Genomic DNA, 115,343 nt, shown 5'->3' with positions numbered 1-115,343 from the left:
TCTTCATCAGCCAGGTTGAGCTGGACGCGTTCGGTTCGCTCGCGCGCACGGACAACCGGGCCAACCACGCGGCGGTGGGCGGCTCCGCCACGCTGCGGCTCTCCGTGGGCCAGGCCTACGCGCTGTCGTTCTTCTACCAGTACGCCCACCGCTTCGATGACGGCTTTGGCGACCTGCACGTCATCGGGATGACCTTCTAGCGAGGCCCGCGCAGGCCATACAGGCCTTCATCGCGCGCCACCTGGAGCACCGCGGAGGGCACCAGCTCCGACGGCTCCAGGCCGCGCGCCAGCTGGTCGCGCACCTGCGTGGAGGACACCTCCGCCAGCGGCGGCCCCACCGTGTCCGGCGCCGGATAGCCCGCGCGGTAGAGCACCAGCACGCGCGCCATCCGCTGGATGCGGTCGAAGTCCTTCCACTGCGGCAGGTCCCTCAGGATGTCGCTGCCGATGATCAACGAGAACCGCGTGTCCGGATGGCGCTCCACCAGGTACGCCAGCGTGTCCACCGTGCGCCCGCCGCCGCCCAGCTCGCGCTCCACCAGGCTCGTCTGGAGCCAGCCGGACGTCTCGCGGCAGAGCGCCTCGCACATGCGCACGCGCGCCTCGAAGGGCTCCAGCTGCTTGCCGAACGGATGGTGGAACGTGGGCATCAGCCACACCGCATCCACGCCCTGCGTCGCGTGGACGTAGGAGGCCGCCATCAAGTGGCCCACGTGCGGCGGGTTGAACGAGCCTCCGAGCAGCGCGACCTTCACGGCGGGCCTCTTATTTGACGGTGAGCTTCGTCGAGCGTGAATCGACCTGCAGCACCCGGGGCGGCAGCACCAGGTGTCCATCCAACCGGAACGCGGAGAAGCTCAGGTTGCGCTCCGCCTTCTCCAACAGGCCGCACGTCTGCTCCGCGGCCCCCACCAGCCGGCCCGGCGTCACGAAGTAGCGCGGGCCAATCTGCACCACCGCCGGCTCGGACTCCTTGCCGTGGATGAACACCTGCGCGTTGAGCAGGTCGTCCCGCACCAGGTCGTTCTTGTCGTGCACCACGCAGCAGAGCGTGTCCCCCACCAGGTCCATGGCCTTGTTGGCCACCGCGGGGTCCCGGTACGCCAGCGAGTCGCGATCCGGCACACGCACGAAGCGCTCCATCACCAGCCGCCGGTCGTCCTCGGAGGCCAGGTCCGCGGGGGCCTCGCGGGACGCGGGCGTGCGCCCGAGTCCGTCCTGGGGCGCCACCAGCCACTGCGTCACGTCCGCCAGGAAGTCCGCGTCCGAGTACTCGCGCCCGCCCCGGCTCTTCTTGCGGCGCCACAGCACCCACTCATCCAGGTCCGTGTAGCGCGCGCCGCAGAAGAGGAAGCGCCGGGCGCCCTTCGCGCGCAGCAGCTCGTAGGCCGCGTCGAAGGCGTCCAGGTCGCCATGCGTATCGGAGAAGACACCAATCACGTGGAGGTCACCGCGAGGAAGCGTACAGCAGGGCGGGCTCGCGGCGCTTGCGGAAGGCCTCCGCCTGCGCCTCGAAGCCCTCCAGCATCCGGTCCAGGGACCAGCCCTCTTCGATGCCGCGGCGCACCTGGTCGGTGCCGCACAGCAGGTCGAACGCGGGCACGTCCTCCACGAACTCGTACGCGTCCGCCCGCCAGGCGAAGTGCCCCGGCCCGATGTCGTGCAGCGCCTGGGTGATGGCGATGCCCGTGCGCAGCGGCTGGAACGACTTGCGGTCCGTGACGTGGATGAAGGCCCCGCTGCACGACTGGCCCGTGTACTTGTCGAACGTGGGGGTGAAGCCCACCGGACGGAAGGCCACGCCCGGCAGCCGCTCCTTGTCCAGCCGGGCCATCAGCTGATCCGTGTCCACCCACGGCGCGCCGAACTGCTCGAAGGGCCGGCAGGTGCCGCGGCCTTCGGACACGTTGGTGCCCTCGAGCTGGCACATGCCCGGGTACACCAGCGCCGTGTCCGCGGTGGGCATGTTGGGCGACGGCGGCAGGAACGGCAGGCCCGTGTCGCTCCAGTACATGTCGCGCGTCCAGCCCTCGCACGGCACCACCGTGAGCTCGCAGCCAAAGCCCTCCTGCGCGTTGAACAGCCGCGCCAGCTCCCCCGCCGTCATGCCGTGGCGGTTGGGCAGCGCGTACAGCCCCACGAAGGAGCGGAACTTCTCCCCCACGAGGTTGCCCTCCAGCGTCACCCCATCCAGCGGGTTGGGCCGGTCCAGCACGTAGAACGGCACGCGGGCCTGGACCGCGGCCTTCATCGCCAGGGCCATGGTGTAGACGTAGGTGTAGTAGCGGCTGCCCACGTCCTGGATGTCGAACACCAGCGCGTCCAGCCCCTTCAGCCACTCCTGGCGCGGGGAGAGCGACTCGAAGGTGGAGCCGTAGAGGCTGTGCACCGGGACGCCCGTCTTGCGGTCGCGCGCCTCGTCCACGGCCACCATGTACTGGGCTTCACCCCGGATGCCGTGCTCCGGCCCGAAGAGCGCCGCCAGCGTCACGCCATCCGTCCCGGCCAGCAGATCCGCCAGGTGGCGGAAGCGCGAGTCCACGCTCGTGGGATTGACGATGGCGCCCACGCGCTTGCCCTTGAGCGCGGAGAACCCCTGCGCCGCCCATACATCCAGTCCCGTCTTCACCTTCGTCACGTTCGGTCGCCTCGTCCCGCGGCCTCGCGCGGGCGCAGGAAGGGTCAGTTCGCGGGGAGACGCTTGAGCGCGTCCGCCGCCGCCTGCTTCGAGTCACAGGTGCCCAGGCCGAGGAAGCCCCCGGCGGTCCCTTCGTTCGGGCCTCCGTCGTCGGCCAGGGATTCCAGCGCTCCGCGCGCGTCTTCCAGGCGCAGGCCGCCCACGGCCGTCGCCGCGCTGGAGCGCACGCCGCACTGCTCATGCTTCAGCAGGGAGATGAGCCGGGACGACGCACGGCCGTTGCCGTCCTTGCGCACCGCCGCCGCGTAGTGGACCACCGCGGCGCCCATGTTGCCCTGTGCCTCCTCCAGCCGCCCGCTGAGGTAGGCGCGCTGGTCCGCCTCCTCCAGCTTGATGAGCCGCTTCGCCTCGTTCACGCGCTGGGTCTTCTCCGTGCCGGTGGCGCCCTCCACGTCGCGGATGGCCCGCATCGTGGGGCCGCCTCCGTTGACGAGCAGCCCCCCGCCCAACAGCACCACCACCAGCCCCGCGCACGCGCCCCACCCGGCCACGGTGGACGACACCTTCGAGGTGATGGAGGACGGCAGCTTCGCGTACGCGCGCGCCCAGAGCGCATCCGTCGCGGTGCGCGCCTGTTTGCCCAGCACCGTGGCCCGCTGCCCCACCGCCACCGCGCCCGCCGCCGCGCGCTGGCCCACCGCCACCGCGCCCTGCCCCACCGCCGCCGCGCGCTGGCCCATGTCCAGGTTCGACTCCACGCGCGCCAGGGCCAGGTTGCCGTAGGGCGGCAGCGAGGACGCCTCCTCCGGCGTGGGCAGCACCGCGTCCGGCGTGGGCGCCAGCACCCGGTAGGGCGCGCGCGGCACGCGGAAGACGCGGATCTTCCCGGGGATGCCCTTCAGCTCGAACGAGCCCACCTCCTGCGACGGCACCTCCGCCTTGTTCATGGAGAGGTAGACGGCCTCCGTGAAGAAGACCTCGCCCGCGTCGGTGATGCCCTCCACGCGGGCCGCGATGTTCACCGGCTCGCCGAAGATGTCGTTGTTCTCCACCCGCACCTCACCCACGTTCACCGCGACGCGGACGTGGATCTGCTCCTCCTCCTGGAGCTGCCGGTTGTGGTGCCAGAGCCGGTCCTGGATGGCGATGCCGCTCAGCACCGCCTGGGTGGGGGACTCGAAGGTGACGAGGAACGCGTCGCCAATCGATTTGATGATGCGTCCACCGAACGCCTTGAACAGCGGCGCGAGCAACGCCTCATGCACCTGGAGCAGCCGCTGGTTCTCCTCCAGCGTCTGCCGACTGGTGCGTTCGGTGAAGCCCTTGATGTCGGTGAAGACGATGGCGAGGTTGGCGGTCTTCAAAGCGGGGGCAGTGTATGCAGCGCGTCGCGCGAAGCAATCGCCACGGACCGCGCTCCGCCGCTCGCTGTCAGCGCTTCGAAGGTTTGAGGGCCCGCATGTTGCGCTTCGCCGGCGCCGTCAGCTGCGCCCTCACCTTCGCTGCGAGCTGGGGCCTGTCCGTCCGCTCGTAGAAGGCCGCCAGGGTCCTCAGCACCCCCGGGTTGTCCGGCTGGGCGTCACGCGCGGCCAGGAACTCCCGCTCCGCGTCCAGCGCGCGCCCCTGCTTCTCCAGCACCGCCGCCAGCTGCATGCGCACCTGCACCCACGCGGGCCGGGACTTGGACAGGGGGCGGTAGTGCAGCTCCGCCTTGAGCCAGTCCCCCGCCTGCGCCCAGAGGCCCGCGAGCCGGAAGCGCGCGTCGTCATAGGACGGGCGCAGGGACACGGCCTTCTCATAGACGCGGATGGCGTCGAAGGTGGCGCCCTTCTCTTCCAACAGCTGCCCCTGGAGGAAGTACACGCGGGGGTTGTCCGGGGCCTCGCGCTGGGCGGCGTCCAGGTGGCTGGTCGCGCGCTCCAGCTCCGGGGCGCTGCCTCCCTTGAGGAGCAGCCGCGCGGCCTCCAGCCTGGGCAACTCCCAGCGGGGCTGGTTGGAGATCAGCCGCTCCAGGGCGACGAGGGCTCCCGCGTCGTTACCCGCGGTCTCCAGCGCCAGTGCATCCGCCAGCGGACTGGGGGCCGGGGTTGCTTGCGCCGTCAGGACCGGAGAGGCCGGTGCGTCGGACGCGCCCGCAAGCAGCGCCGCCACGAGAACCCACATCATGGTTGGCAGATAGCAGGTCCCGGTGGGCCACCTCAATACTTCCTCTTGACGGACACCCGGCCTCGCATGAAACCCATGACCGTGCAGATTTCCCACAGGACGCTGGAAGACCTTGGTTTCTCGGAAGTGCTCCGCGCGCTGACGCAGCGCTGCCGCACCGAGCCAGGAAGGGAGCGGGTGCTGGCCCGTCCATTCCTGGACACAGAGACGGAAGTGGCCGAAGCGCTGGCGCTCGTCGACGAGGCCCGCTTCCTCTCCCAGCAGCAGTTCTCCCTGCCCCTGGGCGGCGTGACGGACCTGCGCACCGCGGTGGGCCACGCGGAGAAGGGCGGCGTGCTGGAGCCCCGCCAGCTCATCGACGCGGCCCAGTTGCTCTTCGCCTTCGCCCGCACCCGCGAGGCCCTGGACGAGCGCAAGGAGCGCGTCCCCCGCCTGGTGGAGATCTCCAAGCGCCTGCCCTTCCTGGAGGCCATGGCGCGCCGGCTGGATCAGTGTTTCGAACCGGACGGAACCATCTCCGACCGCGCCAGCCCGGAGCTGAAGGAAGCGCGGGACCGCGCCCGCGGCCTGCACCGGCGGATCAAGTCGCGCCTGGATGAGATGCTCCACGACCTGACGTTCACCGCCAAGCTGCGCGAGAACTACTACACGCTGCGCAACGGGCGGTACGTGGTGCCGGTGGTGTCGAACTACCGCGCGGAGGTGGACGGCATCGTCCACAACGCCAGCCAGACGGGGCAGACGCTCTTCATGGAGCCCCAGGCGATGGTGGGCCTGGGCAACGACCTGGCCATCGCGCAGTCGGAGGTCGCGGAGGAGGAGCTCAAGGTCCTCCAGGAGCTGAGCAGGCTCGTGGGCCGCGAGTCCGTGCGCATGCTGGAGGGCCTGGAGGCGGTGGCGGAGCTGGACGAGGTGGAGGCCATCGCCATCCTGTCCGCGGACCTGGACGCCACGACGCCCACCTTCGTGGGTGTGAAGGAGCTGCAGCTGCGCGCGCTGCGCCACCCGCGCCTGGTGCTCAAGGGCACGGAGGTGGTGTCCAACGACGTGACGCTCACCGAAAGCGCCCGGGCGCTGGTGGTGTCCGGCCCCAACGCGGGCGGCAAGACGGTGACGCTGACGGGCGTGGGGCTGTGCGCGCTGATGCTGCGCGCGGGCCTGCCCATCCCGGTGGGCGAAGGGTCGCGGATGCCGCTGTACCGCTCCGTGCACTCCACCGTGGGTGACACGCAGGACCTGTCGCAGGGCCTGTCGTCGTTCAGCGGCCACGTCACCCTGCTGCGGGACATCCTGGCGGCGGTGGGGACGGACTCGCTGGTGCTCATCGACGAAATCGCGTCGGACACGGATCCGCGCGAGGGCGCGGCCATCGCCATCGCGGTGCTGGAGGAGCTGTTGGGCAAGGGCGTGTACGTCCTGGTGACGACGCACCTGGAGGAGCTCAAGGCGCTGGCGCACATGGATCCGCGCTTCCTCAACGCGCGCGTGGGCTTCGACTCCAAGCGGATGGCGCCCACGTTCCGGTTGCAGATGGGCGCGTCCGGCCAGTCGTCCGCCATCGACGTGGCGGCGCGGGTGGGCCTGCCCACCTCCGTGTGCGAGCGCGCGCGGGAGCTGTCGCTCAACGCGGGCGGCCCGCTCACCAAGGCGCTGGCGGCCGCGGAGGACGAGCGGCGCAAGCTCTACGAGGAGCTGGAGAAGGCGCGCATCGCGGCGAAGGAGGCGGAGGCCCTCCGCGCGGACCTGGAGAAGCAGAAGGTCGCCTTCGAGCGCGAGCGCAAGGGCCGGATGATGCAGTTCAACGAGGACGTGCACGCGGCCAGCGAGCACGCCGCCCAGGAGGTCCGCGACCTCTTGGTGAAGCTGCGCTCGGAGCAGAACGAGAAGGCGCTCTCCGAGGCGCGGATGCAGTTGCAGCAGCGCGCGGACGAGGCGCTGAAGCGCGCGGCGGCGGCCAAGGCGGAGCTGTTCCAGGTGGAGGCCCCGGGGCCCGCGAACCTCAAGGTGGGCGCGTGGGTGCACCACTCCGGCCTGGGCCGGGACGTGGAGATCCTGGAGCTGACGGAGGGCCAGGCGGTGGTGTCCGCGGGCGGCGCGCTGAAGATGCGGGTGCCCACGACGGAGCTGTCCGGGTCGCGGGGCAAGAAGCCGCAGCAGGCGAAGTTCCCGGATCAGCGAAAGGGCGAAGCGGCCCTGAAGCGCGCGGCCTCCGCGGCGCCGTCGCAGGTGGATGCCACGCACTTCCGCTGCGACGTGCGCGGCATGCGCGCGGACGACGCGCTGGCGGAGCTGGAGACGTTCCTGGACCAGGGCCTGCGCAAGGGTGAGGAGGCCGCGCTCATCATCCACGGCCACGGCACCGGAGCGCTCAAGCAGGCCATCCGGGACCACCTGGCCGCGTCGCCCTACATCCGCATGTTCCGCCCCGGCGAGAGCCACGAGGGCGGCGACGGCGTCACCGTGGTGTCCCTGCGCGGCTGAAACACCGTGTGACAGGGAGTCGGGGTCTGGATGGCCCCGCTCCCCTGCCCCGGGCAGTGTTCGCTACAGTGCGGCGCCATGTATCGGCTCTGCCTGTTGGGATGTGTGGTGTTCCTGGCCGCCTGTGGGGAGAAGGCTCCCGACGAAGGCGCCATCCGTGTGTCCGTGAAGTACGGCACCTTCAAGCCCGCGTGCGTGCGCGTGGAGGCGAAGGACGCGAAGGGGCACCAGGAAGCCACCGACATCCTCTCCAGCCAGTTCAAGAACGCGGAGAAGAACGAAGTCCTGGTCGCGGTGCGCCGCAAGGCGGACTGGGACATGGCGCTGAACGTGACGGCGTCTTCGTACGCTTCCGCGACCGCCACCGGTTGTGACGGCCCCTTCGTGGAGCAGCACTCGAGCAATGGGCCCCTCACCATCGTCGCCAGGAAGTTCACGAACTTCGAGGTGACGTTGAAGGCGACGGACGGGGATGGTGACGGTCATCTGGCGGGCGCCATGTGGGGCGAGCCCGCGGACTGTGATGACTCGAATCCGGCCAGGTACCCGGGCGCCGTGGAGACCTGTGGCTCCACCGTGGACCTCAACTGCAACCAGCGGACGGGCTGCCAGGAGGCGAACTGCTCGGGCAATCCGTGCGACGACGGCAATGCCTGCACGACAGGGGACCGCTGCGAAGGCTCGGGCCTGGAGGCGAAGTGCGCGCCCACGCAGACGACGACGTGCACGCAGCCCACCGGCGTCTGCGACGCGCGTCTGACATGCAATCCCGCCTCCGGGCTCTGTGAAGCCACGGAGTCCACGGTCGGCAAGAGCTGCAACGACGGGAACGCGTGCACGGATGGAGACACGTGCGGGGCCGACGGGAAGTGCGGCGGCACCGCGCGGACGTGCACCACCTTGGAGCAGTGCCTGTCCAGTTCGGGGACGTGCAACCCGGCCAACGGCCAATGTGTCTTCACTCCGCTCCCGAACACGACCGCCTGTCAGGACCCGCTCGCGTGCACCACGCCGGACCGCTGTGATGGGAGCGGGAACTGCGTGGGCACGCCCACGACCTGCGCGCCGGCGCCGTGCTACCGCGCCAGGCAGCAGTGCACGGTGAACACCGATTGCGAGTACGAGGTCGACCTCAACGGCACGTGCACCACGTCCGGTGGTGTCCCCGGCGTGTGCTCAGCTACGGCCGAATGCAGCCCCTTCCCCTACCGGCCCTCCAACTTCGACCCGAATTCGATCGCGGCGGCGGACATCGGGGAGCTGCGGACCTCTGGGAACGTGACGTTCGATACCACCAGCCGGAGCTGGTCTCCGCCGGGCCAGGTCCCGACCCGGGACACGATCAAGTACGTGCTGCTTGATCAGGGCGCTGGAAACCCACAGGCCGTGCTCATCCCGGTGACGGCCCTGGCGTTGAACGGCACCCTCACTGTCACCGGTCCCAACCCCGTCATCTTCGCGGTCTACGGATCGGCGACCGTGGCCCAGTCGATTCTCGCCACGGGCACCATCGACAACCCCAACGCCGCGTGCGGTACCTCCCAAGGCGGCGCGGGGACCGCTGCCGGAAGCACGGGCGGTGGCGGCGGCGGTGGCGGCAATGGCACCACCGGCACGGACGGGGGCAACGCCTACAATGCACAGAACCGTGGCGCCGCGGGCATCAACCGCGCCACCGGGCCCGAACCGCTCCTGGGTGGCTGCCCGGGTGGAAACGGAGGTGCGGGCTCGTCCGGCGGCAGGGGCGGAGCAGGCGGAGGTGCCATCCAGCTCTCCGTCGCACACACCCTGACACTGGATAAGATCCTCTCCACGAGCGGGAATGGCGGAGCCGGCGGCAGCACGGGGGGCGGCGGGGGTGGAGGCAGCGGCGGCCAGGTGGTGATGGAAGCCTTTCAGCTGAATCTCACCGCCGCCGCTCGCATCACCGCCAATGGAGGCGGTGGTGCCGAGGGCGGAACGACCACCAGCAATACGGGGAGCGCTGGAACCAACGGCAGTCAGGATTCAAGGACTCCTGCCAATGGTGGAACCGGCAGCAATACCACCGGAGGTGCTGGCGGTGCCGGCGGCGCTGGGACGGTGCCCCCCGTCAAGGGCACGGATGGAACCCGGGATGGCTGGGGGACCGAGGGGTCTGGCGGTGGCGGTGGCGGCAGCGCCGGCTACATCCACCTGCGCAGCGTCCAACCCTGCGCGCTGGCCGTCGGGCATGTCATCAGCCCCCCGGCCACCACCTCCTGCACGCAGCCCTGACCTATCCCCTACTCCGGGAAGTGTTGGGTACAGTGCGGCGCCATGAATCGGCTCTGCCTGCTGGGTTGTGTGCTGTTGCTCGCTGCCTGTCGGGAGAAGGCTCCCGACGAAGGCGCCATCCGCGTGTCCGTGAAGTACGGCACCTTCAAGCCCGCGTGCGTGCGCGTGGAGGCGAAGGACGCGAACGGGCACCAGGAAGCCACGGACATCCTCTCCAGTGAGTTCAAGAACGCGGAGAAGAACGAGGTCCTGGTCGCGGTGCGCCGCAAGGCGGACTGGGACGCGACGCTGGACCTCACGGTGTCGTCGTACGCGGAGGCTGACGGCGACCGGTGCTCGGGTGAGGCGGTGGAGCGGTTCACGAACGCCGCGCTCACGATCGTCCCCAAGGAGTACACGCGCTTCGACGTGGAGCTGAAGGCGGTGGACGCTGACGGTGACGGCTCTCCTTCCGGCATCGAATGGGCGGGCACTTCCGACTGCGACGAAACGAAGGGGGACGTCCGCCCGGGCGCCGTGGAGAAGTGCGACACGACCATCGACTACGACTGTGATGGGAAGTTCGCGTGCGAGGACTTCGACTGCTCGGCGAAGACGTGCACGGACGGAGACCTGTGCAACACGGACAAGCGGTGCATTGGCGTGGGGACGTCGGCGCAGTGCGGAGGTGGCACGCCCAAGTGCACGCAGTCCGCGGGCCAATGTCAGCCGACGGTGACGTGTGAGGCCGCCACGGGCCTGTGCATTGACGGGAACGTGCAGGTCGGCGCGGCCTGCGACCCCGGGAACCCGTGCATGACCGATGGCCGCTGTACGGCCGACAAGCAGTGCGAGGGGACCTTGAAGACGTGCACCACGCCGACGAGCCCCGATTGCCAGGAGTCCACGGGCACCTGCAACCCGACCAACGGCACCTGTGTGTACGACCCCAAGCCGGTCACCACGTCCTGCGAGGACGGCAACGTCTGCCATGAGCCGGGCTTCTGCGATGGCAATGGCACGTGCATCGGCACGGACACGCCGTGCCCTCCCGTGGAGTGCAAGACCGCCGCGGGCTGCACGGCGAACAACTCCTGCATCTATTCGGGGGACCCGGCCCAGCTCAACCTGCCCTGCAGCCTGGACGGGTCCGGAACGCCACGCGTGTGCACCGCGACGGGCCAGTGTGTCGCGTTCCCGTACACGCCCAGCAACTTCGATCCGAACGGCATTCCTGGCGGTGAGCTTGGCGAACTGAGGACCACCGGCGCGGTGGTGTTCGACACGGACGCCGAGTCCTGGACGCCCTCGAACGTCGGCCCCGATACCAGTCAGCTCACCCTCAAGACCGTGCCCCAGGGCGGAGGAGCACCCGACATCCTGCTCATCCCGGTGCGGACCCTGGCCCTGGGCGGCGAACTACGCATCGTGGGCAGCCGTCCGGTCATCCTCGCGGTGTATGGGGATGCGACGCTGGACCACGACATCCTGGCCAGCGGGCGCATCGTGAATGGCGCACCGGCCCCTGGAGCCGGCGGCAATCAGCAGTGTTCTTCATCACAGGGCAAGACCGGGACGTTCAGCGGGAGCCAGGGTGGCGGTGGGGGTGGTGCTGGCGGTGCGACGGCTGGAACGAATGGCGGAGATGGCTTCAACGCCAGCAACTCGCGGGGCGCCGCGGGCCTGCAGCAACCCTTGGTCTTCACGCCACTCCTCGGTGGATGCGCGGGGGGCCCTGGTGGAGGCTCGGGCAACGCGGCCGGCGGACTTGGCGGTGCGGGTGGTGGCGCCTTCCAGATTTCGGTCGCCAGGACACTGACCGTCGGCAAGGCCCTCTCCGTGAGCGGCGGCGGTGGTTTGGGCGGTAAGGCGAGCGCTTCACCCGCCCATTCGGCGGGAGGTGGCGGCGGAGGGAGCGGAGGCCGCATCGCGCTGGAAGCCTTCCAGGTGAACCTGACGTCCACCGCGCGACTCACCGCCAATGGCGGTGGTGGTGGAGAGGGTGCTGGCGCAGGAACCCTCGCCGCGAATCCTGGGGAGAATGGCGCGAGTGGTAGCGAGGACAGCGACAGCAGCGCCAACGGCGGCGCGGGTTCTGCCACCACGGGTGGCAACGGTGGCTCGGGTGGCACCTCCAGCCTCCCCTCCCCTGGCAATAACGGAACAACGGTCGTGTTGGGTAACGGCGGTGGCGGCGGTGGCGGTGGCGCCGCGGGCTCCATCTATCTGCGCAGCGTCCGGAGCTGCACCCAGGCGTCCGGTCATGTGATCAGCCCCGCCTCGACAGGAGGCTGCCAGCCTCTCTGACGCACGCTTCCTCCTGGAATTCCAGCAACAGCGGGCGAGTGAGTACAGTGCGGCACCATGCGTCTGTTCTGTCTATTGACCTGCATGGTGCTGCTCTCCGCCTGCCGCATGAAGGACCCCGCCGAGGGCGTCCTTCGCGTGACGGTGAAGTACGTCTCCCAGGAACCCCGCTGCGTACGCGTGGAGGTGGGAGACGGCGTCCACCTGGCGAAGGCAGACGTCCCCTCCGGTGAGTTCCAGGACAAGGAGTTTCGGCTCGCAATGGTCCGCAAGCCGGACTGGAACCGGCTGATGAACCTCACGGTGACTTCGTTCAGCGCCGTCAGCGGCACGCAATGCGCGGGAACGGTCGTGGAGGTTCGCCACAATCCCTCGCTGGACGTGGCCCCGGGGACTTCCGCCGACTGGAGCGTGACGCTGCGGGCGACGGACGCGGATGGCGATGGCTACTTCGCCGAGGCCCCCGGATCGGAGCGGCCCGACTGCGACGATTCGAACTCCAACGCCCATCCCGGCGCGACGGAACCCTGTGGCTCGCTGGCGGACTTGAATTGCAACCAGCGGGTGGGCTGCCAGGAGGCGAACTGCGCGGGCCAGTCATGCGACGACGGCAACGCCTGCACCACGGGGGACCACTGTGAGGGTTCCGGCCTGGAGGCAAGATGTCTGCCTTCGCAGACGACGACGTGCTCCCAGCCCACGGGCACCTGTGACACACCCCAGGCATGCAACCCCTCCTCCGGACTCTGTGAGGCAGTGGGTTCCACGGCCGGCAAGAGCTGCGACGATGGGAACGCCTGTACGGTTGCGGACACGTGCGGGGACAACGGGACGTGCGCAGGTACGGAGCGCACGTGCACCACCTTGGCTCAGTGCATGGAGGCGCAGGGCACCTGCAACGCGCGGACGGGCGCCTGTGACTTCACGCCACTCCCCAACATGACGGCATGCCAGGACGCGCGGATGTGCACCACGGCGGACCAATGTGATGGGAACGGGAACTGCGTGGGCTTTCCCAACGCCTGCGTCCCACCTCCATGCCACCGCGTGAAGCAGCAATGCACGACGAGCACCGAGTGTGAGTACGAAGTGGACCTCAACGGGGCCTGTACGACGTCAGGTGGAGCTCCCGGCGTGTGCCTGGCGACAGCCGAGTGCAGCGCTTTCCCCTATCAGCCCTACAACTTCGATCCGAATACCATCGCGGGCGCGAACATCGGTGAGATCAGGACCAGCGGAGACATCACCTTCGACACCGCCGGCCTGATCTGGAACCCCTCCAGTGCCATCTCCACCGCGGCATCGCTCAGGATCGTGTCAATGCCGCAAGCGAACGGGAATCCGCCCGTGCTGCTCATTCCGGTGAAGAAACTCGAGCTGAACGGGACCCTGCGAATCACTGGCCCCTCTCCCGTCATCCTCGCGGTCTATGGCGACGTGAACCTCAGCCAGTCCATCCTGGCCTCGGGCAGCATCACGAATCCCACCACGGCCTGCGGCACCTCCCAGGGAGGGACCGGCACGTACAGCGGCAAGAGTGGCGGGGGCGGTGGCGGCGCTGGCAATGGCAATGGCACGTCCGGGGTGGAAGGAGGCAAGAGCTACAACAGTCAAAGCCATGGCAGCGCAGGGACTTCCCGGCCCACCAGCCCCGAGCCCCTTCTGGGAGGCTGCCCGGGTGGCAACGGTGGCGGCAACGGTTCCGCCACTCCCGGCACGGGTGGAGCCGGTGGCGGCGCCATTCAGTTGTCGGTCGCGCGCAACCTGACGATTTCGAAGGCTATCGGCGCAAGCGGGTTTGGTGGCCAGAAAGGCATCGGAGGGGGCGGTGGCGGTGGTGGCAGTGGCGGCCGAGTGGTTCTCGAAGCCTTCCAACTGACGCTCAATGTGAGTGCCAGCGTCACCGCCAATGGCGGCGGTGGTGGCGAGGGGGGCAACAGCAGCAACAATGACGGCGTGAGCGGAGCCAATGGCAGCGAAGACTCCGCGAATCCGGCCGCTGGCGGTACCGGGGGGAACACCACGGGAGGCGACGGCGGCGCAGGGGGAACCGGCACGGCGGCGCCCCGCAAGGGCGCGGACGGAAGCAGGGATGCCTTCGGAACCGATGGCGGCGGCGGCGGCGGCGGAGGCGCCGCGGGCCTCATCCACCTGCGCAGCGTCCAGTCATGTGTCATTAACGCCTCATCCGTGATCAGTCCCGCACCCACGGGTGGCTGCGCACTCCCCTGACCCACCCGGACAGCAACCAGCCCAGCAACCCCCATTGTGAAGTTTCACACACTTGATGTGAAATCATGTACGGTATGTTTCGCCTGTCGCACGACGCGCGGGCGAAACACATCTCAGGGGGAATCACACCATATGAATGGCAAGCAATTGCTGCGTCGCAGCGCGGTCGTGGGCTTTGGCTTCTTCGCGCTGATGGGCTGTGGGGGCCCGGACGCCGTGATCCAGGAGCCGGAGCTTGGCAACGTCGAGCAGGGCATCAACGTCGCCACCAACGGCAGCTTCGAGAACAACAACATCGGCAATTTCAACTACGTGATCCTCAACCCCGGGAGCACGGCGCTGCCGGGTTGGACCATCACCGGCGGCATCAAGGTGATGAAGAGCACGTACAAGGCGGCGCAGAGCGGCATCCAGTCCATCGACCTCAACGGTCTGGGCGCGGGCTCCCTGTACCAGGACGTGCCCACCGTCGTCGGCGCCGGCTACACGGTGTCCTTCTACGTGTCCAACAGCCCCACCTGCACCACCGTGTCCCGGTCGGCCACCCTCAACTACGGCCCGAGCACCGCCAGCTTCTCCAACAGCTCCGGCACGTGGTCGACCTTCCCGCGCACCTACGTGTTCAACGCCACCAGCACCGTCTCGCGGATCGAGCTCATCAGCACCTCCGGTGGCGTCGGCTGTGGCCTGGCCATCGACAACCTCCAGGTGAACGGGCCGTGATGCACGCGGTCCGCTGACCCATTCCGCATGCGGTCGCCTGGCCGCTCTCCAGGCGCCCGCCGTTCATCGACGCACGTTTCGCCGGAGGCTCCTCCCGTCACACTGGCCATTGGATGGAGAAACCTCGAAGTTCCATGCCCCAGCAGTGGCCTCCCTTCTTGAAGGCGCGCCTGGGCGTGGAGGCACATGGGCGCGGTGGACGACATCCTGCGAGGCGGCGGCGCGTGTGGCGCCCTGCTTCGCCAGGTGGACTGGGCGAAGACGTCCCTGGGCCCGGTGGAGACGTGGCCCCAGTCGCTGCGCACGGCCGTCGGCATCGTGCTCGCGTCCGACTATCCGCTCTACGTCGCGTGGGGTCCGGAGTTCGTCCAGTTCTACAACGACGCGTACCGGCCCATCTGCGGACGCACGAAGCACCCCGCCGCCCTGGGACAGGCCGCGGGCGTCACCTGGCCGGAGGTCTGGCACATGCTGGGCCCCGGCTGGGAGCGCATGCGCCGGACGGGCGAGGCCATCTTCGTCAATGACCTGATGATGCCGCTCGACCGCAACGGCTTCGTCGAGGAGTGCTACTTCACCTACAGCCATTCGCCCGTGCGCGACGAGTCCGGCGACGTGGCGGGCATCTTCGCGGCGCTCAAGGAGACCACCGGACAGGTGGTGGGCACGCGGCGGCTGGACACGCTGCGCGAACTGGGGGCCTCCACCGCGGACCGGACCACCACGGACGACGCCTGCCGCGAAGCCATGCGCGTCATCACCGCGGCGCCGCTCGACGTGCCCTTCGCCCTGCTCTACCTGGTGGATGACACCACCGGCACCGCGCGGCTCGTTGGGACGAGCGGGCTCGCGGCGGGGGATGCACTCGCTCCCGAATCAACGCGCCTCCCGGACGGCACGGGCGAGGCGAGCGCGGACTGGCCGCTGGGCGCCGCCGCGAGCACCGGCGCGGCCTTCCTCTGGGAGAAGCTGCCCGGAGCGTCAGGCACCGTCGCGGTGGGGCCGTGGCCGGAGGGAACGGCCTCCGCGTGGGTGCAGCCCCTGCCGCGCGTGGGGCATGCACGGCCCGCCGGCTTCCTGGTGATGGGACTGAGCCGCCGGCTGGCGCTCGATGAGAAGTACCGGGGCTTCCTGGAGCTGCTGGCCCGGGGCGTGACGACAGCCATCTCCCAGGCCCGCGCTCGCGAGGAGGAGCGCCGCCGCGCCGAGGCGCTGGCCGCGTTGGACCGCGCGAAGACGGACTTCTTCAGCAACGTGAGCCACGAGTTCCGCACGCCGCTGGCGCTGATGCTGGGGCCGGTGGAGGACGGCCTCCAGGATCCGCTGGAGCCGCTCGGTCCCCGGCAGCTCGAACGGCAGCGGACGGTGCACCGCAACGGCCTGCGGCTGCTCAAGCTCGTCAACACGCTGCTGGAGTTCTCCCGCATCGAAGCGGGCCGCCTGCACGCGACCGCGGTGCCCACCGACCTCGCCGCGCTCACCCGCGGGCTCACCAGCGGCTTCCGCTCCACCGTGGAGCGCGCGGGCCTGACGCTCGACGTGGACTGTCCCCCGCTGCCGCACCCCGTGAAGGTGGATCCGGATCAGTGGGAGAAGATCGTCCTCAACCTCATCTCCAACGCGTTCAAGTTCACGCACCAGGGCGGCATCCACGTGAGCCTGCGCCTGCGGGGAACACAGGCGGTGTTGCGCGTGGCGGACACCGGCACGGGCATCTCGCCGGAGGAGCTGCCGCGCATCTTCGACCGCTTCCACCGCGTGCAGGGCGCGCGGGGACGCAGCTACGAAGGCAGCGGTATCGGGCTCGCGCTGGTGCGGGAGCTGGTTCGGCTGCATGGCGGCGAAGTGCAGGCGGAGAGCCGCCCAGGCCAGGGCAGCACCTTCACGGTGACGCTGCCCGCGGAGGCGTCCTCCCAGGCCGACGCTCCACGGGAGACGACGGCGTCCACGCCCACGCGCGCTCCGACGAGCGCGACCGCCGCGGCGTTCCTGGAGGAGGCCTCCGGCTGGTTGGGGCCGGAGGGCACCCCGGCCATGCTCGCGGTCGCCGCGGCCCCCGCGCCCCTCATGAGGACCGTGGGCGGCCACGTCCTGTTCGCGGACGACAACGCGGACATGCGCGCGTACCTGCATTCGTTGCTCGCGGACCGCTTCGAGGTGACGCTCGCGGCGAACGGGCTGGAGGCGCTGGAGTCCTGCCGGGCCCGGATGCCGGACCTCGTCATCAGCGACGTGATGATGCCGGAGCTGGATGGCTTCGGGCTCCTGCGGCGGCTGCGCGAGGACCCGGCGACGGCGCACGTGCCCGTCATCCTGCTGTCCGCGCGCGCCGGCGAGGAGGCCACGGTGGAGGGCCTGCGCATGGGCGCCACCGACTACCTGGTGAAGCCGTTCTCCGCGCGGGAGCTGCTGGCGCGCGTGGAGGGCAACCTCGCGGCGGCGCGGGCGCGCCGGGAGCAGCGCCAGGCGGAGCGGGAGCGCGAGAAGCTGATCGCGGTGGTGGAGCAGTCCTCGGACCTCATCGGCATTGGCGCGCCGGACGGACGGGCGCTGTTCGTCAACGAGGCGGGCCAGCGGATGCTGGGGCTGGAGGGGCCGGAGGAGGTGCGGAGCACGCACCTGCTCAACTACTTCCTGGAGGAGGACCGCCCCTACGTGCGCGACGTCATCCTGCCCAGGCTGCGCGAGCACGGGCGCTGGGACGGCGAGTTCCGCCTCCGCCACTTCCGCACCGGGGCGGCGGTGCCCGTGCACTACAACTTCTTCATGCTGCGCGATGCCGCGACGGGCGAGGACATCGGCATCGCCACGGTGAGCCGGGACATCAGTGAACGCCACCGGCGCGAGGCGGAGGCGCGGGAGCAGCGGGAGTTCGAACAGCAGCTCATCGGCATCGTCAGCCACGACCTGCGCAATCCGCTCAACGCCATCCTCCTGTCGGCGAACGCCCTGCTCCAGCGCGATGACCTGGGGGAGCGCGCGACGAAGAACACCGGCCGCATCATCAGCAGCGCCGAGCGCGCGAACCGCCTCATCCGCGACCTGCTGGACGTGACCCAGGCGAGGCTGGGCGGAGGGCTGCCGGTGCACCGCCGCCGCATGGACTTCCACGAGGTCACGCGCCAGGCGCTGGAGGAGGTCCAGGTGGCGTTCCCGGAGCGGCAGGTGGTCCTGGACCAACAGGGCGACGGCCTGGGCTCGTGGGACGAGGAGCGGCTGGGCCAGGTGGTGCAGAACCTGGTCACCAACGCCCTCCGCTACAGCGAGCCCGGCTCCACGGTGCGGATGTCCACGCGCGAGGAGGGGGACGACCTGGTGCTGGAGGTCCACAACCGGGGCCGCCCCATCCCACCGGAGATGCTGCCCACCCTCTTCCAGGCCATGCGGCGCGGCCACCATGACGAAGGCCGGTCCTCGCGCAGCGTGGGGCTGGGGCTCTACATCGTGCAGCAGGTGGCGCGCGCGCACGGAGGCCACGTGAGCGCGACCTCCAGCGAAGAGGCCGGAACGACGTTCACGGTCCGCCTGCCGAGAGAAGCGCCCCCCGCCTACGACACCGTGTCCTGAGGCCCTATTCGTCCGCCCGGAGCGCGATGGCGGGAGTCACGCGCAGCGCGCGGCGTGCGGGCAGCCAGCTGGCCACGAGCGCCACCGCGCCCAGCAGCAGGGGCACGCCTCCGAACGTCAGGGCGTCCAGCGCGCCCACGCCGTAGAGCATCCCCGCGAGGCCGCGCGCGAGCACCGCCGCCCCCACGAGCCCCACCCCCACGCCGATCGCCGCCAGCCGCAGCCCCTGCCCCACCACCAGCCACAGCACCTGCCGGTCCGTCGCGCCCAGCGCCATGCGGATGCCCAGTTCGCGCGTGCGCTGGCTCACCGTGTACGCCAGCACGCCGTACAGCCCTACGCCCGCCAACGTCAGCGCGAGCACCGCCATGGCCGTGAGCAGGCCGCCCATCACCCGCGTGCGGCCCAGGCTCTCCTCCACCACGGCCTCCAGGCCGCGCACCTGGACGAGCGGCAGGTCCGGATCCACCGCGCGAAGCTGTTCGCGCAGCGCGGGCAGCAGCGCCTGCGCGTCACGGGTCGCGCGCACGGCGAGGACCATGAACAGGCCCTCGAATTGATCCATGGGCAGGTACACCTCCGCGCGCGGCTCCTCCGCGAGGCTCGCGTGGTGCACGTCGCCCACCACGCCCACCACCTCCCGGAACGGCTCGCCGTCGAGCGTCAGCCGCGCGCGCTGGCCCAACGCGGAGCCCTTCGACAGGAAGCGCCGCGCGAAGGTCTCGTTGACCACCATCACCGGCGCCGCGCCCGCGCCGTCCGCGGCGCTCACGTCACGCCCCTCCTTCAGCGGGATGCGCAGCGTGGCGAAGTAGCCGTCGCTCACCGCGCGGAAGTTGACCGCTTCGCGCGCCTGGGCCTCCGCCTCCGTCTCACCGGGCAGCACCACCGCGCTGATGCCGTTGCGGTTCCACAGCGGCAGCGTGCTGGCCAGTCCCGCGGCCTGCACCGACGGCAACGCCCGCACCCGCGCCAACAGCTCCGCGCTCACCTGCCTCCGTCTCGTGTCATCCCGCCCGTAGGCCTCGCGTGGAAAGGACAGGTCCATCGCGCTGACGCCTCGCGGGTCGAAGCCCGGCGCCACGGTGTGCAGCGCATGGAGCGTGCGCAGCATCAGGCCCGCGCCCACCAGCGGCACGAGCGCCAGCGCGACCTGCGCCACCACCAGCACGGCGCGCGCCCGCATCGGCCCGGTCGCGCCCTTCCCTCCGCGAAGCCCTCCGAGCGCTCCCTTCGCCTCCGCGCGGGATGCACGCAGCGCGGGCACCAGGCCGAAGAGGACGCTGGTCGTCAGGGACAGGCCCGCCGCGATGGCGAGCACGTGCGGCTCCAGCCGGAGCTCCTCCGGCGACACCACCTCCCCGGGGACGAACACCCGCAGGAGGTCCATCCCCCACAGCGCCAGCAGCAGGCCCACCGCGCCGCCCATCAGGGCCAGCACCGCGCTCTCCACCAGGAACTGCCGCACCAGCTGTCCCCGGCTCGCGCCCAGCGCCGCGCGCACCGCCACCTCGCGCTCGCGGGCACTGGCGCGCGCGAGCAGCAGGTTCGCCACGTTTGCGCACGCCACGCACAGCACCAATGCCATCACTCCGGCCAGCAGCCACAGCTGCTCGCGCGAGGTCTCCACCACCTGCTCATGCAACGGCACCAGCCGAACCCCGGGCGCCGCTTCATTCCCGCCCAGCGTCGCGGCCCAGGTGCGCGAGTGTTCCTCCAGCTCCGCGCGGGCGCGCTCCAGCGGGACACCCGGCCGCAACCGGCCCACGCCACGCAGGTAGAGCTCCTCCGAAGCCTGACCCGGGGGCGCGGGTGTCAGGGGCTTCCACAGGTCCACGCCCGGCCAGAAGCGGAACGACGCGGGCAGCACGCCCTGGACGACGTGGGGCGCGCCATCCAGCGTGAGCGTCTGTCCCACCACGTCCGCGCGTCCACCGAAGTGGCTCCGCCAGAAGGCGTGGGACACGAGCACGCTCCGGTCGCGCCCGGGCACCTGGGACTCCGGCCCGAAGTCCTGTCCACGCTCGGGCCGCACGCCCAGCAGGGACAGCAGGCCCGGGGTCGCGAGCCCCGCGCGCACCCGCTGCGCCGCGCTCGGACCGGTCAGCGTCTGGTCCATGGCGGTGACGCCCTCGATGGCCTGGAACGCGCCCAGGCGCTCGCGCCACGCCTGGAGGTACGAGTACGCCACACCGCCCCGCTCACGCTGCGGCGTGGATTGGTAGAGGCGCAGCAGCTCCTGGGGTTCGGGGTACGGCAGGGGCTTGAGCAGCACCTGGTACACGAGGCTGAAGACCGCGGTGGTGGCCCCGATGGCGAGCGCGAGCGTGGCCACCACCACCGAGGTGAACACGGGCTCGCGGCGCATCCGGCGCAGCGACAGGCGGACGTCTTGGAGGAGCTGGGACATGGTGTCGGTCCGGGGCGGGCTGCAACTCTAGCGCCACGGCCGCCTGGCGGGCCGGAGGGCCCAGGGGACGGACGCGCGGTGTCCGCTCGTGGCACGTGGCGTCCCGCAAGCGGACAGCGGCCTTCTTTTCGGAAGGCAGGTGCGAGTGCTGGCGATATGGATCGCTCATGCGAAATGCACTGATGGCGGCATCGTTCCTGGCCCTCGCGGGCTGTTCCCACTCGACGCCCACGGCTCCGGCGGCCTCCACCCAGACGCAGGTGGCGTCCGTGTCCGCACAGGCGCTGGTGGACGCGCCGGACCGCACGGAGGCGGACCGCAAGCTGGACGCGGGCCGGCATCCGGCCGCCCTGCTGGAGTTCGTGGGCGCGAAGCCCGGCATGCACGTGGCGGAGCTGATGGCGGGCGGCGGCTACACCACGGAGCTGCTGGCGCGCGCGGTGGGGCCCGAGGGCAAGGTGTACGGCGAGAATCCCAGCATCGTGCTGGAGAAGTTCGCGGCGAAGCCGTGGCAGGAGCGGCTGGCGCGGCCGGTGAACCAGAACGTGGTGCGCCTGGACCGCGAGCTGGACGCGCCCTTCCCGCCCGAGCTGAACGGCACGCTGGACGCGGTGGTGAGCCACATCATCTACCACGACGCGGGATGGCTGGGCGTGGACCGGGCGAAGATGAACGCGGCGGTGTTCCAGGCGCTCAAGCCGGGCGGCGTGTACGTCATCCTCGACTCCAGCGGGAAGCCGGGCACGGGCATCACGGAAGGCCAGACGCTGCACCGCATCGACGAGCAGCTGGTGCGTGACGAGGTGCAGGCCGCGGGCTTCCAGTTCCAGGAGGAGAGCAAGGTCTGGCGCAACCCGGAGGACACGCGCGACTGGAACTCCAGTCCGGGCGCCGCGGGCGAGCGCCGGGGCACGAGCGACCGGTTCGCGTTCAAGTTCGTCAAGCCGTAGGACGGAGCCGCGCGCATGGCCTCTCACAAGTTCAAGGCGAAGCTCGTAGTGGCCAACGACATGGGAGGCCGGTTCGTGCGCTGTCCCTTCGACAGCCGCGAGGCCTACGGCGAAGCCCGGCCGCCCGTGGTGGGAACCGTCAACGGGCAGCCCTTCCGGAGCCGGTTGATGGTGTACGGCGGCATCACCTACCTGGGCTTCACCAAGGAGGTGCGCGAGGCCGCGGGCGTCGAGGACGGCGCGACGCTGAGCATCACGCTGGAGCGGGACACGGCACCTCGGGAGATCGAGGTGCCGGAGGATCTCCAGCGCGCGCTGGACGCGGAGCCCGCGCTGCGGGACGTGTTCACGAACCTGGCGTTCACGCACCGCAAGGAGTTCGTGAAGGCGCTCACCGAGGCCAAGAAAGAGGAGACCCGCGCGCGCCGCCTGGCGCAGACGCTGGAGAAGCTGCGCGCAAAGGTGGTGAAGCCGTGACCCTCACGCCTTGCCAGGCCCGGGCGACCTTCATGAACATGCGGGTCGCGACACGACTGATTGTCGTGTTCGGGCTCAGCACGAGCTGCGCGACCGCCACTCACCAAGCCCCAAGCCGGAACGCGAATGCCTTCCTCGCCCAAGCGACGGATGCATGCCGTCCAGGGGATCCATCTACGGTGTGCTGCTGGAAGAAGTTTCGGAGTGCCGAAAGCTGTGGGCTGACAGCAACGGAGGCAGCCGAAACCGCCACGTTGATCGAGGCAACGCGTCAGGCACAGAAAGCAACGAGTGCCGAATCGGACGACGCATCCGATGACGGATGGAGACAGCACTGCATAGACACCTACACCTTGTGCGCGGGGCAGAAGAAGCCGCGATGGACAGGTGACTGCAGTGCATGCATGGAACGCTGCAAAGGCCAACATGCATGGCCTTTCGAGCTGTGCCATCAGGGGCCTGGAGGGCGAGGATGAATCCTGGCGATTGGGATCGAGTCCGGTTTCTAGCAGGCCAGCTCTCGGATGATGGCGAGCTTCCAGTGACGGAGGAAGTGCGCGAACTGCTGCTTCGCGTCGCGCCAGACGTGGCACTCACACCAGAAGAAGCGCGGCGGGCATTGAACGCCCCCAACACAGCCGCGGCGCTCTTGCGAGAAATGCATCACCGCATTCGGGATGGGTCACGCCGACTGTCACGAGCCCTCGTGGAGTCACACAAGCTCAAGCAGACAGGAGACTTCGCCGCGGCGCGAGAGGTCCTCAACCGCGCAGCCGCCGTGGAGATCGTCCCATTCTACCAAGAACAGGTTCGGATCGCGCTCGACCACGTCGACGCGCCTGAAGACGATAATCAAACCGATTCAGACGCCTGACCTCTCACTTTCACGCAACGCGCGGTGAAGTAGACTCGGGAGCGAACCGGCTCGGAGGTGCCCGAAGACATGGTCCCCAGGTGGCTTCGACTGGAAGAGGAAACGACCCTGTGGCGGGCAGTGCCCATCGTGGCGCTGCTGCTGCTCCTGGTCGCGGTGGTGTCCTTCGCCCCGTTTCCCCAAGCGCTGCTGGGTTACAGGCGAAGCCCGCTCGCGGCCGAGGCGGGGCTGTCCTTCGTCCTGGCCATCGCGGCCATCCTGTCGCGGGCACTCAAGCCGAGCCGGCTGCTGTCGGTGCTCTCATGGCTCCTGGCCGTACCGGTGTTCCTCTTGATGCTCCTGGCGACGGCGGTGGCTTTCGGCCCGTTTGCCCTGGTGCTGCTGGATTACCCGCTCGTGATCGTGGCGGGGCTGTTCTTCGCCCTGGCCGTCCTGGAGATCTTGTCACGGGCGTCCAAGCCGAACCGGCGGTTGTCGGTGCTCGCACTGCTCCTGGCCGCACCGGTGTGCTTCTTCTTCTCTGGCACGGCATACCAGCTGCGCGGGCTGTACCGGCTTCATGCCGTGGCGGACGAAGCCTGCCGCGCCGCTCGCGAGAATGCCCAGCCGACGTCCGATGACGCCTTCGAGCATGCCGTCCGGCTCGCGAAGCTGTCGCCCTCACAGAGCGCCTCCATGGTGCTGAGCTGCAACAGCCAGTTCGATCGGGTCTACATCACCAATGGCTTCGACCCGGTGTGGGGGATCTCCGACGACGGGGTCCTGCACTGAGCCCTCGATGGAACGCCAGGAGAATGAAGTAGCATCCGCCCCGATGAGTGCTCCCCGTCCAGCGCCTTCCGCCCACGCCCACGCCCAATCCCAACAGAAGACACGCCTCCTCGCCTGTGGTGCGTCGGCCCTGCTCTTCGTGCTCGCCTGCGCGACGCCCGCGATGACCGTGTTCAACTCGAACAAGCGTGACGAGGAACAGATGTGGGGCATGGTGCTGCTGCTCATGGGCTGGCTGGGGGTGTTCACCCTGCAGTTCGGCTGGTTCGCGAACCCCCTGCTGTGCCTGGCCTTCGTCCTGCTCCTCGTGGGTGCGGACCGGAAGGCGCTCTGGGTCGGCGGCGCGGCGTGCGTCCTCGGACTGTCGTCGCTCACCTGGTACGTGAACCCCATCCCCGCGGATGAAAGCGGCGGGGACCGCTACCTGGAACTGCTCTACCCCTCCATTGGCTTCATCTTCTGGCTGGGCAGCATGCTGGTGATCCCTCTCACGGCCCATCACCTCTCGCAGCAGGAGGCGGAGGCCAAGCTTCAGGTGCCCCCGTCGTCCGAGCCGAACGCCTGACCTCTCACCGCCGTGAGCAGCAGGTCGTACTTGCCCCCCAGGAACGTGCGGAAGCCGTGCTGGTGCAGGTAGCGGCGGTAGAAGGACAGGTCCTTCACCAGCAGCGACAGGTCCGGCTCGCGAAGGTTGCGCACGCGCGCGCCGTACACGACCTCTCCGTCGCGGAAGCGTGAGTTGGGGAAGCCCAGCACCAGTGAGGCCTTGGGCTCCAGGTGCTCCTGCACCAGCGTGCGCAAGAGCGCCCGGTCATCCACGCCCGGGCTCTGCAACGTGCCCACCGACACCACCACGTCGAAGCGGCCCAGGTCCGAGGGCAGCGCGTTCAGGTCCGCCTGAATGAACGCATGGCGCGGATCCGGAAACGCCGCCCGTGCCTCCAACAGTGCGCTCGCGCTGTGGTCCACGCCGACGAAGCGGATGCCCTCCACCTCCGCGAACGCGGCCAGCTCATCGCCCCGGTTGACGCCCAGGTCCAGGAGCCTCGCGCCCGGTGGCAGCGCCAGCCGCCCCACCGCCTCCAGCCAGGGAAGCAGGAAGCCCGCGTCCTCGAACTTCCGCACGCGCGCGAAGTCGGACGCCGCGCCATAGCGCTCCTGGGGCGCCTCTGTCCGCGCCCCGCCTCCCGCGTGCCACGAAGCCTCCGAACCCAGCGGCTCGAACGTGAGCCGCACGTGCGTCGCGTCCACCCCGCGAGGCGTGCGCAGACGGCATGACAGCCCCTCCGCCAGGTCGCACCAGCTCCGCAGCGGCCGGTGCACGAGCCCACCCTCCACACGCTCCCCGGGATAGCGCCCGGGGCCCAGGTCCGGATCCGGCACGTCGATGGACACGGGCCCGGACGACAACAGCGCCTCCAGGTGGCGCAGCACGAGGATCAACGGCTCGGCGTGGAAGCGGCGTGGACTTTCGGCGGAGGGGCGCGACGACATGCGCCGCACCCTACTCCGCGTGGCGACGACCTGGAGGCCATCGTGGACGCGGCCGTCGCGGGCATGGGGCTGGCGTGGCTGCCCTGCTGGCTCACCCAGGACGCCGTGCGCGACAAGCAGCGGGTGCGCGTGCTGACGGACCTCCCGGGGCTCTGCTTCGACATCCACGCGCGCTGGCCCACGTCGCCGCACCTGCCCGTGCGGGTGCGCGTCGCCATCGACGCGCTCGCGGAGAAAGTTCCCGCCTTCGTCAAATGACGGAAGGCGACGCAGCGGCCCGCCGCGCCTGGACCTGTTCCCACACGAACGCGAGGACCAGGAACCCACCGCCCACCGCGCACACGCCCCGCCAGCCCGCGTGGTCCCAGGAGATGGCGGAGAGCGCGGAACCGCAGGCCCCGCCCACGAAGTAGAACATCTTGTAGAGCGTGTTGAGGCGCGTCTGCGCCGTGGGGTGCAGGCGGTACAGCTCCGTCTGGTTGGACACCGTGGCGGCCTGAGCCCCCAGGTCCAGCAGCACCACACCCGCGATGAGCCCGGCCCACAGCGTGCCGAAGACGGCGAAGACGCCGAAGGCCGCCAGCATCGTGACGATGCACGCCCGGACGATCCGCCGCGCGCCAATGCGCTGCGCGTGCCGCCCCGTGACGTTCGCGGCGAGCGCCCCCACCGTCCCGATGAGCCCGAACATGCCCGCCGTGCCCGGCCCCTGGTGGTACGCGTCACTGCTCAGGAAGAACGCCAGCGACGCCCAGAACGCGGAGAGCGCGGCGTACATCAGGGCGCCCGTGAGCGCGATGGCTCGCAGTCCCGGCACGTCCCGCAGCAGCGTCCACAGCGACTGCAGGAGGCGCGGATACGTCAGCCGCGTGGAGGACTCGTAGCGAGGCAGCCCCAGCCGCAGCGTCATCGCCAGGCCCACCATGGTCGCGCCGGCCGCGAAGTACACCCCACGCCAGCCCAGGTGTGTCGCCACGAAGCCGCTGAGCGTGCGGGAGATGAGCACGCCCACCAGCGCGGCGCTGAGCACCACGCCCAGGTTCCTCCCCCGCTCCTCGGGCGAGCTGAGCGCCGCGACAAAGGGGATGAGGATCTGCACCAGCACGGACGTCAGGCCAATGGCCACGCAGGCGGCCAGGAACAGGGGGAACGTGGGCGCCAGGCCCGCCGCGAAGAGCGCCGCCGCCGCGAGCCCCAGCATCGTCACCAGCAGGCCGCGCTTCTCCAGCACGTCGCCCAGCGGCGTGAGCAGCACCAGCCCCGCCACATAGCCCAGCTGCGACGACATGGGCACGGAGCCCACGGCGGAGGCGGACAGGCCGAAGGACTGCGCGATGACGCCCAGGAGCGGCTGGCTGTAATAGACGTTGCCCACCGCGAGCACCGTCGCCATCGTCATCGTCCACAGCAGCCGGCGGTCCATCGGCGCGGCCTGGGGCACGGCGGTGGCGGGGAGCACGGCGGAGGAGGTCTCCATGCGACATGCCTAGCGCTCCCCCATCCATACATCCAATATATCCTGGGTCTGGAATCCAGACCTGGAGCGTATGGACCATGGAGCTGCGCCACCTGCGGTACTTCGTCGCGGTCGCGGAGGAGCTCAGCTTCACCCGCGCCGCGAAGCGGCTGCACATCGCCCAGCCGCCGCTCAGTCAGCAGATCCGCAAGTTCGAAACGGAGCTGGGCGGAGCCCTCTTCGAACGGGAGGCCCGGGCGGTGCGCCTCACGAAGCTGGGACGCGAGCTGCTGCCAGAAGCCCACCAGTTGCTGGAGCGCGCGAAGCGGTTCCAGGAGCACGCGGCACGGCAGGCTCGGGGTGAGCAGGACGTGCTGGTGCTGGGGCTCATCTCGTCGTTCGCGACGCCCCGGTTCGCCATGATGCTTCGGGCCTTCCAGAAGAAGGTGCCAGGGGTCCACATCGAGCTGAGCAACCATCCGTCCGCGTGGCAGCTGGAGGCGTTGGAGCGGGGCACATTGGACGTGGGCATCCTGCGCCCGCGCGAGCGGATGCCTCCGAACGTCGTCTCGCACCTCATCCGGCGGGAGCCCTTCCGGCTGGCGGTGCCCTCACGGCATCCCTTCGCGAAGCGGAAGGCGGTGGCGTGGAAGGACCTGCGGGATGAACCGCTCGTCCTGGTGGAGCCCGGCGTCGCGCCGCCTGACTACTACGCGGCGTTCTTCGACCGGCTCCGCGACGCGGGCGTCGAGCCCGCCGTGCGCCAGTACGCGCAGAACGTCGCGACGAAGATCTGGTTCGTCTCCGCGGGCTTCGGCATCGCGCCCATGCCGCACACGCCCGACACGGAGCACCACTCCGGCGTGGCCTTCATCGACCTGCCGGAGGACGCGCCGGTGACGAACACCGCCATCGCCTGGCGCAAGTCCGGCGGCACGCCCGCCCTGCTCCGGTTCGTCGACTTCGCGCGCGAGTCCTTCGCCACGCACTGAAGCCCTACGACGGCTCGCCGCCCACCGCCCGCCGGATGCCCATCAGCTTGTCGGGGTTGCGCGTGATGTAGAGGGCGACGATGCGGCCGTCCTCGATGCCGAGCGCCGTGGTCTGCAGCGTTCCATCCGACTCCAGCGTGACGAACGCGGGCAGGCCGTTGATGGTGCCCTCGTACACGAGCTGAGACGAGTTCACGCCCGTGCGCCGGACGAACGCCTCGAGCATGCGCACGATCTTCTCCTGGCCGTAGATGGGATTGAGCACCGCCTTCGCCTTGCCGCCCCCGTCCGAATAGAGCACGACGTCCTGGGCCAGCAGCGCCTGGAGCGCGTGCGTGTCACCGCTCCGGGACGCGGCATGGAACGCCGAGGCCAGCTCGTGGCCCTTCGCCTCGGTCACGGGGAAGCGGGGCCGGGCCTCCTGGACGTGGGCCCGCGCCCGGCTGGCGAGCTGGCGGCACGCCGCGGGATCGCGGTCGATGGCCTTCGCCACCTCCTCGAAGTCCATGCCGAACACGTCGTGCAGGAGGAACGCGGCGCGCTCCAGCGGGGACAGGCGCTCCAGGGCCATCATCAGGGTCAGCGTCAAGTCGTCGCCCTCCACTGTCTCGATGATGGGCTCTGGAAGCCAGGTCCCCACGTACTCCTCGCGCCGCACGCGCGCGGACTTCAGGACGTCCAGGCACAGCCGGGTCACCGTGCGGACGAGCACGGCCTCGGCGTCCCGCACGGCGTCGCGGTCCGTCTGGTGCCAACGGAGGTACGCCTCCTGCACCACGTCCTCCGCCTCCGCGACGATGCCCAGCATCCGGTACGCGATGCGGAGCAGGCGGGGGCGGAGCGGGTCGAAGGCGTCCGCGGGGTTCACGTCAGGCGGCTTCACTGCGCGAGGTCACCGGGTGCATGGACCGGAAGCCAACGGAGATCCGGTTCCAGGTGTTGATCATGCCAATCAGGAGGGTCAGGCTCACGATCTCCTCTTCGGTGAAGTGCGGCTTGAGCGCATCGTAGTCCGTATCCGGGGCGTGCGTCTGGGAGACGAGCGTCAGGGTCTCGGTCCAGCCCAGGGCCGCCCGCTCGCGCTCGGTGTACAGCGGCGACTCACGCCAGCCGTCCAGCAGGTAGATGCGCTCCTCGGTCTCCCCGTGCGCGCGGGCGTCGCGGGTGTGCATGTGGATGCAGAAGGCGCAGCCATTGAGCTGCGAAGCGCGGATCTTCACCAACTCCTGGAGGTTCGACTCCAGCCCGAGCGCCGACACCTTCCCGCTGAAGTCCATCATCGACTTGAGGGCTTCCGGCGCGACCGCGAAAGGATTCATCCTGGCCTTCATTGGGAACTCCTTGTTCTGGGTGGCGAAGTGCCTTCCCATCCCCAGGACGAGGCAGCGGGGGCCGCGTGTGACATGGGCATTTTAAATGCCTAAAAAGGTCCCAGGAGGCGCCCGCGGATGAAGACCGTGAACGATGTGGAGACGCTCGAACGCCTGTACGGGGTCCCTGGGAAGTCGTCCGTGCTCAAGGAGGTGGACCACCTCCATCCAGCGTACCGGCCCTTCATCGAGCGCTCGCCGTTCATGGTGCTCGCCACCTCCGGCCCTGAAGGGCTGGATGCCTCGCCCCGGGGGGACCCCGCGGGGTTCGTGGTCATCGAGGACGCGCGCACGCTGCTGCTGCCCGACCGCCGGGGCAACAACCGCATGGACTCGCTGCGGAACATCCTGGCGGATCCGCGCGTCGCGCTGCTGTTCTTCGTCCCGGGCGTGAACGAGACCCTGCGCGTCAACGGCCGGGCGAGCATCGTCATCGAACCGTCCATGCTCGAGCGCTTCACCTTCGAGGGAAAACAGCCCCGCTCCGTGCTGCGCATCACCGTGGAGACGGTCTACTTCCAGTGCAGTCGCGCGTTGATCCGCTCCGGGCTCTGGGACCCGGCCCGGCATGTCACCCGCGCCGAATTCCCAAGCCCCGGCTCCATCCTCGAAGCGCTGAGCCCGGAAGACTTCGACGGCGGCGAGTACGACCGCGAACTGCCAGGCCGGGTGAAGACGACTCTGTACTGAGCCTCAAGCGCCCGCGTCGAACACCGTGGCCTTGCGCACGCGCACCCGGAGCGTCTGACCGGCGCGTACGCCCTCCAGCGCCGGCCCGATGACACGAAGGAACGCATCCCCCACCGGGAAGCGGTACTCCGCCGCATGCCCCAGGAACAACCGAGCGGAGAGCACCAGGGGCGTCCCGGTCTCCCCCAGCTCCAGGTCCTCCGGGCGCACGACCAGCGTCCCCGGCCCGGGCTTCGCGTCCATGGGCAGGTCGAACGCAGTGTCCGTCCCCGCGCAGTGGAAGGTGCCCGCGCGCACCTCGCCCCGCAGCACGTTCGCGCCTCCGACGAAGCCCGCGACGAACGGCGTCGCCGGTTCCCGGTACAGCCGCTCTGGTGTGTCCACCTGTTCGATGACGCCCCGGTTCATCACGGCGATGCGGTCCGACAGGGCCAGGGCTTCGCCCTGATCATGCGTGACGAACACGAGTGTCGTGCCCAGCCGGGCCCGCAGCGCGGCGATCTCCGCGCGCAGCTCCTCACGCAGGGCCGCGTCCAGGTTCGACAGGGGCTCGTCCAACAGCAACACGCGAGGCCCCGCCACCAGCGCCCGCGCGAGCGCCACGCGCTGCAACTGTCCGCCGGACAGCTCGTGCGGCATCCGCGTGGCGAACGGCTCCAGCCGAACCCAGCGCAGGGCTTCGCGCACCCGTGAAGCAATCTCGTGGCGGGGCACCTTCCGGAGCGCCAGGGGATAGGCGACGTTCGCCTCGACGCTGCGATGCGGCCAGATGGCGTAGCTCTGGAACACCATGCCCAGGCCTCGCTTCTCGGGTGGAACACGTACGCCGGGACCGGCGACTACTTCGTCACCCAGGCGGATGATGCCCGCGTCCGGATGCTCCAACCCCGCGAGCATCCGTAGGGTCGTCGTCTTCCCGCAACCGGAAGGGCCCAGCAGGGACACCAGCTCGCCCTGCCCCACTTGAAGGCTCAAGCCGCGCACCACGGGCGTCCCGCCGTAAGCCTTGACCAGTCCCTCCAGGACGATGGCCGCCATCACCGCACCTCCGGCACTCGACGCCGAGCCCACGCGAGCACGGCCTGTCCCGCGACCACCAGCGCCACGAACGCGCACGCGAGCACGGCCGCGGCGGCAGGGTCCGCATAACTCTGCAACTCGAACAGCAAGGTCCCCAGCACCTCGGAGCCCGCGGGCACCAGCAGCACGGACAGGGTGATCTCCGTGGCACACGCGAGGAACGCGAGCACGAACGCCACCGTGAGCGCGGGCCGGAGCAGCGGCAGCGTCGCGTCCACGAACGCACGCACGGGCCCGGCACCGCCGACGCGCGCGGCCTCCGCGAGCGAAGGATCCACCTGGGCCAGGGCCTCGGAGCTGTTGCGTTCGCCGAGCGCCAGGTACTTCCCCACATAACCCACGAGCATCAGCCAAGGCGTGTGCGCCAGGGCCAGCACGAACGCGAAGCGGTCCAGCACCACCAGCCGCCAGTCCCGTGAGAACGCCACCAGCAGAGCGAGCGCCAGCACCGTGCCCGGGACCGCGAAGGGCCACACCGCCAGGGCCTCCACGCCCGCGCCGCCGCGACGGAAGGCCCGCCGCAAGAGCGCCGCCGAAAGCCCCAGCCCCACCACCAAGAGCCCCGCCCCGGCCGCGAGCAACACACTGCGCCCCGTGGCCCGCAGCGTGCGCGCATCCCAAAGCACTCCGGACCAGTGCGACAGCGTCAGCGTGTCCCAGGTCAGCGCCGCGCCAAAGCTGCGTTGCAGAGAAGTAAGCAGGATGGCCGCCAGGGGCAGAACCACCAGGACGCCGCCCACCAGGCCCACCCCGGCGAGCGCCGCCGTCCGCCACGCGCCCAACGCGAGCACCCGAGGAGACACACCCTTCCCCGCGCTCAATCGCACCCGTCCGCTCCGGCCCAACAACCACGTCAGCCCCAGCGCCAGCGGAGTAAGCAGCAGGAGGAACGACGCGAGCACCGACGCCCGCGGCAAACCTTCTTCGCTGCCAAGCAGCACCAGCTCATAGATGCGGGTGGTGAGAACGCGGGTGGGCGGCGACGCCGACACGCCCAGCAGGTACGGCACGCCAAAGGACGACGCTGCCATGAGGAACACCATCACCGCGCCCGACAACAGCGCGGGCAGCACCAGAGGCACGGTGGTGTTCAGCACGGCGCGAAGCGGTGAAGCGCCACACACCCGCGCCGCTTCTTCCAGAGCCGGGTCCACGCGCCGCAGCGCCGCGGCCCCGGCGAGCAGCACCAACGGCAGGCCCGAAAGTCCCTCCACGAACGCGATGCCCGCCGCGCCATAGAGGTCGAACACGTCCGCGCCCAACATGCGGTTCAGGTAGCCAGCACGAGGGCTCGCGAGCGACAGCCACCCCATGCCCCAGATGAATGCGGGGATGGCGGACGGCAGCGTGAACAGCACGGTGAACGCGCCACGCAGGGGCAGGTCCGTGCGGAACAGGAGGAAGGCGAGCGGAGCCCCCAGGCACAGCGCCCACGCCGTCGCCCCCAGGGAGATGCCCAGCGTGTTCACCAGCGCCCCGGACTCCGCCGAGAGCACCGAACCCAGTCCGCCCGTCGCCGCCCCCACGCCCCGCACCAGGAGCGCCACGACCGGAACCACCGCGAAGAGCAGCAGCGGCACCAGCCACAAGGCCAACGCAATCCACCGCCCCCTCATCGCGCGCCCCCATCGAGGGTCGAGCGAATGCGCCCGCAGTGCGCCAGGCCCACGGCAGTGCGCCCCGTCCAATCGGATGAGAAAGAGAGAAGCCCACCGAGGCGCCCCGGCGGCGGAGCACCCCAAAAACCTGTCCGACAGTCGGACAAGTCGGCACCACCGCACGAACCCATCCGACGGTCCGACAAGCCGGAGCCAACACACAAACCTGTCCGACAGTCCGACCGGTTGAGGCCACCGCATGAACCGGTCCGACTGTCCGACAGGTTGGGGACACGGCAAGAACCTGTCGGACAGCCGGACAGGTTGGGGCCGCCGCCTCCTGTCCGACTGTCCGACAGGTTGGAGCCACTGTGCGAACGGGTCCGACTGTCCGACAAGTTGGAGCCACCGTGCGAACGGGTCCGACTGTCCGACAAGTTGGAGCCACCGCGCGAACGGGTCCGACTGTCCGACAAGTTGGAGCCACCGTGCGAACGGGTCCGACTGTCCGACAGGTTGGAGCCACCGTGCGAACGGGTCCGACTGTCCGACAGGTTGGAGCCACCGTGCGAACGGGTCCGACTGTCCGACAGGTTGGAGCCACCGCGCGAACGGGGCCGACTGTCCGACAGGTTTGGACCGCCGCTGCGGTCCCCCTGGGCTGATGCGCCCCCGCGGATGATTCGCATGGGACTGGTCGAGCCCCCCACCAGGGATGGGGGCCCGTCGCGCCATCCGCACCACGGAAACCTGTCGGACAGTTGGACGGGTTGGGGCCGCCGCGTCTTGTCCGACTGTCGGACAGGTTTTGCTCGTGCCGGCCCGGAGGCGGTCTCCCTGGAGGTCCGGGGACGCTGGGCCCGAATCGGCGTTGGCTGCCACGCCGCGTCCCCATGGCGGGTCTCGCGTTCCTGGCTCATCGCGCGAAGGCCTTGCTGAAGGCTTCCTTGATGTCACCGCCGTGCAGCAGCCCCTGCTCCAGCAGCTCCGGCGTCCAGGCCTGGGCGCGGTTCAGCAAACCGTCCACGCCGGGCTCGCCACGCGGGCCGCTCAGGCGCGGATCCACGGCGTGCATATCGCCTTTCTCCACGATGATGCGCTGGCCCTCCGGTGACAGCAGCACATCCACCAGCGCCTTCGCCGCCACCGGATTGCGAGTCGACGCGAACAGCCCCACCGGTCCCGGGATGACCACCGCTCCGTCCTCCGGCCAGATGACCTCGATGGGGCTGCCCTTTGCTTTCGCCGCCAGCGCGTTCTCCAGCAGCAGCACGCCCGCGTCCACCTCGCCGCTCTCCACCTTCTGGAGCACCGCCGCGTTGCCACCCGCCACCACCGCGCCCTTTTCGCGCAGCCCCGCGAAGTACGCATCCCCGCGCCGGGCGTGCAGGAACACCGCCCACGTGAACGCGGTGCCGGACGTGAGTGGATCCCCGATGGCCACCCTTCCCTTCCAGCTCCCATCCACCAGCGCCGCGAATGACTTCGGAGCCTCGCCCGCGCCCGCGCGGTGCACCAGCACCATCGTGGACAGGCGCACCGCCGCGTACCTCGCGTCCAGGTCCACCAGTGTTCGCGGAATGCGCAGCGCGTTCACGGACGCGTAGCGCAGGAACGCGCCTTCCCTCGCCAGCCGCTCGTAGAGGAACGGATCCGACGTCATCAACACGTCCGCTCGCACCGCGCCCGCGGCCCGCTCCGCCTCCAGCCGGCTGGCCACCTTCTCACTGCCCGCCTGATACCAGTGCACCTGCACGCCGGGCAGCCGCTCCTTGAGCAAGGGCTCCAGCGCATCCAGCACGTGCCGGTACATCGACGTGTAGACCCACACTTCGCCTGATGGGGTTGAAGCCTGCGCCACGGCGGCGCCTCCCGACGGCGCGGCGGATTCGATGCGGCACGCGGCCAGGAGGATCAGCGCGAGGAGCGGCCCCACGCGCCGCACAAGGAGAGGGATGCGCATGCGGGTGTCGATTATGCGGCACGCGCCCTCCCTGCACACCTGGTCCGCTGCGGTGGCTCCTGCACATTCGGCCCGCGCGCCCATTGTCCCGGGCGTCACCCGGTCCCAACGTCGGCCTCCCAGACGCTACCTGCTCTCTGGAAGGACGCCCGCGCATGACCCGGAAGGAATTCCTCGCCGCGACGATGTCGCTGATGGTTGCCCCGCCAGTGCTCGGGGCCTCGCCCAGGAAGGCGAAGAACGGGCCCTCCGTGCCCCGCCGCAAGCTGGGCCGCACCGGCCAGGAGGTGTCGTGCATCGGGCTCGGGGGCTTCCACATCGGCAAGCAGAAGGAGGAGTCGGAGAGCATCGCGCTCATCCGCGGCGCGTTGGACCAGGGCATCAACTTCCTGGACAACTGCTGGGACTACAACGACGGCAAGAGCGAGGAGCGCATGGGCAAGGCGCTGCGCGACGGCTACCGCGCCAAGGCCTTCCTGATGACGAAGATCGACGGCCGCGACAAGAAGACCGCCGCGAAGCAGATCGACGAATCCCTCCAGCGCCTCCAGACGGACCACCTGGACCTGCTCCAGCTCCACGAAGTCATCCGTGATAACGACCCCGACCGCGCCTTCGCCGAAGGCGGCGCCATCGAGGCCATGAAGGACGCGCAGAAGGCCGGCAAGGCGCGCTTCCTGGGCTTCACCGGCCACAAGTCCCCGGACATCCACCTGAAGATGCTGGAGACCGCGAAGAATCACGGCTTCCGCTTCGACGCCGTGCAGCTGCCCCTCAACGTGATGGACGCCCACTTCAACAGCTTCGAGAAGCGCGTGCTGCCCGTGCTCGTGAAGGAGGGCATCGGAGTGCTCGCCATGAAGTCCATGGGCGACCCGTTCATCCTGGACAGCAAGACCGTCACCGCGCCCGAGTGCCTCCGCTACAACCTGTCCCTGCCCGTCAGCGTCGTCATCACCGGCATCGATTCGCAGGAGCGCCTACAGCAGGCGTTGACCGCCGCGCGCACCTTCAAGCCCCTGAACGAAAAGGACATCCAGGCCCTGCTCGCCAGGACGAAGGACGCGGCCCAGGACGGCGCCTACGAGAAGTACAAGACGAGCCACCACTTCGACGGAACCGTCCAGAATCCCCAGTGGCTCGGCTGAGGTTGTTCCTGACTTCCTGGCAAGACATGTCAAAACCGGCAAATATGAATGCTCCCCCTTCCCCGGAGCATGCATGCACCGCCCTTTTCGAGCAGGCCTTGTCGCCGCAGGACTCCTGACCACCCTCTCCGGCTGTTCTCCGGAGCCGGAAGCCGCCCCGGTGGAGGCGGAAGGCTACGGGCAGACGCAGCAGGGCGAGCGCTCGTACGACCCGGGCTCGGGGTGGTCGCTGTCATGGCAGGACGACTTCACGGGCACGGCGCTGAACACGGGCGCGTGGAACGTGCTGACGAGCAACTGGGATCCGGTGACCAACAACTGCAACTTCGGCACGGGTGAGCTGGAGTTCCCGCGCGCGCAGAACGTGGCGGTGGCCAACGGCAAGCTGATCATCTCGGCGGAGCGCACGGCGGACAACCCCACGGACTCGCGCTGCGCGGGGCAGTACCGGTCGTTCTATTCCGGCCGCATCCACACCAAGGGCAAGGTGGAGGGGCGCTACGGGAAGATCGTCGCGAGCATCAAGGTCCCGCCGGGCTACGGCATGTGGCCGGCGTTCTGGACGCTGGGTTCGAACGTCCAGAGCGCGGGCTGGCCGGCCGCGGGGGAGATCGACATCCTGGAGTGGAAGTCCACGGAGCCCACGTGGATGAAGTCGGCGCTGCACTGGCACAACGGCGGCAACGCGGACTGGGGCACGGGCGCGAGCCGTGGCGTGGACCTGTCGCAGGACTTCCACACCTATGAAGTGGAGTGGACGGCGAACACCATCGTGTTCCGCCTGGACAAGGACTTCGTGTCCACGGCGACGTTCAACCACAACGAGTCCGAGTTCCAGCAGAACCACTACCTCATCCTGAACCTGGCGCTGGGAGGCGTCTGGTACGGGAACCCGGCGCCGGCCTCCATCGACCTGGCCTGGGGCGCGAAGAAGACGATGGAGGTGGAGTGGGTGCGCTGGTACCAGCCGGGCGGCTCGCAGTCGCTGGGGCTGACCAACCCGGGCTTCGAGAACGGCATGACGGGCTGGACCACCTGGAGCCCGAACGGCACGGGGACGGCGGCGTTCTCGGAGACGTACAACGGGGGGCACTCGGGCAGCTTCCACCTGACGCACTGGACGTCGGCGGCGCCGTACGAGGCGTGGACGTACCAGACGAAGTCGGGCCTGGCGTCCGGCAACTACAAGCTGCGCGCCTGGTTCCGCAAGGGAGGCACGTTCGACTTCGCGCGCTTCCAGGTGAAGAACTGCGGCACCTGCGCGCCGGCCATCACCAACCTGGGCACCTACGGCAACTACACGCTGCTGGAGACGCCCGCCATCAACGTCACCAACGGCTACCTGGAGTTCGGCCTGCACAGCAAGTCGCCGGCCCACAACGGCGCCAACTTCATCCACATGGATGACGTGGAGCTGATCAAGCTGTAGGCCCCGGCTGTCTTCACGCGCGCGCGCCGGAGCAGGCATCGGCGCGCGCGGTGACGCTACGACTACGGCACGAGCACGAAGTCGTCCACGTACAGCGTGCCCTGATCCGAACCCGATTCGTCCATCACGTAGAAGTCATCCACCGTGCCGGACGTCGCGCCCAGGGCGCTCAGCGGGATGGAGACATTCTGCCAGGTCCCCGCCGCGATGGGGTGCCCCAGCGCCGTCTCCAGGCTGATGCTGCCCAGCGGCGTGCCGCCGTTGTAGAGCGCCAGCCGCACCTGCTGCCCACCCGTCGTGCCTCCGTGCACCCAGAGGTCGATGGACTGGTACAGCGACAGGTCCAGCCCCGAGTGGTGGAACATCAGCGCCTCCCAGTAGTCCGGCTCGAAGCTGACCGCCGTGGACCCGGAGTGCACCGTGACGGACTGGTCCAGGTCGTGCGTCGCCCAGCTCCAGTTCTGGAAGCCGCTGCCCATCGCGTCGTCGTAGACCACCGTGCCCACCGACGGCAGCGCCTCCGTGAGGCCATCCGTCAGCGCGAGCCCCTCCTCCACCGTCACCGCGCGGATGCCCGTCGACTGCACGTAGTTGAGGATGTTCGTGAAGTTCGTCGTCCGGTACTGCGTCTCGCGCGTGGGCGTGCCGCTGGTGAACTCGTGGAAGAGGATGATGAGCCAGCTCTTCTCCGCGATGGCCTGGTTGATCCACCCCTTCACCGTCGCCACCGTCACCGCGCTCGACACGTCGTTGGCGCGCAGTTCGTAGATGACCGTGTCCTTGTAGTTGCGGCCCGCGTTGATGGTGCGGTGGCTGGCGTACTCCGTCTTCAGCGCCGTCATCACCGTCGCGTTGTACGCGCCGTAGGGTGACGCGAAGTCCTTGCCGCACGTCGCCCCCACGTTCGTCTCCAGCCACGCGCGCGAGTCGTGCAGCTCCGACGTCAGCTGCGCGGGTGTCAGCGTGGGCAGGTCCGCGTGCGTGCGCGTGTGGCTGGCGATCTCGTTGCCCTCCGCCTTGAGCGTCTGCACCTGCGCGAGGCTCATGTAGCCGCCCCACCCCTGGGCGATGGCATCGGTGACCAGGTAGTACGTCGCGGGGATGTTCCGCGACTTCAGCGCCGGCCTCGCCAGCGTGTACTGCGTGCTCCAGCCGTCATCCAACGTGATGGAGATCATCCCTTCCGCGAACGGCGACGCCGCAAGGGCCGGGGAAGTGCAAAGCAGCGCCGCGGCGCAAAGCGCGCGGGACGTCCAATTCATCCAGGTCATGTCCGGGTATTCCCTCTGTGAGGAGCTCCCAGGATAAGCGAAACCCAGACACCGCTTCCCGGACACCCGTCCGTGACGCGCGTGCTAGAAGTCTGCCCGCCCATGAGTCTCTTCCGCCTCCCCTCCCTGCTGTGCGTGGTGCTCGCGCTCGCGGCGGGCTGCCAGCGTCCCGCGCCCCCTGCTCCGGAAGCCCAGGCGCGGCGGATCGTCTCGCTGTCGCCGTCCGTCACGGAGACGCTGTTCGCCCTGGGCGCGGGCGCGGAGATCGTGGGCGTGTCCGACTACACCGCCCTGCCCCAAGGCACGCCCGCCCTGCCCAAGGTGGGCACCACGTTCGCGCCGAACTTCGAGGCCATCGCGAAGCTCAAGCCCACGCTGCTCGTGGATCAACAGGTGAAGCAGGCCCCCGCGGAGTCGCTCTCCGCGCTCGCGCCGCTGAAGGTGCTGCCGTGGACGTCGCTCCCGGAGGTGGTGGAGAGCGTGAAGGAGCTGGGCCGGCTGAGCGGCCGCGAGCCCCAGGCCAACGCGCTCGCGGAGCGGCTGAACCAGACACTGTCGCGCCCCGCGCCGAAGGACGCCCCCCGCGTGTTGCTGGTGCTGGGCGACACGGCGGGTACGCTGTCGGAGGTCTGGTACATGAAGCGCGCGTCGCTGCACGGCGCCGCGCTGGAGGCGGCGGGGGCTCGCAACGCCGTCGCGGAGGACGTCACGGGGCCTCCCAACCTGTCGCTGGAGGGCGTCATCGCGCTGGATCCGGACGCGGTGCTGGTGCTGATCAGCGTGCCGGCCCTGGATGCCACGAAGCAGGCGCAGCTCCTGGCACCGTGGAAGCAGCTCACCGGCCTGCGCGCGGCGCGGGAGGACCGGGTGTGGCTGGTCATCGGGCCCGACGTGCAGTCCACCGGGCCCGCCATCCTCGACGTCGTCGAGCGGCTCCGCGCCGCCCTGGGCACCCTGCCCTCCGCGCGATGACGCCCGGGCTGACGCTGGACGCGGTGACGGTGCGGGCGCGGGGGCGGACGCTGCTGGACAGCGTTTCCCTGTGCCTGGCCCCCGGTGACTTCGTGGCCATCGTCGGGCCCAACGGCGCGGGCAAGTCCACGCTCCTGCGCGTAGCGCTGGGCCTGCTGCGACCGGATGCCGGGCATGTGTTCGTGGACGGGCAGGACGTGTCGGGCCTCGCTCCCCGGGAGCGCGCGGCGCGGCTCGCGTGGCTGCCCCAGCGGCTGGAGGCGGCGGAGCCCATCACCGCGCTGGAGCAGGTCGTCTCCGCGCGCTACCGCTTCCCCGAATCCCGCCGGGCCTCCGAGACGGCGGCGCACCAGGCGCTGGCGGAAGCAGGCGCGCAATCCTTCGCCCTGCGCCCCATCACGGAGCTGTCCGGCGGCGAGCGGCAGCGCGTGGCGGTCGCGGGGTTGCTCGCGCAAGAGACCCCGCTGGTGCTGCTGGACGAGCCCGCCAACTTCCTGGACCCCGCGCAGCAACTGGAGCTGTACACGCGCATGGGCCACCTCTGGCGCGCGGGGCGCGGGATCCTCTGCGTCACCCACGACGTCAACGTGCTCTCGCACGCCCACGCACCGGGCACGCGCGCTCCCCGCGTCGTGGGCCTGTCCCAGGGCCGCGTGGCCTTCGAGAGGAACCTCGACGCCCCCGACCTGGGCGAGCAGTTGGGTGAGCTGTTCGGCGTGCGCATGCACGGGATGTCCGTGGAAGGCCACCGCGTCTTCGTGGGCCTGCCCCGGAGCGGAGGTGCTCCGTGAAGGTGAAGGCCTGGATCCTCGTGGCCGTCTGCGTGGCCGCTTGCGCGGTGGCGCCGTTCATCGGACCGGGGCTCACCCCGGACTCGGCGGACTTCGTCTTCTGGCAGCTGCGCGTGCCCCGCACGCTGATGGCCATGCTGGTGGGCGGCACGCTGTCGCTGGTGGGCGCGGTGTACCAGTCCCTCTTCGCGAATCCGCTCGCCGCGCCCAGCACCGTGGGCACCACCGCGGGCGCGACCCTGGGCGCTCTGGTGGCCATCATCCTGGGGGCGCGGCTGGCGTCGGGCTGGCTGCCGCTCATCACCGCCGCGGCCTTCATGGGGGCGCTCGGTGTCAGCCTGGTGGTGGCCGCCATCGCCGCGGGCCGCCGCGTGCGGATGAACGACGTGGTGCTCGCCGGCATCGCCTGCTCCATGGCGGCGAGCGCCATCGCCACTGGATTGCAGTTCACCGCGGACTCCGCCGAGCTGATGGCCGCCATGCGCTGGTCGCTCGGCCACCTGCCGCAGGTGGGCTATTCGGGCGTGCGGCTGCTCACCCCGTTCGCGGCCGTCACCATCGTGGGGCTGCTCGCCCTCACCCGCGCGCTGGAGGTCTTCATCGCCGGAGAGGAACACGCCGAGTCCCAGGGCGTCCCCGTCCGCCGCGTGCGCACGGTGGCCATCGGCCTGGGGGCGCTGGGCGTCGCCGCCTGCGTCGCGTGGTGCGGCCCCATCGCCTTCGTGGAGCTCATCGTCCCGCACCTGGTGCGCCGGACGCTCGGTGTGAGCCGCCGGGTGCTGCTGCCCGGGTCCGTGGTGGTGGGGGCCGCGTTCCTCGCGTTGTGCGATGCGTCGGCGCGGCTGATCCTCCCCGGGCGTGAATTGCCCGTGGGAGTGGTGACGGCCGCCCTGGGCGCGCCCCTGCTCGTCTCCCTGCTCGCGCGCGCACGCTCCTGAAGCGCCCCTCCGGCCCCGGCCTTCAGGACGGAGGGGACACGACGCGAGTTCGGGTATATTCCGCGCCGCGTGGGGCCCCCGGCTGGGACGTGCCCCCTGGAACTTCACGAAAGGCTTTGGGCATGAAGCGACTGGGTAGCGTGGGTTTGATGCTGGGTGTGCTGACCCTGGGCGGTTCCTTCGGCTGCGCCGATGAGAAGGAAGAGAAGGCCAAGGAGCACCGCGCCAAGGGCTCCAACTTCCTCATCGAAAAGAAGTACGCGGAGGCGGCGAAGGAGTACGACGAGTCGCTGAAGATCGACCCGAACCAGGAGAAGGTCTGGGAGAAGAAGGCCTTCGCGCACCTGCAGGCGGGCGAGACGGACCTGGCCGCGCAGACCGCGCTGAAGCTGGTGGACTTCGCGAAGACGCCCGAGGCGAAGGCCGACGTCTACCGCAACGTCGCGGCGATGTACGCGAAGAACGGCCCGCTGGACAAGGCGGAGCAGTACTTCCAGGAGTGCCTGAAGATCAACCCGAAGGACACCGACGCGCTCGGCTGGATCGCGGAGGTGCACTCGCAGCGCGGTGGCGCCCGCTCCATGTCCGCGCCCGCGGTCCCTTCGGAGCTGGAGCTCGCGCTGAAGACGTATGATCAGGTCATCGCCATCAACCCGGACCTGCCCAACCCGTACCTGAACAAGCGCGTCGTGATGTTCAAGTACATCGAGCACGAGAAGGCCATGATGCAGGCCGCTGATCAGGAGGCCGCCGAGGCCGCCACGCCGGCCAAGCCGGAGAAGGGCAAGAAGCCCGTGGTGGATCCGAACGCCGCGGAGCGCATCGCCGCCGCCAAGGCCAGCTCCGCCGCTCACGCCAAGCGCATCGAGGAGCTGACGGCCCAGGCCAACGAGGCGACCAAGCAGTTCGGCGAGGCGACCAAGCGCGCCAAGGCCGCGCAGGCCTCCGGCGCCACCAAGTAGTCCGGGTGGAGGGGACGGGGCCTAACGCCGGCCTCGTCCTCCCCCGAAGAGGGCCAGCAGCACGCCGCCCACCAGCGCGGCGCCGCCGCCCGCGACGTAGAGCGTGGTCTGCTCGGTGTTGCGGCCGGTGATGAGCTCCGTGGCGCGCTCCGTGAGCGAATCCCGCGCCTTGAGCCCGGTGAACAGCAGCACTCCGCCCGCCACCGCGAGCATCAACCCCACGATTCGCACAGCACCCACACGGCCTCCTTGAGTGGAACGGCGGCGCGGCCGGAAGGTCCGGCCCCGCGGTTCAGCGCTTGCGCTTGCCCGGGGCGCCCCGCCCCTGCTTCTTGCTCGCGCCCTTCGAGCCGCCGGCCTTCTTGCCCGGCGCTGACTTCTTCGAGGGCTTCGCCTTCGCGCTCGCGCCAGAGGCCGCCTTGCGGACCTTCTTGGACGCGCCCGCGCGGCCCGGAGCCTCCCCCGTGGGGAGCTGGCCCCGCTGCGCGGCCAGCGCGCGGATCCGGTCGAAGCCCGGGTGCGGTGAAGCGGCAGGGGCGTTGTCGTCGGAGTCGAACGAGGGCGGAGTAAAGGCCTCGCGAGGCGCCTGGGCCTCGGCTGAGGCGCCGGCCTCGTCGCCTTCCTCCACGGCGGGGAGCGAGGGACGGATGACCTTGCGCTTGCCCTTGGCCGGGGTGGCCGGCTCCGCCTTCGGCGCGGGGGCCTCTTCCGTGCGGGAACGCAGGAAGCGGGAGCCAGCGCGGGCGGGCGCGGCCTCTTCTCGGCGCCCTTCCCGGCTGAACCGTCCTCGCGGACGCGGCGCGGCCGGCGCTTCTCCCAGGACCTCGTCGCCGTACCCGGAGACCGTCGCGGCCTCCACCGTGGCGGCATCCTCGGGCGTGGGCGGCTCCCACGCCTTCTTCACGCCGAACGGCGTCTCCTCCGCCTCCGCGAGCGACCGCCACTGCTCCGCGTCCGCGGCTTCATCCCCCGCGGGCTTCCGGGACGTCGTGCGGCCCGTCTTCGTGGCCTCGCGCTCGTTGCGTCCGGGCCTGCCACCCTTGTGACGGCCCGGCGCTTCGTTCACGTACTCGCGGCGGCGCGGTGCCGGACGTGCGCCGCCGGTCCGCTGGAGCGGGGCCTCGTCCTTGAACTGGAGCGCCTCGAAGTCGATCTTCCGCGCCGTCGTGTTCGCGGACAGCAGCCGCACGCGCAGCTTCTGCCCCACGCGCACGCGCCGGCCATTCGGGTACACGAGCGAGTGCGTGCGCTTGTCCAGCTTGGAGCCCGGCCCCAGCGACTCGCCCTTCACCAGGCCCTCGACGTGGACCTCGTCCAGCTCCACGAAGAAGCCGAACTCGGCGATGCCCGCCACCGTCGCGTCGAATTCCTCGCCCACGCGGTCCTTCATCATCAGGGCCGCGTAGAACGCCACCACCTCGCGCTCCACCGTCATGGCCGCGCGCTCGCGCTCCGAGCACTGCTGCGCCATGCCCTCCAGCCGCTCCTCTTCGCGCTCCATCTGCGCTTCCGAGGGCTTCTTGCCCTTGCGCGCCCACACGGCCTTCAGGACGCGGTGCACCAGCAGGTCGGGATAGCGCCGGATGGGCGACGTGAAGTGCAGGTAGTTCTCCGCCGCCAGGCCGTAGTGGCCCACGCGCGTCGCCGTGTACACGGCCTGCATCATGGAGCGCAGGAGCAGCTGGTTCAGCGCCCGCTGCTCCGGGTGCCCCGCCAGCTGCGTGATGAACGCGTCCAGCTCCTTGGACGAAACGCCGTCCTCCACGTCGAGCTGGAAGCCGTACGCCTCCGCCAGCACCGCGAACGCCGCCAGCTTCTGCGGATCCGGCTCGCCGTGGAACCGGTACACCGTGGGCAGGCCCTCGTCCTGGAAGTACGTGGCCACCGCCTCGTTGGCGGCCAGCATGCACTCCTCGATGAGCCGGTGGCTGTCCTTGCGCTCGCGCTTCTCCATGCGCAGCGGCAGGCCGTCCTCGCCCAGCATCACCTTGTGCTCGGGCACGTCGAAGTCGATGGCACCTCGCGCCTTGCGCATGCCCATCAGCGAGCGCGCCAGCGCCATCAACTGCTCGAACTGGGGCTTGAGGAAGTTGCGGTGCGGCACGTCCTTGCCATCCAGGACGTCCTGCACCTCGTTGTACGTGCAGCGCGCCACGCTGCGCATCACCGCCGGGTACAGCTCGTGCGTACGCCGCTGGCCGTGGCGGTCGAACGTCATGTCCGCCACCATGCACAGCCGGTCTTCATCCGGGCGCAGCGAACAGATGCCGTTGGACAGCCGCTCCGGCAGCATGGGCAGCACGCGGTCCGGCAGGTACACCGACGTCGCGCGGTTGAGCGCCTCCGCGTCCAGCGCGCTGCGCTCCTTCACGTAGTGCGACACGTCCGCGATGGCCACCACCAGCCGCCAGCCCCCGGCTTGGGGCTCCGCGTACACGGCGTCGTCGAAGTCGCGCGCGTCCTCGCCGTCGATGGTGATGAGCGGCATCGAGCGCAGGTCGCGGCGGTTGCCCTCCGTGGCCTCCGCCTCCGTGACCTTCACCGCGAACGCGTCCGCCTCGTCCATCACCTCCGGCGGGAACTCGTCGGAGAAGCCATGCGCGAAGGCGGACCCCAGCACCTCCGCGCTCGGGTCGCCCGGCCTGCCCAGTGAGCCGGCCACCTCACCGAACAGCCCCTGCCCGGGCTCCAGCAGGTCCGCGCCCACGCCCAGGCGGACCTTCACCAGGTCGCCGTCGCGCGCCATCTGCGTCGGCGGCACGCGGATGGGACCCGGCAGGCTCGTGTCCGTGGTCGTCACCAGCGAGTGCCGGCCCTGCGCCACGTACGTGCCCACGGCCAGCTCACGCCGCCGGTTGATCACGCGCACCAGCCGGCCCTCGAAGCGGCCCGGCCGCCCCGCCACCTCCACGAGGACGCGGTCGTTGTCGAGCGCCCGCTGCGCCTCGCCGGGCGGCAGGAAGATGTTCTCTCCCTCGCCCGACACCGGGTGCACGAAGCCGAAGCCGTCCCGGTGAATGTGGAGGATGCCCTCCACCGCGGGCTGCCCGGAGTCCTCGAAGCGGTCGTCCCGGGAGCCGCGCTGCAGCGAGCGCCGGAAGTCGCCGCCGCCTCGGAAGCCCGGACGGTCGTCGCGGAAGCCGCCCCGGCGCTCCTCGCGTCCGCTGCCCGGTGCGGGGCCCCGCTTCTTGAAGGGCGGCGCGGACGCGTCCCTGCGGGATTCGGGGCTGGCCTCGGGCGCGCGGGGCACGCGAGGGCCTTCCAGCCGGAAGCGCTTGCCGTCCTTGACGATGACGCCCGCGCGCACCAGCTCACGCAGGGCGCGCTTGAGTTCGGTCTGCTGGCCGGGGTTCAGCCCCGCGACGCGAAGGAGCTCCTTCACGCCCAGGGAGTGGTCTGCTTCGGCGAGCAGCTGTCGGATGTGATCTTGGGAGAGGCTCACGGTGGGGATGCGGCAAGGCCGCTGAGGGAACGGGTAAGCCCGAAGGGTGCGGGCGGGAACCCCCCGGCCCCCATTCGCCCTCCCTGGCAGACCTTGCGGTCCAGGGAGGGCCCGTGCGCCCAAGCCGTCAGGGCTTGACGGTGACGTTGATCTTGAAGGAGCGCTCCACCACACCCGGCGTGAACGCCTTGGCGAGGAAGAACTCCATTTCGAAGTTGCCGGGGTTGCGCGGCGTGAAGAAGAACTCGCGGGTGGCCGGGCTGCCGTTGGGGCCCGGCTCGAAGTTGGCTTCGCGCAGACCCACGCGCTTGGCCAGCGTGGGCTCGATGGCCCAGGTGGCGCCGGGCTGCTCCTGCAGGCGCACCGTGAGGCCGTGGTTGAGCTTCACGTCCACGGACGTGGGCACCTCGCCCTCGATGTGCACCAGCTCCATCTCGTCGCGCGACACCGAGCGCGCCTCGGACGGACGCGGCTCCACCGTCTCCGCGGTGATGCGGCCACCCCAGCCGGACGTCTTGTCCACCACGCCCGTCACCTGGAGCGTCTGCCCCACGTGCTTGCGCAGGCTCTTCACCGCCGCCTTGCCCTCGATGGCGAAGGACACCTGCTGGCGCGTGCCGCCGTTGGACACGACGAGCACGAAGTCCTCGCCCATCATCTCCAGGTTGCCCCGGATGCTGGCGAAGCCCTTGATGCCGGCGCCCATGCCCGCGGCGACGGCCATGGAGACCTCGCCGGGCGACAGGTAGCGCAGCTTCGGCTCCGAGTCCGAGGCAGGCGGCGCGACCTCTTCCACCTCCGGCTTCTTGGCGGAGTACTTGCGCACCTCCACCACGCCGCTGTGGTTGGTCGTCTTCTTGATGAGGCCGCTCACGGAGACCTTGTGGTCCACGTAGGCCGGCAGCACTTCCTGATCCGGTCCCTGCAACAGGAACGTCAGCTCGCGCTTGTCGCGGCCCACGACGACCAGGTGGGGCATCTCGCCGCTGAGGACGAGCCGGCCCTTGAGGCTGCCCTCGCCCATCACGCCGCGGCCCTCGCCGGCGGTGAGCAGCTGCTCCATCTCACGCTTCGTGAGCGGCTCGCCCACGGGCGGAAGCTTCGTCGCGCGCGGGCGCGGCTTCTCCACGGGAGGACCGGCGGGGACGAGCGACGGGGTCTTGCCCCCCGCCTTCCCGGCACCCTTCTTCCCGGCGGGCGCGGCCACGGGCGCGGTCTTCGCGGCGGGCGCGGCCTTGCCGGCCTTCGCGGGAGGCGCCGGAGGAGCGGCCTTGGCCGCCGCCTTCTTGGCGGCCGCGGGGGCCTTCTCCACCTTCTCCGCCACCGCCTTCTTCGCCGCCGCGACCTTTCCCTTCGCCCCTTCAGCCACCGCCTTGACGACCTTCGTCGCGGCCGTCGCCACCTTCTTCGAGGCGTTCCTGATCAGATCCAGGCGGGCCGCGTTGTCCTTCTTCGCGGCAGGCTTCGCACCGGCTTTTGCAGCGGGAGTAGGCTTCTTCGCCCCGGACTTGGGCTTGGCCATCGACGCTGTCTCCTTGGAAATTTCCCGTGTGCTATCAACGGGTTGGCGGGACGCCCCTGCTGTTGGACGCGAGCCTCGCGATCACGATTGCTTGTAACGATGATCAGCTGGGCTGTCAAACTAACACTTGATTTTCCCACGGACTTTGGGTGGGAAAACAGCATGAGTGACGCCCCTATATTGCTTCCGGTGGAGGAGGCCCGAGCGCGGATCCTCGGGCTGTGCACGCCGCTGGCCACCGAGTGGGTGCCCGGGGACGACGCCCTGGGCCGAGCGCTGGCCGAGGACGTCCTTGCCCGCCGCACCCTGCCCCCCTGGGACAACTCCGCCATGGACGGCTACGCGGTCCAGGCCCGGGACCTGGCGGGCCCCCTGCCCGTGCGCCTCGTGGTGGGCGAGACGGTGTTCGCCGGCAGACGCCCCACCCGGGAGGTCGTGCCCGGCACGTGCGCGCGGATCATGACCGGGGCGCCGCTGCCCCTGGGCGCGGACGCGGTGGTGATGCGCGAGCGCACCCGCCCCGTCCCCGCCGCTCCCCACGACGCGCCGGACGCCGTGGAGATCCTGGAGGCCGTGGGGCCAGGGAACTTCATCCGCCCCCGGGGCGAGGACGCGAAGGAAGGCGACCTCCTGCTGCGGCGCGGCACGCCCCTGGGCATCCCGGAGCTGGGGCTCCTGTGGGCGCAGGGCCAGGGCACGGTGCCGGTCCCCCGCCGGCCGCGCGTGGCGGTGCTGTCCACCGGGGACGAGCTGTGCCGGGTGGACGAGCCCCCCGGCGACGGCATCGTGGACATCAACGCCCCCGCCCTGGCCCTGGCGGTGCGGCGCGCGGGCGGCGTGCCCACGCTCCTGGGCATCGCCCGGGACACGCGCCAGGCCGTCCAGGAGGCCCTGGCACGCACCGAGGGCTTCGACGTGGTGCTCACCAGCGCCGGCGTCTCCGTGGGCGACCACGACTTCGTGAAGGACGCCCTGGAGGCCCTGGGCGTGGAGCAGCGCTTCTGGCGCGTGGCCATCAAGCCCGGCAAGCCGCTGGTGGTGGGCCAGCGGGGCTCCACCCTCTTCATGGGCCTGCCCGGCAACCCCACGTCGTCCCTGGTGACCTTCGAACTCTTCGTGCGCCCCGCCCTGCGCCGGCTCCTGGGGCACGCGGACGTGGAGCCACCCCGCGTCGCCGGCCGCCTGGAGGGGCAGCTCTCCAAGGCCCCGGGGCTTGCCCACTATGTGCGCGTCACGGCCACCTGGCGAGCGGGCGAGCTGTGGGCGAAGCCCCTGGGGACTCAGACCTCCGGTGCCCTGCGTTCAGCTGCGGCAGCCACACATCTGCTTCACTTCCCCCGAGAAATCAGCAGCTTGACTGATGGCTCCCATGTGGAGCTGCTCCCTCTCTCGTGGGTCGCTTGAGCAACGAAGTCCACGTCCGCCGCATCCAAACAGGCGGGTTTCACCACACCCATCGGGGTGTCACCTTGACTTGCATCCGGGGGGGCGAGAAGTAACGGCCCCTCTCTGGGAGACGACCTACCATGTCCGACACGCGCTCACCCCAGGTCCTGCCGACCCGAAAGCCGACCCAGCACCTGGAGCGGTACTCGGAGGCGGATGTGCCCACGGCCCGTGGAGTGCTGAAGACCATCGTCTTCCGCGACAAGCGGAACGGGCGCGAGCACGTGGCGCTGGTGGTGGGCGAGCCCCAGGGGATGGAGGGGGTGCCGGTGCGCATCCACTCGGAGTGCCTCACGAGCGAGGTCTTCGGCAGCCTCAAGTGCGACTGCCGCGAGCAGCTGGACCGGGCGCTCGACTTCGTGTCCCAGAACGGGCTGGGCGTGGTGCTCTACCTGCGCCAGGAGGGCCGGGGCATCGGCCTGGGCAACAAGATCAAGGCCTACGCCCTGCAGTCCAAGGGGCTGGACACCTACGAGGCCAACCGCCAGCTGGGCTTCGCGGATGACTTGCGCTCGTACGACATCGCTGCGGAAATGCTGCGGTCGTTGGATGTGCGGTCGGTGGACCTGATCACCAACAATCCGCTGAAGATCGCCGGGCTGGTGGAGGAAGGCGTGGCGGTTCGGCGCCGAATCCCTTCCCGGACCGAGCACAATCCGCATAACCTCGACTATTTGAGGACGAAGCGCGAGCGTACGGGGCACCTGATTGAGCTCTTCGCGGAGGACGACGACACGGAAGCCAAGGCCGGCTGAGCGCCCGGCCCGGCGGAGCACCGCGCGCTTCGAGGTGCGCTTCTGGGGGGTGCGCGGTTCCATCCCCGCGCCAGGCCCGGCGACGAAGCGCTACGGCGGCAACACGCCGTGCGTGGAGGTCCGCTGCGGCGACGAGCTGCTCATCTTCGACCTGGGCTCTGGAGCGCGAGGCCTGGGGGATGCGCTGGTGGCGACGCGCAAGCCCATCAAGGCGTCCATCTTCATCTCGCACTACCACTACGACCACCTGCAGGGCCTGCCGTTCTTCTCGCCGATGTTCTCTCCGGCGAACGACGTGACGCTGTACGGCTCACCTCGGGACGGCAAGTCGCTCAAGCAGATCCTGGCCGGGCAGATGGTGCCCCCCTACTTCCCGGTAACGGCGGAGGACGTGTTCCGCACGCGCCTGGCGTACCGGGACGTGGTGGTGGGCGAGGACATCCCGGTGGGCAAGGCCATTGTTCGCACGCTGGAGCTGAACCACCCGGGCGGCAACGTGGGCTACCGGGTGGACTTCGGCGGGCGCTCGCTGGTGTACGCGACGGACGTGGAGCACGGCACCGCGCTGGACGCGAAGCTGTTCGACTTCGCGCGGGGCGCGGACGCGCTCATCTACGACTCCATGTACACGGAGGACGAGTACCGGGTCCGCACGGGCTGGGGCCACTCCACCTGGGAGGCGGCGGTGCGCGCGGCGGACGCCAGCGAGGTGAAGCAGCTGGTGCTCTTCCACCACGATCCGGGCCGCGACGACGCGAGCATGGACAAGCTGCTGCGCGAGGTGCGCAAGCACCGCAAGGACGCCATCGCCGCCAAGGAGGCGATGGTCATCCAGCTGTAGGGGCAGTCACGGCCTGGGCGCGCTGAGCGCCCGGGTCACCGTCTCGCGCAGGCCCCGGAAGGGCAGCCGCGCGAGCGCCGTGGGCACGTCCACCCACTCGAAGGCGTCGTGCTCCGGGCCCAGGCGCACCTGGGTGTCCGGCGCGGCGTGCACCGCGAAGCCGTGCTCCTCCACCAGCTTCGGCGGCAGCGCATCCCCCAGCGCGAACGCGTGGCGGTAGGCCAGGTCCACCACGGGGAGCTGAAGGCCCGTCTCCTCCGCCACCTCGCGGCGGGCGGCCTCCACGGGGGACTCGCCCGGCTCCAGGCGCCCCGTCACCGTCTGCCAGAAGCCACCGCGCTCCGGCGTCCGGCGCAGCAGCAGCACGCGCGCTTCCGGCCCCCGGCCGTGCATCACGGCGACGCTCACCGTGCGCAGGTCCACCGTGCCGTCCACGCGCTGGGCGTCGAAGACCTGGGTGAACTCGCGCGCGAGCACCTCCTCCACGTCCGGGACGGACACGGGGTGGCCCAGCTCGCGCTGCATGGACGTGACGCCCGCCTCGCGGATGCCGCACGGGACGATGAGCTGGAAGTGCTCCAGGTTCGTGTTCACGTTGAGCGCGAAGCCGTGCGTGGTGAGCCAGCGCGACAGGTGCACGCCAATGGCGCCAATCTTCCGCGCGTCCGGTGAGCCCTCCTGCCCCAGCCACACCCCCGGCCACTTGGGGATGGCGCCAGCGGTGAGGCCAAAGGCCGCGAGCGTCTGGGTGAGGCCGCGCTCCACGTCGCGCACGTAGCGGCGCACGTCGCGGCGCTCCGGCGGCAGGAGGAGGATGGGGTAGCCCACCACCTGTCCGGGGCCGTGGTAGGTGACGTCGCCGCCGCGGTTGGTGTCGAACACCTCCACGCCCTCTTCCGAGAGGCGCGCGTCCGTGGCGGTGATGTTCTCGCGCTTCGCGGCGCGGCCCAGCGTGAGGACGGGCGGGTGCTCCAACAGCAGCAGCGCGTCCCCAATGAGCTCCTGCAGGCGGGCCTCGCCGAACAGGTGCATCAGCTTCAGTCCGTCCTCGTACTCCACCCGGCCCAGGCGGAAGACGGTGAGCGTGTTCATGGTGATCCCTTTCGCCCCCCTCGTGGGTTGTGGGATGGCGCGGCGGGCGTCTGGGCCGCTTCCAGGCTCCAACTGCCCGCGTAGACGCGCGACAGCAGCGCCTGGAGCTCATGCCCCGCGCGTGGGGAGCGGACCGCTTCGGCGGCGAACGCCCCCAGGACTTCTTCGGACAACGTCACTGCCGGCTGGCGCAGGGCCAGGGTGCGGCGGGCCACTTCGACCAGCTCCGGCACCGTGGGGCGGCGCACCGGGAGCAGCACCTGCACGCGCTCCAGGAGCGACACCGGCACGGTGCCCTGCACGGCTTCGATCATGCCCGCGGTGGTGGGGACGGGCAGGCTGCCACCCTCCCCTCGCACCCACAGGCCCAGCGACGACACGGCGCCGCGAGCGCTCATCACCACCGCGCGCGCCGGGCGGTGGGCCAGGAACGCGGTCAGCGCGGCCTGGGCCCGGGGCTCCAGGCGGTCCACGTCCTCCACGAGGAGCGTCTCCGTGCCCGGCGTGGACTCCAGCGCGTCCACGGACGCGAGCACGCCCTGGCCGCGCCGCTGGAGCGACTGGAAGAAGAGGCTCTTGCCGCAGCCCTCCGGGCCCACGAGCAGCAGGCACCGAGCGCCCGCCTGGACCGTGCGCTCCAGCAGGGTCTTCACCTCGTCGTGGCCCACCATCTCCACGACCCCAGCGCGCGGCTCCTCCACCACGGGCTTGCGCACGGGGGATGGAGCGGCGACGTCGCCCAGCAGGCCCTGGGATTCGCCCAGGCAGCCCTTGCAGATGAACGCGCCCGCCGGGCCCGCCACCAGGTCACCCACCTCGCCTCGGGGCCGGCAGCAGAACGAGCACCATGCGTCCAGGGCCGGATCCGCGCGGGTGGGGCCCCGCTCGATGATGCGCTTCTCGCGCCGGCGGCCTCGCGCGGGCTCAGCGTGCACGGGCGAGGTGTCCTCGTCCGGCGGCCGCAGGAGTCCTCCGGGAGCGACGGTGTCGTCGGCGCCCGAGGCGCGAAGCAGGCCGGTCGCGGGGTCGAGCTCGTCCTCTTCCGGAGGCAGGAGCAGTCCGCCCGGGACGACGACATCGTCGTCAGAGGCATCGCGCTGGCTACTCGGGCCGACGGCATGCATGCGCCCGGACAGGGGCCGTGGCGCAACCGATGCGACTCCCTCCTCTGACGGCCGCGAAGCATCGCGATCCTCAGCCGAACGCGGCCCCCCGCCAGAAGCGGTGGCCTCCGTGTCTTCGAGCGAAGCTCGCGGGCCACCTGCATCGATAGCGGCAGTTCCCTCGGGCTCGGTGGGCGTGCTCGTGGCGCGGGTCGCGGAGGCGGTCCCGTCAGGCGGGGTGATGGCCTCGGCCGGGGACGGCGCACCGATGGCGGCGATCCTTCCGGCGAGCCTGGGCAGACCGGGCTCGGTGGGCAGCGCCGAGCCGCCGGTCACGGTGGGGTCCTCCAGCGTGTGCGCCACGGCGTCCGCCTTGTCGTTGAACGCGTCGGAGACGGCGTCGCCCCAGCTCACCGCGCGGTAGGCCACCGCGTCCTTGTTGCCCGTCATCGCCGCGGTGAAGGCCGGGCTGACGTCCGGGTCCCGGGCCTTCAACTGGCGCGCCTGCCGCAACAGCTGCGAGGCGCGCGAGGTGTGCCCGGACTTCTGGAACAGCGCGGCGGCCTGCTCCAGGCACTCCGCCGCTCGCGCACGGTCTCCCTGGAGCTCGGCGGTCTGCGCGGCGCGGATCAACTCACGGGGATTGTCGGCCATCGCGGCTGCCCGCCTTCAACGTTGCTGTTCCGGAGGTCCCCCGCGTCCCGGCCGCCCCCCGGAGCAGGAGCGGTCGGGAGTGCCCCACGACGCGTGTCCTCACGCCATCGCGAGGAACAGCAGGTCCGGCGCTTCCAGGTACTTGATGATCTCGTACACGAAGCTCGCCGCGACATCGCCGTCGATGACGCGGTGGTCGCAGGACAGCGACAGGTTCATCATGTCCCGGACCACGACCTGGTCGTTCTTCACCGCCGGGCGCTTCTTCAGCTTGTGAACGCCCAGGATGCCCACCTCCGGGTGGTTCAGGATGGGCGTGGCGAACAGGCCGCCGCTCTGCCCCAGCGACGTAATCGTGAAGGTGCCGCCCGTCAGCTCCTCCATCTTCAGCTTGCGGTCGCGCGCCGCGACGCTCAGGCGGGTGATCTCCTTCGCCAGCTCGCCCAGCGTAAGCTGGTCCGCGTTGCGCACCACCGCCACCGTGAGGCCGTCCGGCGTGGCCACCGCGATGCCGATGTTGTACTCGCCGCGCACCACCAGCTCCTGCGTCGCCTCGTCGAAGTTCGCGTTGAGGTGCGGGAACTTCTTCATCGCGGCGATGGTCGCCTTCACGATGAACGGCAGGTAGGTCAGCTTCGTGCCGTCACCGGCCGCCGCCAGCTGGCTGTTGAGCCGCGTGCGCAGCGCGACCAGGTCCGTGGCGTCCACCTCCTCCACGAACGCGAAGTGCGGCATCGTGAACTTCGAGCGCACCATCTTCTCGGCGATCTTCTTGCGCAGCCCGCGCAGCGCGATGCGCTCGTCGCCCTTGCCCGCTGACAGCGGCGCCGCCGGACGCGCGGCCTGGGGCGCGGGGGCCGCGACCTCGTTCTTCTTCGGCGCGCCGGTCCCCCCCTCCAGCGCCGCCACCACGTCCGCCTTCGTCACGCGGCCCTGCGGACCGGAGCCGGAGATCTCCGCCAGGTCCAGGCCGTGCTCGCGCGCCATGCGGCGCGTGACGGGCGTGGCCAGCACCTTCGTGGCGGAAGCCGGGGCCGCGGGCGCCGCCGCCTGCGCGGGGCTCGAAGCCGGAGCGCCGTGGGACGCCGGAGCGCCATGGGACGCGGGAGCCTGCGCCGAGGGAGCGCCGCCCTCCATCTCCAGCGTCACCAGCAGCTGGTGCACCTTCGCCATGTCGCCCTCACGGCCGTGCGTCTTCACGACGCGGCCGGCGTGGGGGGTGGGCACGGTGACGGTGGCCTTGTCCGTCATCACCTCGGCGAGCACCTGGTCTTCCTTCACCAGGTCGCCCTCCTTGACGTGCCACTTCACGAGCTCGCCCTCCGTCACGCCTTCGCCGAGGTCCGGGAGCTTGAATTCGAAAGTCGCCATGAGGGGGTGTGTCTCTCTCTGGTTGGGGAAGGGGTGCGTCCGGTCAGCCGAGTCGCTCGACGCGCTCGCGCTCCATCAGGCCCTTCATGAAGAACTCGGCGGCGCGGTAGCTGGAGCGAACCAGCGGCCCGGACGCCACGTAGAGGAATCCGAAGGACTCCGCCAGCGCCTTGTAGGCTTCGAACTGCGCGGGCGTCACGAAGCGCTCCACGCGCAGGTGGTACTGCGACGGCTGCAGGTACTGGCCCAGCGTGAGCACGTCCACGCCCACGTCGCGCAAATCCTTGAACGTGCGCTCCAGCTCCTCGTCCGTCTCGCCCAGGCCCACCATGACGGACGTCTTGGTGTAGACCTTCTCCGGGCGGTTCTTCAGGTACTCCAGCACGCGCAGGGACTGGCGGTACGTCGCGCGGCGGTCGCGCACCGTGGGCGTCAGCCGCTCCACCGTCTCCACGTTGTGCGCCACCACGTGCGGCTTCGCCTGCGCCACCGTGGCCAGGTCCTCTTCCTTCCCCTTGAAGTCGGGGATGAGCACCTCCACGAGCGTGCGCGGGCTCTCCTTGCGCAGCTCCCGGATGGCGGACGCGAAGTGGCCGGCGCCTCCGTCCGGACGGTCGTCGCGGTTCACCGACGTGACGACGATGTACTCCAGGTTCATCTCCCGCACCGCCTGCGCCAGATGGATGGGCTCCATCGGGTCCAGCGGCGGGGGCGCCCCCACCTTCACGTGGCAGAAGCGGCACGCGCGCGTGCACACCTCGCCCATCAGCATCACCGTGGCGGTGCCACCGCCCCAGCACTCGGCGATGTTCGGGCAGCGGGCCTCCTCGCACACCGTGGACAGCCCCACCCGCTTCACGATGGCCTTCACCCGCTCATAGCCCTCGCCATGCGGCAGGCGCACCTTCAACCACTCGGGTTTACGGGTGCTTTCAGAGACCTGTGGGAGGGGAAACCGGTCGGGAGTCGCCATGGGTCGCGGGCCTTCTAGAGGGTGGGTGAAAGCAGGGTCAAGCGTGAAGCCCTAACGCCTCGCGTTAGCGCGGGCCAACCCCGAGGACAACTTCCGGGAGGTGTAACGCGGTGGACAGGGCGCGGCCACGCGCGGGGGGCATGGCCATCCTCCAGCGCATGGCGGCCATCCACCTGGGAACGAGCGGCTACGTCTACAAGCACTGGAAGGGGCTCTTCTATCCGGACGGGCTGCCGGTCCGCCGCTGGCTCCCCTACTACGCGCGCGTGTTCTCCACCGTGGAGCTCAACGCCACGTTCTACCGCCTGCCCACGGAGGCGGCCGTGGACGGCTGGCGCGAGCAGGTACCGCGCGGATTTCGCTTCGCGTGCAAGGGCAGCCGCTTCCTCACGCACCTGAAGCGCCTCCAGGAGGTGGGCGAGGGCGTGGAGCTCTTCCACTCGCGGGTGCTGCGGCTGGGCAGCCGGCTGGGGCCCCTCCTGTGGCAATTGCCGCCGACCATGACGAAGCCGGACCCCGAGCGGCTGGAGCGCTTCCTCGCCCACCTGCCGGGCGGCGTGCGGCACGTCTTCGAGTTCCGGAACGCGGCCTGGTACCACCCGGAGGTGCTCGCGTTGCTGGACGCGTATGGCGCGGCGGTGTGCGAGCACGACCTCGTGGACGTGCCCGTGCCCCGCCCCACCGGTGGCTTCCGCTACCTGCGCTTCCACGGCGCGCAAGGGCGCTACGAGGGCCGCTATGGACGCCGCGCGCTCCGGCGGGTGGCGGACGATGTGAGCGCCTGGCGCGACGCGGGCCGGACGGCGTGGGTGTTCTTCAACAACGACCTGAAGGGCCACGCGCTGCTGGACGCGTTCGACCTGGCGGACCTGCTGGGTGAACCGCTGCACCGGCCGGAGCCGTCCGCCGTGCCCCAAGACAGCGGCGCCCGGCCCTCCCCGTGAGGACCGGACGCCGCCGGGACCGCGTGCCCGGGGGGATTACTGACCGAGCACCTGCACCTCGATGCGGCGGTTCTGCACGCGGCCCTCAGCAGTGTCGTTGGAGGCGATGGGATTCGCGTCACCCTCGCCGCTGACCTCGATGCGGTCCTGCGGGATGCCTCGGCGCACGAGCGCCCGGCGCACGCTCTCCGCGCGGCTCTCCGACAGCTGCCGGTTGGCGTTCGCGTCGCCACTGGAGTCGGTGAAGCCGTTGATGCGCACGCGCGCGTCGGACTTCTCCTGCATCACGTCACCCAGTTCGCCCACCATGCGCTGGCTGCTCTTGGTGAGCTGCGACGAGCCCGTCTTGAACTCCACGCCCTCCAGCACGAAGCCCTGCTGCGCGCTCGGGCCACTGAAGGCCTCACGCAGGCTGTTGGGGTCGCTCGCGCGCATCTTCTCCTGGCCCGAACCGCCGGTGCCCGCGGTCTGCTTCTCCACGTCGCCGGAGCCACCCGTGCCCGCGTCGGTCGCCATGTTGGCGCTCTCGCTCGGCTGTTTGCCAGAGCCGCCCGTGCCCTCGTTCCCCACCGTGCCGGCGCCACCCGTCGCGGGCGGGCTCGGCTGCGTGGCCCGCGGCTGGGTCGCGGGAGGCGTCGCGGGCGGGGGTGTCGTGGGCCGCGCGGGCTGGGGGGTCTGCGCGACGCGCTCCTGCGCGGGAGGCGGTGTGGTGTGGCTCACCTGCGGAGCCCGGGCGGACTCGTGCCTGCGTCCTCGCAGGGCGCCCCACGCGAGCACGACCAGGGCGAGCAGGGCCAGCGGAATGGCCCAGCCGGCGATGCTCTTCTTGCGCTCCGGCGGGCGGTTGTAGGTCGTTCGGGGCGTCGTCTCGCGCACGGTGTGGGCCTCGCGCACGGGCCCCGTCTCACGAACCTGCGACACGGTCTCGCGGTGGGGTTCGATGACCTCCGCGACCGCGTGGCGCGCACCGCCGAAGCCCAGGATGCCGCCCAGGCCCGCGGGCAGCGCGGCGGCGATGTTGTTGCGCTGGCCGTTGAGCAGCTGCATCAGCCCGGAAGAACCCATGCGTTGGTCACGCACCTGCTTGCCCAGGACGCCCATCAGCATGGGGGCGGCCAGGGACAACAGCCGCGTCGCCGAGCCGGCATTGCGCATCCCGCCGAAGCGCGTGAGCCCTTCGGTGACGCCGCCCAGCTTGTTGCCGAAGATGCCGCTCAGCATCCCCTTCCCGCTCTCCTCCTCGTCGAGGAGCCCCTCGCCGACACCGCCGGCGCGTGGGGGCGCGTCCGGCCCGGTGTAGCCGCCCTCGTTGAGCTTCGTCAGCAGGCGGTGGGCACCGGCCTCGTTTCCGCCCTGGTCCACGACGCCCGCGGCCACGGAGGCGATGGCGCCCGGCAGCGCCTTGGTGGTGGCCTGCGGATCCTCGCCCAGCGAAGCGCTGATCTTCTGGAGCAATCCCTTCTGCATGAACTGTGAGCCGACTGCTTCGATCAGATTGAACGCCATGTGATGCCTCCCGGTTGGGTTCCGCACCGGGATGGCCGGTGCGCGAAGCCACCTCCCCACCGGACCGCGCGGGGCTGAGGGCTCTGGTGCAATCGATACGGAGCACGGCGGTTGCTGATAAGCCTTGGCGGAGAGGCCGGAGGAGAGCCCCCGGAGGGCCGTCACCTTCGCGGACGACTGCGAACTGGAGGCCATGACGGCCCTCGCGTTCACTTGTCCCGAGGCTGCTCCAGGAGGGCGCGCGGGAAGTAGTGCGCGAGCAACTGCTCCGCGGTCCAGCCCTGCCGTGCGAGCAGGGCCGCGCCAGCCTGACAGAGGCCGACGCCATGGCCGTGGCCCTGTCCTTCGAGGAGTGCCTGGTCACCACCAAGCGTCATCGAGAACCGCGCGCTGCGGATCCGATCCCAACCGGCACGCGCTCCGAGCGCGCGGAAGAACGCGTCACCGCGGCCCTCGCGTCCCGAAGCGCGGTCCACCACGCGCACCACCGCGCCGCTGGAGTCCCGCTCCAGCAGCAGATCCTCCGCCTGAGCGGGGCCGCCGACCGCGACCGACGCGGCGGCCGACACCAGCGCGCGAGGCACGACGGCGCGCCACGGCGACGCGGGACAGCGGTCAGGCACGGCGGCGGCGCCCGTGAGGTCCGGGGCACCGAACACGGCCACGGGCTCGGCGGTATGTCCGCCGCAGCTTGCGTGGAATGGAGCGAGGGCCGCGGCGCCGCTGTGAAGGCGCAGCACGACGCCTTCCGTGGAGCGGGTGGCATCGCGGGCGCGGCGCAGGTGGCGGGCAAAGCCCTCACCGCGAAGGACCTGGCAGTGAGTGAGGTCGCAGGCCCGGGCCTCGTCGTGCCGTTTGCCGGAAGCGAGCACGTAGCTGCGCGCGGTGATGGCCTGTGCGCGGAGCGCCTCGAAAGGGGTGTCGACCTCGGTCTCGCTCGCGGTAACGGCGGCGACGTAGGTCTCCAGCGCGAAGGTGGCGACGACGATCAACTCACCGTCCTGGGCCTCCAGCGAAAGCGCGGCCTCATAGCGCCGGTCCAGGCCACGGCCCCGGACATGCCAGCGGCCAGCGTCGAGCCGCAGGGCATGAGGCTGGGGGCGGCCATCGACCACGAGCGTGTTCCCCGACGCAACGACCTCCAGCGAGCGCGGACCGTCCAGACGCAGGCGCGCGGGCCGGTGCTTGGAGAGGATGCGAACGTCGACCTGCGTACCGGCCACGGGCTTACGCGCACGGGCCGCGGGCGCAGAGGACGCACTCGCGGCGGCTGGCGAGCTGGCTGCTGGCGACGACCGCGTAGGCCGTGAAGTGGTGCTGACGTGCGTATCGGCCAGGGGCTGATGCGCGCGGGAAGCAGGCGCGGAGGATTCGCTCGCATCGGCCAACGCGCGGGCCGCGAGCGACGCCCGCGCGGGCTGTGAAGTGGAACGGACATGCGTATCAGCCGCCGGAGACAACGCGCCCGTGCTCCCGACGTCAGGCGCCGTGCCCGCCACCAGCGCGGCGATGAGCACGGCCACGCCCGCCGCGTTCATCGGACCCGGAACCGCGTCACCGCCAGCGGCTCGGAGCCACCGGGCGCCCAGAGCTCCAACCGCCGCTCTCCCGCCACCGCCGGCAGCCGTGTCACGAAGGGCGGACGCAGTTCGATGCGGCGGCCGTCGTCCGTGCGCAGCTCCAGCAGCTTCGCCCCCTGTGGCGCCATCACCCGCACGGGCACGGCCTGCGCGCTTTCGGGCAGCTCGGGCTCCACCAGGAACTCATCCCCGTTCGCCGGCAGGATGAAGCCGGGCTGCATGCCCGGACCGCCCTCGGCACTCACCGACGTGGAGGCCAGTCCTTCCGCTTGTGCCCACGCGAGATACGCCGGGCCCACGTCCAGCGAGCCGTCGCCCCGGTGCATGGTGCACGTGTGGCGCGGCGCCGTGCCCGGCAGGTAGACCTCCTTCATCGCTCCGGGACAGTTCGGGCCCGCGCGCTCGCCGGACAGCGGGCAGATCTCCGCGGACTCGAAGTGGTTCCGGTCCACCAGCGGCGCGGCACGCAGGCCCCTCATCGCCAGCGCCATCACCCGCGCGAACACCGGGCCCGCGCCCGTGATGCCGGACACCCCGCGCATCGGCGTGCCGTCGAAGTTGCCCACCCAGACCGCCACCGTGCGCTCGCGCGTGAAGCCCGCCGCCCAGTTGTCCACGTGCGCCCGGCTCGTCCCCGTCTTCGCCGCCACGCGGAACGGCAGCCGCAACGCATTGTCCAGGCCGAAGGCCGGTGCCCGCGCGGCCTCGTCCGCCAGCACGTCCGTGAGCAGCTCCACCGGCCGCGCCGCCAGGAAGCGGTGCTCCTCCAACTCCTGCGGAATCCTCAGCGGCCTGCCGTCCGGCCCGAACGCCGCGCGCACCTCCCTCAACGGCCCCACCACCCCACCCCGCGCCAGCCCCCGGTACGCCCGCGCCAGCTCGCGCAGCGTCACGTCCCCGTTGCCCAGCACGATGCCCACGCCGTAGTGCGACGCGCTCTCCTTGAGACTCTGGAAGCCCGCCTCGCGCAGCACGCGCAGCACCTGCTCCGGCCCCAGCGCGTCCGCCACCCGCACGGCCGGGATGTTGTAGCTGGACGCCAGCGCCGCCCGCAGCCGCACCGGACCGTGCGCGCGCCGATCATAGTTCTTCGGCACATACGCGCCGCCCGGCGTCGCCAGGTGCACCTCCACGTCCGCGAGCACGCTCGACGGCGTGAAGCCCTTGCTCAGCGCCAGCCCGTACGCGAACGGCTTGAGCGCGGACCCCGGCTGCCGCAGCGAGCGCACGCCGTCGTTCTGCCCGCCCTTCTCCTCGTCCAGGAAGTCCGAGGACCCCACGTACGCGAGCACCTCGCCCGAAGCATTGTCGATGACGATGGCCGCCGCCTCGCCCACGCGCCGGTGCGCCAAACCCCGCAGCTCCTCCGTGATGGCCTTCTCCACCGCCACCTGGAGCGCAGGGTCGATGGTCGTCTCGATGCGCGACGCCCGATCCAACCCCAGCTCCGGCAGCCGCTGGAGCAGCGCCGTCGTCAGGTGCGGCACCTCGAACACGCGCTCCGGAGGCACCAGGTCCAGCGGCGTCTCCTCCGCCAGCCGCGCCTCCTCCTTCGTCAGGAAGCCCTCCTCCACCATGCGCGACAGCACGTCGCGCATCCCGGCCTTGGCCATCTCCGGCCGCCGGTATGGATCCCTCCGCGCGGGCGACCGGGCCATCCCCGCGAGCAGCGCCGCCTGCCCCGCCGACAGCCGCTCCGCGGGCCGCCCGAAGTACCGCCGCGCCGCCGCCTCCACGCCGAACGTGGAGTTCCCCAGCGGCACGCGGTCCAGGTACTCCAGCAGCACCTGCTCCTTGGACAGGTGCGCGGTCAGCCGCAGCGCCCACAGCGCCTCGCCGGCCTTGCCCCACCAGGAGCGCTCCCGGGGCACCAGCCTGCGCGCCAGCTGCTGCGGAATCGTGGACGCGCCGGACACGATGCGCCCGGCGGACACGTTGTCTCGCGCCGCCCGGGCCACCGCCACCACGTCCACGCCCGGATGCCACGTGAAGCGTTGATCCTCCGCGGCGATGAAGGCCTGCCGCACCTTCGGAGGAATGCGTCCCTCCGGAAGGCCCACACTGCGTCCGTCCTCGCGGGAGAGCACCTCGCGCAGGGCGTGGCCCGTGCGGTCGGTGAGCACCAGCGAGGACAGCGCCTCGCGGGACAACAACGTCCCCGGCAGGGGCCACGCGACGAAGCCCGCGCAGCCCACCACCAGGAGCGCCGCCAGTACCGCCACGGCGCGCACCGTCCCGCGAAGCGTGAGGCGCTTCATCACTTCGAAGCGACCTCGTCCGGCATCAGCACCGGGAAGCGTCCACCCTCGGAGCGGCCGAACACCTCCGGCGCGTACATCTCCTCCGCGTGCGCGGGCTTGAGCAGGAAGTCACCCGGCGTCGTGGCCCGGGCGACGAAGGTCGCCACGTGCACACCGGGGGGCAGCTCGTCGGCGAAGAACACCACGCGGTCATCCCGCATCTCCGTGTGGTTGAACGGCGACCAGAAGCGCGTGGCCCAGACGTTCTGGGGCTCGTCCGTCTCCGACAGGTCCTCCTCGCTCTCGTACTCGTAGCCCTCGCCGGGGCCCTCCTCCTGGCCGGAGCCCGCGGGGCCCGGCAGCCGCGCCGTGCTGGCCAGCGACGTGTCCACCGGCTCCAGGCCCGCGGGCAGCGGCACGTCCACCGCCACGAAGTTGCGCCGCATGGGCGTGGCCACGCGCACGCGCACGCGCACCAGCTCGCCCGCGCGCGCCGCCTTCGCCTGGCCGCCGCCCGTGTACGGCTCGAACCAGCGCTGGACGATGATGCCCCGGTCCATGGGGTCCACCGGCAGCTGCGCCGGCGCGTAGCGCAGGAGCGCCCCGTAGTAGAGGTTGCCCGTGCCGTTCACCCCGAAGGTGAGCGGCTGCGCCTTGTCCGCCGGGCCCAGCTTCTCCACCGGCACCTGCACCGTCTTCACGCCCATGTCGCGGCCCTTGAAGTCGGCGGAGGCAATCACCTGCCCGCCCAGCTTCACCACCGCCTCGAAGGACGGCACGGCCGTCTCCTTGCGGCGCACCACCTCCGACAGCGCCATCAGCGTGAAGGCCGCCTCCTGCGTGTTGCGGAAGCGCCCGTCACCCTCGCGCGCGGACGCCAGGTAGCGGCCCATCTTCGACACGTAGGGGTGGTCCGGCTGCACGTCCACCAGCGTCTGGAGCACCAGCGCCGTGGTGCGAGTGTCGGAGGACCAGAGCGGCGCGTACGTCTTGGGGTCCGTCTCCTGGAAGTGCACGCCCGCCGCGGACTCCTGGGCCTGGTTGAGCAGCTCCTGGAGCAGCTTCTGGCCCTGCGCGCGGTTGCCCTTCCCCACGAAGATGGCGTCCGTCAGCATCGCCTGCGCGAAGAGCGGCAGCTTCTGCCGCTGCTCGAACAGCTCGTTGTAGTACGACGGCCGCGGCGACCCCATGCGCGACAGCGTGTAGAGCGCGAACACCCGCGTCTCCAGCCCCGGCGCGTTGCAGCCATAGGCGCACTGCGTGCACACGCCCGCCGCCACCTTGTCCGCCAGGAACTTCCTCGCCTTGTCGAGCACGCCCGCGTTCACCGGGTAGCCCACCTCCTTCGCGCGCGCCAACGCCAGCGTCGCGTACGCGGACGCATACGGCGACGCGCAATCACTGGAGGCCCAGAAGCGGAAGCCGCCGTCGTGGTTCTGGAGCGCTTCAATCTTGCGCACCGTCGCCGTCACCACCGCGTCCGGATCCAGCGTGCCCTGCGTCTTCAGCGCGTCCTCGCTGAGGAAGCCGCGCACGAACGCCTGCTTCTGCTCTTCCGAGCCGCCGGTCCACGCCACGCCGAACTTGCCGGACAGCTCGCGCAGCGCGACGAACGGCACCAGCCGCGACGACATCTGCTCCAGGCACCCGTAGGGGTAGTCCACCAGCTGGTTCATCGACTCGTCGAACCCGCCCATCACGGTGGAGGACATCGTCAGCGAGAGGCCGCCCATGCCCGGACGCACGCCACCCGGCGGCTTGAGCCCTTCCACGCGCTCGTTGGTCGTGTCGCCGTAGACCGCCACCGCCTCCATGCCCACGGGCAGCTGCACGGGGATCTTCTGCTCCACCCCGTCCGTCTCACCGCCACCCGCGACGGCGAAGCGCAGCACCGCGGTGCCCGGCTGCTCGGCCACGAAGGTGAAGCGCACCTCGCGGGCCTTGCCGTCCAACTGCACCGTCTTCTCCGAGGGCCCCTCCACGCGCACGCCCGTGAGCTGCGCGGTGACCTTGGCCTCCTTGATGGCCGGGTTGGTGGTGTGGATGACCACGCCCGCCTCCGCCTTGTCACCCACGCGCACCAACCGGGGCAGCGCCGGCAGCGCCAGCAGCGGCTTGGCCACCTGCACCTTGCTCTCGCCCACGCCGAAGCGGTCCGCGTCCGTCACGGCCACCGCCATGATGCGGAAGGTGGTCAGGTTGTCCGGCAGCGTGAACTCCACCTTCGCCTGGCCCTGGTCGTCCGTCTCCACCGACTGGAACACCGCCGTCGTCTTGAAGTTGGACCGGATGCCGGAGCCCGTCGTGTCGGAGCCGCCGGAGCCGCCCGGCCGCGAGCCCTTCTCGCCATACAGCTTGCGCAGCACCAGGTGGATGAGCGGCTCGCCGATGCGCACCGACAGGCCGCGCTCCTGGAACATCGCGTCCAGCGGATCCGGCGCCTTGTAGCCCGTCAGCCGCAGCACGCCCTCGTCCACGGCCCACAGCGTGACCTCGGACTTCGTGCCCTTGCCCGTCGCGTCCTTCACCGCGACGTCCACCGTCACCTTGTCGCGCGGGCGCTTCTCCGGCGCGTCCGGCGTCAGCGCCACTGACAGGCGCTTGGCCTTCTTCTCCACCTTCAGCTGGGTGTAGCCCACGCGAACGGCGGGGCGGCCCGGGTCGTCACCGGACTCGATGCCCTTGGCCGCCTCCACGCGGCCGCGCACCAGCACCACGCCCACGAAGACGTTGGGGATGGCGCCTTCACCCAGCGGCACGTCCAGCGCGGTGGCGCTGCCCTTGAGCTTCACGCGGCGCACGCTGAGCACACCCTCGCGCTCCACCGTGAGGATGGCATCCGCCTGCGGGTACGGGCTCTTCACCAGCACCTTCGCGGTGTCACCCACGTCGTACAGCTGCTTGTCCGCCACCAGGTCGATGCGATCCGTGTCGTTGCGCTGCCAGGACACCCAACCGGAGCCCGTGACGTAGAGCGAGTCGCGCGTCGTCGCCTTGCGGCCCTTGGCGTCCGTGGCCACCGCCTCCATCACGTACAGGCCGGGCTCGGCCGGGGTGAACTTGCACGGCTGCGGCGTCGCCGCGCTCTTCACATTGCACTTCGCCGCCTCCGTCTCCACCGGCTCCGTCACGGTGAACCACTGGCCGCCGTCGCCCTTCTTGCGGATGGACTTCCACTCGCGGCGCTTGATGTTCACGTCCACCGCGACGCCGTCCTGGCGCTTGCCCTCGGGCGACACCGCAACCAACTCCAGGCCCACCTCCTTGCCGGCCTCCGCGAAGCCAGTGGAGAGCGTGCGCAGGCCCGCGTAGACGTCCGCGGGGTGCACGATGATGAGGTTGCGGTTGGCGACGCGCTGACGGTTGACGTCCTCCACCTCCGCCTCCAGCGTGTACTCCCACGTCTTGCCGCCGGGCGCGTCCGCGTTGCCCACCGCCAGCGCCAGCTGGCCCTGCGCGTCCGTGCGGCCGTCACCGGAGCCGAACGATTCGCTGCTGTGCTCCGGCTGGTCGTCGTCCCACCACCAGGTGTTGACACCGAAGGTGAAGGCTTCATTGCCCGGGGGCGTGAAGAAGGAGCTCACGCGCTGCACGCTCCAGCGCACCTGCGCGTCGCCCATGGCGCCGCCGAACAGGTAGCGCGCGTCCACGCGGGCGGTGAGCGGCTCGCCGGCCGCGACGTCCTTCTTCGGCACCGCCACGTCCACGCGGAACTGCGGCGCGCGGTACTCCTCCACGCGGAAGGTGCCGCCGTAGCTCAGCGTCTCGCCGCCGACCTTCAGCTTCGCGGCCACGTCGTAGTAGCCGAGCGGCATGTCCTTGCCCAGCTTGAGGTCCGCGCGGAAGGTGCCGTACTTCGTGACGGTGGCCTCCGTCTGGAAGACCTTCTCGCCGCGCGAGCTGGTCACCGTCACCTGCGCCTTCGTGTTCGCGGGCGGAGACTTGAGGACTCCCAGGCGGCGGTAGCGCGCCACGCCCTTGAGCATCACGTCGTCACCGGGGCGGTAGATGCCGCGGTCGGCGAACACGAAGCCCAGGCTGTCCGCGACGCGGCCCTCCCACGCGCTCTGCAACGAGAACGCGCCGGGCGACATGCCGCCTTCCCACGTGGACAGCGTCACGCCGATGTCCGTGTCCTTCACCGCGGACACCATGGCCCAGGGCGTGTCCCAGGCGTTCTCGTTCTTGGGCTTGAGCAGCTCCGACAGGCCCGGCACCTTCGCCAGGCCGTTGGCGTCCGTCGTCCCCGTCCAGTGCTCCGTGCCCTGCTTGTCCCAGAGCGTGAGCTGCGCGTCCGGCACCGGGGCGCCCGTCGCCAGCGACGTCACCCACACCACGCCGGAGGCGGCGCCCAGCTTCGCGTGCACCGCCAGGTCCGTCACCTGCCCGATGACGCGGCGCGGGTACTTCTGCTTGAGCAACGGAGCATCGAGCCGCGCGAGGAACAGGCCCGTCTTCGCCCCGCTGAACGCCGGGCGCAGATCCAACGGCGTGGTGCGCTCCACGTTGCGCGCGGACTTCGTGTCCAACGTCGTCCGGTAGGGCTCCGAGGACGGCCACTCGCTGGTGTCGATGAGCTGCGCGAGCTGCGCGGGAGACAGCGCCCACACCTCCGCCTGCACCTCCGGGACGTTGGTCGTCACCATGGGGATGGAGCCGTCACCGGACGCCTCCACCAGCGCCTCGCGCGAGCCGGAGTCGAAGGACGGCTCCACGTCCGACAGCTTCACCTGGCCCTGGAAGGCGGGGCCCGTCTGGCCGAAGAGGTCCTTGTACCCTTCCGCGACCTTGATCTTGTACGTGGTGCCGGGGCGGTAGCGGCCGGGCAGCGACACGTAGGGGTTCTTCAGCTCCGAGCCCGACCACGGCAGCTGCGTCTGCACGCGCTCCCAGTCTATCTCCGCCTTCGGCTCCAGCGTCACCTTGCCCTTGAGCGAGGCGGCGTCCAGCTCATTGGACGTGAAGAGGATGAGCGGGCCGTAGGAGCACTGCTCCTCGCCCCAGGTGAACACGCACGCGCCCGCGGACTCCACCTTGAGCGCGCCGTAGGTGGCGTAGGGGTGGCGCACCGCCTCGCCCATGGGCAGCGGGCCCTCCGTGCCCGTCAGCTCACCGTCCACCACCAGGGTGAACTGCGTCCCCGAGGGCAGCTTCTGCGCGGGCTTCAGCTCGTACTTCACGCGGCGGTCCTGGGACCTGCGCGCCGGGCCGCTGCCCACCTGCACTTCCTTCACGTCCGCGAGCGGCGTCGCCTTCACCAGCGTGAGCGGCACGGGCGCGCCGGTCGCGGGCTCCAGGCGCGCGTGCTGCGCCAGGTCCTTCACCGCCTGGTTGAAGGTCAGCGTGAAGACCTGCTCCGGCTGCACCCAGCGGAACTCCGACTCCGGCTGCGCGGTCTGGAGCGAGGGGCGCTGCGTCTCGAACTGGAAGGTGTACGGCTGCGCCAGCGCGGTGCCGTCCATGGCCTTGAGGCCCGCGGGCACCGTCACCGTGTACTGCGTGCTCAGCTTCACGGGCGCGCTCGGCACGAACTCCACGCTCGCGGAGCCCAGCCAGCGCCACTCGCCTTCCAGCGCGGGGGTGATGGTCGCGGGGGCCGCCAGGCCACGCTCCGCGGCCACCGAGCCCAGGGCGATCATCGGCTTGGTGAAGGTGATGGTCGGCCGGGCGCTGCCGTAGACCTGGCCCGTCGGCCGCGCGGCCGCGATGGAGAGCGGGCCTTGCGCCGCGGCGTCCTCGGCGTCGATCTTCAGCGCGGGAGGCTCGGGCAGCGGCTCGACGGCGAGGCCAGGGGATTTCGAGGACGGAGTCGGCGCGGTGCCGGTCTCCGAGGGGCCGCCCTTCGAGTCCTTGTCGCCGCATGAACACGCGGTGGCGACGACGAGGCAGAGGGCCAGCAGAGAGAGTCTGCGCATGATGGGGCTCACGAAGTTCCAGGGCGGGCAATCGTGGATGTCCCCCCTGAAAAATGACGCGAGCACCGTACCATGGGGCACCCCGCCCCGCTTTCACTCCCGCGTCATCCGCTGAGGCGCGGATCCGCACCTCGGATTCCGAGCGCTTGAGAGTCCCGGCCCGGGCCAGGAACGCGGCTGTAACGCAGCCTGACATCCAGCACCGGAGGACCATCCGCGAGCACGGAGGTCGGGGCGAAGGCCCGGGCAACGGACACGACGCAGCCGCCCAGCAGCTTGCGCAGGTGGGACTTCGGACGGCGAGGGGATGACGCCATGGGTGCCTCCGGCCGGATGGGGAGGCACCAAGGTGGAAGGGGCGAGGCGGCCGGGCCATCGCACCGGTGCGCAGCGCCCCTTCGTTCAGCGGACAGTGGCGGGCCTTCAGCCGCCGCGCAGCAGCGTGGCGCCCGCGCCGAGCCCCAGCAGGAAGGCCACGACGACGAGCAGCATCACCCAGCGCACGGCGACGCCGGTGGCACGCGGGGTCTGCTGCCCCACGGTGGCGCGCGTGGGCGCGGATTCGTCCGGCACGAGGATGCGGACCTGGATGGCGGCGGTGCGCAGCACTTCGTCCACGTCGGTGAGGAACTTCTCGTACTCCTCCGGGACCAGCTCCAGCGGCGTGCCGTGCTGGAACTCGTAGCGCTTGGCCACGGCCTCGTGGTTGCGCAGCGAGGCCTGTCCCTTGGCCACGTCCACCCAGCCCGCGACGAGCGCGGGCGCGGTCCCCTTGCGGTCCACGAGCGAGATGGCCTGACGGGCCTGCTTGCCGCCCGCGGTGCTGGGGCCCTCGGGTTCGTCCACGCGGAGGATGCGGTGCGGAGAGCGGCCGTAGATCTTGTGCTGGAGCTCGGCCTTGAGGCGCTCCGCGAGCAGCGCGGAGTGGGTGGCGAACATCGTGCGCAGCTCGGGCGCCGCTTCGGACTGGCTCGCCGCCTGCGCGGACGGGAGTGGAGCGAAGATCATCGGCTCCGGCCGGCTGGCCTTGCGAGGAGGCTCGGAGGAGCTTCCGTCCAGTTCGGCGCCATGGCCCGCGCGGATGATCTCCGGCAGCTCGAAGCCCTCCTCCTGCTTCGCGCCGTCACGGCCCAGGCGGGCGATCTCAGGGAGCCCCTGCCCCTCGCCCTGCTTCGCGCCGCCACGAGCGGAGCCCGCTCCCCGGGAAGGGCGCGCGATCTCCGGAAGGCCCTGGCCCTCTTCGCGTGCACCACCGCGACTCGGGCGGACGATCTCCGGCAGGTCCTGCCCCTCTTCGCGAGTCACCGCACGCCCCGGACGAACGGCCTCTGGAGCGCCCTGCCCGTTCTCGCGTGCGCCGCCACGCGATGGGCGAGCACCCTCGCCCGCGCGCCCCTGCCGGACATTCTCCCCGTCACGTGACGGGCGCGAGGCCGTCGCCGGAGCAGCAAACGCGGCGTCCTCCTCCTCCCACGCGCCCTGGCCAGGGGGCGGCGGCGGGGGCGACAGCCCATCCACGCGGGTCTCCAGGACCAGGTCATCGTCGGGGACGGGAGGCGGCGTCATCCGCGTCTCCAGGCCCGTGAACTCGGCGACGCGCGGGGCCGCGCCCGTGGGGGGCGCGGTCCGCGACTGGTTGCCCCAGGACTTCCGGCCGGGAGCCGCCGCGGAGGAACGGGCTGCCTCCGCGGCGTCGCGCTGCACCGCGGGCGGCACCTGGGTCTGCTCGGTGCGGACCTCGTCCGTCTCGTCCAGGTCGTCGTCCAACGGTGCGACCCGGGTCTCGTCGATCCGATCCGGCTCGTCGTTCCTGCGGTGCCCCTTGGCCATGTGCGCGACCTCTCGCGTCAGACCATAGCGCTTCGCCCGGCCGCCGGGGATGGGCCGTGCACGGTCAGTATTTCGGCCAGTCCGGGCACACAATCTCGATGGAGCCGCCAAGCCACGACGCATAGGCCGCGTCGTCCGCGACCGTGTACGGCTTCCGATAGGTCCGCTCGAAATACTCCGCCCAGTGCGGCTGCGAACCATCCAGGTCCGTGAACCCGTACTCGCGCGCCAGGGTCCACGACGCGACCACACGCCCCGCCCTGCGGTGGACGTCCGGATCCGCCGCGAGCGCCGCCACCCCGCGGCCCACGTACGACGGCGTCTCCGACGCGATGAAGTCCGGGACGTTCTTCACCGCGTCGCGCCAGTTCGCCTCCTTCACCCCGAAGCCATCCAGCATCTCCTCCGAGCGCAGGAACCCCGGCGTCACCGCCAGCGCCGTGAGGTTCGTGCGGCGCAGGTCCCTCGACATCGCGAAGGCCAGCCGGATGACCGCCATCTTCGTCACGTCGTACGCGACGGCGCCCCGGTAGCCGAACGAGTCCCCATCCGTCACCTCCACGATGAGCCCCCGGTCGCGCTCCAGCATCATCGGCACCGCGTAGCGGCTGGTGACGAGGTGCGTGTACACGGCGCGGTCGAACATCAGCCGCGCCTTCGCCGGAGACTGCTTCCAGAACGCCAGCCCCAGCTCGTGCAGCGTCTCCCCGCCCCAGATGTCGTTGACCAGCACATCCAGCTTCCCGGCCTCCGCGCGGATGCGCTGACACAGCGCCTCCACCTCCTCCTCCACGGAGTGGTCCACCCGCACCGCGATGCCCTTCCCGCCCAGCGCGGTCACCTGCTCCGCCGTCTCCTCGATCGTCTCCGGCCGCGACGCTCCGCTCGCAAGCCCACCCCGTACGCTGCGCCCGGTGCAGTACACCGTGGCCCCCGCCGCCCCCAGCATCGTCGCGATTCCCCGGCCCGCGCCCCGCGTCGCTCCCGCGACCAGGGCCACCTGTCCTTCGAGTGGCTTCATGTCAGTGCTCCCCTTTCAAGCGCCACCATGCATCCCCAATCCTGACAACCCCTGTCATGATTGCCGGCCCAGGCTGCACCTCTCCCAAAGCCCAGAGGGCCCATGCGCGCGGATCGCCTCGTCCACCTGTTGATGCGCCTCCAGTCCCGGCCCCGCAGCACCGTGGGCGAGCTGGCGCGCGAGCTCCAGGTCTCCAGCCGCACCGTGCACCGGGACCTGGACGCCCTCTCCACCGCGGGCGTCCCCGTCTACGCCACCCGCGGCGCCGCGGGCGGCGTGGCGCTGATGGAGGGCTGGCGCACGCAGCTCACCGGCCTCACCCGCCCGGAGCTCCAGGCCCTGGCCACGGTGGGCGCCCCTGGAGCCCTGGACGACCTGGGCCTGTCCGGGCCGCTGCGCACGGGACTGGTGAAGCTGGCCGCCGCCCTCCCCGCCCTCCAGCAGCCCGCGTTGGAGCACGCGCGCCAGCGGCTGCACGTGGACGCCTCCGGCTGGTTCACCGGCCGTGAGCCCCTGCCGCACCTGGGCAAGCTGCGCGACGCCGCCTGGCAGGACCGCCGCGTGTCGCTGAGCTACCAGGACTTCGACGGCGCCCGCTCCCGCCGGACGGTGGACCCCTACGGGCTCGTGATCAAAGCGGACCGCTGGTACCTCGTCGCGGGGACGGACAAGGGCCCGCGCGTCTTCCGGGGCGGGCGCATTGGCGACGTGCGGCTGCGCCCCCAGGGCTTCACCCGCCCGCAGGGCTTCGACCTGCCCGTGTTCTGGAAGGACTGGTGCGCGAAGTTCGCCACCGAGCGCCCCCGCTACGACGTCACGCTCTCCTGCACGCAGGAGGGGGAAGCGGCGCTGCGGAGGATGCGTCCCCCGGCCGACGGTGAGCGCATCGACAAGGCGCCCGCGGCACGCGGTGGGAAGCGGAAGGTGACGCTGGACTTCGAGCGGGAGTCCATCGCGGTCTCCCAGCTGTGCGAAATCGGGGCGGGCGTGGAGGTGCTCGCCCCGGAACCACTGCGCCAACGGCTGGCCGCGCTGGCGGCCTCACTCCAGGCGCTCTACGGCGGGCCCGGCCGGAAGGGGCCGGGCCGCCGAGCCCGCTAGAAGTGCAGCGGGTGACCCAGCGTGGCCTCGGCGCCCTCGTGCATGATTTCCGAGAGCGTCGGGTGCGCGTGGATGGTGTGGGCCAGCTCCTCGGTGGTGATCTCCAGCTTCATCGCGACGCAGGCCTCGGCGAGCAGCTCCGTGGCGTGCGGCCCGATGATGTGGATGCCCAGCACCTCGTCGTACTTCTTGTCGGAGACGATCTTGATGAGGCCGACCGACTCGTTGGAGATGGCCGACTTCGTCACGGCACCGAAGGGGGCGATGCCCACCTTCACGTCGTAGCCGCGCTCCTTGGCCTTCTTCTCCGTGAGGCCCACGGACGCCACCTCGGGGTAGCAGTACGTGGCGGACGGGGTCAGGTCGTAATTGATGGGCGCGGGGTTCTTCCCGGCGATGTGCTCCACCACCATCACGCACTCGGCAGACGCCATGTGCGCCAGCATCGGCGTGGGGATGACGTCGCCAATGGCGTAGACGTTGGGCTCGCTGGTGCGGCACAGCGTGTCGACCTTGATGAAGCCGCGGTCCACCTGGACGGCCGTCTTGTTGAGGCCCACGTCCTCGGTGACGGGCGAGCGGCCCACCGCCGACAGGAGGATTTCGGCCTCCAGCGTCTTGGTCTCGTTGCCCACCGTCATGGTGACGCGCACGCCGTCCGCCGTGTGCTCCACCTTCTGCACCGCGGAGCCCGTGTGCACGTCGATGCCGCGGCGGCGGAAGACCTTGTCCAGCTCCTTGGAGATGTCCGCGTCCTCGATGGGGAGCAGCGCGGGCATGTACTCCACGATGGCCGTCTTGCTGCCCACGTGGTTGAACACGGAGGCGAACTCGCAGCCCACCGCGCCCGCGCCCAGGACGATGATGCTCTTGGGGATGCGGTCGATGGTCAGGATGGAGTCACTGTTCATCACCCGCTTGTGGTCCACCGCCACGTTCGGCAGGGACTTGGGCACGGAGCCCGTGGCGATGATGATGTTCTTCGTCTCCAGGGTCTGCTTGGAGCCGTCCTCCGCCGTGACCTCCACCTTGCCCTTGCCGGCGATGCGGCCGTGGCCCTTCACCACGGTGATCTTGTTCTTCTTCATCAGGAAGTCGATGCCGTTGGCACCCTTCGTGACGACCTTGTCCTTGTGCTTCTGGGCGTTGGCCCAGTTCACGGTCGGGTTCGCCACATCGATGCCGAAGTCGGACGACTCCTTGATGTGGTGGAAGAGCGACGCCGTCCACAGGAGCGACTTGGTGGGGATGCAGCCGCGGTGCAGACACGTGCCACCCAGGCGCTTGTCCTTTTCGATGATGGCCGTCTTCAGCCCGAGCTGGGCCGCGCGGATGGCGCCCACATAGCCGCCAGGACCCGAGCCGATGATCACCACGTCGAAAGTCTCAGCCACACACGCCTCCGGTCATTTTTGCGGATGGAACTCGCGGGCGCTGATAACCCCCGGTCCCGGTTGGAATCAAGGAGTTTGCTCGTGCGTCGCTTCCCGCTCCACACGCTTCTCTTGATGCTAGTAGCGCTGCTGGCGTTCGCGCGCCTCTATTACGTGTCGCATCAAGCCCCGCCCGCTCCGGCCCCCGGGAAGGCGCCGGGCCCAACGCCGGTGAGGATCACCCCGCCCGACCTGGGCCCCGCCGCGTGCCGGGGCCTGGACGCCGTCCTGGGGGACCTCCTCCAGTCCGACGGAGGCACCGGAGGGGACGCGGGCACGGCCTGGAGTGACGCGCGCCGCCAGCTCGGCGACTGCCCCACTCCTCCCGCCGCCGCCTGCGCCCGGGGCCCTGCCCTGGCCTCCCGCGCGCCCCTCATGGCGAAGGACGACCTGCCCCGCGAGCTGCTCGCCACCCTGTGCGAGCGATGTGCGCCCGCTGACAATCCCTGCGGCCTGGCCGTGACGCAGGCGTTGCGGGAGGCCGCGCGCCGGGGGAACCCGCCCCTCCAGGAGGCAAGCTGGAGCCTGGAGCACGCGGGGCCCGCCCTGGGCGCGGCCTGCCAGGAGCTCGCGCGCCAGGCCGTGGGCCCCGCGGCCGTGACGGGGGCGGTGGTGGAGCCGCAGCTGCTGGCGCTCACGGAGGCGCTGGCGCCCACGTGCGTGAAGACGGGGCAGTTGCCCGCGCCGCTCCTGAACGCGGCGGCGGTGCAGCAGGCCCAGCGGGCGCCCATGCTGGCGACGCTGAACACGGCGGGCTCGGTGGAGACGAAGCCCATCGAGCCGGATCAGCCGACGGGGCCCGGGGACGCGTTCCGCGCGTTCGACGGGGACGAGCTGTCCGGGGTGAAGCTGCCCATGGCGGACGCGGGCGCTGGCCGGGACGGCGCGCTGCGGCTGGGGTACGCGCCGTCGCTGAAGTACGTGGTGTCCTTCCAGGTGCGGGCCACGGGGCCGGGCTCCCTGAGGGCACACGTCCGCGCTCCGGACGGCGTGGGGCACGCGGATCCGGGCGGCAAGGACTTCTTCGTGGATCCCACCGTCTGCCGCTTCCACGGCACGGGCAGGTGGGAGATCTGCAAGCCCGGAGTCCCCCTGCTCGACGTGGACGCGGTGAGCGTCCTTCCGGAGCGGCCGGGGGTGGAGCTGAAAGAGCTGGAAATCATCGGCGCCCGGTAGGCTCGGGCGCCATCACGCACGCGGCGTCGGAGGGGCTCCGACGTCGCCCGCGTGGGTCCTCAGGCGATGAGGCCGCGGTCGCGCGCCTGACGGAAGATGGAGGACGCGTCCTTCTTCAGGGCGGTGGACACGTCCTTGACGATGGCGTCCGCCGACTTGGCGACCGACAGGTAGTTGTCGAACGTGCGCGTGAGGATGAGCACGCCCGAGATGATGACTCGCTGCAGGTTGTGCTGCAGGTCCGTGCCCTCGTACACGAGCCAGGACTGCTCACAGTAGCGGCGGCCCTCGGCGACCATCTGGTTCAGGTGCGCGCGCTCGGTCGCGTCGGGAACCTTCGCCTTGGGGCTGATGGACGCGATGTAGAGCACGTTCTGCCCCAGCCGCTGCGTCGCGTCCTCCATCTGCGCCATGATGGCCTGGACGTCATCCTTCGTCGGCGGGTTGTGCCAGCGCGAGAACAAGACGCGGTCGATGAGTTCGGATTGGTACGTGGCAGACACGAAGCCTCCGGGATGCGAACGCTGATGACGACGGGGCCGCTTCGTCGGGCACGGCCCGTGTCGCAGGGCGGAATCTGTACCAGGATCACAGAGGCGGTTGAAGAGTAGCGGACACACGCCTGCACCTTTGGGGCGCCTGTGTGCCAGCCACGCTGTGAGGATGCAGTGCAGCTGGACAACTCCGCCTGGGTCGAAACCGACACGCCAGACTATCCGGGGAATTCATGGCGGCTTCGGACGCGCGCGGGCGGCGAGGACGGCCTTCACGTCGTCCAGGGTCACGCCCAGGGCGCGCACCGCGACGAGCGCGTGGAAGAGCACGTCGGCGGCCTCTTCCGCGGCCCGGTGCGTGTCCGCGTCCGCGCAGGCGGTGACGAGCTCCGCGGCCTCCTCCCCCAGCTTCTTCAAGCGCAGGTTCCGGTCCTCCAGGAGGCGCCGGGTGTAGCTGGGCCTGGCGCCTTCGGGCTGGGGGCCGGACGCGCGTGCGGAGAGCGTCGCGTCCAGGTGCGCGAGCGCGTCCCAGCGGCCCTCGCCGAAGCACGTCTCCTCGCCGGTGTGGCAGGCGGGGCCGGCCTTGCGCACGCGCGCGAGCACCGCGTCGCCGTCACAGTCCGCGGTGAGGGAGACGACCTTCTGGGTGTTCCCGCTGGTGGCGCCCTTGTGCCAGAGGCCGCGCGTGCGCGAGCGGTAGTGCATCTCTCCCGTGGCGAGCGTGCGCTCCAGCGCCTCGCGGTCGGCGTGCGCCACCATCAGCACGTCGCCGGTGCTCGCGTCCTGCGTCACCACCGTCACCAACCCCTGGCCCTTGTCGAAGTTCAGCGAGGAGAGTTCCAGCGTCATGGCTGGACTCCCGTGCGCAGCACCTCGCGCACGCGCTTGGACAGCGCCGCGTTGGTGGCGATGCCGTCGCCGCCGAACGCCGTGCGAGCGCCCTTCCAGTCGGTGAAGACGCCGCCCGCCTCCTCGATGATGGGCTGCAGGGCCGCCGCGTCCCAGGGAGACAGGCCTTCGTCCACCATGACCTCCGCGCGGCCGGTGGCGACGAGGAGGTAGCCGTAGCAGTCCCCCCACGTGCGGGAGAGGGACGCCTGCCGCGACAGCTCCTTCCAGGCCGCGCCCTTCTCGGGGTTCTGGAGGAAGCGCTCATCGGTGACTAGCACCACGGCCTGCGCCAGCGAGTCCTGCTCCGACACGCGCGCCGCGGAGCCGTTCCAGAAGCAGCCCAGGCCCGGGGACGCGACGACCAGCTCATTCACAGCGGGGAAGTAGGCCGCGCCCGCGAGGATGTTCTCCCCTTCCGCCACCGCGACCAGCGTGCCCCACAGCGGCACGCCCCGGATGAACGTCTTCGTGCCGTCGATGGGATCCAATATCCACCGGCGCTTCGCGCCCGGCCGGGACTCGCCGAACTCCTCGCCCAGGATGCCGTCCTGGGGGAAGCGCGCCTCCAGCCATTCGCGAGCGGTCCACTCGGCGGTGCGGTCCGCCACCGTCACGGGCGTTCCGTCGCTCTTGGTGTCGACGGCGATGCCGCGCCGGAAGAAGTCCAGCGCCACGTCACCGGCCTTGCGCGCCACGTCGGCGGCGGCCTCCATCAAGTCTCGCGGGTCCGCGTTCATGTCGTGCTCCGGATGGCGATGCCGTTGTCGTTCAGCAGGGACTTCAAGGCGCCCACCGTGGTGAGGCCGTCGTGGAGGATGCCGGCGACGAGCGCCGCGTCCGCCGCGCCCAGAGTCAGCGCATCGCGCACGTGCTCCGCGCGGCCCGCGCCTCCGGAGGCGATGACGGGCACGTCCACGGCTTCCGCCACCGCGCGGGTCAGGTCCAGATCGTAGCCCGTGCGCGCCCCGTCCCGGTCGATGCTGGTGAGCAGCACCTCGCCCGCGCCGCGCCGGACGCACTCCTTCGCCCAGGCTACGGCGTCCAGGTCGGTGGGCCGCCGGCCGCCGTGCGTGTAGACGCGGTAGCGGTCTCCCTCGCGCTTCGCGTCGATGCTGGCCACCACGCACTGGGCACCGAAGCGCTCCGCGCAGCCGGTGAGGAGCTCCGGCGTGGCCACGGCCGCGGAGTTGATGCTCACCTTGTCCGCACCGGCCCTCAGCGCGCGGCCCACGTCGTCCACGGTGCGCACGCCTCCGCCCACCGTGAGCGGGATGAAGAGGCGCTCCGCGGTGCGCTGGACCAGGTCCCACAGCGTCTGGCGCTCTTCGGCGCTCGCGGAGATGTCCAGGAAGGTCACCTCATCCGCGCCGGCCTCCTCATAGCGCCGGGCCAGCTCCACCGGGTCGCCCACGTCGCGCAGGCCCTCGAACTGGACACCCTTCACCACGCGGCCGCCCTTCACATCCAGGCAGACGATGATCCGTCGGCGGAGCATCACTTCACCTCCAGGGAGACACTGCCCTTCATGCTGAAGACGACGCCGGAGTCCACCATCGCGTCGCGCAGCGCGAGCCCTAGCGCCTTGAAGGCCGCCTCGGTGAGGTGGTGGCTGTCCTTGCCGCGAAGCACGCGCAGGTGGAGCGTGATGCGCGAGTGCTCGCAGAAGGAGCGCATCCAGTGTTCATACAGCCGGTTCTTCAACGGGCCCCGGTAGTAGAAGCGACCGCCCGCGTCCAGGCACGCCTGCACCAGGGCGTCATCCATGGGCAGGGTGCGCTCGCCGTAGCGCGCGGCGGTGGCGGGGATGACGCGCTGGACGGCGGTGCCCAGGGTGATGGCCACGTCCTCCATCAGGTGGTGGCGCAGGTCTCCGCGAGCGCGCAGGGTCAGGTCCAGCCCCGCGTAGCGCGCGAACGTGGCGAGCATGTGGTCGAAGAACTTGAGGCCCGTATCCACCCGCGCCACGCCGGTTCCGCGCGCCAGCTCCACCGTGACCTGGGTCTCCTTCGTTTCGCGGACGACCGTGGTGACCGTGCTCATTGCGTGAACTCCCGCGCGACCGCGCGCGCATCCAACCGCCCCGTGTACAGCGCCATGCCCACCACCGCTCCGTATGCGCCCACCGCCGCCAGCGAGCGCAGGTCCTCCAACGTCGTCACCCCACCGGAGGCGTAGAGCCGGTGCCGGCTCGAACGGGCCACCTCCTCCATCAAGGGCAGGTCCACGCCGCCCAGCTGCCCCTCCTTGTGCACCGCGGTGACGAGCATCCCGCCCAGCGGCAGGGGCTCCAGCGCGGCCAGCACGTCGCGGATGTCGCGCGCGCTGCCGGACGTCCAGCCGCGCGTCACGACCTCGCGGCCCTTCACATCCGCGGCGACCACCACACGACTGGGAAAGCGCTCCGCGACCTCGGTGAGCCAGGCCAGGTCCTCGATGGCGCGGGTCCCCACGACGACCGAGGACGCACCGCCCGCGAGCACCGCCTCCACGCGCGAGGCGTCACGAACACCGCCGCCCACCGTGAAGGCGAGGCCCGGGGCATGCGACACCAGCCGGACCACCACGTCCGCGTTGGAGCCCTTGCCCAGCGCCGCGTCCAGGTCCACGACGTGGAACGTGCGGAAGCCCAGCGCGAGCCACTGCTTCAAGGCCTCCAGCGGATCATTCACGCGCACGCGCTCCGCCTCGTAGGAGCCCCCCACGAGCTGCACGCACGCCCCTTCCCGCAGGTCGATGGCCGGGATGGCGATCATGAGGACACCTCCTGGAGGAACGCCTGCACGAAGCGCACGCCCGCGTGGGAGGACTTCTCCGGGTGGAACTGCACGCCCAGCACGTTTCCGCGCCGCACGGAGGCGGGGAACCGGTCGCCCTCGTGGGTGGTCCAGCCCACCACTTCACGCGACTCCACTGCGCGGCAGACAAAGCTGTGCGCGTAGTACACGGTGGACAAGCGCGCGGACTGGAGCGCCCGGTCCTCCTCCACGTCGTTCCAGCCAATCTGCGGAACGTGCCGCGCGGCCAGCCGCGTCACCCGGCCCGGGAAGTAGCCGAGTCCCTGCCCTGCCCCTTCGTCGCTCTCCTCGAAGAGCAGCTGCATGCCCAGGCAGATGCCCAGGCACGGCAGGCCGGCGTCCAGCGCCTTGCGCATCGCCTCGCGTCCCGGAGCGAGCCGCGCCGCCGCCGAGCCGAACGCCCCGACGCCGGGAAGCACCAGGACGTCGGTATCCAGCGCGCGCAGCGGATCCTCCTGCACGCGCACGTCCGCGCCGGGCGTGGTGGCCAGCGCCTTGATCAGCGAGTGCAGGTTGCCCGCGCCATAGTCGAACAGGGTCACCCGCATCACAGCACCTCCTTCAGGGCCTTCAGCGCCGAAGCCATCATCGGCCAGGGACCGCAGCCGATGCGCAGCGCATCGCCCACTCCCGTGAGCCCTTCGAACACCCGCACGTTCACGTTGCGCTCCCGCAGCGCCTCGCCCACCCACCGCGCCTCTGGCACGGGGACGAGGAGGAAGTTCCCTTCCGAAGGGAGCGGATCCAACCCCAGCGCCTTCAAGGCGCCCCGCAGCCGCTCGCGGTTCTCCACCGCCTCCGCCGCGCAGGCCTCCATCCACGCGACGTCATCCGTGAGCGCGGCGACCGCCACGGCCTCGCCCAGCGCAGTGTGCTTGTAGGGCCCCCGGGCCTTCTCCACCTCCGCCACCAGCGACGGCGCCCCGACGCCCCAGCCCACCCGCAGCCCCGCGAGTCCGAACGCCTTGGACATCGTGCGCGTCACCAGCACGTTGGGCCGCGTCCGCGCCAGGTCGAGGAAGTCCCCGCTCCGCGTGAACTCCACATAGGCCTGATCAATGAGCACCACGCCCGGAGCGGAGTCCACCAGCCGCTCCAGCGCCGCGCGCGAAGCCACCGTGCCGGTGGGGTTGTTCGGCGTGCACACGTAGATGAGCCTGGCCCCCGTGGAGAGCAGGCCGTCCACGTCCAGGTCATGGTCCGCGCGCAGCGGCACGGGCGCCGGCTTGAGCGCGCTCAACCGGGCATACATGGGCACCATCACGAACGTGGGATCCGGAAAGGCCACCACGTCCCCGGGCTCCAGGAAGGCCCGCAGCGCGCAGTCGATGACGTCGTCCGAGCCGCAGCCCGTCGTCACGTTCTCCACCGCGACGCCCGCGTAGGTGGCCACGGCGCGCTTCAGGTCCGGCGCATAGCCGGCGGGATAGCGGGCCAGCCGCAGGAAGCCCTCCTCCCGCAGCACGCGATCCGCGGACGGCGGTGCGCCAAAGAGGTTGGTGTTGTCACTCAGGTCCACCCGGCACGGCTTCTTCGCCGGGGAGTACAAGGGGATGTCCCGATACGTCTCGCGAAATGGAATCACGGCACCCTCCAGGCCCGAGCCGCGGCCGCGTGAGCGAAGAGGCCCTCGCTGTCCGCCAGCGTCCCCACGTCGTCCGCCATCGCCGCCGCTGCTTCCGGTGTCACGCGTTGCCACGTGGTCCACCGGTAGAAGTCCAGCACGCTCAGTCCCGAGTACGCCCGGGCCAGTCCCGCCGTGGGCAGCACGTGGTTCGCACCGGTGAGGTAGTCACCGAAGGCCACCGACGCGCGCTGTCCCACGAACACCGTGCCCGCGTTGCGCACCCGCGCCAGGTCCTCCGAGGGCTTCGCCGTCGCGAGCAGCAGGTGCTCCGGTGCGAACTCCGCTACGAAGGGCCACGCCTCTTCCAACGAGTCGATACGCAGCACCGCGCCCCTGCTTCCCAGCGATGACAGGACGATGTCGCCGCGCCGGGCGACGCGTGCCTGCTGCTCCACCGCGTCCCGCACCGCCTGCGCCATCGAAGCGCCCACCACCAGCGCCACGCAGCAGGCCTCGGGGTCGTGCTCCGCCTGGGCCAGCAGCTCACGCGCCACGGCGTCCGGACGGGCGCTCGCATCGGCGACCACCAGGATTTCGCTCGGGCCCGCGGGCGCGTCGATGGCGACGGCGTCCACCACCTGGAGCTTCGCGGCCGCCACGTACGCGTTGCCCGGTCCGACGATGCGGTCCACGCGGGGAACGCTCTGGGTTCCGTAGGCCAGCGCGGCCACCGCGCCCGCACCTCCCAATGCGAACACCCGATCCGCGCCCGCGAGCGCCGCCGCCGCGAGCACGCCCGCGCTGGGAAATCCATCCGGCCCTGGCGGAGAGCAGACGATGACCTCGCCCACACCCGCGACCTTCGCGGGGACCACGCCCATGAGCACGCTGCTGGGGTACACCGCCCGGCCGCCAGGGGCGTACACACCGACGCGGCTCAGCGGATCCGGCCGGCGCCCCACGATGACACCGGGCTCCGTCTCCACCTCGATGGCCTGGGGCCGCTGCGCCGCATGTGCTCGGGCAATGTTGCGCGCCGCGCGGGTCAGCGCCTCGCGCACGTCGGAGGGAATCGACTCCAACGCCGCGTTCCATCGTTCACGCGGCACCTCCAGGGCCGCCAACTCCACGCGGTCGAACTCACGCGCGAAGTCGAAGAGGGCCCGGTCGCCTTCCGTGCGAACACGGGCAATCAGTGACTGGACGCGGGAAGCCACCTGGGCATCCGACTCTCCCGTGCGCGCCAACAGCTTCCGCCGCGCGTCGGGCTCCAGGGCGGACAGGGAACCCAGATACTTGAGAACCGAGGCGCTCATGGCGTCGCCCTCCCCATGCACATGACGCGAAGACCGGACTCGAAGGTGGAGGCGCTCATGCCATCAACCTCTCGATGCGAGTGACGAGGATGCCCTGCCCGCCCAGCGCCTTCAGCGCGTTGACCGTGCGGTAGAGGTTCCTCGACGAGACCACCGCGTGCACCGCGACGAAGTGGCCCCCGTTCATCACGTCCACCACCGTGGGGCCGTTGAGGCCGGGCAGCACCTCGCGCACCTGCTCCAGGGACGTCTTCGGGACGTTGGCCATCAGGTAGCGCCGCCCGCGCGCCGCCAGCACCGACCCCAGCGCCTGCGTCAGCTCCTCCAGCGCGCGCCGTGCCTCCGTGCCGTTGCGCGGATACGCCACCAGCCGGGCACTCGACTCCAGCACGGTGGCCACTTCCTTGAGGCCGTTCATCTTCAACGTGGACCCCGTGGACGTGAGGTCCACCACGATGTCCGCGATGCCCAGGTGCGGAGCGATCTCCGCCGCGCCGCTCACCGGCACCACCGTCACCTTCTGCCCACGCTGCTGGAAGAAGGCCTGCGTCAGCCGGGGGAAGCAGGACGCCACCCGCATCCCCTCCTTCACGTCCTCCACGCGGCTGATGCCGCTCTCGTCGCGCGCGGCCACCACCAACCGGCAGCGGCCGAACTCCAGGTCCATCAGCGGCTCCAGCTCGCGCCCGGCCTCGTTCACCAGGTCCCAGCCGGTGACGCCCGCCTGCGCGGCGCCGTCCGCGACGAACTCCGGGATGTCCTGGGCACGGACGAAGATGGCTTCGAACTCGCCGCCCAGGGACGCGGTGAGGGCCCGCTCGCCCCGGGCGCGCACCTCCAGGCCCGCGTCGTTGAACAGCTCGCGCACTTCCTCGGACAGACGTCCTTTGTTGGGCAGGGCAATCTTCAACATGGGTGGGCTCGGGGGACTGCGGTGGCGGAAACGAAAAAAGGCCCGTCCTGGGGGGACGGGCCTTCGATCACTGCGGCATCTGCCGGAAGTGGGTGCGTTCTAGTGCGTCACCCAGGCATGCGCGCGGCGAACGGTCCCGTCATGGGCCGGCCGATGATGCGCATGGTGGTGATGCATGGACGTGAAACGCACGGCCCTAGGGTTAACGACCGGAGGCCTCAGCGTCAAGTCGCCCCGGGTCATGGACTGTCTTGACGCTTGCAAACCCGTGCTCGCTTGAGCACAAGCGGCGCATGGCAACCTCCGACGTCCTCGTGGTGGGCGGTGGTGTGATGGGCTGTGGCATCGCGCTGAAACTCCGTCAGGCGGGTGCGCGCGTGACGGTGCTGGAGCGCTCCATCCCCGGCGCCGAAGCCTCCAGCGCCGCGGGCGGCATCCTCGCGCCCCAGTGGGAATCAGAAGGACCGGGCCCCTTCTTCGAGCTGTGCCTGCGCAGCCGCGCCCTCTACGGAACCTTCGCCGCGGAGCTGCGCGAGCTCTCCGGCGTGGACATCGCGTACCGGCCGTGCGGCCTGCTTCGCGTCGCGTTCGACGAAGCGGATCTCCACCATGTGGAGTCCACCGTGGGCTGGCAGCACGGCATGGGGCTGCGCGCCGAGCTGCTCGACGGCAAGGCCGCGCGCGAGCTGGAGCCCCACCTGTCCCCCGCCGCCGTGGGCGCCGCGCACTTCCCGGATGATCACCAGGTCGACAACCGGCTCCTCGTGCGCGCGCTCACCATGGCCGCCGCGCGCGTGGGCGCGGTGTTCAAGAGCGGCTACGTGCGCGGCGTGGTGCACGAGCACGGCCGCGCGGTGGGCGTGGATCTGGACGGCGAGGTGCTGCGCGCGGACGCCGTGGTGCTGGCGGCGGGCTCCTGGTCGTCCCTGGTCCAGGGTGCGGGCGTGTCCGCGCAGGCGGTGCGCCCGGCGCGCGGGCAGATGGTGCAGCTACAGACGCGGCTGCCCCTGATGGAACGGGTGGTGACGTCCGCCAAGGGCTACCTGGTGCCACGCGCGGATGGGCGGATCATCGCCGGCAGCACCATGGAGCACGTGGGCTTCGACAAGCAGGTGACCGCGGCGGGGCTGGCGCGCATCCTCGACATGGCCCTGCAGCTGTGCCCGGACCTGGCCAGCGCGCCCATCACGGAGACCTGGGCCGGCTTCCGCCCCTGGACCCAGGACGCGCTGCCGTACATCGGAGAGGGCCCCTCGCCCGGCCTGTTCCTCGCCACCGGCCACTTCCGCAACGGCATCCTGCTCGCTCCCATCACCGCGAAGCTCGTCGCCCAGGCCGTGCTGGGGGAGAAGCCCTCGGTGGACCTCACCCCCTTCCGTTACGACCGGGGGACGATGGCGCGCGGTTGACGCGGCGTGCCTGCCCGCCCTACTCCGGAAGGCGGGGAATGCCTCGAGAACCGGAGACGTTCACTTCGGAACCAGGGCTCGCACCCCACCCTGGATGGCAGGGAGGCGAGGGGGTGATGATTTCTCGCACTCGTTCGCCTTTAATCCCTGGAAACCTCTAGAATCTTCGGCCGTGGAAGCCATCCCCCCCGCACCGCCCAGAATCCTGATCGTCGACGACGACGATTCCGTCCGCGACGTCATCTCCGTGCTCCTCCGTGAGGAGGGCTACAACTGTGTCGTGGCCAACGGCGCCGAGATGGCGCTCGACGTGGCGGGTGAAGAAGAGACGCCGCTCGTCATCAGCGACATGAAGATGCCGGGCCGCGACGGACTCTGGCTGCTGGAGAACCTGCGCGAGCGGTTGCCGGACACGTCCGTCATCATGCTCACCGGCTACGGCGACACCGAGTCCGCCGTGGACTGTCTGCGCCGGGGCGCGGTGGACTACCTGCTCAAGCCACCCAAGCTCACGGACCTCATCCGAGCCATCGAGCGCGCGCTCGCCAAGCGCCGCATCGAGATGGCGCGCAAGCGCTACCAGAAGAAGCTCGAGGGCAAGGTGCGCGACCGCACCGCCGAGCTGCGCAGCGCGCTGCACAACATCGCGAACACGTACCAGAACACGCTGCTAGCGCTGGTGGCGGCCCTGGACGCGCGCGAGCACGAGACGAGCGACCACTCCCAGCGCGTGGTCAGCTACACCTCCGCCATCGCCACCCGCATGGGCATCCACGGCAAGGAGATGGAGGAGATCGGCCGCGGGGCGCTGCTGCACGACATCGGGAAGATCGGCGTGCCGGACGCGGTGTTGCTCAAGCCCGGCAAGCTCACCCCCGACGAGTGGCTGGAGATGCGGCGTCATCCGGAAATCGGTTTCCAGATGATCCAGAACATCCCCTTCCTCTCCACGCCGGCGGACATCGTCCTGTCGCACCAGGAGCGCTTCGACGGCGCGGGCTACCCCCGCAACCTCCAGCGCAACGAGATCCACATCGGCGCGCGCATCTTCGCGGTGGCGGACACGCTGGACGCGATGACGAGCGACCGGCCGTACCGCAAGGGCACGACGTTCGCGAACGCCATCCAGGAGATCAAGCGCTGCGCCAACACGCAGTTCGACCCAGAGGTCGTGAAGGCGTTCCTGGACATCGGCGAGGAGGGCCTCATCCGCATCAAGAAGGAGATGGCGGAGAAGAAGCTCAACCCGATGCAGGCCGCCGCGGACGCCGCCGAGTCCGAGGCCGAGCTGGCGCGGCTCACCGACCTGGACGACGAGCCGGACTCTCCGCCGGTAGGCAGCACGGCCACGCCCATTGGCGCGCCGCCCGTCGCCATCCGCTCAGCGTCCGGGACCGAGGGCTGAGGCAGTCCGCGGGAAGCGGTGCCTTTCCGCGCGGGGGTTGCTATCCATGAAGGCGGAAGGCCCCGCGATGACCGCCCCCCTGCCCGCTCCCAATCCGCTCGCCCCGCCGCTGTGTGACGCGCAGGGGCGGCGCATGACGTACCTGCGGCTGAGCGTCACGGACCGCTGCAACTTCCGCTGCACCTACTGCTCGCCCGCGTCGTGGGGCGGCAAGAAGGACCTGCTCGACGCAGGCGAGTTCGAGCGCATCGTCTCCGTCTTCGCGCGCATGGGCATCCGCCGCGTGCGGCTGACGGGCGGCGAGCCGCTCGCCCGGCCGGACATCCTCGACATCGCGCAACGCATCGCCGCGGTGTCCGGCGTGGAGCACCTGGCCATCACCACCAACGCGAGCCGCCTGGAGTCACTGGCCGGGCCGCTGCGCGCCGCAGGCGTCACCCAGCTCAACCTGAGCCTGGACACGCTGTCCGCGGAGGTGTTCCGGCGCATCTCCAAGCAGGGCGACTTCGCGGCGGTGCTGCGCGGCATCGACGCGGCGGCGGGCGCGGGCTACCAGTCGCTGAAGCTCAACGTCGTGGTGATGCGCGGCATCAACGACGGGGAGGTGCCGGAGCTGGTGTCGTACGCGCACGCGCGCGGCATCACCCCGCGCTTCATCGAGCTGATGCCCTTTGGCCAGGGCACGCCGGTGCCCACGGCGGAGCTGCTGGAGCGCCTGGCGGCGTCAGGCCGCGTCCTCACGGAGGAGCCACCAGAGGACACCGCATCCCCCACGTCCGGCCCGGCGCGCTACTGGCGCACGGACAGTGGGCGCGTGGGGTTCATCTCGCCGCTGACGCAGAACTTCTGCGGGGGCTGCAACCGGGTGCGGGTGGCGTCCAACGGCGACCTGCGCAGCTGCCTGGGCGGCCGGGCGCAGGCGCCGCTGCATCAGCTCATCCGGGGCGGCGCGACGGACGAGGAGCTGGCCGTGGCCGTGCGCCGCGCGCTGGGGGAGAAGCCGGAGGGGCACCGTTTCACGGAGGCCGGAAACGGCGCCACGCTCCTGCCCATGATGGGCATTGGCGGCTGAGGGTTACTTCACCAGCCGGATGTTCACGGGGTAGCGGTAGAGCTCGCCGTCGTTGGCCTTCAAGCCGGCGATGACCGTGAAGACGATCGAGACAATCGCCACCAGGGGCGCCAGGACGAAGCCGATCACCGCGCACATCAGCACCGCGGAGATGGCCATCGCGATGAAGGTGGTGATCTGGAAGTTGAGCGACTCCACCGCGTGCGCGCGGACGAAGGACGACTCCTTGCCCTTGGTCAGCATCAGGAACAGCGGCACCGCCCAGCCCAGGAAGCCCGCGCCGACGACGACACCGGCGATGGAGCCCAGATGGGCCAACATCCCCATCGTCTTCTCATCCGACGTCGCCGTCGGCGAACCGGTGATGAACGTGCCGAACTGCTGATCCTCGCGCTGACTCGGGTCCATGAAACGCCCTCCAAAATTGAATGGGCGCGACGGGCGCGCCCGGATGGGAGCACCATGACATGGCGTGTCGGTTCCTGTCATCCAGCGGGCAGGGGCCGAGCGTGCAGGCCCCCGTCCACCGGCGCCCGTCAGCGGTACAGCTCGTGGCCCGCCTTCTTGAATTCCTCGCTCTTCTCCTTCATCCCCTGCTCCAGGGCCTGGGCGTCGTTGACGCCGACCTTGTCCGCGTAGTCGCGCACGTCCTGGGTGATCTTCATGGAGCAGAAGTGCGGGCCGCACATGGAGCAGAAGTGCGCGACCTTGGCGCCTTCGGCGGGGAGCGTCTCGTCGTGGAAGGCGCGGGCGCGCTCGGGGTCCAGGGACAGGTTGAACTGATCCTCCCAGCGGAACTCGAAGCGCGCCTTGGACAGGGCGTTGTCGCGAGCCTGCGCGCCCGGGTGGCCCTTGGCCAGGTCCGCGGCGTGGGCGGCGATCTTGTACGTGATGACGCCCTCCTTCACGTCGTCCCGGTCGGGCAGGCCCAGGTGCTCCTTGGGCGTCACGTAGCAGAGCATCGCCGTGCCGAACCAACCGATCATCGCCGCGCCAATGCCGCTGGTGAAGTGATCGTATCCGGGCGCGATGTCCGTGGTGAGGGGCCCCAGCGTGTAGAACGGCGCCTCGTGGCACACGGCGAGCTGCTTCGTCATGTTCTCCTGGATGAGGTGCATGGGGACGTGGCCGGGGCCTTCGATCATCACCTGCACGTCGTGCTTCCAGGCCACCTTCGTCAGCTCGCCCAGCGTCTCCAGCTCGCCGAACTGCGCGGCGTCGTTGGCGTCCGCGATGGAGCCGGGGCGCAGGCCGTCGCCCAGGCTGAAGCTGACGTCGTACGCCTTCATGATCTCGCAGATCTCCTCGAAGTGCGTGTAGAGGAAGTTCTCTTTGTGGTGGGCCAGGCACCACTTGGCGAGGATGGAGCCGCCGCGGCTGACGATGCCGGTGAGGCGCTTCGCGGTGAGCGGCACGTACTGGAGGCGCACGCCCGCGTGGATGGTGAAGTAGTCCACGCCCTGCTCGGCCTGTTCGATGAGCGTGTCGCGGAAGATGGCCCAGGTGAGCTCCTCGGCCTTGCCGCCCACCTTCTCCAGCGCCTGGTAGATAGGCACGGTGCCGATGGGCACGGGCGCGTTGCGGAGAATCCACTCGCGCGTCTCGTGGATGTTGCGGCCGGTGGACAGGTCCATGACGGTGTCCGCGCCCCAGCGGATGGACCAGACCATCTTCTCCACCTCCTCCTCGATGGAGGACGTGACGGCGGAGTTGCCGATGTTGGCGTTGATCTTCACCAGGAAGTTGCGGCCGATGATCATCGGCTCCAGCTCTGGGTGGTTGATGTTCGCGGGGATGATGGCGCGGCCCCGGGCGATCTCATCGCGCACGAACTCCGGAGTAATCACACGCGGAATCGCGGCGCCCCAGGAGTGGCCGGGGTGCTGGGCGGCGAGTGAAGCATCGAGCTTCTGGTTCTCGCGCACGGCGACGTATTCCATCTCCGGCGTGATGATGCCCTTGCGGGCGTAGTGCATCTGGCTGACGTTGGCGCCTGCCTTCGCGACGCGGGGCTTGCGGATGTGGCTGAAGCGCAGGCCGTTGAGGCGCGGATCGGCTTCGCGGGCGCGGCCGTATTCCGACGTGATGCCGTCCAGTTCGTCCGTGTCGTTGCGAGCGCGGATCCAATTCCCACGGACGGCGGGCAGGCCTCGGCGCAGGTCGATGTCGGCGGAGGGGTCGGTGTAGGGGCCGCTGGAGTCGTAGACGTGGACGGGAGGGTTCGCGGTCTCCGGGCCGGAGTGGCCGTGGTGGCGCGTGGGCGTCTGGGCAATCTCGCGCAGGGGCACGCGGAGGTCGGGGTGCAGCGACCCGGACACGTAGACCTTGCGCGAGGCGGGAAGCGGACCGCGGCTGATCCCTTCCAGCACCTTCCCATCGACCTTCAGGCTCTTAGACGCTCCACTCATCGGACGGCTCCTCGTGAGAACGGACGGGAGACGGGACGGGAGCATGGAGCGCCCACACCGCTTCCCTCCGCCGGTACTAACCGGTTCAGGTTCAAAGGGATCGGACGCGGCCACACGTCCGTCTCAGCCCCCTTCCGGAGGCACCCCTAGCGACTGCGGAGCGGTGTAGCGCAGGGGCAAGCCCGCTTCAACCCGTGCGGATAGGGCCGTGGGGACAGGGACCTTGGCCAGAATCAGACGTCACGGTTCCGGCTCGGGTTTCGTCACTGACAGCTTGCACGGCGCAAAGCTTTTCATGCACTCCAGAATGTCTTCTTGACAATGTTTGAGAGAATACTGTTTAGGACTTCGGGAATAGGAGAAGTCCGACATGAGGGTGTGCGTTGGGGGAAGTCGTTTCTGGGGGGTTTTGGCCCTGCTGTCCCTGGCAGGGTGTAGCGAGAGCGGGACCTCGCGCGAGAGCGCACCGGCGACTTCGCCGCCAGTCCTGACGGAGCACCGGCCCCAGGGGAGTGGCACGGGGCGTATGGCTTTGGGTGAGGATTGCACCCAGGGCTCGCACTCGGATTGTGCGTCCGGGCTGTGCCTGCACGCCGCTCCAGGGGGCGCCTCCCGTGCGGAAGTGGGCTACTTCTGCAGCCGCACCTGCCAGAAGCCCACGGACTGCCCCGTTGACTGGCGTTGCCAGCAACTGCTGCCCACCACCCCGGAGCGCTTGTGCGTGCCGCCTTCCTCCTGGAAGGCCGCCGCCGCTGCTTCTCGGGCTCCCGAAACCAACCGCTGACATCCGCCTGGCTTCTTTCAGGAACTCCTCAATTCATGTCATCTTCCTTCAAGCCTCTGGCCTTGCTGGCCGCGGTGCTGGCGTGTCTGCCCGGCGTCGGCCTTGCCCAGGACTCGTGTGTCAACAACATCATCACTCATTGCGATGATGGCAAACAGGTGCAGTGCACCTGTGACGGCAGCACCCGCTGCGGCGACCTCACGAATTGCAAGAACGACCCCTTCTGCAACCCCGTCAACCCCGCCCCGGGCGCCCCCAACAACGCCGCCAGCTGCTGCCGCAGCACCTGGGCTTGCGCCACCCCGCCCCAGCCCTGCGAGGACGGCAATTGCCGTTGCAGCCCGGAAGGCGAGCGCCTCCCGACCGCGGGTGACCCGGTCAATGCCGCCTCTGGCGAGAGCATCCTGGTGGAGACCGACCTGGAGCTGGGCAGCGCCACGGGCGCCCTGACACTGCGCCGCTTCTACACGTCCGACTCCGCCGCCTGGTCCTACACCGGCAACGTCGTCAACAATGTGCCCAAGCCCTTCGGCGGCGTCCTCGGCAGTCAGTCCTCCCTCCACTGGTCCCACGAGTACTACAGCTTCGTGCACCTGACGTCCTCGCGCTGGACTGTCGTCCGGGGCAATGGCGCTCAGTCCCACTTCCCCCCCTGCACCGGCACCACCTGCTCGGCCACCGCTTCCACCAACTCCGGCAGCAAGCGCGAGCGGCTGCAGAAGACGGCCACGGGCTTCACGCTGGTGGAAGTCGGCGGCCGCAAGCTCGTCTTCGAGGCCAAGCACCTGGAGTCCGTCGGCGGCCAGACGCGCTACTTCCTCAGCCGCATCGTCTCGCCCAAGGATGTCACGCTGGCCACCCTGGCCTATGCCGCGCCGCCCGGCCCAGTGTGCTTACCAGCCGCCGCGACGGGCAGCACCCCAGGCGTCCCCTACCTGGCCTCCGTCACCGGCGCATCCGGCGCCATGGACTTCCAGTACGTCTCGCTCCACAGGCCTTACCCCTACAACGGCTCGCACTGCGTGCTTCGCAGTGTCACGCGCCGGGGTGAGTCCTCGCCTGCCGTCACCTACGCATACCAGTTGGAGGGCAGCACGGAAGTCGCCGGGCATATTGTCTCCGCCACCACGCCCAGCACCGTGCGCACGTACACCTTCACCAGCAATGCGCTGAAGGTCTCCACCGGCAACGTGCTCGTCATGACGCACACCTACTCGCTGGACTCACAGGGCAGCTCCACTGGCAAGGTGACGTCGGTGACGGGCGCCGGGGAGCAGCTAGCGGTGGGCACCTCGCAGAGCACCTCCTGCCAGCCCGGCAGCAACTGCTGCGGCGTGGCCCCCAGCAAGCGCGACCTCACCAACAGCAACGCCGGCCGCGGTGACGGCACCAGCGGTTCTGCCGGCTTCATGCAGTCCTTCGAGACGCTCACCAACGCCAGCCAGGCCACGGGCCCCCGTCTCTACCGGACGGTTGATTCCTGCACCGTCGCGGGCGCGTGCAGCCCCGGCAACGAGCGCAACGAGTGGGAGTGCGCCACCAGCACCTCCCCCGGTTTCCTCAAGGCCAAGAAGGACAAGCGCGACTTCTGGGAGGTCTACTCCTACGCCGCCCCGTCGAGCACCAGCGTGCCGGCCTCGCTTCTGGAGAATACGAGCGTCAAGCGCGGTGCCCAGGACATGACGGGCACCGGCGCCCTGGAGGAAGAAGCCTTCTCTTACACCTACGGCCCCAACGGCGAGCAATTGCTGGCCTCCTCGGAGAAGGACAGCGTGCTGGGCGCGGCTGGCCAGAAGGCCCGTACCTTCAACCGCTACGACGCCACCGGCCGCCTCTCGGCCGCCATAAGCTCCGGCTGGACGCGCGTCTTCAACGCTTCCACCGGCACCTGGAGCAGCGAGCAGCAGTGGCGGGGCACCTTCTTCCTCACCATCCGTACAGGCGAGAGCACGGCGGACCCCTTCGGCCGCACCGTCGAGCAACATGGCCCCTGCCTCGTCTCCAGCGAGGCCGCCACGGACTGCGCCACCGGCACGGTGTTCCCCGTGACGCGCAACTATTATTGGGCGGACACGGAGACGACGCCCCGCCGCAACCAGTTGCAGAAGGTGGCCCTGTACCCGGCCGGCCTCACAAGCACGCCCATCGACACGCTCTTCAACGCCTATGACGCTGGCGGGCATGTCACGGAGATGGTCGACGCGAACGGCGTCACCTTCCTCTCCACCTATCTCGACAAGCAACTCCTGACGCAGACCGTGAGGGTCACGGGTCAACCGGACGTGGTGACCGGCTACGGCTACGACTCCGCAGGCAATCAGACATACGTGCAACTGCCGGAGGGCAACTACGACGTCTCCTGCTACCGCCAGGGCACCAACTCCGGTTGCACGGGCGGCACCCTCACCGACAAGCTCCAGTGGAAGGCCAGATCCTCCACCGCGACCGCGGCCACCTGGTCTGAGAAGGTGACGTACACCTACTGGCCCGACGGCACGGTGAATGAGGAGCGCTACCTCGACGCCTCCGGTAACACCCGTCGACTTCTCTCCTACGCCGTGGACGCTCACCGCCGTCCCACCTGGACGAAGACGGGCACGGGCTCGGGCAGCTTCGTTGCCACGAAGAGCTACGACGCCACCAACAACCTCACGGGTGAAGGCAAGCCCTTCAACGCGCCTCCTGCATGGTGCGCGGTGGGCACGGGCGGCCAGCCGACGTCGGCGGCCTGCACCGCGATGCAATATGACGGTGCCAATCAGCTGCAGCGCATTGATGAGCATCCGACGGCTGGCACCACGACACGCACCTGCTTCAAGCGTGACGCGCATGGCAACGTCACCAGCGTAGACACGGGCCTTGCCGCCAGCACCAACTGCGCGACGGCAACGCCTTCCGCCAATGCCTCGCGCTACCAGTACGACGACTTCGGCAACGTGGTGGAGGCGACGCTCGCGGCCACTGGCAGCGGAAGCACGGCGGGCACTACCCGCTTCGCCTACGACTCGCAGGGACACTCCGTGGTGAAGCAGACGCCCGCCATGGCCTCGGCCCACGTCCGCGACCACCTCGCCTACGGCTACGACGCCATGGGACGGCCGCTCTCCGTCTCCCACGTCTCGCCGCTGGTCTCAGGCGGCGCGGAGACGCTCTACGCGCTGGGCTATGACGCCGCGGTGAGCCCCGACGCTTCCTGCGGCACGCTAACCAATACACTGGGCCGCCTGCGCTACCAGGACGACTCCTTCGGCCGCATCTGGTTCAGCTACGACGCCTGGGGCCGCAAGGTGAAGGAAGTGCGCCTGCGCACCGGCGCCACCACCTGCACCGGTACGCCCTTCCAGAATCCCCACACGCTCTACGCCTACAGCCTCAACGGCAACCTCACGCAGGTGACCTACCCCTACGGCCGCGTCGTCATCTACGGCTACGGCACCGGGGCCCTCACCGACCGCATCGAGCGCGTGAATGTCTTCACCTACGGTACGGGAGGAACCTCCTCCTCGACCGCCCTGCTCTCCCAGGTGGACTGGGAGCCCTACGGCGGCCTGCGCGGCTACCGCATGCACTTCGGTGCCGCCATCGGCAATGGCAGCGTCGAGTACGCCTTGGGTGACAACGCCGCTGCCGCCCCCGCCTCCTGCCCCACCACGATTCCCAGCGTCGGGACGGGAGACGCCACCGGCCGCCTTCGCGCCCTCTGGGTGTCCACGCTCGCCTCGGGCGCCAACTTCACCCCGGGCAGCGGCAACGGTGGCATCCTCAAGCAGGTGTACACGTGGCAGGCGGACCAACTGGTGCGCTCCGACTCATGCCTGCTGGGCGCCACCTCGCCTCTCACCGAAACCTACGGCTACGACGGCCTGCTGCGCCTGACGTCCGCCACCGGCACTCTCTCCACCACGGGCGGCGCCTTCACCTCGCGCGGCTTCGGCTACGACGCTCGCGGCAACCGCACCTCCGAGTCCGGCGAGGCCAACACCTGGGCTCTCACCTACTCCAGCGCCGGCCACCCGGACCGGCTCGTCTCCCGCGACTCCACCCAGACGGGCGCCACCCTCGGCCACTCCTTCACCTACGACGCCGACGGCCGCGTCTCCCAGAAGCTCTGGCGCCCGGCCGACGCACTCGGCAACGCCTTCCACCTTGATTTCACCTCTGGGCCCTCCTCCAACGGTGGCGCTGACACCGTCTTCAAGGCCATCAGCGTCAATGGCCTGACGTTCAACTACTTCTACGACGCCCAGGGCCGACGCCGCCTCAAGGACTACCCCACCGCCATCAAGGACGAGTACTTCTACAACCAGTCCCAGGGCCTCCTGGTGGACCAGGGCAATGCCTCTGCTTTCACCTCCACCACCCACCCGGTGGACGAGTATGTCTGGCTGGACGGCCGGCCCGTCGCCGTCATTCGCGGCAAGCTGGACGCCTCCTGGGCCCACCTCTCCGACGCCACCGCCGACTGCGCCCGCGACGGCCAGGCGGCCGCCTGCGGCACCTACCACCTCGTCACCGACTACCTCGGCAAGCCCGTCCTCATGCTGGACGGCCAGGGCCGCGTCACCGGCACCGGCGAGTACGACGCCTTCGGCCACGTCAACCGTGTCAGCGTCGACATCGAAACCCCCCATCCCTACAAGGTGACCACCACCACCTTCGGCGGCGTCATGAAGCAGCCCGACGTTACCGGCACCACCCTCCAGCAGCGCGTCCTCTTCGACGGGCTCGACCTCTGGAGTGAGTCCAAGCAGTGCAACAGCGGTTACGCCGACCGCAGTGACTCCGTCGCCATTCGCGATGAAGCCTCCAGCGCTGACTTGACGACGCGCGGCGCGTGGGCCGATGGCCGCGGCTGGACAGACTGGGTTACCCCCGGCGCTTCCGGTGTCCGCGCCGCCATCCTCAACTCCGGCATCGCCTCCTGCACCCAGGGCGTCACCTGCAATGACTCGGGCTGCCACGAAGACGTCTGCAACTGCTCGACGACGGGCTTCCCCCAAGGCTCCAAGCAGCAGAAGGGCGCCGTCATCTCCGCCTACGAGTACCGCCGCTTCCAGACGGGCGCATCCCCTTTCTGGACGCCTCTTCGCTTCCCTGGCCAGTACCACGACGCCGAGACCGACCTCTTCGAGAACTGGAACCGCTTCTACGACCCTGCGGTGGGGCACTATCTTCAGCCGGAGCCCCTCCTCCAGAAAGCCGCGCCTGGGGGGAAGACCACCACCAGCGAGGTCACCAACCTTTCCTCCTACCAGTACGCACAGTCGAACCCCACGAATTCGATTGATCCGGATGGCCTGTTCACGGCTGGAAGCACCTGCCCCGCTGATCTCCTGGAGCCCAAGCGAACCCAAGAGTGCAAGGATTACGCGAAAGAACACGTCAAGGATCCGTGTATGCGCGACTGCATCGTCCAGCAGTGCGAAAACCTGCATGTCGAGTGCGACTCAACCAGCCCGTATTGCAAGGACAGCCACGGCACTCCCGCTCCGTGGGCAGCGGCCCCTGAGCTGCTGAACGGAAACCTCTTCTGCAAGCCGCTCTACGTAGGGACCAATCTCCGAAAGAGGCCTGGAACCAATTCCGTCATCTGGTGTGAGAGGAAGTTCGACAGGGACAGGTTGAAAACCAGTGAACCCGAATGCCTCATCAAGATTCTGGTTCATGAGTTCTCACACACATGTGGCCAGAAACATCTCAATGACAGTGGCAACCCCCGAAGGGGCGCCGGCATCCCTGGCATTGCCGGCAATGGCATTGAAGGCTGCTTCGCAAAGAACTAGATCAGCATGGAAAAAACATTCCTCGCCCTCATGGCACTCCTCAGCGGCTGTTCCCACTCATCGATGCTCAAGCTCAATGAGTACGGACTTGGCCCGGCTGACACCGCGCTGATCGACCTGACCTTCAAGGACGTTAAATACGACGGCTCCATGTTGGAGGGGCGGATCGAGCTGTATGCAATGGAGGATGTAGACGTTCCGAACATCCTGGGATGGAAGACCCTCATTCTTGACAGAGCGTGGACCTGCGACACGCATGAAGACATCGGTCTGGCACATGTCGACTACGCTGCGAATCCAGACGATCGCCAGGATGTGCTGCGTCTCAGGAAGGGCGACATCTATGGCGGCCAGATGAGATTCCCCGTATCGCTTGCCAAGGACGGAGGGCCCGACTGCATTCGGTACGAGGTCGTGTACGCGCCAGACGGACAGTTTCACGGTTACCTCGCCATCAAGGTCGCTGGCACGGCCAAGCGAGAGCCCTCCGCTCCGAACCCGTGACTTTGACGACACCGCGCCTGGACTAGCTAGCGATGGATGGAGGGGCAGTGGCGCACCTGCTACTGCCTCCCCATCCAGTTCAGGACCTCGCGTGCGAAGATGGAGCAGCGGGGCTTGTCCGGGTCGCCAGGGCTCGGCGCAGCACCGTCCCCGCCCATTCCAGCTCTTCCTGCGACAGGTCCATGCCCAGCAGTTCGCTGCCCTTGTCGTGCTCGATGACGATGCCTCGGCCCCGGGAGACATGCGTCCGCGCGTCGCGCACGTCGATGTCCTCAATGCGGGACCTGGGCAGCCGCAGGACCTTCCGGGGCCTCCAGGGGCCGTACCGCGTCGCCTCGATGCCTCGGGAAGAGGCGTTGATGGACCAGCGGCTGGTGGCCTCCCGCGCGACCCACCACCAGAAGAAGGCACCGCAGGCGATGAAGAGGGAGCTCGCAATCACCATCACCTGCGTACTGGCAGCCTGCGGTCCGAGAATCTGTCGCAACTGCCTTAGCAAGAAGAGAGGCCCTCCCACCGCGATGAGGACCGCGAAGGCTCCCTGCGCCGCGTAGGTGGGACGCCATCCACAGGGCGGCAGCTCCAGCGTCAGCCCCCGGGCGTCCTGCCTGAACTGGATGCCACTGCCGTAGGGCAGGTCCGGAAGGCGCTCCCCCGTGAGCGGCGCTTCCTCCAGGCGCGCGGTGACGGAGCGGCGCTGCCCGCCCTCCACACTGAGGCCCAGCCCGAGGAACTTGGAGACGGCCTGTGCCAATTCCACGGCCTCCTCGCGGTCATCGCTGTGGGACAGCACGACCGTCTCGGAAGGCCCCATCAGCGCCACGACGTAGACCTTCGCGATGAAGAGGCCTTCCGTGGACCCCTTGTCACGCTGGTAGAGGGCCACGGACGTGAATGGCTCCAGGGGCTGGGTCTTCGCGCCCAGGGCTTCCCGGTAGCCGGTGCGGCGCCACACGGAGCGGGTCTCCAGGTTCAGCACCACCTTCCACCGCGACGTGAGGTGGTGGATCGCCAGGGCGCCCAGGGCCACCATCAAGATCCAGACGCGCACTTCACCGGCGAAGAAGCCCGTCGTGAAGGCGATGACCGGGAAGGCCAGCGCCAGTATCAGCGCGCCACGGTACAGCCATCCTTCGATGGGACGGACTTCGTGCTCGATGTTCAGGAAGGAGCCGGAGATGGACCAGCGGTGTGAGCCACAGCGCATCCGCCCCACGTTAAAGCCCCTGTGACGGCGGCGAAAGGACAGCACTCCCGTCAGCTCGGGCGCTGATTCATCCGCGATTCATCGAGAGTGAACGCGGAGGGTGTCGCGCTCATGCCGACCTCCCCTCCTGAGCCACCAGACCAGAAAGACAATCAGCCCGACTCCCAGGGCGGCCAATCGGATGAGGGACCCACTCGGCCGGTAGGACCCAAAGCCGATCATGCATGAGGGTTCCCGGAAGAACTCCACGATGGCGTCGAGCATGGACTCCATCGTAGCGCGATGTGGCGAAGCCATCTCAGCGATGGTGGACCTCACTGAGAGTAACACAGACTGCGGCGCCCCCATCCCCTGTCACAGGAGGAAGAACCCGTGGGGGCAGCCTCTACGCAGTGGCCCTGGAGGACGGATCGATGTACGGCCCTCTCGGGGACGGCTGGCTGGCGATGCCACCCGAAGGGACCCCCAAGGCCCGCGGGTCTCACACGGCGGTGTCGACCGGGTCGAGGATGATCATCTGGGGTGGCACGTCGCCGAACTGCGGCTCCGGAGGCGGCGTCTGCTCGGACGGCGCGGCCTATGACCCGGCCACGGACACGTGGGCTCCGCTGCGCACCGAAGGCGCCCCTTCCGCGCGCTCCGAGCACATGGGACTGTGGACGGGCAACGCCCTCTTCATCTCTGGGGAGGCATGGGGGCGGCGGCTCGGATGCCCCCTTTCGGATGGTGCTTTGTGGGTCCCGTAAGCGGCTGGGTTCTCCCTACGACGAAGGCTCCCCATGCGTAGATTGACATGGTTTGAGAAGGTGTTCGGGGGTGGCCTCCTGGTGAGCCTCATCGCGGGTCTGGCTCTCGCCGCATGGGCGCTTCACCTGAGCGGTAGGCCTTTCGTGATTCGCAATGAGAGCGGTCGAGCCGTCGAGCTCGTCCTCGTCGGAACAACAAGCGATCGCATTGAAGCGGTCGTGCCCGTGTCGAAGCAGACGCCGGTCATTCGGTTGGCCAATGGTGAGCGCACTGAACTGAAGTACGACTTTCAGAGCGTGAATCTCTGTTGGCTTGTCGTCTCCGAGGAGGGCGGCGACGCCCGCGTCGTCAAGACGCCCCTGACGCGGTCAGCCCCCAACGCGTGTTCTATCGAAGCAGAGGAGGCTCGCCCCTGCTGCAGCCCATTGCCGCGGGGGCTGGAGTTCGTGATTCCACTGCCGAGCGAGTTGGAACCCGCGCCGCCGGAAATCCTGAAGGCTGCCAACCTCCCGCGGAAGCCCTGAGGTCTTGTTTCACCAGACCAGACTCAGGCAGACCGCACCCTCGGCTTACACCTTCACGGTCTTCACCAAGGGCAGCTCACGGACGCGGGTGCCCGTGAGCGCGAACACCGCGTTGGCCAGGGCCGGAGCCACGGGGGGCACTCCGGGCTCTCCCACGCCTCCGGGGCGGCCGTCGCTGGGGATGATGTCCACGTGGATGCGCTTCGGCGTCTCCGCGATGCGTGCCAGGCGGTAGTCGCGGAAATTGCTCTCCACCACGGCGCCGTCCTTCATCGTGATGGCGCCGTAGAGCCCCAGGCTCAGGCCGAACACCACCGCGCCCTCCATCTGCGCCCGCACGCGCTCCATGTTCACGATGGTGCCCGCGTCCGCGACGATCCACGCCTCGTCCACCCGGATGCGCTCGTCCGCGTCCTTCACCACCGACACCACCACCGCCACGTACGTCAGGAAGCTGCGGTGCGCCGCCAGGCCCAGCGCCCTTCCCTCCCGCTTTCGCTCCTCCCAGCGCGACAGGCCCGTCACCCGCTCAATCACCCTGCGCAGCCGCGCCGTGTCCACCGGGTGCTCTTCAATGGACTGGCCGTAGTTCGGAATCTTCGCCACGCCCAGGTCCTTGGGCGTCACGATGCGCGACGGCCCCAGTACCTCCAGCAACGTGTCTCGCGGATCCGTGCCGCGCTCGTGCGCCAGTTCGTCGATGAAACTCTGCACCGCGAACGCGTGGTAGATGTTCGCCACGGACCGCAGCCAGCCGATGCGCGTGTGCGCCCGCGCCTCGCAGTTCTCCATCCGCACATCGGGGATGGCCAGCGGCAGGTCCACGATGCCCTGCCCCATCTCTCCGTCCCCCGCGAACGTCGCGTCGGAGAACGTGGAGCCGATGGGCGGGAACGCGATGCGCTGATGCCACGCCACCACCTTGCCGCTCGCGTCCAGGCCCGCCTCCAGCCGCTGCGCGCTCGTGGAGTGGTAGTAGTCGTGGCGCACGTCGTCCTCGCGCGTCCACTGCAGGCGCACCGGCGCGCCCACCGCCTTCGCCACGAGCGCCGCCTCCACCACGTAGTCCGGCTTCGACTTGCGGCCGAACCCGCCGCCCAACAGCGTCACGTGGATGATCACCTTCGACGGGTCGATGCCCAGCGCCTTCGCCACCTCGCTGCGCGCGGCCTGCGGGTTCTGCGTCGTGGCCCACACCTCGCAGGTGCCGTTCTCCACCTTCGCCACCGCCGCGGGCGGCTCCATGGGCGCGTGCGCCAGGTGCGGCGTGTTGTACGTGGCCTGCACCCGCTTCGCCGCCTTCGCCAGCGCTCCTTGCGCGTCGCCGACGTTGCGCACCACCTTGCCCGGCTTGCCAATCACCTCCAGCAGCTGCTCGCGGTACGCCTCCGAGTCGTAGACGGCGTTGTCCCCGCCCTCCCACGTCACGTCCAGCACCGCGCGGCCCTTCATCGCCGCCCAGGTGTTATCGGCCACCACCGCCAGACCTCCCAGCGGCTGGAACAGGAAGGGCTTCGTCGCCGCCGGCAGCTCCACCACCTGCCGCACTCCTGGCACCGCCAGCGTCTTCGTCGCGTCGTAGCGGGCCACCTTGCCTCCCGCCACGGGCGGACGCGCGATGACCGCCGTGCGCATCCCCGGCAACACGACGTCCGCGCCGAACACCGCCCGGCCCGTCACGATGTCCGGCCCGTCCAGCAGCGGCAGCTCCTTGCCCAGGTGCTTGAGCTCGCTTCGCGGACGGAGCGTCACCGCGTCCTTCTTGGGCACCTTCAGCTTCGCCGCGTCACCGGCCAGCTCGCCGAACTTGAGCGTCCGCTGCGTGCCCTTGTGGAACACGGCGTGGTCGCGCGCCTCGCACTCCGTGGGCGCCACCTTCCAGCGCTTCGCCGCCACCGCCACCAGCATCGTGCGCGCCGTCGCGCCCGCGTAGCGCAGGTCGTCGAAGATCTTCCGCACGCTGCTGGAGCCGTCCGTGTTCTGGTCGCCGTAGGCCTCGTCGCCGTCGCCCTGGACCACCTTCACGTGGGCCATGTCCGCGCCCAGCTCGTCCGCGATGAGCACCGGCAGCGAGCTGCGCACGCCCTGCCCCATCTCCGAGCGGTGGCAGACAATGGTCACCACGCCGTCCGGTGCCACGTGCACGAAGACGTTCGCCCTCAAGCCCCCCGTGGGCACTTCCGGCAGCGACGTGGGCATGGGCGCGGCGTGTGCCCTCGCGGGCAGGAACACCTCCAACCCCAGGCCCGCGGCCACGAGTCCCATTCCTTCGAGCACGGAGCGGCGCGACAGACGGATGCGCGTGTCTTGCATGGTGGTGGCCCTCACTCCGTCGGCAGTCCCGCCGCCTTCTTCACGGCGGTGCGGATGCGCGTGTACGTCCCGCAGCGGCAGAGGTTGCCCGCCAGCGATTGATCGATCTCCGCGTCGGTGGGCTTCGGCTTCTTCGCCAGCAGCGCCGCCGCCGTCATGATCTGCCCCGCCTGACAGAAGCCACACTGCGGCACCGCCAGGTCCACCCACGCCTTCTGCAGCGGGTGCGAGCCGTCCGGCGACAGGCCCTCGATGGTCATCACCTCGCGGCCCTCCGCGCGGCGCACCGGCGTCACGCACGAGCGCACCGCCGCGCCGTCGATGTGCACCACGCACGCGCCGCAGAGCGCCTGGCCGCAGCCGTACTTCGTGCCCGTCAACGTCAGCACGTCGCGCAGCGCCCAGAGCAGCGGCATCTCCGGATCCACGTCCAGCACGTGCTCGGTCCCATTCACTCGCAGACGGATGCTCACGGTCGGCTCTCCTCGCGCGGGCACTCCGCGCCGTCCTTCACCCACGCGGCCACCAGGGCCCCGAACTCCGCCTGCGTTCCCGGCGCCGGAACCCGGTCCGCTCCGGGCTTCCAGCCCCAGCCCACCAGCTCGTCATGCGCCGAGTGCTCGATCAATTCCGACAGGCTCTTGCCGCCGTTGCGCGCTGGATCCTTCAACTGCTCGCACAGCGCGCGCGGCGTGCGCCCCTCCCACGCCATCACCTTGGGCGCCACGTGCCACTTGGGCGCGCCGGGGACCCGCGCCAGCTGCGCGTTGCGGTCCTGGTGACAGGAGGTGCATTCCAGGCCGGGCACACCCTGGTCCTCGGGGCCCCGGACCACCGGCGGATCATGGACCTGGCTGTTCTCCCCCTGCAGGGGGCTGTCGCCCACGGGGTGGCAGTTGACGCAGCGGGGATGCAGCATCACCCGGCTCGCCTCCAGGAACAGCGCCCGCGAGCGCTCCTTCTTGTCGCCAATGCCCGCGAAGGCCTCTGGCGGCCGGAGCGTTTGCGGATCCGAAGGCGGCGGCACCACGACCGGATGCGCCGCGCGGCCTCCGCATCCCGCGCTGAACAGGAGCGCCAGCGACATCCCCGCCGCTCCCGCGCCCAGCACGGCTCCCAGTGCCTTCGAGCGAAGATTCATCGTGACCCGTCCATCCCTTCGGCCAGTGGTCGTCCGGCCCCACACGTAGCGTCGCGAGGCCGGAGGGGCCATGCTGCCCGCTCCCGCCCCCCGTGAGCCTGTCAAAATGCCGCATGGCCTGTGAAGGTTTTCTTCAGAACGGGCCCAACCCCGGGAGTGGGCGGCGCCGTCACGCACCGTGAGGGACGGCGGCGATCGTGAAGGCTTCGTGCCTGGGTGACAGGTGCCGCGGGCGGGATTGACGGAATGTCTTTCGCGGCCGCTGGGGGGGTCCGCGCAAGTGTGCGGAATCGCGTGGGCGGGGCGTTGGAACGCGGTGTGTATTGGGAAGCGCGCAAGGAGATAGCCCGCCATGCGCCAGAGCCCCGTGTCGTCTGTGTTCTCCCTCACCCGCCTCTTCGTCGAGCAGTGTGCCCGCTGGAGGCTGCGCGAGGAGGTCATCGCGTTCATCCTCGAGTTCGGCACTCCCGCCCGGGCGTGTGGTGCCACCCACCTCACCGTGCACGAGCGCGACCTGCCGGTTGCGCTGCGGGACTCGTCCCTGGCGCGGCAGGCGCGAGGGTGGATCCTCATCCTCAACGACGAGGACCGGCTCCTCACCTGCTACCGCCGCCAGGACGCGTCGCGCTTCCTCAAGCAGAAGTCCAAGCGCCGTCCCGCGGGCGTGACCCGGGACCGCGACGACTTCCTGCGCGGCCTCCAGTTCGCTCCGGCCTGAATCAGTCGAGCCCCGTCTTGCCCACCGCCCAGTAGGCCTTCACCTTCGGCGTGGCGCGTTCGCCGTCGCCGCGCAGCCGCGAGCGCAGCGCCTGGATGGACTGCGCCCGGCCCGTCATCACCAGCGTCGCACCGGGCTTCGCTCGCAGGGCTTCGCGCAGCCGTTCGTGGACCTGCGTCAGGTGCGCGTCGCCTGCCGTGCGCTCCACGTCCTGGCCCTCGAAGCCCAGCTCGCGCAGCGCGGACGCGCAGTCCTCGCGGCGTGTCACCTCGAAGATGGGGGTGACGTCGCGCTTCGCTCCGGTGCGGAACGCGTGCGCCACCGCGAAGGACGTTTCGTCACCGAAGAGCACCACCGGCGCGTCGCCGGACTCCAGCGCCACCGAGCGCCGGGGGCCGAAGAACCGCACCGTGTCGCCAGTGCGCACGTCGCGGCCCCACTTCGCTCCCGGGCTGTCGCCGTGCAGGTACACCAGGAAGGCCGTGGCGCCGCGCGCTTCGTCCCACGACAGCGGCGTGTACGTGCGCATGCCCAACCCTGGCAGGAAGACCTGCACCTTGTCGCCGGGGGACCATCCCTGCCCCCGCAGCGCGGGTCCTTCACAGTCAATCTGTCGAAAGGCGCGCGAGACTTCGCGCACCTGGGTGACCTTCGCTTCGGTGAAGAGAAAGCGGCCCAGCATGCTTCCGAGCATGGCCTTGGCGTTTGCCATCAGAGCCTCCGTTCAGGCGTTCATACGCCGCCTGCTCATGCACGGCTCGTGAAGTTGCGTGAAGGCGTCCTCACCTTCCAGGGCAGAGACCCCCACGAAAGGAACCGGACATGGGCTCCTGGCATCCCCGGGTGCGCTGGCTTCGGACCGGCACCAGTGTCCTTGCCATCCTGGCAGCCGGCGGCTGTGCGATGGGCCCGGATGAATTCGGGCCGCAGGTGACGTCGAGCTCGACGCCCCTGGACAACCCCATGTCCCAGTTCCGGGAGGTGCTGGCGCCCTACGGCACATGGATGAACCTGCCGGACGTCGGCTGGGTCTGGAAGCCGGACCCGAACGAGGTGGGTGCGGGCTTCGTCCCGTATTCCACCAGCGGCCGGTGGGTTTCCAGCGATTGGGGATGGACCTTCGAGAGCGATTCGGAGTGGGGCCAGGCGCCGTTCCACTATGGCCGGTGGTTCAAGACGCCGTCGGAGGGCTGGTTGTGGTGGCCTGACAGTGAGTGGGCCCCTGCCTGGGTGGACTGGCGTTGGGGAAATGGCTTCGTTGGCTGGCAGCCCCTCGCGCCGCCAGGCATCAGCACCGGATTGAGCTGGACGTTCGTGAGCGCGAACAACTTCGTGCAGCCCGACGTGGGGTCGCATCTCCTTCCGGAGTCACGCGTCCAGGAGCTGATGCGCCAGACGCAGCCCGTGGGCGAACACGTGGTGGCTCGCGAGGGGTACTGGAACCGGGGGCCGGAGCCGGAGGAGGTTGCACGGGTCACCGGGCAGGAGGTGCCGCTCGCGAGGCCGATGACTCCGCCCACGGGTCATCCTCCTCGTGCATCGGCCGCGAGCTCAGAGCCCAGGGCGCATGAAGCCCCCGTGTCTACGCCGGCTGAAGGAAGCGCCCGTCGACCAGGTGGTCGATGACCTCGCGGGCGGATTGCGGATCCAGCCGCTCCTTCGTGCCCAGGTGTGACACCGCGCTGGAGACGGTGGTGGGTTGATCGAAGGCGGCCAGGGCGGCGAGGAGGATGGCGCCGTCCTCGCCCTGGGTCAGGGTGGGGTCGGTGAACTTTCGTGGACTGACGGACGGGGCACAGCTCAGGGTGATGCCGTCCACCGAGCGCAGGACCGTCACCGGCTCCTTCGCCAGCTTCGCGGGCGCCCGGTGGCTGCCCAGCCAGTCCCCCAACGTGAAGCGCTCCGTCGAGGGCGCGGTGTTCTTGAGCCGCGTGCGCCCGTGGAGTTCGACGCGCTTCCTCGCGTCCCGGTGCTTCCAGGCCAGTTCGTCCACCCGGTCCGAGTTGCGCTGTACCGCGGCCTCCAGCTCCTTGTCCTTGAAGCGGATCATCGGCACGGACACGTCGCCGGGCTCGCGGCGCTCGAAGTAGCCGAGGAACTCCGCGAACGTCTTCGCCTCCGTCACCATGTCGAAGCGCGCGGGGTGCTCCGTGACGAGCGCCCCGGGCTGCGCCTCCAGCCGCTGGTAGCCCACCACGCAGTCCAGGCCGATGATGCGCTCCACCAGCCGCAGCTCCTCCGCGAGCCGCTCCCGGCTCGTGAACGGCAGGCCGCCGATGCCGGAGATTTCGATCTCCACGTTCGGATGGCGGCGCACGGACTCGATGACCTCCAGCAGCTCGCGGTCCTTCGCGCAGGGCTTGAGCAACCCCTTGGACATCTGCTCCAGCCGCTGCTGTTCGGAGAAGCAGCCGATGTCGATGACCATGTAGATGCGCTGGAAGGTCTCCGCGAGCGCCGAGACCAGTTCCACTCGCGGCACGCCCCAGAGGAAGTACGTGCAGCAGTGGCGCGACAGGTCCACGCCCGCCCAGGTGCTCCCCAAAAACTCCGCCGTGCTTCCTGCGAAGTCGTAGCGCATCTGCCACGTCCGGCTGGCGATCTCCTGGTGATCCTTGCGCACGTTCTCCTCGGCGCGCAGGAACGGCTTCGCGCGCCCGAAGTCCGCCTTCTGGTTGCCTCGCGCGCCGCCGCAGTAGAGGCAGTTCTCGCCGCAGCCCTTGCCGGGCGCGACCCAGCCGGAGAAGGAGTGCGCATCCATCTGGCTGAGGAAGATCTCGTTGAAGTGCGAGTAGTAGACGTCCTGCGTGTTGGTGGTGCGCTGCACGTACGCCAGCGGCAACCGGCGGGGACGGCCGTCCGGCGTCCGCGTCACGACGTTGGGCGGGGCTTCCTCTCCGTTGCAGAGCGCCAGGAGGGGGACTTCTCCATCGCCCAGGATGACGTGGTCGATGCAGTCGTAGCCGCTCAACTCCTTCCACCAGTACGACGCGGAGTTGCCGCCCACGACGATGCGGATGGAAGGGTCGATCTTCCGGATGGTCCGCGCGATGAGCAGCGCACGGTCCACGTGGTGGAACCACTTGAGACTGATGCCGATGAGCTTGGGGCGAACTCGGGCGATGAGGCGCTCGAAGGACTGCGTTACCTCTCCTGCGCTCTCGTCCCCGTCCCACAGCCGCACGAAGGCTTCGATCCCGCCGCGCCGCAGGTAGCTCGCCAGGTAGAGGATGCCGCACGTGGCTTCGCCCGTTCCGGCACCGACGAGGAGGACTGGCGAAAGGGCACGACCACTGCTCATGGGACGACCACCGGCATGTGGGAGGGAAACGGGGCCAGCGTATAGGCGAATCCGGGCAGGCCCCGCGTGGATTCGTCGCCTCCCCTCCTCCCGGGCCGCCGGCCTGCTCCCTGGACGGCCCCTCTCCGCAGTAGGGTCCGCGCCTCATGAGTTTCCTGAGATCCACTGCCGGTGGCACGACCTTGCCCCCATCGTCGTGGCCTTCAGCCTGGGATGTGCCTCCGTCGCGATGGACACCGAGACGGATTGCATACAGCGACACCCAGGCCTCCCAGAAGCATGCGGCCTCACCGCCGCCGAAGCATCGGCCATCATGGCCGCAGGGGTCGGCGCCACCAGCACGCACGCCAGCTCGGAGGCGGACGACTATGTGGATGATGCACGCCTGCCTGCGTGGAAGAACAGGTGCCTGCGAAACTGGAACGCCTGCGTGGACGGTAGATTCTCAGGTCCCTGCACTGACTGTCTGCGCAGGTGCGAGGGGCAACACGATTGGCCCCTTGATATGTGCCGCCCCTCCAAGCCGAAGCGGTGAGACCCGAATGAGCACACCCGACTGGAGCCCGTTCCGCGACCTTGCACGGCGTGTCCTTCGCGAGGGAGCGCCACTGACACTGAGTGACGAGGTGCGCACCCTCATGCTTCGCACCGCCGAGGAGGTCTCCATCGCGGATGCCGATGCCGCTTTGAGCACCAGCGCCGGGGCGCTGGCTTTGGTGCAAGAGGCCGAACGGCGCATCGCCGAGGGGTCGAACCGCCTGACGGACGCACTGCATCGGATGTGGAGCTTCCAGCGGCAAGGTGACTTTGACAGCGCGCGCCAGCAGATGCGCGACGTGCTCGCGGTCGAAGTCGTCCCCTACTACCGCGAACTCGCCTTGGAACAGCTCTCCGGCATGTCCGACGAGCCGTGACAGCTGAAGCGAGGTACCGGAGCAGGACCCAGGGCTTCACGGACGATCGTTGAGCCGGCGCGCCCCTGCCGTCTCACGGCCGCGGACACCACCCGCCTCCGGCGCCGATGGCTTCCGTCCCCGCCTGCGCCGCCGCCGCTTCGAGGCAGCGCCCTGGGGCTGTCCGCCCAACGTCCGCAGCACCTGCGCGCGCACGCCGCCGTCCAATCGCAGCTGTTGCATGAGCGCTTGCACCTGCTTCGCGCCCTGGGGATTGCGCAATCCCTCTCCCAGCCGCTCGACGATGTCGATGCGCAGCGCCACCGGCCCGATGACCTCGTAGCCGAAGGACCGCGCGCTCCGGCCGGCCAGCGCCGACACGTTCAGCGCCGGCTCCTGGGGGATGCCCTGCGGACACGGCGCCTGCTGGAACAGCGCCGTCAACATGGCCCGCCGCTCCAGCGCCTGGGGCGACAGGGCCTGGGCGACGTAGAGGTACCGCTGGCCCTCGTGGACGCCCTGCGCCTTCAGCCGCTCCCGCGACTCCTCGTCCAGGAGCCGCCACTGCTCGCGCGCCTCTGCCTGGGAGATGACGCCCAGCCCTTCCGCCAGCTGGTAGGCCACGGCTCGCGTCGCCGGTGAGCGGCTCGCGCTCGTGAAGGACTCCGCGGGAAAGCCTCCCATGGCCTCCGTGACCAGGTCCTTCGCCAGCGCCACCAACCGACGCTCCAATCGCTGACGCGCGCCTCCCGTCCACACCTCCGGCTCCGCCAACGCCAGCTGCGGAGAGCGCCGGTCGCGCCCCCGCACCAGCCGGGCCAGCGGCTGCGCCTCGAAGGAGATGCGCCCCGTTGCGTCCACCTCGAAGGCGTCGTGCGTCGCGTCCACCACGCGCTGGACGAACTGCTCCTCCGTCATCAGCGCGCCTTCCGCGCCCGGCACCTCCGTCAGCAGCAGCCCCAGCTTGGCGAACGGACTGTCCGAAGCACCAGCCTGCGGCTGCGCGTTGGCCCTCACGAAGCGGCGCGCGCTCCTCCTCGCGGCCCGCTGTACGAAGCGCTCCACCAGCCGCTCATGCAGGGCATCCCCCAGCGCGTCCTCGATGCGGCGCGTGCGCTCCTGCCAGGCCTCCGCGTCGTTCAGCCAGCCCGGACGATGACTGATGTACGTCCAGATGCGGATGGCCGCGAGCCGGTCCATCAGGGTGTGGATGTCCCCAGAGGCATCGTCCAGCGGTGACACCTGCCGGCCCAACCAGGTGGGATCCAACTTCCCGTCCCCGGCCGTCAGCTGGAGGAACGTCTCTCGCAGCAGCGCGACGTGCTGCCCGAAGAGGCCCTTGCGGAAGTCCGGGATCTGGCAGACCTGCCACAAGAGCTCCACGGAGGCCTTGTCGGTGGTGAGCTCGCGGATGGCCGGCACGGCGGACAGCCCCTTGAGCGCGTCGAAGTCATCCGCGCGCTCCACCCGGACGAAGGCGCTGTCGCGCGGCGCCCGCGACAGCGAGTCCAGCAGCGCCTCCGGGCTGGAGAAGTCGAGCGAGGAGTTGCGCCAGATGAGGCTGCGCACCGCCGGGAAGCGGTGGGTTTCGATGGCGGAGACGATGCGCGGCGGCAGCTCCGGCAGCGTGTTCAGCGCGCCGAAGCTCCCGTCGTTGAGGTGGCGACCCGCGCGGCCGGCGATCTGCGCCAGCTCATCCGGATACAGGTCGCGCTGTTCGGCGCCGTCGTACTTGGAGAGCGTCGCGAAGGCCACGTGGTTGAGGTCCAGGTTCAACCCCATGCCAATGGCATCCGTGGCCACGAGGTACTGGACCTCGCCGGACTGATACATGGCCACCTGCGCGTTGCGCGTCCGGGGCGACAGCGCGCCCAGCACCACCGCCACCCCACCCCGCAGGCGGCGCAGCGATTCGGCCAGCTCGTAGACGCGGTCCGCGGAGAACGCGACCACCGCCGAGCGCGGCGGCAGGCTCTTCAGCGAGCGGCGCCCGGCATAACGCAGCTGCGACAGGCGCATGGCGCGCTTCATGGATGCATGCGGAATCAGCGCCTGCACCATGGGCCGCATGGTGTCCGCGCCCAGGAACCAGGTCTCCTTGCGCCCGCGCGCGTGCAGCAGCCGGTCCGTGAAGACGTGCCCGCGCTCCCGGTGCGCGGCGAGCTGGATTTCATCCACCGCGAGGAAGTCCACCTCCCGGTCGGTCGGCATCGCCTCCACGGTGCAGATCCAGTAGTCGGGCCGGGCCGGCACGCGCTTCTCCTCGCCCGTCATCAGCGCGACCCGGCCCTCGCCCACCTTTGCGGTCACCCGGTCGTAGACCTCACGGGCGAGCAGGCGGAGCGGCAACCCGATGATGCCGGAGTCGTGCTCGAGCATCCGTTCGATGGCGCGAAAGGTCTTCCCGGTGTTCGTGGGCCCCAGCTCCGCCACGACGACGGACGGCCGGCTGGATGGGCTCGAGCTCATTGGCGAAGACTAACCCCGAACCCCCTCCTCCGCCCTGGAGGCCGCAAGGGATGTTCGCGGACAACGTCCCCGCCCGCCGCCCGGCGTGGAGGCAGGCGTCGGGGGCGGGACGGACAGGCGCGGCGCTGCCGGCACGCGGGGGCAGATGGGATGGACGGCGCTGCCCGGGCCCCCCAGCTTCCGGACACGCAGCCTCCCGGGGGCAATGCCATGGCCGACACGCACTCGCAGCCGTCCGAGACCGACCCGGGGGAGCTGGGGGTCCGCATCACGCTGCTCAACGCCGCGCTGGCGACCAAGGTCGTCTGCGTGCGGCGCTACACACGCCATGCCCTGCTGGCCGGAGGCGCCTGCCACGAGGCGATGAAGGCCGCGTTCGGCCTGCACGCTCGCGACGAGCAGGACCACGCGATCAGGCTCGCCGAGCGCATCCAGCAGCTGGGCGGCAGGCCGGACTTCAACCTTGGAGGGCTCATGTCCAGCGGTGACACCCAGGACGACGAAGGGCGGACGCTGGTGGAGCTGCTGCGCGAGAACCTGGAGGCGGAGCGCATCGCCATCGCGTCGTACCGCGACCTCATCCCCTACTTCGCGGAGCGGGACCCCACCACGCGGCGGCTCTTGGAGGAGCTCCTCGACGAAGAGGAGGCACACGCCAACGTCCTGCACACGCTCTTGAAGCCTTGAGACCCCGGCCCGGTGGGTTCCTCGGGCGGGTCCCGAACGGACCCGCCGGGCCGAGGTTCGTCGCCGAGCTTCTTCAGGTGCCCGTCGCCACCCGCGCGTCGCGGTAGCGGACCATCCGCTTCAGCGACGGATCCCACAGGTTCAGCCGCAGGCACCCGACGATGTCCTTCAGCGTGAGCGCGGTGACGTGCGGCCCCTGGAGCTCCGGGATGGACGCCATCGCCTCCGGCAGCCGGTAGAACGGGATGCGCGGGTTGAGGTGGTGCACGTGGTGGTAGCCGATGTTGCCCGTGAACCACTCCATCACCGGCCCGAAGCGCATGTAGCTGCTCGCCTCCAGCGCCGCGTCCGCGTGGTTCCACGACGCCTCCGGCAGGATGGCCACGTCGTCGAAGTTGTGCTGCGCGTAGAACAGATACGTGCCCAGCGCGTACGCGGCGAACAGCGGGCCCAGGAAGGCGGTCAGGTAGACGCCCAGGCCGAAGCAAGCCCAGACGGCCGCGGACAGGGCCACGTGCACTCCCAGCGCGAGCCCGGACGTCCAGTAGCGCTTCGGGTTCTTCACGAACGGCTGGAGGCACAGGCTGTAGAGGAACGCGGTGAAGTAGCCGAACAGCTGCGTCACCGGGTGGCGCTCCACCACGTAGCCCAGGCGCTGCGCGCCGGTGGCCTTGCGCCATTGGTCCGTGGTCCAGGTGGCGAAGGTGCCCGCCGAGTCCGCCGCGATGCGCGCGGTGTTGGCGTGGTGATGGTTGTGCGTGTCATTCCAGATGCGCGCTGGCGTGAGCGTGAGCAGCCCCTGCACCTGGAAGAGCGCCTTGGCCCACCGGGACTTCGGCAGGAGCGCCCCGTGCATCGCGTCGTGGAAGAGGATGAAGCAGCGGATGAGCACCAGCGCTTCAATGAGGCCGCCCACGATGCGCAGGGGCCACCACGGCGCGGCCACCGCCAGCACCACCGCGCCAACGAGCGCGGCGTAGGTGGAGCCGAGCGCCCAGAGGGAGCGCGCGGTGTCCTGGGCCGCGAAGGGACGCGTGCGGGCAATGAGGTCCTTGCTCGATGGCGACGCGGTTCGTTCCATGGGGACAGGGCTCCAGCGGTGACCGCCCGGCGACACACCGGGACGGATGACCGCGAGCGTTGTCCCATCCCCATGTCATGGCCGGGTCAGCGCTTCGCATGCGCGCGGAGTGGGCCCTTCGCGTCATGGATGACGCGCAAGGCCGTGTGTCAGCGCTTCTTGCGCCAGGCGCGAAGCTCCGCCTTCTTGTGCTTGCCCACCTCGTCCAGCCGGGCCTGCCAGGTTTCACGGTGGGGACGCAGGGCCTCCGCCACGGCGCGGGCCACCACGAGGTTGCGGTACCACTTGGCGTCCGAGGGCACCAGGTGCCAGGGCGCCTGCTGGGTGGACGTGCGAGCGAAGACGTCCTCATAGGCGCGCGTGTAGTCCGCCCAGTGCTTGCGGTCCTCCCAGTCACCCGCGGCGATCTTCCACGCCTTGCGAGGCTCCTCCTCGCGCGCCAGCAGCCGCTGCTCCTGCTCCTCCTGGCTGATGTGGAGGAAGAACTTGAGGACGAGGGTGCCGTGCTCGGAGAGCAGGGTCTCGAAGTCGCGGATGTGCTGGTAGCGCGACTTCCAGAGCGCTTCAGGGACCAGGTTGTTCACCCGCGCCACGAGCACGTCTTCGTAGTGGGAGCGGTTGAAGATGGAGAACTCGCCCTGGCGCGGGGTCTTGAGGTGCACGCGCCAGAGGAAGTCGTGCTCCCGCTCCTCCGTGCTGGGCACGCCGAAGGAGGTGACGCTCACCCCGCGCGGATTGAGGCTGCCCACCACGTGCTTGATGGTGCCGTCCTTGCCGGCGGTGTCGCGCCCCTGCAGGACGATGAGGACGGAGTTCATCTTCGCGCCCCACAGCAGGTCCTGCAGGTCGAACAGCTCCTCGCCCAGCGCGTCGAACTCCGCCTTGGCCGCCTCCTTGTCCGCCTTCTTCGGAGGGGTGGTGGGAATGCGCTCCAGCTTCACCTTCGCGCCCTGCTTGTCGTTGCGGATGGTGTCCATGGTCCTCTTCGCTCCTGTTGTGGGCGGCAGCGTGCCTGGAGCGACGGCGGATTCACACCGTTCCGAGCCAGGAAGGCGGCAGAACGTCCGAGTCGAACCTTTCGAGGACCCTCCGGCACAGGCCGTGGCGGCTGGACAGCCCGGCAGCAGTGGCGCGGCGGCTTCAATACTTGTGATTGCGCTCGCGACAAACCGTGAAACCAGAACCTGAAGTCACCCTGGCGAACCCAATCCGCCTCCAGAAATCAATTCCTCACAACTTCTCATCTCGCCCGTCCAGCTTTCGTCCCCCGTCGCGCCGTTCCGACCCGCCACATCACGAGAGCCAGATGTTCCAAACCCCCATCCCCCTGCCGCCGCGCCTTCGTCTGTTGTACGCCCTGGTGCTGCTGCCCTCCCTGGCCAGCGCCGCCTCGACCACTGCTCCCGCTTTCGACCTGGAGCGGCTGAGCCTCAACCCCACATCGAGCGCCGCGCTCGGCACGGCGGCGGGCGGACTGCGCGAGCCGGGTGAGCTGCGCCTGTCCCTGGCGGCGCACCACGAGCGCTCGCCGCTCACGCTCTACCGCGATGGCGAGCGGATGGACGCGCTCGTCAGGTCGCGCACGCAGGTGCAGCTTGCGGGCACCTATACGGTGAGCAAGCGGTTCGAGGTGGGCGCCATCCTCCCCCTGATGGCCCACCAGGACACCCACGGGTTCTCCGACGTGGGCATGACGACTCCCTCGTCATGGGGCCTGGGGACGCCGGTGCTGCAGGGGCGGCTGGGGCTCCTGGATGAGGCGTCCGCGCCGGTGTCGCTGGCGGCGGAGCTGGCGGTGGGCCTGCCGGTGGGCAACAAGGATTCGCTCCAGGGCAGCGGCGGCTGGGACGTGACGCCGCGCGTGTCCGCGGGCCGCACGGTGGGGCCGGTGGTGCTGGGCCTGGAGGCGGGCATCCGGCTGCGCAACCGCACGGCGGTGGGTTCGAACGCGGTCGGCTCGGAGCTGCCCTGGGCCGCCACCGTGGCCACCACGGGGCACAAGCTGCGCGGCGAGCTGGGCCTGCGCTCCGCGGTGCCGCTGACGGACAGCCCGGTGCCCGTGGAGCTGCTGGCGGGCGGCCGCTACGCGCTGGGGTCCCGCATGGAGGTGTTCGCGCTGGGCGGCCCCGGTCTGGGCACCGCGCCGGGCACGCCCGCCTTCCGCGTGATGGCCGGCCTGTCGGTGTCCGCGCTCCAGGCGGTCCAGCCGGTGATGCGTCCCCGCATCACCGAGGCCCCCGCCCCTGCTCCGGTGGTGGCCGTGGCGCCGGAGCCGGCTCCGGTAGAGCCTCCGGTGGCGATGGTGGACGTGTGCGCCCCGAACCAGAGCCATTCGCTGGAGCAGTGCCCGGACCTGGATGACGACAACGACGGCGTCGCCAATGCCAAGGACTACTGCCCGGTGGATCCCGAGGACCGCGACGGCTTCCTCGACGAGGATGGCTGCCCGGAGGTGGACAACGACGGCGACACCGTGGTGGACGCGGTGGACAACTGCCCGATGGTGGCCGGCCCCACGTCGAACCAGGGCTGCCCGGCGAAGCAGAAGCAGTGGGTGGTCATCACCCAGGAGCGGCTGGAGATCCGGGAGAAGGTCTACTTCGCCACCGGCCAGGCGCGTGTGCTGCCACGTTCGCTCCCGCTGCTGGAGCAGGTAGCGAAGGTGCTCATCAACCACCCGGAGCTCAAGCGCATCCTGGTGGAAGGCCACACCGATTCGCGCGGCCGTCCGGAGACCAACCGGACGCTGTCCCAACAGCGCGCCTCCGCGGTCGTCCAGCACCTGGAGATGCGCGGCGTCCCGGCGGGCCGGCTGATGGCGGCCGGCCGCGGCCCTGACGTCCCCGTCGCTTCCAACAACACCGCAGCCGGCCGTGAGCTCAACCGGCGCGTGGAGTTCCACATCGAGCCGGAGCCCGCCTCCGGCCAGGCCGCGCGCGACTGATCCGCCGCCCAATCCCTCTCCCAATCCATCTCACAACCCCCTCCCAATCACTCCCACAACCCCTCCTCTTCGGATCATTCCATGTCAACCTCCTCCTATCGCCTCCTCTTGGGGGCCCTGGCCGCGCTTTGCCTGAATGCCCATGCGACCACCGAGGCCTCACCTGTCTCCACCGCCGTGTCCCCTCGCCAGGTGGCCGCGGCGCTTCCCGACGCGCCCCCCGCGGCGCCCGTCATCCTGACCCCCACGCTGGGGCTGCTGCTGTCCACCGCGCTGCCGTTCTTCAGCGGCACCGCGGAGGCCGGCGCGCAGGTGACGCTCAGCCTGGATGGGAATATCGCCGCGACGGTGACGGCGGATGTGAATGGCCGCTGGAGCTACACGCCGTCGCTGCTGGAGCTCTTGTCCAACGGGGTGCACACGCTGGTGGCGGTCAGCACCAACATCGCGGGCCAGACGGGCCCCGCGGCGAGCGTGCAGTTCAGCATCCTGGCCCTGGGGCCGGAGACGGTCATCCTCAGCGGCCCGGCGCTCTCCACCGCGCAGCAGCAGGCGCGCTTCACGTTCGCGTCTTCGGCACTGCTGGTGTCGTACGAGTGCGCGCTGGACAGCGACACGTTCGTGGCGTGTGACACGCCTCGCGACTTCACGGGCCTGGCCGAGGGCCCGCACCAGCTCCAGGTGCGCTCCAGGGACCTGCTCGGGCTGCTGACGGACAACACGCCGGCCACTTATTCGTGGACGGTGGACCTCACGCCGCCGAAGACGACCTTCACGTCCACGCCACCGGCCTACAGCAACGCCCCGACTTCGGCGTTCGCCTTCCAGGCCTCGGAGCCGCGGTCCACGTTCACCTGCGCGCTGGACAGCGGCCCAGCCCTGCCGTGCGCTTCGCCGCACCTGACGCTCCTGCTGGCGGACGGGCCTTACACGCTGGCGGTCCGCGCTCGGGACACCGCGGGCAACCAGGAGGCGGAGGCCACGACCTACTCCTGGACGGTGGACACGGTGGCGCCGGGGGTCTCGCTGGTGACGTCGCCGCCGAAGGTGCTGGCCGGAACGGCGGCCTCGTTCGGCTTCGCCGCGACCGAGGCGCTGGCCACGTTCCAGTGCAGCGTGGGCGGGCTGGAGTTCCAGGACTGCCTGTCGAACATCACGCTGGAGAACCTGCTGCCCGGGACGCACACCCTCCACGTCCGCGCGGTGGACGCGGCCGGCAACATCGGCGTCGCGGTGAGCTACACGTGGGAGACGACCCCGGCCGGCGGCGGCACCACGGACCCGGGCCCGGGCACCGGCGGTGGCCAGACTCCGGACGACTCCGGAGTCATTGGCGGCACGCTCGACGACGAGCTGCTCGGCGGCGGCCTGGGCTGCGGCGCCACGTCCCCTGCGCCGGCCATGTGGGCCGGCGCGCTGCTCGCGGGCCTGATGGCGCGCGCCCGCCGCCGCAAGTCCTGAGCCTCCCCCCTTCACCCGTCACACCGCACGGGGCGGTCCATCGAGCCGCCCGGTGCACGCCTTCACCCCTACCTGTCTTCTTCGCGCGGACGTTCGAGCAGCGGCAGAACTGGATCCGGAAGGACTGACGTCGCCCCCGCGCGCTTTCGCGGTGACACGAGGCGGGGCGCGCGGTGTTCCCCTCCCATCGCAGCAACCGGGAGGGGAACACATGGCAGGACATCGATTCATCGCGAGCACCCTGGGCGCCTTCGCGCTCGCCGGGCTCGCGGGCTGCACCGACACCGCGGCCTCCGTGGAAGCCACCGCCGAGCCCGCGACGTCCCAGGCGGAGCTGGCGTCCGTGGCGCAGGCCGCCGCCGGCAGGAAGCATTTCCAGGAGGCCCTGCCCGGCACCAACGGGCGCTCCTGCGCGACGTGCCACGTATTCGCGGACGACACCGCGCTCACGCCCGCGCATGTGGAGGCGCTCTGGGCGCGGAACCCCGCGGATCCGCTGTTCAACCGCATCGACGCGGATGACCCCACCGCCCCCGTGCCCACCTACGAGCACCTGAAGAAGGGCCTGGTGCGCGTGGTGCTCC

Annotated in this window: 92 protein-coding genes and 1 riboswitch (2 of these 93 cut by a window edge); of the genes, 41 read left to right on the top strand and 51 right to left on the bottom strand. The window is 70.1% G+C overall.

Annotated features, from left to right (window positions below):
• Positions 1–200, top strand: the final stretch of a protein-coding gene (locus tag D7X30_RS11385) for a hypothetical protein (RefSeq protein ID WP_120562913.1). It extends 2,926 nt beyond the left edge of the window; 200 of the gene's 3,126 nt are visible here — the last part of the coding sequence; the start codon falls outside the window, past its left edge; its stop codon occupies positions 198–200.
• Here the strand turns inward: D7X30_RS11385 and nadD are convergent.
• From nadD to D7X30_RS11360, 5 genes are all read right to left on the bottom strand, one after another.
• The gene (nadD, locus tag D7X30_RS11380; protein WP_120562912.1) at positions 197–757 is read right to left on the bottom strand and encodes a nicotinate (nicotinamide) nucleotide adenylyltransferase; all 561 of its coding nucleotides are present in this window, start codon (positions 755–757) and stop codon (positions 197–199) included. The genes D7X30_RS11385 and nadD overlap by 4 nt on opposite strands.
• A 10-nt stretch (positions 758–767) precedes the next feature.
• Positions 768–1,442 carry a hypothetical protein gene (locus tag D7X30_RS11375; RefSeq protein ID WP_120562911.1) on the bottom strand — a complete coding sequence of 225 codons (675 nt, stop codon included), beginning with the start codon at positions 1,440–1,442 and terminating at the stop codon, positions 768–770.
• Between the two features lie 7 nt (positions 1,443–1,449).
• The gene (locus D7X30_RS11370; RefSeq protein WP_120562910.1) at positions 1,450–2,640 is read right to left on the bottom strand and encodes an exo-beta-N-acetylmuramidase NamZ domain-containing protein; all 1,191 of its coding nucleotides are present in this window, start codon (positions 2,638–2,640) and stop codon (positions 1,450–1,452) included.
• 44 nt (positions 2,641–2,684) lie between these two features.
• Entirely contained in the window at positions 2,685–4,004 is a 1,320-nt protein-coding gene (locus D7X30_RS11365) for an adenylate/guanylate cyclase domain-containing protein (RefSeq protein ID WP_120562909.1), read from the bottom strand.
• A 67-nt stretch (positions 4,005–4,071) separates the two neighbouring features.
• Positions 4,072–4,806 (bottom strand): lipopolysaccharide assembly protein LapB, encoded by a 735-nt coding sequence (locus tag D7X30_RS11360; RefSeq protein ID WP_120562908.1) that lies wholly within the window; start codon positions 4,804–4,806, stop codon positions 4,072–4,074.
• Positions 4,807–4,881: 75 nt separating this feature from the next.
• On the opposite strand from D7X30_RS11360, the gene D7X30_RS11355 reads away from it, so the two are divergent.
• The 6 genes from D7X30_RS11355 to D7X30_RS43580 all read left to right on the top strand — a co-directional run bounded on the left by D7X30_RS11355 (position 4,882) and on the right by D7X30_RS43580 (position 18,351).
• Positions 4,882–7,287 carry an endonuclease MutS2 gene (locus tag D7X30_RS11355; protein WP_120562907.1) on the top strand — a complete coding sequence of 802 codons (2,406 nt, stop codon included), beginning with the start codon at positions 4,882–4,884 and terminating at the stop codon, positions 7,285–7,287.
• A gap of 78 nt (positions 7,288–7,365) precedes the next feature.
• Positions 7,366–9,543 (top strand): putative metal-binding motif-containing protein, encoded by a 2,178-nt coding sequence (locus tag D7X30_RS43585; RefSeq protein WP_120562906.1) that lies wholly within the window; start codon positions 7,366–7,368, stop codon positions 9,541–9,543.
• A 42-nt stretch (positions 9,544–9,585) separates the two neighbouring features.
• Positions 9,586–11,829, top strand: a complete 2,244-nt coding sequence (locus D7X30_RS11345) for a hypothetical protein (RefSeq protein WP_120562905.1) — start codon at positions 9,586–9,588, stop codon at positions 11,827–11,829.
• 57 nt (positions 11,830–11,886) lie between these two features.
• The gene (locus D7X30_RS41935) at positions 11,887–14,061 is read left to right on the top strand and encodes a putative metal-binding motif-containing protein (RefSeq protein ID WP_199724243.1); all 2,175 of its coding nucleotides are present in this window, start codon (positions 11,887–11,889) and stop codon (positions 14,059–14,061) included.
• A gap of 132 nt (positions 14,062–14,193) precedes the next feature.
• Positions 14,194–14,784, top strand: coding sequence for a DUF642 domain-containing protein (locus tag D7X30_RS11325; protein ID WP_120562902.1), 591 nt, complete (start codon positions 14,194–14,196; stop codon positions 14,782–14,784).
• Between the two features lie 186 nt (positions 14,785–14,970).
• Positions 14,971–18,351 (top strand): ATP-binding protein, encoded by a 3,381-nt coding sequence (locus D7X30_RS43580; protein WP_120562901.1) that lies wholly within the window; start codon positions 14,971–14,973, stop codon positions 18,349–18,351.
• Positions 18,352–18,355: 4 nt separating this feature from the next.
• On the opposite strand, the gene D7X30_RS11315 is transcribed toward D7X30_RS43580, so the two are convergent.
• A complete protein-coding gene (locus D7X30_RS11315) occupies positions 18,356–20,761 on the bottom strand; it encodes an ABC transporter permease (protein WP_120562900.1) in 2,406 nt (801 codons plus the stop codon).
• 167 nt (positions 20,762–20,928) lie between these two features.
• On the opposite strand from D7X30_RS11315, the gene D7X30_RS11310 reads away from it, so the two are divergent.
• The 5 genes from D7X30_RS11310 to D7X30_RS11290 all read left to right on the top strand — a co-directional run bounded on the left by D7X30_RS11310 (position 20,929) and on the right by D7X30_RS11290 (position 24,398).
• Complete coding sequence (locus D7X30_RS11310) at positions 20,929–21,711, top strand: class I SAM-dependent methyltransferase (protein WP_120562899.1); 783 nt, start codon at positions 20,929–20,931, stop codon at positions 21,709–21,711.
• A gap of 15 nt (positions 21,712–21,726) precedes the next feature.
• Positions 21,727–22,188 (top strand): YdeI/OmpD-associated family protein, encoded by a 462-nt coding sequence (locus D7X30_RS11305; protein WP_120562898.1) that lies wholly within the window; start codon positions 21,727–21,729, stop codon positions 22,186–22,188.
• A 472-nt stretch (positions 22,189–22,660) separates the two neighbouring features.
• The gene (locus D7X30_RS11300; protein WP_158619244.1) at positions 22,661–23,062 is read left to right on the top strand and encodes a DUSAM domain-containing protein; all 402 of its coding nucleotides are present in this window, start codon (positions 22,661–22,663) and stop codon (positions 23,060–23,062) included.
• Between the two features lie 129 nt (positions 23,063–23,191).
• Positions 23,192–23,833, top strand: coding sequence for a hypothetical protein (locus tag D7X30_RS11295; RefSeq protein ID WP_158619243.1), 642 nt, complete (start codon positions 23,192–23,194; stop codon positions 23,831–23,833).
• Between the two features lie 43 nt (positions 23,834–23,876).
• A complete protein-coding gene (locus D7X30_RS11290) occupies positions 23,877–24,398 on the top strand; it encodes a hypothetical protein (RefSeq protein WP_147443165.1) in 522 nt (173 codons plus the stop codon).
• Here the strand turns inward: D7X30_RS11290 and D7X30_RS11285 are convergent.
• Positions 24,365–25,327, bottom strand: a complete 963-nt coding sequence (locus D7X30_RS11285; RefSeq protein ID WP_120562894.1) for a bifunctional 2-polyprenyl-6-hydroxyphenol methylase/3-demethylubiquinol 3-O-methyltransferase UbiG — start codon at positions 25,325–25,327, stop codon at positions 24,365–24,367. The two genes, D7X30_RS11290 and D7X30_RS11285, sit on opposite strands and share 34 nt — an antisense overlap.
• A gap of 42 nt (positions 25,328–25,369) precedes the next feature.
• On the opposite strand from D7X30_RS11285, the gene D7X30_RS11280 reads away from it, so the two are divergent.
• Positions 25,370–25,585, top strand: coding sequence for a LysR substrate-binding domain-containing protein (locus D7X30_RS11280; protein WP_233591514.1), 216 nt, complete (start codon positions 25,370–25,372; stop codon positions 25,583–25,585).
• On the opposite strand, the gene D7X30_RS11275 is transcribed toward D7X30_RS11280, so the two are convergent.
• On the bottom strand, positions 25,578–26,804 hold the full coding sequence (locus tag D7X30_RS11275; protein ID WP_120562893.1) for an MFS transporter: 1,227 nt from the start codon (positions 26,802–26,804) through the stop codon (positions 25,578–25,580). The two genes, D7X30_RS11280 and D7X30_RS11275, sit on opposite strands and share 8 nt — an antisense overlap.
• Positions 26,805–26,881: 77 nt before the next feature.
• On the opposite strand from D7X30_RS11275, the gene D7X30_RS11270 reads away from it, so the two are divergent.
• Positions 26,882–27,775, top strand: coding sequence for a LysR family transcriptional regulator (locus D7X30_RS11270; RefSeq protein ID WP_158619242.1), 894 nt, complete (start codon positions 26,882–26,884; stop codon positions 27,773–27,775).
• A gap of 4 nt (positions 27,776–27,779) precedes the next feature.
• Here D7X30_RS11270 and D7X30_RS11265 read toward each other — a convergent pair whose 3' ends face one another.
• Both D7X30_RS11265 and D7X30_RS11260 read right to left on the bottom strand, forming a co-directional pair.
• Positions 27,780–28,643 (bottom strand): sigma-70 family RNA polymerase sigma factor, encoded by an 864-nt coding sequence (locus tag D7X30_RS11265; protein ID WP_120562891.1) that lies wholly within the window; start codon positions 28,641–28,643, stop codon positions 27,780–27,782.
• A gap of 1 nt (position 28,644) precedes the next feature.
• Positions 28,645–29,106 carry a carboxymuconolactone decarboxylase family protein gene (locus tag D7X30_RS11260; RefSeq protein ID WP_120562890.1) on the bottom strand — a complete coding sequence of 154 codons (462 nt, stop codon included), beginning with the start codon at positions 29,104–29,106 and terminating at the stop codon, positions 28,645–28,647.
• Positions 29,107–29,223: 117 nt separating this feature from the next.
• On the opposite strand from D7X30_RS11260, the gene D7X30_RS11255 reads away from it, so the two are divergent.
• The gene (locus D7X30_RS11255; protein WP_120562889.1) at positions 29,224–29,835 is read left to right on the top strand and encodes a pyridoxamine 5'-phosphate oxidase family protein; all 612 of its coding nucleotides are present in this window, start codon (positions 29,224–29,226) and stop codon (positions 29,833–29,835) included.
• Positions 29,836–29,838: 3 nt separating this feature from the next.
• On the opposite strand, the gene D7X30_RS11250 is transcribed toward D7X30_RS11255, so the two are convergent.
• The 3 genes from D7X30_RS11250 to D7X30_RS11240 all read right to left on the bottom strand — a co-directional run bounded on the left by D7X30_RS11250 (position 29,839) and on the right by D7X30_RS11240 (position 34,476).
• On the bottom strand, positions 29,839–30,873 hold the full coding sequence (locus D7X30_RS11250) for an ABC transporter ATP-binding protein (protein WP_199724242.1): 1,035 nt from the start codon (positions 30,871–30,873) through the stop codon (positions 29,839–29,841).
• Positions 30,873–32,531, bottom strand: a complete 1,659-nt coding sequence (locus tag D7X30_RS11245; RefSeq protein WP_120562887.1) for an iron ABC transporter permease — start codon at positions 32,529–32,531, stop codon at positions 30,873–30,875. The genes D7X30_RS11250 and D7X30_RS11245 overlap by 1 nt, the downstream gene beginning before the upstream one ends.
• Positions 32,532–33,429: 898 nt before the next feature.
• Complete coding sequence (locus D7X30_RS11240; RefSeq protein ID WP_120562886.1) at positions 33,430–34,476, bottom strand: ABC transporter substrate-binding protein; 1,047 nt, start codon at positions 34,474–34,476, stop codon at positions 33,430–33,432.
• A gap of 155 nt (positions 34,477–34,631) precedes the next feature.
• Between D7X30_RS11240 and D7X30_RS11235 the strand changes: the two genes are divergently transcribed.
• Both D7X30_RS11235 and D7X30_RS11230 read left to right on the top strand, forming a co-directional pair.
• On the top strand, positions 34,632–35,624 hold the full coding sequence (locus D7X30_RS11235; protein WP_120562885.1) for an aldo/keto reductase: 993 nt from the start codon (positions 34,632–34,634) through the stop codon (positions 35,622–35,624).
• A 73-nt stretch (positions 35,625–35,697) separates the two neighbouring features.
• Positions 35,698–37,053 carry a family 16 glycosylhydrolase gene (locus D7X30_RS11230; RefSeq protein ID WP_120562884.1) on the top strand — a complete coding sequence of 452 codons (1,356 nt, stop codon included), beginning with the start codon at positions 35,698–35,700 and terminating at the stop codon, positions 37,051–37,053.
• Positions 37,054–37,115: 62 nt separating this feature from the next.
• On the opposite strand, the gene D7X30_RS11225 is transcribed toward D7X30_RS11230, so the two are convergent.
• Entirely contained in the window at positions 37,116–38,231 is a 1,116-nt protein-coding gene (locus D7X30_RS11225; RefSeq protein WP_233591513.1) for a polysaccharide deacetylase family protein, read from the bottom strand.
• A gap of 195 nt (positions 38,232–38,426) precedes the next feature.
• Here D7X30_RS11225 and D7X30_RS11220 point away from each other — a divergent pair, with 195 nt between their 5' ends.
• From D7X30_RS11220 to D7X30_RS11205, 4 genes are all read left to right on the top strand, one after another.
• A complete protein-coding gene (locus tag D7X30_RS11220) occupies positions 38,427–39,296 on the top strand; it encodes an ABC transporter substrate-binding protein (RefSeq protein WP_233591512.1) in 870 nt (289 codons plus the stop codon).
• A complete protein-coding gene (locus tag D7X30_RS11215; RefSeq protein WP_120562881.1) occupies positions 39,293–40,087 on the top strand; it encodes an ABC transporter ATP-binding protein in 795 nt (264 codons plus the stop codon). The genes D7X30_RS11220 and D7X30_RS11215 overlap by 4 nt, the downstream gene beginning before the upstream one ends.
• Positions 40,084–41,025 (top strand): iron ABC transporter permease, encoded by a 942-nt coding sequence (locus tag D7X30_RS11210; protein WP_120562880.1) that lies wholly within the window; start codon positions 40,084–40,086, stop codon positions 41,023–41,025. Before D7X30_RS11215 ends, D7X30_RS11210 begins: the two co-directional genes overlap by 4 nt.
• Positions 41,026–41,147: 122 nt before the next feature.
• Entirely contained in the window at positions 41,148–41,987 is an 840-nt protein-coding gene (locus tag D7X30_RS11205) for a lipopolysaccharide assembly protein LapB (RefSeq protein ID WP_120562879.1), read from the top strand.
• 21 nt (positions 41,988–42,008) lie between these two features.
• On the opposite strand, the gene D7X30_RS11200 is transcribed toward D7X30_RS11205, so the two are convergent.
• The 3 genes from D7X30_RS11200 to D7X30_RS11190 all read right to left on the bottom strand — a co-directional run bounded on the left by D7X30_RS11200 (position 42,009) and on the right by D7X30_RS11190 (position 46,951).
• A complete protein-coding gene (locus tag D7X30_RS11200; protein ID WP_014396547.1) occupies positions 42,009–42,227 on the bottom strand; it encodes a DUF3185 family protein in 219 nt (72 codons plus the stop codon).
• A 52-nt stretch (positions 42,228–42,279) separates the two neighbouring features.
• Positions 42,280–45,429: a ribonuclease R gene (gene rnr, locus D7X30_RS11195; protein WP_120562878.1), complete on the bottom strand. Its 3,150-nt coding sequence runs from the start codon at positions 45,427–45,429 to the stop codon at positions 42,280–42,282.
• A 127-nt stretch (positions 45,430–45,556) separates the two neighbouring features.
• On the bottom strand, positions 45,557–46,951 hold the full coding sequence (locus tag D7X30_RS11190) for a protease inhibitor I42 family protein (RefSeq protein WP_120562877.1): 1,395 nt from the start codon (positions 46,949–46,951) through the stop codon (positions 45,557–45,559).
• 162 nt (positions 46,952–47,113) lie between these two features.
• Between D7X30_RS11190 and glp the strand changes: the two genes are divergently transcribed.
• The 3 genes from glp (at position 47,114) to D7X30_RS11175 (ending at position 49,993) form a co-directional block, all read left to right on the top strand.
• Complete coding sequence (glp, locus tag D7X30_RS11185; RefSeq protein WP_120562876.1) at positions 47,114–48,355, top strand: gephyrin-like molybdotransferase Glp; 1,242 nt, start codon at positions 47,114–47,116, stop codon at positions 48,353–48,355.
• A 122-nt stretch (positions 48,356–48,477) separates the two neighbouring features.
• Positions 48,478–49,152: a GTP cyclohydrolase II gene (ribA, locus tag D7X30_RS11180; RefSeq protein WP_120562875.1), complete on the top strand. Its 675-nt coding sequence runs from the start codon at positions 48,478–48,480 to the stop codon at positions 49,150–49,152.
• Positions 49,153–49,186: 34 nt separating this feature from the next.
• The gene (locus D7X30_RS11175; RefSeq protein ID WP_120562874.1) at positions 49,187–49,993 is read left to right on the top strand and encodes an MBL fold metallo-hydrolase; all 807 of its coding nucleotides are present in this window, start codon (positions 49,187–49,189) and stop codon (positions 49,991–49,993) included.
• A gap of 6 nt (positions 49,994–49,999) precedes the next feature.
• On the opposite strand, the gene lipB is transcribed toward D7X30_RS11175, so the two are convergent.
• The 4 genes from lipB to lipA form a co-directional block, all read right to left on the bottom strand.
• Positions 50,000–51,085: a lipoyl(octanoyl) transferase LipB gene (gene lipB, locus D7X30_RS11170; protein WP_120562873.1), complete on the bottom strand. Its 1,086-nt coding sequence runs from the start codon at positions 51,083–51,085 to the stop codon at positions 50,000–50,002.
• Entirely contained in the window at positions 51,082–52,842 is a 1,761-nt protein-coding gene (locus D7X30_RS11165) for a ClpX C4-type zinc finger protein (RefSeq protein WP_120562872.1), read from the bottom strand. The genes lipB and D7X30_RS11165 overlap by 4 nt, the downstream gene beginning before the upstream one ends.
• A gap of 99 nt (positions 52,843–52,941) precedes the next feature.
• Positions 52,942–54,213, bottom strand: coding sequence for a dihydrolipoamide acetyltransferase family protein (locus tag D7X30_RS11160; RefSeq protein ID WP_120562871.1), 1,272 nt, complete (start codon positions 54,211–54,213; stop codon positions 52,942–52,944).
• A 43-nt stretch (positions 54,214–54,256) separates the two neighbouring features.
• Positions 54,257–55,186: a lipoyl synthase gene (gene lipA / locus D7X30_RS11155; RefSeq protein WP_014396538.1), complete on the bottom strand. Its 930-nt coding sequence runs from the start codon at positions 55,184–55,186 to the stop codon at positions 54,257–54,259.
• Between the two features lie 140 nt (positions 55,187–55,326).
• On the opposite strand from lipA, the gene D7X30_RS11150 reads away from it, so the two are divergent.
• Positions 55,327–56,130 (top strand): DUF72 domain-containing protein, encoded by an 804-nt coding sequence (locus tag D7X30_RS11150; protein ID WP_233591511.1) that lies wholly within the window; start codon positions 55,327–55,329, stop codon positions 56,128–56,130.
• Positions 56,131–56,166: 36 nt separating this feature from the next.
• Here the strand turns inward: D7X30_RS11150 and D7X30_RS11145 are convergent, their stop codons facing one another.
• The 7 genes from D7X30_RS11145 to D7X30_RS11120 all read right to left on the bottom strand — a co-directional run bounded on the left by D7X30_RS11145 (position 56,167) and on the right by D7X30_RS11120 (position 70,222).
• Positions 56,167–57,636, bottom strand: a complete 1,470-nt coding sequence (locus D7X30_RS11145; protein ID WP_158619241.1) for an OmpA family protein — start codon at positions 57,634–57,636, stop codon at positions 56,167–56,169.
• Between the two features lie 209 nt (positions 57,637–57,845).
• The gene (locus D7X30_RS11140; RefSeq protein ID WP_158619240.1) at positions 57,846–58,859 is read right to left on the bottom strand and encodes a SpoIID/LytB domain-containing protein; all 1,014 of its coding nucleotides are present in this window, start codon (positions 58,857–58,859) and stop codon (positions 57,846–57,848) included.
• 311 nt (positions 58,860–59,170) lie between these two features.
• On the bottom strand, positions 59,171–61,474 hold the full coding sequence (gene pbpC / locus D7X30_RS11135) for a penicillin-binding protein 1C (protein WP_120562867.1): 2,304 nt from the start codon (positions 61,472–61,474) through the stop codon (positions 59,171–59,173).
• Positions 61,474–67,371, bottom strand: a complete 5,898-nt coding sequence (locus D7X30_RS11130; RefSeq protein ID WP_147443164.1) for an Ig-like domain-containing alpha-2-macroglobulin family protein — start codon at positions 67,369–67,371, stop codon at positions 61,474–61,476. The genes pbpC and D7X30_RS11130 overlap by 1 nt, the downstream gene beginning before the upstream one ends.
• A 104-nt stretch (positions 67,372–67,475) precedes the next feature.
• Positions 67,476–67,688 (bottom strand): hypothetical protein, encoded by a 213-nt coding sequence (locus tag D7X30_RS41630; RefSeq protein WP_147443163.1) that lies wholly within the window; start codon positions 67,686–67,688, stop codon positions 67,476–67,478.
• Positions 67,689–67,794: 106 nt separating this feature from the next.
• Positions 67,795–69,201: a hypothetical protein gene (locus D7X30_RS11125; protein ID WP_120562865.1), complete on the bottom strand. Its 1,407-nt coding sequence runs from the start codon at positions 69,199–69,201 to the stop codon at positions 67,795–67,797.
• A gap of 64 nt (positions 69,202–69,265) precedes the next feature.
• Positions 69,266–70,222, bottom strand: a complete 957-nt coding sequence (locus tag D7X30_RS11120) for an SDR family oxidoreductase (RefSeq protein ID WP_120562864.1) — start codon at positions 70,220–70,222, stop codon at positions 69,266–69,268.
• Positions 70,223–70,324: 102 nt separating this feature from the next.
• Here D7X30_RS11120 and D7X30_RS11115 point away from each other — a divergent pair, with 102 nt between their 5' ends.
• Positions 70,325–71,323 (top strand): YafY family protein, encoded by a 999-nt coding sequence (locus tag D7X30_RS11115; RefSeq protein WP_120562863.1) that lies wholly within the window; start codon positions 70,325–70,327, stop codon positions 71,321–71,323.
• Here the strand turns inward: D7X30_RS11115 and lpdA are convergent.
• Positions 71,320–72,717: a dihydrolipoyl dehydrogenase gene (lpdA, locus tag D7X30_RS11110; protein WP_120562862.1), complete on the bottom strand. Its 1,398-nt coding sequence runs from the start codon at positions 72,715–72,717 to the stop codon at positions 71,320–71,322. The two genes, D7X30_RS11115 and lpdA, sit on opposite strands and share 4 nt — an antisense overlap.
• A gap of 114 nt (positions 72,718–72,831) precedes the next feature.
• Here lpdA and D7X30_RS11105 point away from each other — a divergent pair, with 114 nt between their 5' ends.
• Complete coding sequence (locus tag D7X30_RS11105; RefSeq protein ID WP_233591510.1) at positions 72,832–73,932, top strand: hypothetical protein; 1,101 nt, start codon at positions 72,832–72,834, stop codon at positions 73,930–73,932.
• A 59-nt stretch (positions 73,933–73,991) separates the two neighbouring features.
• Here the strand turns inward: D7X30_RS11105 and D7X30_RS11100 are convergent, their stop codons facing one another.
• The 10 genes from D7X30_RS11100 to hisG all read right to left on the bottom strand — a co-directional run bounded on the left by D7X30_RS11100 (position 73,992) and on the right by hisG (position 81,908).
• Positions 73,992–74,435 carry a DofB protein gene (locus tag D7X30_RS11100; RefSeq protein WP_120562860.1) on the bottom strand — a complete coding sequence of 148 codons (444 nt, stop codon included), beginning with the start codon at positions 74,433–74,435 and terminating at the stop codon, positions 73,992–73,994.
• A 222-nt stretch (positions 74,436–74,657) separates the two neighbouring features.
• Complete coding sequence (hisIE, locus tag D7X30_RS11095) at positions 74,658–75,275, bottom strand: bifunctional phosphoribosyl-AMP cyclohydrolase/phosphoribosyl-ATP diphosphatase HisIE (protein WP_120562859.1); 618 nt, start codon at positions 75,273–75,275, stop codon at positions 74,658–74,660.
• Positions 75,272–76,054 (bottom strand): histidinol-phosphatase, encoded by a 783-nt coding sequence (gene hisN / locus D7X30_RS11090; RefSeq protein WP_120562858.1) that lies wholly within the window; start codon positions 76,052–76,054, stop codon positions 75,272–75,274. The genes hisIE and hisN overlap by 4 nt, the downstream gene beginning before the upstream one ends.
• Positions 76,051–76,815 carry an imidazole glycerol phosphate synthase subunit HisF gene (hisF, locus tag D7X30_RS11085; protein WP_370039871.1) on the bottom strand — a complete coding sequence of 255 codons (765 nt, stop codon included), beginning with the start codon at positions 76,813–76,815 and terminating at the stop codon, positions 76,051–76,053. The genes hisN and hisF overlap by 4 nt, the downstream gene beginning before the upstream one ends.
• Entirely contained in the window at positions 76,812–77,357 is a 546-nt protein-coding gene (locus tag D7X30_RS11080; protein WP_120549859.1) for an imidazoleglycerol-phosphate dehydratase, read from the bottom strand. The genes hisF and D7X30_RS11080 overlap by 4 nt, the downstream gene beginning before the upstream one ends.
• Positions 77,354–78,070, bottom strand: a complete 717-nt coding sequence (locus tag D7X30_RS11075; protein WP_120562856.1) for a HisA/HisF-related TIM barrel protein — start codon at positions 78,068–78,070, stop codon at positions 77,354–77,356. The genes D7X30_RS11080 and D7X30_RS11075 overlap by 4 nt, the downstream gene beginning before the upstream one ends.
• A complete protein-coding gene (hisH, locus tag D7X30_RS11070; protein ID WP_120562855.1) occupies positions 78,067–78,660 on the bottom strand; it encodes an imidazole glycerol phosphate synthase subunit HisH in 594 nt (197 codons plus the stop codon). The genes D7X30_RS11075 and hisH overlap by 4 nt, the downstream gene beginning before the upstream one ends.
• On the bottom strand, positions 78,660–79,697 hold the full coding sequence (locus tag D7X30_RS11065) for a histidinol-phosphate transaminase (protein ID WP_120562854.1): 1,038 nt from the start codon (positions 79,695–79,697) through the stop codon (positions 78,660–78,662). The genes hisH and D7X30_RS11065 overlap by 1 nt, the downstream gene beginning before the upstream one ends.
• Positions 79,694–80,995, bottom strand: coding sequence for a histidinol dehydrogenase (gene hisD / locus D7X30_RS11060; protein ID WP_120562853.1), 1,302 nt, complete (start codon positions 80,993–80,995; stop codon positions 79,694–79,696). The genes D7X30_RS11065 and hisD overlap by 4 nt, the downstream gene beginning before the upstream one ends.
• 55 nt (positions 80,996–81,050) lie before the next feature.
• A complete protein-coding gene (gene hisG, locus D7X30_RS11055) occupies positions 81,051–81,908 on the bottom strand; it encodes an ATP phosphoribosyltransferase (protein ID WP_120562852.1) in 858 nt (285 codons plus the stop codon).
• A 293-nt stretch (positions 81,909–82,201) separates the two neighbouring features.
• Here hisG and thiO point away from each other — a divergent pair, with 293 nt between their 5' ends.
• The 3 genes from thiO (at position 82,202) to moaA (ending at position 85,794) form a co-directional block, all read left to right on the top strand.
• Positions 82,202–83,317, top strand: coding sequence for a glycine oxidase ThiO (gene thiO / locus D7X30_RS11050; RefSeq protein WP_120562851.1), 1,116 nt, complete (start codon positions 82,202–82,204; stop codon positions 83,315–83,317).
• A 172-nt stretch (positions 83,318–83,489) separates the two neighbouring features.
• Entirely contained in the window at positions 83,490–84,722 is a 1,233-nt protein-coding gene (locus D7X30_RS11045) for an HD-GYP domain-containing protein (RefSeq protein ID WP_120562850.1), read from the top strand.
• Between the two features lie 67 nt (positions 84,723–84,789).
• Entirely contained in the window at positions 84,790–85,794 is a 1,005-nt protein-coding gene (gene moaA / locus D7X30_RS11040) for a GTP 3',8-cyclase MoaA (protein ID WP_120563270.1), read from the top strand.
• A gap of 3 nt (positions 85,795–85,797) precedes the next feature.
• Here moaA and D7X30_RS11035 read toward each other — a convergent pair whose 3' ends face one another.
• The 3 genes from D7X30_RS11035 to D7X30_RS41930 all read right to left on the bottom strand — a co-directional run bounded on the left by D7X30_RS11035 (position 85,798) and on the right by D7X30_RS41930 (position 88,979).
• Complete coding sequence (locus tag D7X30_RS11035) at positions 85,798–86,202, bottom strand: DUF4870 domain-containing protein (protein WP_120562849.1); 405 nt, start codon at positions 86,200–86,202, stop codon at positions 85,798–85,800.
• A 128-nt stretch (positions 86,203–86,330) separates the two neighbouring features.
• Positions 86,331–88,202, bottom strand: coding sequence for a phosphomethylpyrimidine synthase ThiC (gene thiC / locus D7X30_RS11030; protein ID WP_120562848.1), 1,872 nt, complete (start codon positions 88,200–88,202; stop codon positions 86,331–86,333).
• Positions 88,203–88,247: 45 nt separating this feature from the next.
• A riboswitch (TPP riboswitch) is annotated at positions 88,248–88,360 on the bottom strand.
• Positions 88,361–88,829: 469 nt separating this feature from the next.
• Positions 88,830–88,979 (bottom strand): hypothetical protein, encoded by a 150-nt coding sequence (locus D7X30_RS41930; RefSeq protein ID WP_158619239.1) that lies wholly within the window; start codon positions 88,977–88,979, stop codon positions 88,830–88,832.
• A 42-nt stretch (positions 88,980–89,021) separates the two neighbouring features.
• On the opposite strand from D7X30_RS41930, the gene D7X30_RS11025 reads away from it, so the two are divergent.
• Positions 89,022–94,769 carry an RHS repeat-associated core domain-containing protein gene (locus D7X30_RS11025; protein WP_120562847.1) on the top strand — a complete coding sequence of 1,916 codons (5,748 nt, stop codon included), beginning with the start codon at positions 89,022–89,024 and terminating at the stop codon, positions 94,767–94,769.
• Positions 94,770–94,775: 6 nt separating this feature from the next.
• A complete protein-coding gene (locus tag D7X30_RS11020) occupies positions 94,776–95,273 on the top strand; it encodes a hypothetical protein (RefSeq protein ID WP_014396511.1) in 498 nt (165 codons plus the stop codon).
• A gap of 79 nt (positions 95,274–95,352) precedes the next feature.
• On the opposite strand, the gene D7X30_RS11015 is transcribed toward D7X30_RS11020, so the two are convergent.
• A complete protein-coding gene (locus D7X30_RS11015) occupies positions 95,353–96,480 on the bottom strand; it encodes a hypothetical protein (protein WP_120562846.1) in 1,128 nt (375 codons plus the stop codon).
• Positions 96,481–96,893: 413 nt separating this feature from the next.
• On the opposite strand from D7X30_RS11015, the gene D7X30_RS11005 reads away from it, so the two are divergent.
• Both D7X30_RS11005 and D7X30_RS11000 read left to right on the top strand, forming a co-directional pair.
• Positions 96,894–97,226, top strand: coding sequence for a kelch repeat-containing protein (locus D7X30_RS11005; protein ID WP_147443162.1), 333 nt, complete (start codon positions 96,894–96,896; stop codon positions 97,224–97,226).
• Between the two features lie 81 nt (positions 97,227–97,307).
• Complete coding sequence (locus tag D7X30_RS11000; RefSeq protein WP_147443161.1) at positions 97,308–97,751, top strand: hypothetical protein; 444 nt, start codon at positions 97,308–97,310, stop codon at positions 97,749–97,751.
• Between the two features lie 45 nt (positions 97,752–97,796).
• Here D7X30_RS11000 and D7X30_RS10995 read toward each other — a convergent pair whose 3' ends face one another.
• The 3 genes from D7X30_RS10995 to D7X30_RS10985 are packed head-to-tail and all read right to left on the bottom strand — an operon-like array spanning position 97,797 to position 101,205.
• Entirely contained in the window at positions 97,797–100,064 is a 2,268-nt protein-coding gene (locus D7X30_RS10995) for a molybdopterin cofactor-binding domain-containing protein (protein ID WP_120562842.1), read from the bottom strand.
• Positions 100,065–100,075: 11 nt separating this feature from the next.
• Positions 100,076–100,537, bottom strand: coding sequence for a (2Fe-2S)-binding protein (locus tag D7X30_RS10990; protein ID WP_120523719.1), 462 nt, complete (start codon positions 100,535–100,537; stop codon positions 100,076–100,078).
• Entirely contained in the window at positions 100,534–101,205 is a 672-nt protein-coding gene (locus D7X30_RS10985; RefSeq protein ID WP_120562841.1) for an Isoquinoline 1-oxidoreductase subunit, read from the bottom strand. Before D7X30_RS10985 ends, D7X30_RS10990 begins: the two co-directional genes overlap by 4 nt.
• Before the next feature lie 352 nt (positions 101,206–101,557).
• On the opposite strand from D7X30_RS10985, the gene D7X30_RS10980 reads away from it, so the two are divergent.
• Positions 101,558–101,923 (top strand): hypothetical protein, encoded by a 366-nt coding sequence (locus D7X30_RS10980; RefSeq protein WP_120562840.1) that lies wholly within the window; start codon positions 101,558–101,560, stop codon positions 101,921–101,923.
• Between the two features lies 1 nt (position 101,924).
• On the opposite strand, the gene D7X30_RS10975 is transcribed toward D7X30_RS10980, so the two are convergent.
• Positions 101,925–102,635, bottom strand: coding sequence for a siderophore-interacting protein (locus D7X30_RS10975; protein ID WP_120562839.1), 711 nt, complete (start codon positions 102,633–102,635; stop codon positions 101,925–101,927).
• Positions 102,636–102,745: 110 nt separating this feature from the next.
• On the opposite strand from D7X30_RS10975, the gene D7X30_RS10970 reads away from it, so the two are divergent.
• A complete protein-coding gene (locus D7X30_RS10970) occupies positions 102,746–103,549 on the top strand; it encodes a DUF6600 domain-containing protein (RefSeq protein WP_120562838.1) in 804 nt (267 codons plus the stop codon).
• Here D7X30_RS10970 and D7X30_RS10965 read toward each other — a convergent pair.
• Entirely contained in the window at positions 103,506–105,224 is a 1,719-nt protein-coding gene (locus tag D7X30_RS10965; protein WP_120562837.1) for a radical SAM protein, read from the bottom strand. The genes D7X30_RS10970 and D7X30_RS10965 overlap by 44 nt on opposite strands.
• A 542-nt stretch (positions 105,225–105,766) precedes the next feature.
• On the opposite strand from D7X30_RS10965, the gene D7X30_RS10955 reads away from it, so the two are divergent.
• Positions 105,767–106,138 (top strand): DUSAM domain-containing protein, encoded by a 372-nt coding sequence (locus tag D7X30_RS10955; protein WP_120562836.1) that lies wholly within the window; start codon positions 105,767–105,769, stop codon positions 106,136–106,138.
• 36 nt (positions 106,139–106,174) lie between these two features.
• Here the strand turns inward: D7X30_RS10955 and D7X30_RS10950 are convergent, their stop codons facing one another.
• Positions 106,175–108,586 (bottom strand): helicase-related protein, encoded by a 2,412-nt coding sequence (locus D7X30_RS10950; RefSeq protein WP_120562835.1) that lies wholly within the window; start codon positions 108,584–108,586, stop codon positions 106,175–106,177.
• 210 nt (positions 108,587–108,796) lie between these two features.
• Here D7X30_RS10950 and D7X30_RS10945 point away from each other — a divergent pair, with 210 nt between their 5' ends.
• On the top strand, positions 108,797–109,273 hold the full coding sequence (locus D7X30_RS10945; RefSeq protein ID WP_158619238.1) for a bacterioferritin: 477 nt from the start codon (positions 108,797–108,799) through the stop codon (positions 109,271–109,273).
• Positions 109,274–109,346: 73 nt separating this feature from the next.
• On the opposite strand, the gene D7X30_RS10940 is transcribed toward D7X30_RS10945, so the two are convergent.
• Positions 109,347–110,354 (bottom strand): fatty acid desaturase, encoded by a 1,008-nt coding sequence (locus D7X30_RS10940; RefSeq protein ID WP_120562833.1) that lies wholly within the window; start codon positions 110,352–110,354, stop codon positions 109,347–109,349.
• A gap of 149 nt (positions 110,355–110,503) precedes the next feature.
• Complete coding sequence (locus D7X30_RS10935) at positions 110,504–111,331, bottom strand: PPK2 family polyphosphate kinase (RefSeq protein WP_120562832.1); 828 nt, start codon at positions 111,329–111,331, stop codon at positions 110,504–110,506.
• Positions 111,332–111,660: 329 nt separating this feature from the next.
• Here D7X30_RS10935 and D7X30_RS10930 point away from each other — a divergent pair, with 329 nt between their 5' ends.
• The 3 genes from D7X30_RS10930 to D7X30_RS10920 all read left to right on the top strand — a co-directional run.
• Positions 111,661–113,298, top strand: coding sequence for an OmpA family protein (locus D7X30_RS10930; protein ID WP_120562831.1), 1,638 nt, complete (start codon positions 111,661–111,663; stop codon positions 113,296–113,298).
• A gap of 81 nt (positions 113,299–113,379) precedes the next feature.
• Entirely contained in the window at positions 113,380–114,759 is a 1,380-nt protein-coding gene (locus D7X30_RS10925) for an Ig-like domain-containing protein (RefSeq protein WP_120562830.1), read from the top strand.
• A 211-nt stretch (positions 114,760–114,970) separates the two neighbouring features.
• On the top strand, positions 114,971–115,343 hold the 5' end (the start) of the coding sequence (locus D7X30_RS10920) for a cytochrome-c peroxidase (RefSeq protein WP_120562829.1). 1,067 nt of this gene lie beyond the right edge of the window; the window shows 373 of its 1,440 coding nt (coding positions 1–373); its start codon is at positions 114,971–114,973; its stop codon lies beyond the right edge, outside the window.

The sequence above is a fragment of the Corallococcus sp. AB011P genome, from assembly GCF_003611605.1.
Classification (GTDB): Bacteria; Myxococcota; Myxococcia; order Myxococcales; family Myxococcaceae; genus Corallococcus; species Corallococcus coralloides.
This window is presented reverse-complemented; position numbering and strand designations above follow the sequence as displayed.

Coding starts and splice junctions, on each gene's coding strand:
- D7X30_RS11360 (WP_120562908.1), bottom strand. CDS start 4,806: ATGATGTGGGTTCTCGTGGCGGCGCTGCTTGCGGGCGCGTCCGACGCA.
- D7X30_RS11355 (WP_120562907.1), top strand. CDS start 4,882: ATGACCGTGCAGATTTCCCACAGGACGCTGGAAGACCTTGGTTTCTCG.
- D7X30_RS43585 (WP_120562906.1), top strand. CDS start 7,366: ATGTATCGGCTCTGCCTGTTGGGATGTGTGGTGTTCCTGGCCGCCTGT.
- D7X30_RS11345 (WP_120562905.1), top strand. CDS start 9,586: ATGAATCGGCTCTGCCTGCTGGGTTGTGTGCTGTTGCTCGCTGCCTGT.
- D7X30_RS41935 (WP_199724243.1), top strand. CDS start 11,887: ATGCGTCTGTTCTGTCTATTGACCTGCATGGTGCTGCTCTCCGCCTGC.
- D7X30_RS11325 (WP_120562902.1), top strand. CDS start 14,194: ATGAATGGCAAGCAATTGCTGCGTCGCAGCGCGGTCGTGGGCTTTGGC.
- D7X30_RS43580 (WP_120562901.1), top strand. CDS start 14,971: ATGGGCGCGGTGGACGACATCCTGCGAGGCGGCGGCGCGTGTGGCGCC.
- D7X30_RS11315 (WP_120562900.1), bottom strand. CDS start 20,761: ATGTCCCAGCTCCTCCAAGACGTCCGCCTGTCGCTGCGCCGGATGCGC.
- D7X30_RS11310 (WP_120562899.1), top strand. CDS start 20,929: ATGCGAAATGCACTGATGGCGGCATCGTTCCTGGCCCTCGCGGGCTGT.
- D7X30_RS11305 (WP_120562898.1), top strand. CDS start 21,727: ATGGCCTCTCACAAGTTCAAGGCGAAGCTCGTAGTGGCCAACGACATG.
- D7X30_RS11300 (WP_158619244.1), top strand. CDS start 22,661: ATGAATCCTGGCGATTGGGATCGAGTCCGGTTTCTAGCAGGCCAGCTC.
- D7X30_RS11290 (WP_147443165.1), top strand. CDS start 23,877: ATGAGTGCTCCCCGTCCAGCGCCTTCCGCCCACGCCCACGCCCAATCC.
- D7X30_RS11285 (WP_120562894.1), bottom strand. CDS start 25,327: ATGTCGTCGCGCCCCTCCGCCGAAAGTCCACGCCGCTTCCACGCCGAG.
- D7X30_RS11275 (WP_120562893.1), bottom strand. CDS start 26,804: ATGGAGACCTCCTCCGCCGTGCTCCCCGCCACCGCCGTGCCCCAGGCC.
- D7X30_RS11270 (WP_158619242.1), top strand. CDS start 26,882: ATGGAGCTGCGCCACCTGCGGTACTTCGTCGCGGTCGCGGAGGAGCTC.
- D7X30_RS11260 (WP_120562890.1), bottom strand. CDS start 29,106: ATGAAGGCCAGGATGAATCCTTTCGCGGTCGCGCCGGAAGCCCTCAAG.
- D7X30_RS11255 (WP_120562889.1), top strand. CDS start 29,224: ATGAAGACCGTGAACGATGTGGAGACGCTCGAACGCCTGTACGGGGTC.
- D7X30_RS11250 (WP_199724242.1), bottom strand. CDS start 30,873: ATGGCGGCCATCGTCCTGGAGGGACTGGTCAAGGCTTACGGCGGGACG.
- D7X30_RS11245 (WP_120562887.1), bottom strand. CDS start 32,531: ATGAGGGGGCGGTGGATTGCGTTGGCCTTGTGGCTGGTGCCGCTGCTG.
- D7X30_RS11240 (WP_120562886.1), bottom strand. CDS start 34,476: ATGCGCATCCCTCTCCTTGTGCGGCGCGTGGGGCCGCTCCTCGCGCTG.
- D7X30_RS11235 (WP_120562885.1), top strand. CDS start 34,632: ATGACCCGGAAGGAATTCCTCGCCGCGACGATGTCGCTGATGGTTGCC.
- D7X30_RS11230 (WP_120562884.1), top strand. CDS start 35,698: ATGCACCGCCCTTTTCGAGCAGGCCTTGTCGCCGCAGGACTCCTGACC.
- D7X30_RS11225 (WP_233591513.1), bottom strand. CDS start 38,231: ATGATCTCCATCACGTTGGATGACGGCTGGAGCACGCAGTACACGCTG.
- D7X30_RS11220 (WP_233591512.1), top strand. CDS start 38,427: ATGAGTCTCTTCCGCCTCCCCTCCCTGCTGTGCGTGGTGCTCGCGCTC.
- D7X30_RS11215 (WP_120562881.1), top strand. CDS start 39,293: ATGACGCCCGGGCTGACGCTGGACGCGGTGACGGTGCGGGCGCGGGGG.
- D7X30_RS11205 (WP_120562879.1), top strand. CDS start 41,148: ATGAAGCGACTGGGTAGCGTGGGTTTGATGCTGGGTGTGCTGACCCTG.
- D7X30_RS11190 (WP_120562877.1), bottom strand. CDS start 46,951: ATGGCCAAGCCCAAGTCCGGGGCGAAGAAGCCTACTCCCGCTGCAAAA.
- glp (WP_120562876.1), top strand. CDS start 47,114: ATGAGTGACGCCCCTATATTGCTTCCGGTGGAGGAGGCCCGAGCGCGG.
- ribA (WP_120562875.1), top strand. CDS start 48,478: ATGTCCGACACGCGCTCACCCCAGGTCCTGCCGACCCGAAAGCCGACC.
- lipB (WP_120562873.1), bottom strand. CDS start 51,085: ATGAACACGCTCACCGTCTTCCGCCTGGGCCGGGTGGAGTACGAGGAC.
- D7X30_RS11165 (WP_120562872.1), bottom strand. CDS start 52,842: ATGGCCGACAATCCCCGTGAGTTGATCCGCGCCGCGCAGACCGCCGAG.
- D7X30_RS11160 (WP_120562871.1), bottom strand. CDS start 54,213: ATGGCGACTTTCGAATTCAAGCTCCCGGACCTCGGCGAAGGCGTGACG.
- lipA (WP_014396538.1), bottom strand. CDS start 55,186: ATGGCGACTCCCGACCGGTTTCCCCTCCCACAGGTCTCTGAAAGCACC.
- D7X30_RS11150 (WP_233591511.1), top strand. CDS start 55,327: ATGGCCATCCTCCAGCGCATGGCGGCCATCCACCTGGGAACGAGCGGC.
- D7X30_RS11145 (WP_158619241.1), bottom strand. CDS start 57,636: ATGGCGTTCAATCTGATCGAAGCAGTCGGCTCACAGTTCATGCAGAAG.
- pbpC (WP_120562867.1), bottom strand. CDS start 61,474: ATGAAGCGCCTCACGCTTCGCGGGACGGTGCGCGCCGTGGCGGTACTG.
- D7X30_RS11130 (WP_147443164.1), bottom strand. CDS start 67,371: ATGCGCAGACTCTCTCTGCTGGCCCTCTGCCTCGTCGTCGCCACCGCG.
- D7X30_RS41630 (WP_147443163.1), bottom strand. CDS start 67,688: ATGGCGTCATCCCCTCGCCGTCCGAAGTCCCACCTGCGCAAGCTGCTG.
- D7X30_RS11125 (WP_120562865.1), bottom strand. CDS start 69,201: ATGGCCAAGGGGCACCGCAGGAACGACGAGCCGGATCGGATCGACGAG.
- D7X30_RS11120 (WP_120562864.1), bottom strand. CDS start 70,222: ATGAAGCCACTCGAAGGACAGGTGGCCCTGGTCGCGGGAGCGACGCGG.
- D7X30_RS11115 (WP_120562863.1), top strand. CDS start 70,325: ATGCGCGCGGATCGCCTCGTCCACCTGTTGATGCGCCTCCAGTCCCGG.
- D7X30_RS11105 (WP_233591510.1), top strand. CDS start 72,832: ATGCTAGTAGCGCTGCTGGCGTTCGCGCGCCTCTATTACGTGTCGCAT.
- hisIE (WP_120562859.1), bottom strand. CDS start 75,275: ATGACGCTGGAACTCTCCTCGCTGAACTTCGACAAGGGCCAGGGGTTG.
- hisN (WP_120562858.1), bottom strand. CDS start 76,054: ATGAACGCGGACCCGCGAGACTTGATGGAGGCCGCCGCCGACGTGGCG.
- D7X30_RS11080 (WP_120549859.1), bottom strand. CDS start 77,357: ATGAGCACGGTCACCACGGTCGTCCGCGAAACGAAGGAGACCCAGGTC.
- D7X30_RS11075 (WP_120562856.1), bottom strand. CDS start 78,070: ATGATCGCCATCCCGGCCATCGACCTGCGGGAAGGGGCGTGCGTGCAG.
- hisH (WP_120562855.1), bottom strand. CDS start 78,660: ATGCGGGTGACCCTGTTCGACTATGGCGCGGGCAACCTGCACTCGCTG.
- hisD (WP_120562853.1), bottom strand. CDS start 80,995: ATGAGCGCCTCGGTTCTCAAGTATCTGGGTTCCCTGTCCGCCCTGGAG.
- hisG (WP_120562852.1), bottom strand. CDS start 81,908: ATGTTGAAGATTGCCCTGCCCAACAAAGGACGTCTGTCCGAGGAAGTG.
- thiO (WP_120562851.1), top strand. CDS start 82,202: ATGGCAACCTCCGACGTCCTCGTGGTGGGCGGTGGTGTGATGGGCTGT.
- moaA (WP_120563270.1), top strand. CDS start 84,790: ATGACCGCCCCCCTGCCCGCTCCCAATCCGCTCGCCCCGCCGCTGTGT.
- D7X30_RS11035 (WP_120562849.1), bottom strand. CDS start 86,202: ATGGACCCGAGTCAGCGCGAGGATCAGCAGTTCGGCACGTTCATCACC.
- thiC (WP_120562848.1), bottom strand. CDS start 88,202: ATGAGTGGAGCGTCTAAGAGCCTGAAGGTCGATGGGAAGGTGCTGGAA.
- D7X30_RS11025 (WP_120562847.1), top strand. CDS start 89,022: ATGTCATCTTCCTTCAAGCCTCTGGCCTTGCTGGCCGCGGTGCTGGCG.
- D7X30_RS11020 (WP_014396511.1), top strand. CDS start 94,776: ATGGAAAAAACATTCCTCGCCCTCATGGCACTCCTCAGCGGCTGTTCC.
- D7X30_RS11015 (WP_120562846.1), bottom strand. CDS start 96,480: ATGCGCTGTGGCTCACACCGCTGGTCCATCTCCGGCTCCTTCCTGAAC.
- D7X30_RS11005 (WP_147443162.1), top strand. CDS start 96,894: ATGTACGGCCCTCTCGGGGACGGCTGGCTGGCGATGCCACCCGAAGGG.
- D7X30_RS10995 (WP_120562842.1), bottom strand. CDS start 100,064: ATGCAAGACACGCGCATCCGTCTGTCGCGCCGCTCCGTGCTCGAAGGA.
- D7X30_RS10985 (WP_120562841.1), bottom strand. CDS start 101,205: ATGAATCTTCGCTCGAAGGCACTGGGAGCCGTGCTGGGCGCGGGAGCG.
- D7X30_RS10980 (WP_120562840.1), top strand. CDS start 101,558: ATGCGCCAGAGCCCCGTGTCGTCTGTGTTCTCCCTCACCCGCCTCTTC.
- D7X30_RS10975 (WP_120562839.1), bottom strand. CDS start 102,635: ATGGCAAACGCCAAGGCCATGCTCGGAAGCATGCTGGGCCGCTTTCTC.
- D7X30_RS10970 (WP_120562838.1), top strand. CDS start 102,746: ATGGGCTCCTGGCATCCCCGGGTGCGCTGGCTTCGGACCGGCACCAGT.
- D7X30_RS10965 (WP_120562837.1), bottom strand. CDS start 105,224: ATGAGCAGTGGTCGTGCCCTTTCGCCAGTCCTCCTCGTCGGTGCCGGA.
- D7X30_RS10955 (WP_120562836.1), top strand. CDS start 105,767: ATGAGCACACCCGACTGGAGCCCGTTCCGCGACCTTGCACGGCGTGTC.
- D7X30_RS10950 (WP_120562835.1), bottom strand. CDS start 108,586: ATGAGCTCGAGCCCATCCAGCCGGCCGTCCGTCGTCGTGGCGGAGCTG.
- D7X30_RS10945 (WP_158619238.1), top strand. CDS start 108,797: ATGGCCGACACGCACTCGCAGCCGTCCGAGACCGACCCGGGGGAGCTG.
- D7X30_RS10940 (WP_120562833.1), bottom strand. CDS start 110,354: ATGGAACGAACCGCGTCGCCATCGAGCAAGGACCTCATTGCCCGCACG.
- D7X30_RS10935 (WP_120562832.1), bottom strand. CDS start 111,331: ATGGACACCATCCGCAACGACAAGCAGGGCGCGAAGGTGAAGCTGGAG.
- D7X30_RS10930 (WP_120562831.1), top strand. CDS start 111,661: ATGTTCCAAACCCCCATCCCCCTGCCGCCGCGCCTTCGTCTGTTGTAC.
- D7X30_RS10925 (WP_120562830.1), top strand. CDS start 113,380: ATGTCAACCTCCTCCTATCGCCTCCTCTTGGGGGCCCTGGCCGCGCTT.